Source organism: Endozoicomonas ascidiicola (assembly GCF_001646945.1).
GTDB lineage: Bacteria > Pseudomonadota > Gammaproteobacteria > Pseudomonadales > Endozoicomonadaceae > Endozoicomonas > Endozoicomonas ascidiicola.
Genome location: NZ_LUTV01000005.1, coordinates 156,833 through 272,175, shown reverse-complemented (window position 1 = coordinate 272,175; position 115,343 = coordinate 156,833). Strand labels below are relative to the sequence as shown.

The 115,343-nt window shown below is 46.4% G+C and carries 96 protein-coding genes, 1 pseudogene and 1 riboswitch (1 of these 98 cut by a window edge); of the genes and pseudogenes, 60 read left to right on the top strand and 37 right to left on the bottom strand.

All coding sequences use genetic code 11. The annotated features are described in order from the left end of the window. The 3 genes from AKL11_RS15070 to AKL11_RS15060 form a co-directional block, all read left to right on the top strand. Positions 1–887, top strand: the 3' portion of a protein-coding gene (locus tag AKL11_RS15070) for a M14 family metallopeptidase (RefSeq protein ID WP_067518899.1). Its footprint begins 34 nt before the window's first position; 887 of the gene's 921 nt are visible here — the last part of the coding sequence; its start codon lies beyond the left edge, outside the window; it ends in the stop codon at positions 885–887. Between the two features lie 101 nt (positions 888–988). Beyond that, a riboswitch (cobalamin riboswitch) is annotated at positions 989–1,170 on the top strand. 146 nt (positions 1,171–1,316) lie between these two features. Further along, positions 1,317–2,273, top strand: coding sequence for a cobalamin-binding protein (locus AKL11_RS15065; protein ID WP_095210416.1), 957 nt, complete (start codon positions 1,317–1,319; stop codon positions 2,271–2,273). Between the two features lie 36 nt (positions 2,274–2,309). Further along, positions 2,310–4,196 carry a TonB-dependent receptor domain-containing protein gene (locus AKL11_RS15060; protein WP_095210415.1) on the top strand — a complete coding sequence of 629 codons (1,887 nt, stop codon included), beginning with the start codon at positions 2,310–2,312 and terminating at the stop codon, positions 4,194–4,196. Between the two features lie 64 nt (positions 4,197–4,260). Here the strand turns inward: AKL11_RS15060 and AKL11_RS15055 are convergent, their stop codons facing one another. Next, a complete protein-coding gene (locus tag AKL11_RS15055; protein WP_157673588.1) occupies positions 4,261–4,512 on the bottom strand; it encodes a hypothetical protein in 252 nt (83 codons plus the stop codon). A 207-nt stretch (positions 4,513–4,719) separates the two neighbouring features. On the opposite strand from AKL11_RS15055, the gene AKL11_RS15050 reads away from it, so the two are divergent. Then, the gene (locus AKL11_RS15050) at positions 4,720–5,283 is read left to right on the top strand and encodes a cobalamin adenosyltransferase family protein (RefSeq protein ID WP_067518895.1); all 564 of its coding nucleotides are present in this window, start codon (positions 4,720–4,722) and stop codon (positions 5,281–5,283) included. A gap of 22 nt (positions 5,284–5,305) precedes the next feature. Here AKL11_RS15050 and AKL11_RS15045 read toward each other — a convergent pair whose 3' ends face one another. The 4 genes from AKL11_RS15045 to AKL11_RS15030 form a co-directional block, all read right to left on the bottom strand. Next, positions 5,306–6,286: an IS110 family RNA-guided transposase gene (locus AKL11_RS15045; protein ID WP_245673380.1), complete on the bottom strand. Its 981-nt coding sequence runs from the start codon at positions 6,284–6,286 to the stop codon at positions 5,306–5,308. Between the two features lie 264 nt (positions 6,287–6,550). Next, a complete protein-coding gene (locus tag AKL11_RS15040; protein ID WP_067518893.1) occupies positions 6,551–9,643 on the bottom strand; it encodes an efflux RND transporter permease subunit in 3,093 nt (1,030 codons plus the stop codon). A 3-nt stretch (positions 9,644–9,646) separates the two neighbouring features. Then, positions 9,647–10,756 (bottom strand): efflux RND transporter periplasmic adaptor subunit, encoded by a 1,110-nt coding sequence (locus AKL11_RS15035; protein WP_067518891.1) that lies wholly within the window; start codon positions 10,754–10,756, stop codon positions 9,647–9,649. A gap of 49 nt (positions 10,757–10,805) precedes the next feature. Further along, positions 10,806–11,519 (bottom strand): TetR/AcrR family transcriptional regulator, encoded by a 714-nt coding sequence (locus AKL11_RS15030; RefSeq protein ID WP_067518889.1) that lies wholly within the window; start codon positions 11,517–11,519, stop codon positions 10,806–10,808. Positions 11,520–11,726: 207 nt separating this feature from the next. Here AKL11_RS15030 and AKL11_RS15025 point away from each other — a divergent pair, with 207 nt between their 5' ends. The 4 genes from AKL11_RS15025 (at position 11,727) to AKL11_RS15010 (ending at position 15,691) form a co-directional block, all read left to right on the top strand. Then, the gene (locus tag AKL11_RS15025) at positions 11,727–12,674 is read left to right on the top strand and encodes a CNNM domain-containing protein (protein ID WP_067518886.1); all 948 of its coding nucleotides are present in this window, start codon (positions 11,727–11,729) and stop codon (positions 12,672–12,674) included. Between the two features lie 203 nt (positions 12,675–12,877). Further along, a complete protein-coding gene (locus AKL11_RS15020; RefSeq protein ID WP_067518883.1) occupies positions 12,878–13,438 on the top strand; it encodes a hypothetical protein in 561 nt (186 codons plus the stop codon). 220 nt (positions 13,439–13,658) lie between these two features. Further along, positions 13,659–14,882, top strand: a complete 1,224-nt coding sequence (locus AKL11_RS15015) for an FAD-dependent oxidoreductase (RefSeq protein ID WP_067518881.1) — start codon at positions 13,659–13,661, stop codon at positions 14,880–14,882. A gap of 2 nt (positions 14,883–14,884) precedes the next feature. Next, a complete protein-coding gene (locus tag AKL11_RS15010) occupies positions 14,885–15,691 on the top strand; it encodes an aldo/keto reductase (RefSeq protein ID WP_067518879.1) in 807 nt (268 codons plus the stop codon). Positions 15,692–15,804: 113 nt separating this feature from the next. On the opposite strand, the gene AKL11_RS15005 is transcribed toward AKL11_RS15010, so the two are convergent. The 3 genes from AKL11_RS15005 to msbA all read right to left on the bottom strand — a co-directional run bounded on the left by AKL11_RS15005 (position 15,805) and on the right by msbA (position 21,659). Then, a complete protein-coding gene (locus tag AKL11_RS15005; protein ID WP_067518876.1) occupies positions 15,805–18,066 on the bottom strand; it encodes a hypothetical protein in 2,262 nt (753 codons plus the stop codon). Between the two features lie 154 nt (positions 18,067–18,220). Further along, entirely contained in the window at positions 18,221–19,663 is a 1,443-nt protein-coding gene (gene hldE, locus AKL11_RS15000) for a bifunctional D-glycero-beta-D-manno-heptose-7-phosphate kinase/D-glycero-beta-D-manno-heptose 1-phosphate adenylyltransferase HldE (RefSeq protein WP_067518874.1), read from the bottom strand. 190 nt (positions 19,664–19,853) lie between these two features. Further along, positions 19,854–21,659 carry a lipid A export permease/ATP-binding protein MsbA gene (gene msbA / locus AKL11_RS14995; protein ID WP_067518872.1) on the bottom strand — a complete coding sequence of 602 codons (1,806 nt, stop codon included), beginning with the start codon at positions 21,657–21,659 and terminating at the stop codon, positions 19,854–19,856. A 483-nt stretch (positions 21,660–22,142) separates the two neighbouring features. On the opposite strand from msbA, the gene typA reads away from it, so the two are divergent. Further along, a complete protein-coding gene (typA, locus tag AKL11_RS14990; RefSeq protein WP_067518870.1) occupies positions 22,143–23,957 on the top strand; it encodes a translational GTPase TypA in 1,815 nt (604 codons plus the stop codon). Between the two features lie 45 nt (positions 23,958–24,002). On the opposite strand, the gene AKL11_RS14985 is transcribed toward typA, so the two are convergent. Then, positions 24,003–25,094 carry a hypothetical protein gene (locus AKL11_RS14985; RefSeq protein ID WP_067518868.1) on the bottom strand — a complete coding sequence of 364 codons (1,092 nt, stop codon included), beginning with the start codon at positions 25,092–25,094 and terminating at the stop codon, positions 24,003–24,005. A 149-nt stretch (positions 25,095–25,243) separates the two neighbouring features. On the opposite strand from AKL11_RS14985, the gene pip reads away from it, so the two are divergent. Both pip and dtd read left to right on the top strand, forming a co-directional pair. Continuing rightward, on the top strand, positions 25,244–26,197 hold the full coding sequence (gene pip, locus AKL11_RS14980) for a prolyl aminopeptidase (RefSeq protein ID WP_067518866.1): 954 nt from the start codon (positions 25,244–25,246) through the stop codon (positions 26,195–26,197). 54 nt (positions 26,198–26,251) lie between these two features. Further along, a complete protein-coding gene (gene dtd, locus AKL11_RS14975) occupies positions 26,252–26,692 on the top strand; it encodes a D-aminoacyl-tRNA deacylase (protein WP_067518864.1) in 441 nt (146 codons plus the stop codon). A gap of 239 nt (positions 26,693–26,931) precedes the next feature. On the opposite strand, the gene AKL11_RS14970 is transcribed toward dtd, so the two are convergent. The 4 genes and pseudogenes from AKL11_RS14970 to AKL11_RS14955 form a co-directional block, all read right to left on the bottom strand. Next, complete coding sequence (locus AKL11_RS14970; RefSeq protein WP_067518861.1) at positions 26,932–27,651, bottom strand: transposase; 720 nt, start codon at positions 27,649–27,651, stop codon at positions 26,932–26,934. Next, complete coding sequence (locus AKL11_RS26790) at positions 27,629–27,907, bottom strand: transposase (protein WP_436404694.1); 279 nt, start codon at positions 27,905–27,907, stop codon at positions 27,629–27,631. The genes AKL11_RS14970 and AKL11_RS26790 overlap by 23 nt, the downstream gene beginning before the upstream one ends. A 316-nt stretch (positions 27,908–28,223) precedes the next feature. After that, positions 28,224–29,579: pseudogene (locus AKL11_RS14960) on the bottom strand (IS1182 family transposase); the annotation flags it as partial. 66 nt (positions 29,580–29,645) lie between these two features. Beyond that, entirely contained in the window at positions 29,646–30,410 is a 765-nt protein-coding gene (locus AKL11_RS14955; protein WP_067518856.1) for a hypothetical protein, read from the bottom strand. Between the two features lie 198 nt (positions 30,411–30,608). Between AKL11_RS14955 and AKL11_RS14950 the strand changes: the two genes are divergently transcribed. Next, entirely contained in the window at positions 30,609–31,058 is a 450-nt protein-coding gene (locus AKL11_RS14950) for a hypothetical protein (RefSeq protein ID WP_067518855.1), read from the top strand. A 62-nt stretch (positions 31,059–31,120) separates the two neighbouring features. Here the strand turns inward: AKL11_RS14950 and argS are convergent, their stop codons facing one another. Beyond that, positions 31,121–32,863, bottom strand: coding sequence for an arginine--tRNA ligase (argS, locus tag AKL11_RS14945; RefSeq protein ID WP_067518853.1), 1,743 nt, complete (start codon positions 32,861–32,863; stop codon positions 31,121–31,123). 297 nt (positions 32,864–33,160) lie between these two features. Between argS and AKL11_RS14940 the strand changes: the two genes are divergently transcribed. The 4 genes from AKL11_RS14940 to AKL11_RS14925 all read left to right on the top strand — a co-directional run bounded on the left by AKL11_RS14940 (position 33,161) and on the right by AKL11_RS14925 (position 36,482). Next, positions 33,161–33,760 (top strand): SPOR domain-containing protein, encoded by a 600-nt coding sequence (locus tag AKL11_RS14940; protein WP_067518851.1) that lies wholly within the window; start codon positions 33,161–33,163, stop codon positions 33,758–33,760. A 119-nt stretch (positions 33,761–33,879) separates the two neighbouring features. Continuing rightward, positions 33,880–34,422 (top strand): ATP-dependent protease subunit HslV, encoded by a 543-nt coding sequence (gene hslV / locus AKL11_RS14935; RefSeq protein ID WP_067518849.1) that lies wholly within the window; start codon positions 33,880–33,882, stop codon positions 34,420–34,422. Positions 34,423–34,464: 42 nt separating this feature from the next. Next, positions 34,465–35,811 carry an ATP-dependent protease ATPase subunit HslU gene (gene hslU / locus AKL11_RS14930; protein ID WP_172807299.1) on the top strand — a complete coding sequence of 449 codons (1,347 nt, stop codon included), beginning with the start codon at positions 34,465–34,467 and terminating at the stop codon, positions 35,809–35,811. A gap of 293 nt (positions 35,812–36,104) precedes the next feature. After that, on the top strand, positions 36,105–36,482 hold the full coding sequence (locus AKL11_RS14925) for a gamma-butyrobetaine hydroxylase family protein (RefSeq protein ID WP_067518847.1): 378 nt from the start codon (positions 36,105–36,107) through the stop codon (positions 36,480–36,482). Positions 36,483–36,597: 115 nt separating this feature from the next. Here AKL11_RS14925 and AKL11_RS14920 read toward each other — a convergent pair whose 3' ends face one another. Next, positions 36,598–37,077, bottom strand: coding sequence for a helix-turn-helix domain-containing protein (locus AKL11_RS14920; RefSeq protein ID WP_067518845.1), 480 nt, complete (start codon positions 37,075–37,077; stop codon positions 36,598–36,600). Between the two features lie 62 nt (positions 37,078–37,139). Further along, positions 37,140–39,299 carry a hypothetical protein gene (locus AKL11_RS14915; protein ID WP_157673587.1) on the bottom strand — a complete coding sequence of 720 codons (2,160 nt, stop codon included), beginning with the start codon at positions 39,297–39,299 and terminating at the stop codon, positions 37,140–37,142. A gap of 298 nt (positions 39,300–39,597) precedes the next feature. Here AKL11_RS14915 and ubiE point away from each other — a divergent pair, with 298 nt between their 5' ends. From ubiE to AKL11_RS14860, 11 genes are all read left to right on the top strand, one after another. Then, positions 39,598–40,413: a bifunctional demethylmenaquinone methyltransferase/2-methoxy-6-polyprenyl-1,4-benzoquinol methylase UbiE gene (gene ubiE / locus AKL11_RS14910; protein WP_095210413.1), complete on the top strand. Its 816-nt coding sequence runs from the start codon at positions 39,598–39,600 to the stop codon at positions 40,411–40,413. Further along, entirely contained in the window at positions 40,413–41,054 is a 642-nt protein-coding gene (locus AKL11_RS14905; RefSeq protein WP_067518841.1) for a ubiquinone biosynthesis accessory factor UbiJ, read from the top strand. The genes ubiE and AKL11_RS14905 overlap by 1 nt, the downstream gene beginning before the upstream one ends. 9 nt (positions 41,055–41,063) lie before the next feature. Next, a complete protein-coding gene (gene ubiB, locus AKL11_RS14900) occupies positions 41,064–42,665 on the top strand; it encodes a ubiquinone biosynthesis regulatory protein kinase UbiB (RefSeq protein ID WP_216636814.1) in 1,602 nt (533 codons plus the stop codon). 25 nt (positions 42,666–42,690) lie between these two features. Beyond that, positions 42,691–43,101: a phosphoribosyl-AMP cyclohydrolase gene (gene hisI / locus AKL11_RS14895; RefSeq protein ID WP_067519708.1), complete on the top strand. Its 411-nt coding sequence runs from the start codon at positions 42,691–42,693 to the stop codon at positions 43,099–43,101. Between the two features lie 42 nt (positions 43,102–43,143). Then, positions 43,144–43,494 (top strand): phosphoribosyl-ATP diphosphatase, encoded by a 351-nt coding sequence (locus AKL11_RS14890; RefSeq protein ID WP_067518837.1) that lies wholly within the window; start codon positions 43,144–43,146, stop codon positions 43,492–43,494. A 108-nt stretch (positions 43,495–43,602) separates the two neighbouring features. After that, complete coding sequence (tatA, locus tag AKL11_RS14885; RefSeq protein WP_067519705.1) at positions 43,603–43,848, top strand: Sec-independent protein translocase subunit TatA; 246 nt, start codon at positions 43,603–43,605, stop codon at positions 43,846–43,848. A gap of 15 nt (positions 43,849–43,863) precedes the next feature. Then, a complete protein-coding gene (gene tatB / locus AKL11_RS14880) occupies positions 43,864–44,232 on the top strand; it encodes a Sec-independent protein translocase protein TatB (protein ID WP_067518835.1) in 369 nt (122 codons plus the stop codon). 3 nt (positions 44,233–44,235) lie between these two features. Then, positions 44,236–45,069 (top strand): twin-arginine translocase subunit TatC, encoded by an 834-nt coding sequence (gene tatC, locus AKL11_RS14875; RefSeq protein WP_253705212.1) that lies wholly within the window; start codon positions 44,236–44,238, stop codon positions 45,067–45,069. 4 nt (positions 45,070–45,073) lie between these two features. Beyond that, positions 45,074–45,799 carry a 16S rRNA (uracil(1498)-N(3))-methyltransferase gene (locus AKL11_RS14870; protein ID WP_067518833.1) on the top strand — a complete coding sequence of 242 codons (726 nt, stop codon included), beginning with the start codon at positions 45,074–45,076 and terminating at the stop codon, positions 45,797–45,799. Positions 45,800–45,939: 140 nt separating this feature from the next. Beyond that, positions 45,940–46,722 carry a DUF2059 domain-containing protein gene (locus AKL11_RS14865; RefSeq protein ID WP_157673586.1) on the top strand — a complete coding sequence of 261 codons (783 nt, stop codon included), beginning with the start codon at positions 45,940–45,942 and terminating at the stop codon, positions 46,720–46,722. A 30-nt stretch (positions 46,723–46,752) separates the two neighbouring features. Continuing rightward, the gene (locus AKL11_RS14860) at positions 46,753–47,649 is read left to right on the top strand and encodes a hypothetical protein (protein ID WP_067518829.1); all 897 of its coding nucleotides are present in this window, start codon (positions 46,753–46,755) and stop codon (positions 47,647–47,649) included. A gap of 44 nt (positions 47,650–47,693) precedes the next feature. Here the strand turns inward: AKL11_RS14860 and AKL11_RS14855 are convergent, their stop codons facing one another. After that, positions 47,694–49,955, bottom strand: a complete 2,262-nt coding sequence (locus AKL11_RS14855) for a primosomal protein N' (protein WP_067518828.1) — start codon at positions 49,953–49,955, stop codon at positions 47,694–47,696. Between the two features lie 255 nt (positions 49,956–50,210). Between AKL11_RS14855 and rpmE the strand changes: the two genes are divergently transcribed. Beyond that, positions 50,211–50,426 carry a 50S ribosomal protein L31 gene (rpmE, locus tag AKL11_RS14850; protein ID WP_067519701.1) on the top strand — a complete coding sequence of 72 codons (216 nt, stop codon included), beginning with the start codon at positions 50,211–50,213 and terminating at the stop codon, positions 50,424–50,426. Between the two features lie 355 nt (positions 50,427–50,781). After that, positions 50,782–52,038 carry a malic enzyme-like NAD(P)-binding protein gene (locus tag AKL11_RS14845; protein WP_067518826.1) on the top strand — a complete coding sequence of 419 codons (1,257 nt, stop codon included), beginning with the start codon at positions 50,782–50,784 and terminating at the stop codon, positions 52,036–52,038. A gap of 84 nt (positions 52,039–52,122) precedes the next feature. Here AKL11_RS14845 and AKL11_RS14840 read toward each other — a convergent pair whose 3' ends face one another. Continuing rightward, positions 52,123–54,615 carry a penicillin-binding protein 1A gene (locus AKL11_RS14840; protein WP_067518824.1) on the bottom strand — a complete coding sequence of 831 codons (2,493 nt, stop codon included), beginning with the start codon at positions 54,613–54,615 and terminating at the stop codon, positions 52,123–52,125. 320 nt (positions 54,616–54,935) lie between these two features. On the opposite strand from AKL11_RS14840, the gene AKL11_RS14835 reads away from it, so the two are divergent. From AKL11_RS14835 to hemE, 10 genes are all read left to right on the top strand, one after another. Further along, positions 54,936–56,000, top strand: a complete 1,065-nt coding sequence (locus AKL11_RS14835; protein ID WP_067518822.1) for a pilus assembly protein PilM — start codon at positions 54,936–54,938, stop codon at positions 55,998–56,000. Further along, positions 56,000–56,563, top strand: coding sequence for a PilN domain-containing protein (locus AKL11_RS14830; protein ID WP_067518820.1), 564 nt, complete (start codon positions 56,000–56,002; stop codon positions 56,561–56,563). Before AKL11_RS14835 ends, AKL11_RS14830 begins: the two co-directional genes overlap by 1 nt. Beyond that, positions 56,560–57,171 (top strand): type IV pilus inner membrane component PilO, encoded by a 612-nt coding sequence (locus tag AKL11_RS14825; RefSeq protein WP_067518818.1) that lies wholly within the window; start codon positions 56,560–56,562, stop codon positions 57,169–57,171. The genes AKL11_RS14830 and AKL11_RS14825 overlap by 4 nt, the downstream gene beginning before the upstream one ends. Next, positions 57,171–57,701: a pilus assembly protein PilP gene (locus tag AKL11_RS14820; protein ID WP_067518816.1), complete on the top strand. Its 531-nt coding sequence runs from the start codon at positions 57,171–57,173 to the stop codon at positions 57,699–57,701. The genes AKL11_RS14825 and AKL11_RS14820 overlap by 1 nt, the downstream gene beginning before the upstream one ends. 77 nt (positions 57,702–57,778) lie before the next feature. Beyond that, positions 57,779–59,860, top strand: a complete 2,082-nt coding sequence (locus AKL11_RS14815) for a type IV pilus secretin PilQ (RefSeq protein WP_067518814.1) — start codon at positions 57,779–57,781, stop codon at positions 59,858–59,860. 116 nt (positions 59,861–59,976) lie between these two features. Next, the gene (aroK, locus tag AKL11_RS14810; RefSeq protein ID WP_067518812.1) at positions 59,977–60,498 is read left to right on the top strand and encodes a shikimate kinase AroK; all 522 of its coding nucleotides are present in this window, start codon (positions 59,977–59,979) and stop codon (positions 60,496–60,498) included. Between the two features lie 26 nt (positions 60,499–60,524). After that, a complete protein-coding gene (aroB, locus tag AKL11_RS14805) occupies positions 60,525–61,604 on the top strand; it encodes a 3-dehydroquinate synthase (RefSeq protein ID WP_067518810.1) in 1,080 nt (359 codons plus the stop codon). A gap of 494 nt (positions 61,605–62,098) precedes the next feature. Next, positions 62,099–66,556, top strand: coding sequence for a glutamate synthase large subunit (gene gltB / locus AKL11_RS14800; RefSeq protein WP_067519698.1), 4,458 nt, complete (start codon positions 62,099–62,101; stop codon positions 66,554–66,556). A gap of 63 nt (positions 66,557–66,619) precedes the next feature. Next, complete coding sequence (locus AKL11_RS14795; protein WP_067518808.1) at positions 66,620–68,068, top strand: FAD-dependent oxidoreductase; 1,449 nt, start codon at positions 66,620–66,622, stop codon at positions 68,066–68,068. A 161-nt stretch (positions 68,069–68,229) separates the two neighbouring features. After that, positions 68,230–69,297, top strand: a complete 1,068-nt coding sequence (hemE, locus tag AKL11_RS14790; protein WP_067518806.1) for a uroporphyrinogen decarboxylase — start codon at positions 68,230–68,232, stop codon at positions 69,295–69,297. A 48-nt stretch (positions 69,298–69,345) separates the two neighbouring features. Here the strand turns inward: hemE and AKL11_RS14785 are convergent, their stop codons facing one another. The 7 genes from AKL11_RS14785 to AKL11_RS14755 all read right to left on the bottom strand — a co-directional run bounded on the left by AKL11_RS14785 (position 69,346) and on the right by AKL11_RS14755 (position 83,583). Next, positions 69,346–75,042, bottom strand: a complete 5,697-nt coding sequence (locus AKL11_RS14785) for a hypothetical protein (RefSeq protein WP_157673585.1) — start codon at positions 75,040–75,042, stop codon at positions 69,346–69,348. Positions 75,043–75,686: 644 nt separating this feature from the next. After that, on the bottom strand, positions 75,687–78,029 hold the full coding sequence (locus tag AKL11_RS14780; protein WP_067518802.1) for a response regulator: 2,343 nt from the start codon (positions 78,027–78,029) through the stop codon (positions 75,687–75,689). Positions 78,030–78,177: 148 nt separating this feature from the next. After that, positions 78,178–79,458 (bottom strand): phosphoribosylamine--glycine ligase, encoded by a 1,281-nt coding sequence (gene purD / locus AKL11_RS14775; RefSeq protein WP_067518800.1) that lies wholly within the window; start codon positions 79,456–79,458, stop codon positions 78,178–78,180. Positions 79,459–79,478: 20 nt separating this feature from the next. Then, entirely contained in the window at positions 79,479–81,071 is a 1,593-nt protein-coding gene (gene purH, locus AKL11_RS14770) for a bifunctional phosphoribosylaminoimidazolecarboxamide formyltransferase/IMP cyclohydrolase (protein WP_067518798.1), read from the bottom strand. A gap of 196 nt (positions 81,072–81,267) precedes the next feature. Further along, positions 81,268–81,600 (bottom strand): DNA-binding transcriptional regulator Fis, encoded by a 333-nt coding sequence (gene fis, locus AKL11_RS14765; protein WP_095210411.1) that lies wholly within the window; start codon positions 81,598–81,600, stop codon positions 81,268–81,270. After that, a complete protein-coding gene (gene dusB / locus AKL11_RS14760; RefSeq protein ID WP_301335659.1) occupies positions 81,597–82,700 on the bottom strand; it encodes a tRNA dihydrouridine synthase DusB in 1,104 nt (367 codons plus the stop codon). Before dusB ends, fis begins: the two co-directional genes overlap by 4 nt. Before the next feature lie 307 nt (positions 82,701–83,007). Next, the gene (locus AKL11_RS14755; RefSeq protein WP_067518796.1) at positions 83,008–83,583 is read right to left on the bottom strand and encodes an ATP-dependent zinc protease family protein; all 576 of its coding nucleotides are present in this window, start codon (positions 83,581–83,583) and stop codon (positions 83,008–83,010) included. A 179-nt stretch (positions 83,584–83,762) separates the two neighbouring features. Here AKL11_RS14755 and AKL11_RS25220 point away from each other — a divergent pair, with 179 nt between their 5' ends. Further along, a complete protein-coding gene (locus tag AKL11_RS25220; RefSeq protein WP_157673584.1) occupies positions 83,763–84,038 on the top strand; it encodes a hypothetical protein in 276 nt (91 codons plus the stop codon). Here the strand turns inward: AKL11_RS25220 and AKL11_RS14750 are convergent. The 8 genes from AKL11_RS14750 to AKL11_RS14715 form a co-directional block, all read right to left on the bottom strand. Continuing rightward, positions 84,004–84,921: a DUF3426 domain-containing protein gene (locus AKL11_RS14750; RefSeq protein ID WP_067518794.1), complete on the bottom strand. Its 918-nt coding sequence runs from the start codon at positions 84,919–84,921 to the stop codon at positions 84,004–84,006. The genes AKL11_RS25220 and AKL11_RS14750 overlap by 35 nt on opposite strands. A gap of 310 nt (positions 84,922–85,231) precedes the next feature. Further along, positions 85,232–86,119, bottom strand: a complete 888-nt coding sequence (gene prmA, locus AKL11_RS14745) for a 50S ribosomal protein L11 methyltransferase (RefSeq protein ID WP_067518792.1) — start codon at positions 86,117–86,119, stop codon at positions 85,232–85,234. Positions 86,120–86,438: 319 nt separating this feature from the next. Beyond that, on the bottom strand, positions 86,439–87,779 hold the full coding sequence (gene accC / locus AKL11_RS14740; RefSeq protein ID WP_067518791.1) for an acetyl-CoA carboxylase biotin carboxylase subunit: 1,341 nt from the start codon (positions 87,777–87,779) through the stop codon (positions 86,439–86,441). Positions 87,780–87,789: 10 nt separating this feature from the next. After that, positions 87,790–88,236, bottom strand: a complete 447-nt coding sequence (accB, locus tag AKL11_RS14735) for an acetyl-CoA carboxylase biotin carboxyl carrier protein (protein ID WP_067518783.1) — start codon at positions 88,234–88,236, stop codon at positions 87,790–87,792. A gap of 184 nt (positions 88,237–88,420) precedes the next feature. After that, entirely contained in the window at positions 88,421–88,867 is a 447-nt protein-coding gene (gene aroQ, locus AKL11_RS14730; protein WP_067518781.1) for a type II 3-dehydroquinate dehydratase, read from the bottom strand. A gap of 194 nt (positions 88,868–89,061) precedes the next feature. After that, positions 89,062–90,888: a protein-disulfide reductase DsbD gene (dsbD, locus tag AKL11_RS14725; protein ID WP_067518779.1), complete on the bottom strand. Its 1,827-nt coding sequence runs from the start codon at positions 90,886–90,888 to the stop codon at positions 89,062–89,064. 137 nt (positions 90,889–91,025) lie between these two features. Further along, entirely contained in the window at positions 91,026–91,553 is a 528-nt protein-coding gene (gene ppa, locus AKL11_RS14720) for an inorganic diphosphatase (protein ID WP_067518778.1), read from the bottom strand. A gap of 89 nt (positions 91,554–91,642) precedes the next feature. Next, positions 91,643–92,281 carry a trimeric intracellular cation channel family protein gene (locus AKL11_RS14715; RefSeq protein ID WP_095210410.1) on the bottom strand — a complete coding sequence of 213 codons (639 nt, stop codon included), beginning with the start codon at positions 92,279–92,281 and terminating at the stop codon, positions 91,643–91,645. A 169-nt stretch (positions 92,282–92,450) separates the two neighbouring features. Between AKL11_RS14715 and AKL11_RS14710 the strand changes: the two genes are divergently transcribed. The 15 genes from AKL11_RS14710 to frdD all read left to right on the top strand — a co-directional run bounded on the left by AKL11_RS14710 (position 92,451) and on the right by frdD (position 108,560). Continuing rightward, on the top strand, positions 92,451–94,877 hold the full coding sequence (locus tag AKL11_RS14710; protein ID WP_067518777.1) for a hypothetical protein: 2,427 nt from the start codon (positions 92,451–92,453) through the stop codon (positions 94,875–94,877). Positions 94,878–95,005: 128 nt separating this feature from the next. Next, positions 95,006–95,863, top strand: coding sequence for a hypothetical protein (locus tag AKL11_RS14705; protein WP_067518776.1), 858 nt, complete (start codon positions 95,006–95,008; stop codon positions 95,861–95,863). 73 nt (positions 95,864–95,936) lie between these two features. Continuing rightward, the gene (locus AKL11_RS14700) at positions 95,937–96,404 is read left to right on the top strand and encodes a SycD/LcrH family type III secretion system chaperone (RefSeq protein ID WP_245673223.1); all 468 of its coding nucleotides are present in this window, start codon (positions 95,937–95,939) and stop codon (positions 96,402–96,404) included. A 19-nt stretch (positions 96,405–96,423) separates the two neighbouring features. After that, positions 96,424–97,980, top strand: coding sequence for a type III secretion system translocon subunit SseC family protein (sctE, locus tag AKL11_RS14695; protein ID WP_067518774.1), 1,557 nt, complete (start codon positions 96,424–96,426; stop codon positions 97,978–97,980). 71 nt (positions 97,981–98,051) lie between these two features. Continuing rightward, entirely contained in the window at positions 98,052–99,554 is a 1,503-nt protein-coding gene (locus AKL11_RS14690) for a beta-ketoacyl-[acyl-carrier-protein] synthase family protein (RefSeq protein ID WP_067518772.1), read from the top strand. Between the two features lie 74 nt (positions 99,555–99,628). Then, complete coding sequence (locus AKL11_RS14685) at positions 99,629–101,884, top strand: TyeA family type III secretion system gatekeeper subunit (protein WP_067518770.1); 2,256 nt, start codon at positions 99,629–99,631, stop codon at positions 101,882–101,884. A 20-nt stretch (positions 101,885–101,904) separates the two neighbouring features. Continuing rightward, on the top strand, positions 101,905–102,270 hold the full coding sequence (locus AKL11_RS14680) for a type III secretion system chaperone family protein (protein WP_067518768.1): 366 nt from the start codon (positions 101,905–101,907) through the stop codon (positions 102,268–102,270). Between the two features lie 94 nt (positions 102,271–102,364). Further along, complete coding sequence (locus AKL11_RS14675; RefSeq protein ID WP_067518767.1) at positions 102,365–102,793, top strand: EscF/YscF/HrpA family type III secretion system needle major subunit; 429 nt, start codon at positions 102,365–102,367, stop codon at positions 102,791–102,793. Positions 102,794–102,893: 100 nt separating this feature from the next. Continuing rightward, positions 102,894–103,679 (top strand): type III secretion system inner membrane ring lipoprotein SctJ, encoded by a 786-nt coding sequence (gene sctJ, locus AKL11_RS14670; protein ID WP_067518765.1) that lies wholly within the window; start codon positions 102,894–102,896, stop codon positions 103,677–103,679. 8 nt (positions 103,680–103,687) lie between these two features. Continuing rightward, complete coding sequence (locus tag AKL11_RS14665; protein ID WP_067518763.1) at positions 103,688–104,380, top strand: SctK family type III secretion system sorting platform protein; 693 nt, start codon at positions 103,688–103,690, stop codon at positions 104,378–104,380. Next, the gene (locus tag AKL11_RS14660; protein ID WP_067518761.1) at positions 104,359–105,027 is read left to right on the top strand and encodes an HrpE/YscL family type III secretion apparatus protein; all 669 of its coding nucleotides are present in this window, start codon (positions 104,359–104,361) and stop codon (positions 105,025–105,027) included. Before AKL11_RS14665 ends, AKL11_RS14660 begins: the two co-directional genes overlap by 22 nt. Positions 105,028–105,267: 240 nt before the next feature. Continuing rightward, complete coding sequence (gene frdA, locus AKL11_RS14655) at positions 105,268–107,052, top strand: fumarate reductase (quinol) flavoprotein subunit (RefSeq protein WP_067518759.1); 1,785 nt, start codon at positions 105,268–105,270, stop codon at positions 107,050–107,052. A gap of 4 nt (positions 107,053–107,056) precedes the next feature. Next, positions 107,057–107,806: a succinate dehydrogenase/fumarate reductase iron-sulfur subunit gene (locus AKL11_RS14650; protein ID WP_067518757.1), complete on the top strand. Its 750-nt coding sequence runs from the start codon at positions 107,057–107,059 to the stop codon at positions 107,804–107,806. Next, positions 107,806–108,195 (top strand): fumarate reductase subunit C, encoded by a 390-nt coding sequence (locus tag AKL11_RS14645; RefSeq protein WP_095210409.1) that lies wholly within the window; start codon positions 107,806–107,808, stop codon positions 108,193–108,195. Before AKL11_RS14650 ends, AKL11_RS14645 begins: the two co-directional genes overlap by 1 nt. Positions 108,196–108,206: 11 nt before the next feature. Then, positions 108,207–108,560 carry a fumarate reductase subunit FrdD gene (gene frdD / locus AKL11_RS14640; protein WP_067518753.1) on the top strand — a complete coding sequence of 118 codons (354 nt, stop codon included), beginning with the start codon at positions 108,207–108,209 and terminating at the stop codon, positions 108,558–108,560. Positions 108,561–108,591: 31 nt separating this feature from the next. Here the strand turns inward: frdD and AKL11_RS14635 are convergent, their stop codons facing one another. Then, on the bottom strand, positions 108,592–109,323 hold the full coding sequence (locus AKL11_RS14635; protein WP_067518751.1) for a hypothetical protein: 732 nt from the start codon (positions 109,321–109,323) through the stop codon (positions 108,592–108,594). Between the two features lie 119 nt (positions 109,324–109,442). On the opposite strand from AKL11_RS14635, the gene AKL11_RS14630 reads away from it, so the two are divergent. Beyond that, positions 109,443–110,138, top strand: a complete 696-nt coding sequence (locus AKL11_RS14630; RefSeq protein ID WP_067518749.1) for an SDR family oxidoreductase — start codon at positions 109,443–109,445, stop codon at positions 110,136–110,138. An 86-nt stretch (positions 110,139–110,224) separates the two neighbouring features. Beyond that, positions 110,225–110,875: a DUF7847 domain-containing protein gene (locus AKL11_RS14625; protein WP_067518747.1), complete on the top strand. Its 651-nt coding sequence runs from the start codon at positions 110,225–110,227 to the stop codon at positions 110,873–110,875. On the opposite strand, the gene AKL11_RS14620 is transcribed toward AKL11_RS14625, so the two are convergent. The 3 genes from AKL11_RS14620 to AKL11_RS14610 all read right to left on the bottom strand — a co-directional run bounded on the left by AKL11_RS14620 (position 110,867) and on the right by AKL11_RS14610 (position 113,676). Further along, positions 110,867–111,196 (bottom strand): Hpt domain-containing protein, encoded by a 330-nt coding sequence (locus AKL11_RS14620; protein ID WP_067518745.1) that lies wholly within the window; start codon positions 111,194–111,196, stop codon positions 110,867–110,869. The genes AKL11_RS14625 and AKL11_RS14620 overlap by 9 nt on opposite strands. 57 nt (positions 111,197–111,253) lie before the next feature. Then, positions 111,254–113,233, bottom strand: coding sequence for a DUF1631 family protein (locus AKL11_RS14615; RefSeq protein ID WP_095210408.1), 1,980 nt, complete (start codon positions 113,231–113,233; stop codon positions 111,254–111,256). Between the two features lie 158 nt (positions 113,234–113,391). Then, positions 113,392–113,676: a hypothetical protein gene (locus tag AKL11_RS14610; protein ID WP_067518741.1), complete on the bottom strand. Its 285-nt coding sequence runs from the start codon at positions 113,674–113,676 to the stop codon at positions 113,392–113,394. A gap of 56 nt (positions 113,677–113,732) precedes the next feature. Here AKL11_RS14610 and AKL11_RS26475 point away from each other — a divergent pair, with 56 nt between their 5' ends. The 3 genes from AKL11_RS26475 to mnmL all read left to right on the top strand — a co-directional run bounded on the left by AKL11_RS26475 (position 113,733) and on the right by mnmL (position 115,184). Continuing rightward, complete coding sequence (locus AKL11_RS26475) at positions 113,733–113,855, top strand: hypothetical protein (protein WP_301335658.1); 123 nt, start codon at positions 113,733–113,735, stop codon at positions 113,853–113,855. 24 nt (positions 113,856–113,879) lie between these two features. Further along, complete coding sequence (locus tag AKL11_RS14605) at positions 113,880–114,185, top strand: hypothetical protein (protein ID WP_067518738.1); 306 nt, start codon at positions 113,880–113,882, stop codon at positions 114,183–114,185. Between the two features lie 93 nt (positions 114,186–114,278). Then, positions 114,279–115,184 (top strand): tRNA modification radical SAM protein MnmL/YtqA, encoded by a 906-nt coding sequence (gene mnmL, locus AKL11_RS14600; protein ID WP_067518736.1) that lies wholly within the window; start codon positions 114,279–114,281, stop codon positions 115,182–115,184. The last annotated feature ends 159 nt before the right edge of the window (positions 115,185–115,343 follow it).

Here is a 115,343-nt window from a genome sequence, read left to right as displayed (position 1 = left end):
GTACGCCCTGGAGTGATGCGGAAAAGGCTGAATGGCTGGCGTCAGTGACGGTTAAGCGTAGCTATCTTGAAGAAGTTATGGATAAAGTGTTGGCACTTAGTGATCAGTTTGAACTGATTCAATACGGCGCTTTGAGTATTAACCCTGAACGGTTTCCATTGTACGCATTAAAAAGCAAGAGATGGGACAGCAGCAAGCCAAGTGTGTTGATTACTGGCGGTGTACATGGCTATGAAACCAGTGGTGTACAAGGTGCAATTAAGTTTGCTAAAACCAGCGCAGCTAAGTATGAGAGCCATTTTAATTTACTGATTGCTCCCTGTGTCAGCCCCTGGGGATACGAAGTGATTAATCGTTGGAACCCGGAAGCGGTAGATCCCAACCGATCTTTTGTAGAAAACAGCCCTTCTGAAGAGTCCGCAGCTCTGATGACGCTGGTGGCTGAATACGACAATGACTTTTTGGTGCATTTCGACTTGCACGAAACCACCGATTCTGATGAAGACGAATTCCGCCCAGCACTGGCTGCCCGAGATGGGAAAGACTACGAACCGGACATTGTCCCCGATGGTTTTTATCTGGTAGACGACAGTGATAATCCTCAGCCTGCTTTTCAAAAGGCGATGATTGATGCTGTCAGGAATGTGACACACATTGCGCCACCGGATGGGAATGGCATGATTATCGGTTCACCGGTAATTCAGGAAGGGGTTATTCAGTATCCGGTGAAAAGCCTTGGTCTCTGTGCCGGTATGACTCATTGCACCTATTGCACGACTACAGAGGTTTATCCGGACAGCCCAAAAGCCACGGATGAACAATGCAATGATGCGCAGGTGGCTGCGGTAGCCGCAGGCCTTGATTATATTATTGGTCAGGGGGATTAACAAAACAGATACTCGTTATGAGTAATTTTCAAGTGATATAAAACGAACGTTTAGTTAGTATTGCGCAACTTTGTAAAGGTTATGCCGGTGTTTGATAAAGAAAACCGGCGCTTTCTACTGTCATATGACGATAGAAAGAGGGAACAGGGTGAAACTCCCTGACTGTACCCGCAACTGTAATGGAAGAGCTTTAAATCATACGCCACTGGTCTGAACAGGCTGGGAAGGCGATTATAAGCAATGAGGCCAGAGTCAGGAGACCTGCTTTTACAAAGCCCATAATGATAAACCGGGCGGGTAACCTGGCGGTTGGGGGAATGAATTTTAGCGTTCAACTTTGTGTGAACGCTCACTTCTCTTTGCACTGAGCTGATTGGTTCAGTGCCCGCGTATGCCGTCCTGAGTATTCGATATTCACTCAGGTACACCATGAACAAAAATGACTTGGCTATTTTAATGATCATCCGCTCCTGGTTAGTTGCGGTTTGTCTGATATTTTCCGGGCTTGTTCAAGCTAATGAGTTTTCTCGTTGTGTCACCGATATGAGTGGCCGTCAGGTTTGCCTCAAAACCAGCCATCCAAACATCATCAGCCTTTCTCCAGGATCGACAGAATTGTTGTTCGCTGCCGGTGCCGGAGGTCAGATGATTGCTGTGGATGAGCACAGTGATTACCCATCAGTCGTTGAACAACTGCCTTCTATTGGTGGATTCCCCGTGATCAATGTGGAAGCCATTGTTGGTATGAAGCCGGATTTGGTGGTGGTTTGGGTCGGTGGTGATTCTCCGAAAGTGGTGAAGCAGTTGGAGTCTTTGGGGGTAAATACTTTCCATTTAAATGCGGTGGATTTTTCAGGCATAGAACAGGCGATTCTAAGCCTGGGAAAAATTTTGGGCACTGAAAAGCAAGCAGAGCAATCGGTTAGTACTTTCAGAGCACGGTTATCAAGCCTTGAGAAAACGTTTAGTCAGCTGGAGCCTGTGACGGTTTTCTATGAGGTTTGGCGCTCACCATTAATGACCGTTGGTGACGGGATTTTAATAAACGACGTTATATCACTGTGTGGTGGTAACAATGTTTATGGTGATCAGGATCAGAAAATCCCCAAAATTGGCATCGAGTCTCTGATCATAAGAAACCCTCAAGCCATCATTGGCTCAGCGCCTCAGGGAGACACGCCGGAAACCCGCCGTGAAATGAAACGATTCTGGGGGCAGTGGGAAAACCTTCAGGCAGTGAGAACCGGTCAACTGTTTTCAGTACCCAGCGACCTCATCTCCAGAACCTCGCCACGAATACTGGATGGGGCAGAAATACTCTGTCGTCAATTACAGGAAGTTCGCAGTCGTCAGCCTGCAGCGGTAAACAATAAAAAAGCAAACTAGTCTCTATTCAGGTAGACCAGTTTTCATGATCTTAAAATGGATAAACAAATAATGTCTTTTAATCCATCTGCAAACTTTATTCGCACAGGTCTGTCATTGGCGGTTGCTGTAATGTCTTATTCTGCCACGGCGCAGGAAGTGCACAAACTGGAAAAGGTTATTGTGACTGCAACTAGAACAGCGCAGACCGTTGATGAAACTTTGGCACCGGTGACGGTGATTGACCGGGAAGAGATTGAGCGGATGCAAACGGTAACTGTTGTCGAGTTATTGAATCAGGCTGCTCCGGGGGTACAAGTTACATCTAATGGTGGACCCGGGAGTAACTCAGGAGTTTATATTCGGGGTACAAAAACGGCTCAGACCCTCGTTCTTTTAAATGGTCAGAAAACTAATACCGCCAATTCAGGCTCTGCTCCTTTGGAGTTTATTGATCCAGGTCAGGTAGAGCGTATTGAGATAGTTCGAGGGCCCAGGTCATCGCTTTATGGCGCTGATGCTGTTGGCGGTGTTATCAATATTATTTCAAGAAAAGGAAGTGGAGCTCCCAAAGTGTCAGTCAAGGCAGGTGGTGGTAGTCGAAAAACGGGTGAATACGCCATTAATATTGGTGGTGAACGTAATGACGTTAGATTTAATCTTGGCGGACGCTTGCTTGAAACTCAGGGCTATGACCGTACCACTGAAGGTCAAGGAACTAATCAGGATGATGACGCCTACAGGAACAAGTCTCTCTCTGGAACTCTGTCAAAAGACTTTGATAACGGTATAGAAGGTGGAGTGAACTTTACTTATTTTACAGGTAAGTCCGAATATGATGGGTATGGTATTTCAGATCACTTGGAGTCGCAGTTCACTGAAAGAATGGTCAGTACTTATCTTTCAAAAAACATAACTGATGTCTGGAGCGCCCGTATAGAGGGAGGATTTGTTAAAGATGAGCGTAAAGAGCTTGATCACGGTGTGAAAAAGAATTTTGCTGAAAATAAAAACTATTCCCTAAGTTGGTTGAATGATGTGGTTTGGGCAGATAATCAGTTGTTAACCGCTGGTATTGATTACAGTAAAGACAGGGTTGCGAGTGATGCTACCTATGTGGTTGATGATCGAGATAACAAGGCTGTATTCGCACAAAATCAAACATTTTTCGCTGGTAGTGATCTACAGTTGAGTGGTCGCTACGATGACAATGAAGCTTTTGGTGGACAATGGACTGGCGGCGCTTCTTGGGGGTTCGCTCTACCAGAGCAGATGAGACTTATTGCGTCTTATAGTACAGCCTTTCGTGCACCAACCTTTGGAGATATGTACAGAGAGTCACTTGGTTTTTACTCAAGTATTCCAAACTTAAATCTTAAGGCAGAACACTCAAAAAATGCAGAGCTCGCGCTAACTGGCCAAGTTGGCAATGTTGGTACTTGGTCGTTTAATGTTTACCAGAATAGTATGGACGATATGCTCTCTTCTGTAGAAGTTCGCCCCCGTACTTATCAGACGATTAATATCGATAAAGCTCGAATTCGTGGTGTCGAATTTGAATTTAGTACTCAAATAAAAAATATAAACGTTAGCACAAACTTTACCTATCTGGATCCTGAAAATCGCTCCGGTAAGAATAAGGGTAAAAAGCTCCACTATAGAGCTCAAAAGCTCGCTGCGCTTAATTTGGATAGAGATTTTGGGCGCTGGGCGATTGGTGGTACGTTAAAAGCTCAGGGTAAAATTTGGACTAACCCTGAAAATACTAAACAAATTCCTGGATATGGGACGTTTGACCTTAGGGCAATGGTGAAACTGTCAACCGACACCAAGATGCAATTCAAAGTTAATAATCTGTTTGATAAGAAGTATGAACCTGTTACAGGTTATCAAGGAGAACCCCGAGGCGTATTCGCAACCATAATCTGGTCCCCAGAAATATAATTCATCTGTACCAGCTAACTCGCCTCAGTCTCCTTCATAGGTTTGAGTGCAGTTAGCTTGTCTATTAATTATATTCCTTAGCGTCGGCTATAAACATTTCCGCTAATGGGGTGATCAGCGAAGTCTTTATTGTCGGAGCTTTAATACACGTAATATCAGCATATTCTTCAGTATCTTCTGACTCTTCAGAAATGGTATCCAGAGAGCGGTTAACCTGCGCTTTAACGTTTTCTGCGACGGTAATTTTTTTCTTGGTCAGGCTTATATAGTGCAGGCGATTTTCAATAGGAATGCCGCCAAGTGTAAGGATTTTCATCTTTTGGCACTGTTCCAATGTGTTAAAGCGTTGTGACAGCTGATCACGATCTCCTTTCGTTTCAAGTGATCGAGAGTGATTCTGTGCCCTTGTATGGCAGTGTTGAAGCGTTGCTCTATCCATTCAACTCAAACTTATATTTTAATCGGGAAAAGAAAACTAGACTGGCTGATAGAGAAAAAGTTTCTGGAAAAGAGGTTTTAATCAATGACATTGAAATATTCTGGCGATATTAGGGAGCTTTGTTACCCCTTTATCTACGAAGAATCTCCCCTGTGCGACTACGAAATCATCACCGATGAACTCTGTGCCACGTTAGGTGGTGTGATTTCTGAGCTGGAGAATGATGAGCGTTTTGCAGATATTTACGATTTTCTAGATAAACTGCAACCCAGAATCTTCCATATGAACGGCTCCATCCGTGGTAAACAGGCCATTTTTGAAGAGCAAATACAATGGTTAGCGGAGCATTTTGATCATTATCAGAAAGAGATTGCCGGTCAGCTGAATGGCTTTGTTCTGCCTAGAGGTGGGCGCCCTGTGCAGCTATTACATAGCTGTCGTTCATTATCCAAAAAGGCGGTACGTGAGTTGGTCAATGTCGACAAACACGGTATTAAAGTTCCTGATGAGCTTCATCGGTTTGGCAACATGTTGTGCAATTTGTTCTTCCGCTTGACCGTGGTGATTAATCGGCGATTGGGTGTTGTTGAGCCTGAATATGAAAGCCTAAGCTATATTCTCAAGCCACCTTCGAAGAAAACAATGTAGATACCATCTCTCACTATCAGCCTCAAGTACTTTGGGGCTGATATTCACTCTGATGTTTCACAACACCAAAGCAAATCTGTACAAGCTTCCGCATTGCCGCTCCGATCGCTTGCATTTTTGTCTTCCCATTAGACAGCAGTCGTTGATATTGAGCTTTTATATCAGGGTTATGTTGAATGGCGACCACTGCTGCCATATACAGCTTGGCTCTGATATTAGCGGGACCGACTTTACTTAAATGACTTCGCCCTTTCTGCAGTCCTGACTCCCTGAGCTTGGGAACCAAGCCAAGATAAGCAGCGACTCCGCTCGCGCTCTTAAAATCACGACTGTGGATAACAGAGAGCATGAGCCTGGAAACTACTGGACCTACACCCTGAATAGTTTGCATTAACCTGCGATCTTTTTTCAGATGTGGAAATTGATCAATATGGTCATTAATCTCTTGTTCTACTCGGTTTTTCTCGACTTTTAGCTCGCCGATCATTTTGTGCAGCGAGGCTATAACCACGTCTGACGAGTTGGATATTTCTGCTTTCTCGAGTCGATTTAGCTCTCTGAGTAAATCAGATTCCAATGCTTCCAGTCGAGACAGCATAGACTTCAACTTACGAATCTCATCAGGCTCTGGCTGCCATAATTGAAGACCGTTTTGATAACCAAATCTAGCGAGAACAGCACTGTCTTTCTTGTCAGTTTTCTGAAGCACTCCAAGCCCTTTGGCAAAATTTCTTACTCTTGCCGGGTTCGCAACATTCACCAGAAAACCAGCATTATGCAGGTAATAAGTGAGAGCTTCATGGTATACACTGGTTGCCTCCAGAACGACGTACACCTCTTCAGGCTTAGCCTTGATATTGTTCAATAACCACTGACCAAGCTGCTGATGACCTTTAGCAGTGTTATCAAATACTCTGGTCTTTACCTTGTTATTCTCTGGATCACGCAACCACAAGCAATCCAGTTTATTCTTGCTAACATCGACACCAACGTAATAAATCATCTCTCATTAGCCTTGTACATGCGACATCACTGCAGAGCAGGTGTCTGGATACCATCCAACATTTAGAGATAGAGCAGGTTCAGGGATTTATCTACACCACAACATCAAATAGCGTTAAGGTCGGTAACAATCTCACTGAACCTGTGGGAACCTGGATAGCTAATCAAGATTCCCTGAGAGATACAAGGTCGGTAACCCGAAAGGGTTGCCGACATTGGTATGGGGAAGTCGGTAAGTCTTTTAGGATTACCGACCTTCAAGATATCAGTGATTACCAATCTTCCGGTAGTTAAATCCTTTGAAGCTGATCTTGTAGAGTAGTGAATAAATCACAGGCAAGACAATCAGCGTCAGTACGGTAGCAAAACCAAGGCCAAAGATAATGGTCACCGCCATGGATTTGAAGAATGCATCAAACAACAGTGGAATCATACCCAGCATCGTGGTCAGCGCAGCCATACAAACCGGACGTAAACGACTGACAGACGCATGAAAAATTGCTTCGTGCTCTTCCCAGCCTTCTTCCAGCTCCAGCTTGATCTGTTCCACCAGAACAATGCCGTTTTTAATCAACATCCCAGATAGGCTAAGAAGCCCCAGTAATCCCATAAAGCTGAACGGTGTGTTCAGCACCAGCAAGCCGGCAACGACACCAATGAGCGCCAGAGGAACCGTACACCAGATAGCAAGCGGCTGTCGTACGGTATTGAACAGGAACACCGTGATCAGGAACATGGCCAGATAACCCATGGGGATGGATTTGAAGACTGCACTCTGGGCATCGCTGGACAACTCATAAGCTCCACCCCACTCAAGGCTGTAACCTTCTGGTAATGGAATTGCTTCGATTTTTGAGCGTACCTTCTTAAACACACTGTCGGTGGTTTCATCGCTCAGCATGATCGGGTCCGCCATCACAGATAGCATACGTTTACGATCACGACGGATAATCAGTGGGTTTTCCCACTCGGTATCAAAGCTGGAAATGGCTTGAGTGATTGGCACAAAGCTTTGATGGTCCGCACTCCAGACCTGCAAGTCAGTAATACTGTCGGCATTCAGTCGTTCAGTTTCCGGAGCCTGAACCACCAGTGGCATCAACTGACTGCCTTCGCGATAAATACCAACCTGACGACCACTGAAGTTGACCAACAGCGCATCATCCAGCGCCTGTTTGGAAATACCACTGCGACGTGCACTGGCTTCATCAATATGTGGGCGAACAAGGCTCACCTGATTACGCCACCCATGTCGTACATGTACGGCGGTGGGTTCATTGTTCAGTATTGTTGCCGCCTGCATAGCCAGAGATCTTAGTACTTTAGGATCTTCACCATAAAAGCGTGCTTCAATTTCTGCGGGTGCTGCCGGGCCGTTTTGCATCAGTTTAATGCGATATTCCACATCGCCGTACTGTTCTTTGAGAATGCTTTCCATGGGAGGGATCAGTGCATCAATCGTCTCCAAATCTTCCGCTGCGATGATCAGCTGACCATAACTGGTGTATTGCTTTTCTGGCTGATAAGGAAGAATAAAGCGCTGGGCACCCATACCCATGACGGACGTGACATTTTTCACTCCGGGCATGGTGAGGACTTGTTTCTCAAAGGTTGCCAACTCCGCTGCAGTTGCCCGGATATCACTGCCTTCGGGCATCCAGAAATCCACAAAGAAGATAGGCGTGTTGGATGGTGGGAAAAACACGTTTTTCACAGAACCAAAACCGACAATCGCAATCACCAGCGCCAACAACGTTAAGCTGATGGTGGCTGGACGATGTTTCAGCGCAAAATTCAGCAGCTGTTTGTACAGGGTAAACAAGGCGCCTTGATAAGGATCAACAGCCGGTGCATGTTCATCCTCTGTCGCATTTTCATAACCCTTGAATAATATGTTGCAGAAGAAGGGTGTCAGGGTAATCGCCGTAACCCAGCTCAGCATCAGAGAAATTAAGAGTACTTGAAACAGAGAGAGGCAGAACTCACCGGTGGAGTCATCAGACAACCCGATGGGAGCAAAGGCCATAATGGCAATGACGGTGGCGCCTAACAGCGGCCACTGGTTCAGTTGCACTACGCGCTTAGCTGCTTGCATCCGGGTCATACCCCGTTGCAGGCCAACCTGAATGCCTTCGGTAATAACAATGGCATTATCAACCAGCATACCAAGAGCGATAATCAGTGCACCCAGCGAGATTAACTGTAAATCAATACCCAGTGCCTTCATCACAATAAAGGTGCCGGAGATGGTCAGTAGCAACACCGCACCCATCAATAGGCCGGCGCGAACACCCATAGCTAATAGCAGCACCACGATGACAATAACGATGGCTTCTACCAGGTTGATCAGAAACCCGTTAACGGATTCGGAGACCGTGGCCGGTTGGTCGTACACTGTCGTTAGTTCAATGCCTAGAGGTTGCTCAGAGGTCAGTTCGTTGAGGCGTTGTCTAACACTTTCACCAACATCCACCACATTGACGCCGGAGCCAAAGGAAATACCCAGAGAAAGGGCTGGCTTGCCGTTGGAGGTGTACATGCTGTCCGGCGTGTCGTCATAGTCACGACGGACAGTGGAAATATCACCCAGGCGAACCAATTGTGAGCTGCCGGGCGGGCTAATGATTAGCTGCTCAAGTTCTTTAACATGGTTGAATTCGCCGGTAGGGTGAATGCGAATAGAGCGACCTTCAACCAGCATATTGCCAGCATTAGACACGACATTCTGATTTTGAATCAGGGAGAAAATCCAGGCAGGGTCGATGCCCAGACTGGCCAGTTTCGCCTGAGACATTTCAACGACAACTTCTTCCTGTCGTATACCCGCAACGGTGACTTTTTTAACGTCTTCTACCAGCACCAGCTCGCGCTTCAGATAGTCAGCGTAGTTTTCCAGGTCTCTCGGGGTATAACCATCACCGGTAATGTTGAACAGCATGCCGTAGACATCGCTGAAATCATCAACGACAACGGACGGATAAACACCCGGTGGCATACCGCCCTGGGCATCATTGATTTTTCGACGCACTTCGTCCCAGATCTGAGGTAGTTCATCAGAAGGGTACTGTTCTTTCATTTCTACCATGATCTGGGAGCGACCATTGCTACTGATGGAGTCAATGTTTTTCACATACTCCAACTGTTGTATGGCTTCTTCCAATGGCAGGGTGACTTCTTCTTCCACCTGTTCCGGTGATGCGCCGGGATAGTGAGTGATAACCATCGCCTGTTTGATGGTGAACTCAGGGAACTCCAGCTGACCAAGCCCAAAAAAGGAAATACCGCCTCCGACCAGCAGGATGGCAACAAACATCCAGCTAATCACACGATGGGATATGGAATACTCAGCAATATTCATGGATTACAGTCCCCGTTCTTTTTTCAGGGGCTTAACTTTCATACCACCGTGCAGCTGGCTGAGCCCGGCAGTGACAATGCGGTCTTGTGGGCTGAGGCCCGCGGTGATTTGTACACCGGCCTGAGTGATGCGGCCGACAGTGACGTCAACGGGTGTGATGGTTTGAGTTGATGGATCAAATTTCCAGACCACTGTCTTATTGTCGGCGTCGTTTTTACCCACCGCGGAAACGGGCACGACGACATAACCTGGTGCACTGCTTGTGTCCATGATTTGAGCAAGATCGATGATGATCGTGGCAGTCATGCCTGGCAGGATATTCAGGTTGGCCGGAGCGGTTCGGGTGAAGATGACTTCATAACTCTGAGAGCCAGGAGATACCCGTGTCGCATGTTCTTTATAGCTGACTGGATACTCCTGCCCGGGAGCGCCAGGGAACGTGGCTACCGGCTGGTAGTTTGGATCGACGGAATCTTTATTGACATGGGAGACAATGCTTTCCGGGATTTGAATGCTGATGTCGAGGCTGTCATTGCTCTGCATGACCAAGACCGGTTGCTGAGCCTGCACTTGCTGGTGGGCTTCAGCCACGGTTTGTGCGACACGACCACTGAATGGCGCACGCAGTGTCGTGTAATCCAATTTGTCACGGCTTAGCTTGAGAGCCGCTTCGGCGGATTTCAGCTTGGCGCTGGCTGTATCGTAACTGGACTGGGAGATGACTTTTTTCGTCAGCAGTGATTTTGCACGATCAAACTCCGCTTTCGCTAGCTCAAAATTGGCCTGACGATCTTGAAGTTCGTTGCGAATGTCGCGGTCATCCAGATAAGCAAGTATCTGACCTTTAGATACATCGTCACCTTGCTTGACTACCATTTTGGAAATTTGGCCAGGGATTCGGAAGGAGATTTCTGCTTCTTCCGTCGCAGTCACTTTACCGGGGAAATATCGAAGTTGTTGCTGGGTCGGATCAGTGACTTCAAACAGTTTAACGGGGCGTACGACGGCTTCTTGTGCAACGGGTTCATCGTTATTGCAGCCCTGGAGTAGCACAGTGGCCAGTACCAGAAAAAGCGTAATGGTTGCTTTACCAGCAGATGAGGGGAGGTTCATCTAATGTCAACTCCTTAAGTGTCTATTAATAAGTGTCTATTAATAATTGCTAGTGAATAAGTTCGGAAATCATCGTTTCCGCCTGAACTTTGCAGCTGGCGACTAACGCGGGGGAGAATTCCAGGGTCCAGCCCCAGCCTCGAAGGTACTTTTCAAGATTGATGGCGAGCAGATTCAAGCCACGATCCTTGTGAAAAGAGGGCTGTTTCAGGCCAAAGCCTGAAAGACTGATTCGGTACAATCCTTCACTCATGCTCCAGAGACCCATAAGGATGTCTGTAATCGTGCCATCGTGCTTTGATGTCATCAGACTTGGATTGTCGGGTAATAGTTCCACAAGGAGCGCTTCTACTTTTTGAGCAACGCAATGACAAATGTCGTCTAATGCTTGAGCTCTTTTCTCTGAAGCTCTTGTCCAGATATCCGGGTTCATGGCCAGTTGGCGCAGGAAGAAGTAGTGAGGGTCTCTGGCATCACTGAGCCAGTTGGCAATAATCACCGTTAATAAGCGCTCTGTCGGTGCCATGGTGGACGTCAGGATTTTCTGAAACGTTGCCTCTACTTGTCCAGCCACAGAGGTGGCGCAGCCCAGTAGCAAATCTTCCTTGCTGGAAAAGTGGGAGTACACCGTGCCCATGGAATATTGTGCATGTTTTGCTACTTCCGACATTTTCAGCTCCATAAACCCTTTTTGCTTCAGCAGTTCGAGGGTGGATTGAATGATGTCGGATTCACGCTGAGCCCGTTTGTCGGATGCAGCCATGATGAGGTACCGGTAATTGTCAGTGGGCAAGAATAAAACGTTTTCGAACGATAGTCGAACAGTAGTCGAATAATATTCGAATTTAGTTTTCCTTTCTGGATTGGAGTACGGGATTTCGTATAAATAAAGCAGAAAAACAGCCGAAAACAATAACTTGCCCCTTTTTTCTGGTCAGCCTGGTTGATTGTTGTTTTTCTGGAGGAATAGATGTTGCTTGTCGTGGTTTATGCCTGCTGTATCGTTTTGATTACCTCTTTTTTATCCTTGTTGGAATCTTCAATTGTCGCGATCAATGAGCTGAGATTGGTCACCATCCTGCATCGGCGGCCAGAACGAAAAGAGACGCTTCAGAAAGTCTTTCGGAAAAAAAGGGAGCACTTATCGTCCATTGTTTTGTTAAGCACCATGGTAAGCATTTCTGGCAGTACCTTCCTGGGAGCGCTGGCAGCAAAGGAGTTTGACGATTTATGGCTGGCTGCGTTCACGGCGATTCTGGCTTATGTGATGATGGTGTTTGCCAAGGTGCTGCCCAAACTGATTGCTGTGCAGGTGGCTGACCGGGTGCTTGTGCGTTGGTGTGGGCTGATTCACTGGATTTATCTTCTGACGAGGCCTGTTCTACAGCTGGCGCTGGTTTGGTTGCATGTGTTGCCAACACCCACCGCTGTGGTTCGAAGTGGTGATGAGTTGCAGAGTATCATCCGTCATTACAACAAAAAGGGGTTGATTGGTAAGCGGCAGCGAAAGCTGGCAGAAGCGGTGTTGACCTCTCATCGAAGGCATCTGGCTGAATTGATTGAACAGCCATTTGCTCCGAATATTTGTTTACCGTTTAATGCCACTGTTGAGTCGATAAGAGGTATTCTTCAGGCCTCCCCTTGCAAGCGGTATATTGTGCTTCGGGACAATAAACCGTCAGGCATTGTGCTTTATCGTCACTTGGCCCGGTGTCTGGTGAACAATGAAGGCGAAACGCTGGTTAATACGCTTGTTCGTGATGCGGTGAATCTTGATCCGGAAGCCTCTCTCCATGAAGCAATGAAAGCATTACAGAAGAGTGGAACCTCTATGATTCTAATTGCGGGTGATACGGTGGAGAGTACCCGGATTATTACCGCGAAAATGTTATATCAGGCGTTGTTGCGGTACGGTTGATCGTTCATTTGGAGAATGGGCGAGCCTGTTTTTTACAGTAAGTAGCCGGTAGCTTGAGCCGTTATTTTAATGGCGTAGGCAAAATTCAAGTGAATATTCTTGATAATTATTTCTTTAAGGTCTAAATATTCAGTGACTTTTTTTGACTTTTTTTGACTTTTTCAGGTCTAACTCATGCAATGTTAATAACATGAGGACTCATAATGACTTCGGGAATTAATCCTAACGTAGGTACACCGGCAGCATACACGACTGATTCGACGCAGAGCGCTGTAGCTGAGGGTGGTGATGGCAATCAAAGCGCGGATGGAAGTATAGAAAGTATTCCTGATTCGAGACCTTCTTCTCCTGTTCCGGGGTATGATGACAGTGTAAACCCTCAGACCTTGAAGGTGGGAGAGCTTAAAATTGCCAGTGTAGAAGATGCGGAGCCTCGGATGACTGCAGATGCTGACAATGAGGAAATTGACAAGTCAGATAGTGCCAGTACTGCAAGTCAAGATGGGTCTGTAGGAGGTACAAATGATAGTGATGGGGGAGAGCTCGACAGCGCTAGCGGAACAGATACATCTGTAAAACAAGGAGAAGCGGCAGTCAGTAATGAAGCAGCAAAAAATGGAGCAGCCAAAGAGGATTGTGAAAGCTCAGATACCGGCGAAGAGGCTAAGGAGGGCGTTGAGTCAGGTTCTACAGCTGCAGCAGCCCCCGCTGTCTCTGATGGAGTGTCATCTGACTCAGAGAGTGAGGAGCCACTGGCTGAATAAATTCCACTCTAGTGATTGATGGCCTTAGAAAAAAAGGCTTAATTCTGGCGTATAGATATCGAGTGGTAGCAACTGAATGCATCCACTCGGTTGATGTTTTTCGAAATCATTAGAGTTAAATGAACACTTGGTAATGAAAGTAAGTGGTTTCAACGGGACACCGTGCCCCTTCCTGCGTATACTTTCGTGCGTTTAGTATTTCACGTATCGAACCCTTCCTATGACAAAGATCCTCGAAACTGATGTAGTGGTAATTGGCGGCGGTATTGCTGGCCTTTGGTTATTTCGTACCCTTAATACTCTTGGCTACAAAGCGATATTGCTGGAGCAGGGGTCTCTGGGAGGCGGGCAGACGATCAAGTCCCAGGGCATTGTTCACGGTGGCACCAAATACACATTAACGGGCCAGTTGACCAATGCTTCTCAGGCCATTGCCAGTATGCCAGATCGTTGGCGCAATGCGTTGGCTGGTCATGGTGAAGGTGCGGATCCAGATTTAAGTTCCGCCAGTATTTTATCGAACTTCCACTATCTGTGGTCTCCCGGTGATTTGGGGTCCAGAATGACTTCCTTCTTTGCCAGCAAGGCATTAAGAGGGCGTGTGGATGTGCTGAAAAAAGATCAGTTCCCCGACATTTTTAAACACGACGGCTTTCGTGGAAAAGTGTATCAGCTGAATGAAATTGTGTTGGATATTGCCACGGTCACCAAGGTATTAACGGCCGGCCTGGAAGATAGGATCATTCAGGTTGACTGGAGTGAGCAGGGCAACGCCACGTTAAAAACCGGTGACACCGGTGACATTGATGCGGTTGAACTGACTGATAATACCGGAGAGCGCATTACTTTAATTGCAAAACGATTTGTGCTGTCTGCTGGCGAAGGTACTCAGGGGTTACTGAACCGCTGGGGAATAAATGAGCCCAAAATGCAGGTGCGTCCTCTGCAAATGGTGATGGTTCGTCATACTCACCCAGAACCGATTTATGCCCACTGTTTAGGCACCACACCGCTGCCGAGAATCACCATTACCAGTCATCCGGATAAAGATGGCAAATGGGTTTGGTATCTTGGAGGCGGAATCGCTGAGGATGGCGTAAAACAATCTGCAGAAGCGTTGATCGCCACGGCAAAAAAAGAAATGAAAGCGCTGTTGCCCTGGGTGGATTTAGATCAGGCCGAATGGGCGACACTGCACGTTAATCGAGCGGAACCAAAGCAGAACCGCCTGCTGCGTCCTGACGCCGCGTTCTGTCAGCCAGTTGGCAATGGTATTGTGACCTGGCCAACCAAGCTGGCACTGGCTCCGAACTTGTCCGATGAAGTGGTTAAGATGCTGAAGGATGCAGATATACAACCATCGACTGATGATTTCGCGGTGCCGGGAACGTTTACCCAACCAGAGATTTGCCCGAACTTCTGGCAAGACAGTTTCAAGGATTAAACATGATGCAGGTACTGCCAACACATAAAATTGCCGGCACAGATATTGAAGTCTCTCCCCTTGGTTTTGGTACGGTTAAGCTGGGGCGGGATCAGGGCGTAAAATATCCGGAGCATTTTACCATTCCTGATGACCGGGAAATGCTGGAATTATTAAAGTTGGCACAGGGTTTTGGTATTAATCTTCTGGATACGGCACCGGCCTATGGCAACAGTGAAGAGCGCCTTGGTCAGCTGTTTGCTAAAGATCATTCACTGCGTCAACAGTGGGTGATCTGCAGTAAGGTCGGTGAAGAGTTCGATGATGGTGAATCCTGGTTCGATTTTACGGAACAGTATATTCGCAAGAGTGTTGAGCGTAGTCTGAAGCGATTAAATAGCGATGTGATCGAACTGATGCTGGTGCACTCCAGCGGCGATGATGTGAATATTATCGAACAAACCGGATGTCTAGAGGTGTTGGCTGCGCTGAAGAAGGAAGGCAAAATTCGGGCTTCAGGCATGTCCACCAAAACCGTTGAGGGTGGCATTCTTGCTCTGAAACAGTCCGATATAGCTATGGTGACCTATAACCTCAATGAGCAGGGTGAGAAGCCTGTGTTGGATTATGCGCAGGAAAACGACAAAGGTATTTTAGTGAAGAAAGCTTTTGCCAGTGGTCATGTCTGTCTTTCTGGGCAGAATTCGGTACTGGAAAGTCTCAAGTTGGTTTTCTCGCACACTGCGGTTTCTTCTGCCATTGTTGGGACCATTAACCCAACGCACCTCCGGCAGAATGTGGAGATGTTTTTACAGTCATGTAAAATTTGACAGTTTGGAGCTTGGCCGCTGTATGTATTTGTTCAGCATGATCAATACTTTCTGATCATGCTGTTGAATTTACAAGTTCAGTTTACATGGGGTCAGATAGTGCAATAATAGGATCAAGCTATTGACGTTTTATAGGTAGTCATTATTAAGTCAGTTTGTGTGTTTTTTTCTGAAGTCCGTTGAAAACGACTAAGTTGACCTTGTAAATCAAGGTTGGACTTTTCGAGTTTGGCTTTTTCTTCTTCAAGCTCCTCAATGCGTGCTGTCAGCTTCTTTTTATTATTGCCATCAGCGGCTTTTTCGCTTGCTTTCTGATCGGGGGCGCTTGCTTTACTGAAGATTTCTTTCCAGTTGAATTTCTTCAGATTTGGTTTTAATGTGACAGGCTTTACTTCTTTAAATTTCTGCGCAACGGTATAGTGCTGCCATAAATTAACAAGCTGCAGAGCCTTGTTATTAGGCTTTAATTGTAGTTCAGTCTGGATTTGGTTAAGCCACTGTAAAAGTTTAGGGTAGGTTTTTCTAAGCTTATTTATGGCGATGTCCTTTTTCAAAGGAAAGAATAAGTCTGATCCATAACGATGGACACAACGTTCTGAAAAAGCGACAGTATTTAACCAGTCCGTCTCAGATATGCCTATTTCCTCTAGTTCTGGAGTCCAGCAGGTGGTCTGCAGAAGCTGATTAGGGATATTCAATAGTCCAGCTATTTTGAATATGAAATCGAGATCAGGAACGCCGCCTCTAGGTATAAAACCATTCCATGATTTTTCGGGAGAATATTGGTTAGCGCCTGAGTTAAAGGGGGGGGGGAGTATTGGATCAGGCGATGGAAGCTTTTCTGTCTTTTTTTTACTGGCAAGTGACTGCCAGTCAAATGTAGTGTTAACGACCTTGCCAGAATTAGTCTCACATAAATAGAATGCGGTTAGGTAGTCAAGGGTGCTGGCAATATTTGGATTACAATCACAACGATGTGTTTTCTCTGGAAGGTCTTGCAGCCATTGATATAGCTTGGGTTGCGTCAGGAGTAGATGGTCATCCCAAAGGTCAGGATTATCATTCCTGAACGAAATTACGTTTTCGCTAAGAAATTTTTGAAAACTCTCTATGAACAGGCGATCCGGATAAGCGAATTGTTGTCCGATCAGCTCGGCATTGGCCATCGTTATATCAAGTTTTTTGAGAACTACTTTTAAGGCAGTTTGATATGAAGGAAGGCGGGGGTGTTCGGAAAAGGTGGTTGTATCCTGAATAGTGCTGTCGGTAAGGGAATCCAGATTGTTGCCGGGAATCATATCAGCTATTCGCTTTTTTTGGAGGCAGGGCACACAATCTTTGGCCTGAGAGTGGTTATTGATTGTGGCTGGGCTTTCGGCTTTTTCAGGTAGTGTCGGACTATTTTGGTTTATAGCCACAATAGGTGCTGGTTGGACACTGTTTGCAGTAATAGTGGATGCCTCGGTTTTCGCCACTTTCTGAGGTGCAGATTCGGTTTCAGAGTTGCTGTTCAGTGGTCTTTTCAGCGATTTGAGTGTATTTCCACTATTTGTTGTTGCTGAAATAGCGTCTGCTGGTTGTGTAATAGCGAATTGTTGTCCGATCAGCTCGGCATTGACCATCGTTATATCAAGTTTTTTGAGAACTACTTTTAAGGCAGTTTGATATGAAGGAAGGCGGGGGTGTTCGGAAAAGGTGGTTGTATCCTGAATAGTGCTGTCGGTAAGGGAATCCAGATTGTTGCCGGGAATCATATCAGCTATTCGCTTTTTTTGGAGGCAGGGCACACAATCTTTGGCCTGAGAGTGGTTATTGATTGTGGCTGGGCTTTCGGCTTTTTCAGGTAGTGTCGGACTATTTTGGTTTATAGCCACAATAGGTRCTGGTTGGACACTGTTTGCAGTAATAGTGGATGCCTCGGTTTTYGCCACTTYCTGAGGTGCAGATTCGGTTTCAGAGTTGCTGTTCAGTGGYCTTTTCAGCGATTTGAGTGTATTTCCACTATTTGTTGTTGCTGAAATAGCGTCTGCTGGTTGTGTAATGAATGTCGGTTGGTTTGCATACAGAGTGAGTATCTTCGCTTTCGGTTTTTGTGGCGTTGCTGGTAGAGATAGAGTGCTTGGGTTTGCGTAAGTATTATCGGGTGATTGATATCTTGCAGCTGTCAAGCCGGAAATACTTTTATGATGTGTAGCTATGCGCCGATCAGTTAAGTTGTTTTGCGTAGGTGAGCTTAGATTGCTTGCAAACTGATGAAGCGAAGGGGAGGAGCAAGTTACAGCCTTGACTTTCCCATCATAGGATAAAGGTTTTAATTTATTAATGGTAACATTCAGAAGGTGATGTTTATTGCTATTGGATGAGCTTGGAATCATTTATTAGTACTCGAAAATTATTTTTTGATCGAACGATTTAGTATATAAAAATAGCTCCGAATTCATTAAATGTTATTCTAAAATACAGTTTTTATTGTTATTCATAATCTGAGCCTGCGGCTGTTATTCTTACGGGCAGGCTCAGAAAAGGTTGTCAGGCAGGCTGCTGTTCTTTGTCTGTCCGAATTTTATTAACAATGGCTGTCGTTGAGCAGTTTTCCAGAAATGCTAGCACTTTCACTTTACCGCCGTATTCTTTCACGATGGGCGCTCCGACCACTTCATCCAGAGAATAATCGCCACCTTTGACCAGAATGTCGGGCTGAATCGCACGAATCAGATTCTCTGGAGTGTCTTCATCGAAACTCACAACCCAGTCCACCGATTCCAATGCGGCCATAACCGTCATGCGTCGTTCAATAGGGTTGATGGGGCGACCTTCGCCCTTCAAGCGGGTGATGGAAGCGTCTCCGTTCAAGGCTAGAATCAACCGATCCCCTTGTTGACGAGCCTGTTCAAGATAGCCAACGTGACCGGCATGAAGAATGTCGAAGCAGCCATTGGTAAAGACAATTTTCTCACCGTGGGCGCGAGCATCTTCAACAGCAGTCTGCAATTGCTCAAGGGTTACAGCACCGCGCTCTGCACCCAGTTCACGATTCACTTCACGGCGGAGTTCCGGCATCGAAATACTGGCTGTACCCAATTTACCAACAACGATGCCTGCAGCCATATTCGCCAAACCTGCCGCTTGTGGCATTTCACAGCCAGAGGCGAGTGCTGCGGCCAGTACGGAAATAACCGTATCGCCAGCGCCGGTAACATCAAACACTTCTCGGGCTCTGGCGGGTAAATGTACTTCAGACTGGTTCTCACGAATCAGTGTCATGCCGTGTTCGCTGCGAGTAATCAGTAGGGCTTCCAGCTCCAGATCACGAAGCAATTGTTGACCTTTGGAGATAAGCTCCTGCTCTGTACGACAATGACCGACAACGGTTTCGAACTCTTTCAGATTAGGTGTAATCAGTGTTGCGCCGCGATATTGTTCAAAACTGGTGCCTTTAGGATCGACTAGTACTGGAATATTTCGTGCGCGCGCCAATTTGATCAGCTGCTGGCAACCCTGCAGCGTTCCCTTGCTGTAATCAGAAAGAACCACGGCGCCAATATCGTCCAACAATGCGGCGGCTTTGGCTTCAATGATGTCCGGATTAAGACCTACGAACTCTTCTTCGTGGTCCAGCCGAATCAGTTGTTGGTGCTGGGAAATAACGCGTAACTTGGTAATCGTCGGTACGCCAGTAACGCGAACAAAATCACAGAAGATGCCAGCGGCTTCAAGCCTGGACTGAAGTGCATCTGCAGCTTCGTCTTCACCGGTGGCTCCAATAACCCAAGCTGGTGCGCCGAGGGAAGCAATATTCAGCGCCACGTTGCCAGCGCCGCCAGGGCGATCTTCCACTTGCCCCACTTTAACCACAGGAACAGGTGCTTCTGGTGATATCCGCGATGTAGCACCATGCCAGTATCGATCCAGCATGATATCGCCAATAACAAGTACTCTGGCTTGGTCAAAGCGTGGGATTGTGAGTTTCATTCATGGGGTCCGGTAAGTTCAATGTGGGTTTTTTAACATGGATGCAGCAAGTGATAAACCCACGGGAATAAATTCTGGTACTTATATGGGGGCGAACTTGACACTTGAAAGTAGCTTGTAGGGATAAAGAGGGCTGAGTGGGAAAATAGAAAACCCTCAATTCTCAGAGAAAAGAGGGTTGTTCTGGTGATCAGGCGGTCACAGGGTCCAAAATGGGGGCTTCTTCATGGAACTGCATCTTATGCAGCTTCGCATAATGTTCGCCATTGGCCAGCAATTCGCTATGCGTACCACGCTCAATAATCCGGCCTTGTTCCATTACCAGAATACAGTCGGCATTCTCGATGGTTGAAAGACGGTGGGCGATCACCAGCGTGGTTCTGCCTTTCATGATCTCGTTCAGAGCCGCTTGGATATGGCGTTCTGATTCGGTATCGAGAGCAGAAGTGGCTTCGTCCAGAATCAGAATGGGTGCATCTTTCAATACAGCGCGGGCGATGGCAAGACGCTGGCGCTGACCACCAGACAATAGTACGCCATCTTCACCCACCATGGTGTGAATACCATTGGACATATCTTTGATAAATTCCATGGCATGAGCAGCTTCAGCAGCCAGACGGATGTCTTCTTCCTCGGCGGTTTCGCTGAGTGCGCCGTAGGCAATATTTCGGGCAACAGTGTCGTTAAAGAGCGTAATGTTCTGGGAAACCAGTGCTATATGGCTGCGCAGATTTTTCAATTCAAACGCATTCAGCGGAGTGCCATCAATAAGAATGTCGCCGCTGGTGTGGTTATAAAAACGTGGCACCAGGCTGGCCAGCGTGCTTTTGCCAGAGCCGGAGCGGCCAACCAATGCATAGGTTTTACCGGGCTCAACGGTGAAGTTGATGTCTTGCAGCGCTGGTGATGAAGCGCCAGGGTAAGTGAAGCAGACATCTTTGAACTCAAGGTTGCCTTTTACTCTGTCGCACGTGTATTCACCCGTATTGGCTTCTGGTACTTCATCCACCATGGCAAAGATACTTTCAGCGGCAGCAATGCCTTTCTGAATACTGGCATTCACTTCGCTAAGCTGGCGAATGGGTTTCGGCAGCAGGGCGGCAGCAGTGACGTAACCCACCAATGCGGCGGTGCTGGCATCGCCTTTCACCCAGAGCACCATAAATAGCAGCAAAGCCAGAGCAATGGACACAATAAACTGCAGTACTGGTGTATGAACCGCATCAGCTTTTGACAGCTTTAGGCTCTGACGGGTATTGGTGGCACTGGCCGCCATGAAACGATTACTCTCGTATTTCTCACCACCAAAGCCCCGTACCTCCCGATAGCCATTAATGCTCTCGGAAGTAACATGGGTCAGATCACCCATGGAGTTTTGAATATTGCGGCTGATGCGACGAAAGCGATCGCTGGCAAACGAAACCACCAGAGCGATCACAGGCAGCGCTGCAATAAAGATCAGGGTCATTTTCCAGTTGGTGTAAAACAGAAAACCCAACAGAAAGACAACAGTTAAGCCTTCACGCACTGCAATTTTAATAGCGCTGGTAGCTGCTGCGGTGACTTGGCTGACGTTATAGGTAACCCGGGCAATCAGATGGCCGGAGTTGTTGTTGTCAAAGAATTCGTTAGGCAGGGCGATCATACTGTTGAACATGGACGTTCTTAAATCATGGATCACACTGTTCGCCACTTTGGACAGATAAAAGCTACCGAGATAAGAGCCAATGCCTCGTATCAGAGCAATACCTACCATCATTCCGGGAATTAACCAAAGGGCGGGGATATCGTAACCCAGACCGCTCAGCAGATTAATTGACTCGCCTTCCAGCGCCTGAACAAAGTATTCCAGTAGTTTGGCAAAAGCCGGCTGGCTGAGGGCAAAGATGGCAAGGCCAACCAGGCTCAGTGCAAAGTAAGCAGTATAGGGTTTTACATAGGTCAGCAGTCTCAGATAAATCTGCAGACTGCCAGTATTCGGGGTTTGTTCTGACATGATATTAGGTGTATTCCGGCTTGGTGCCGACTCTATTAGTGCCGCTTCTTCGCTTCAGCTCCCTGTATAAAGGAGAAGTCAGGAGTGACAAGGAAGAACTGACTGGCGGCATTTTCATAGTCAATAAAAATGAACAGGCGAGGATAACAGTGAAGGCGGTCATTTAAAAAGCCTTTTTACGTAGTTTGCAAAGCGGAGTACGTGAAAAAGATTAAGAACTCTTGCCCTGTTTCGGAAAAAAGTTGTCCGTCAGTGCATTATGAAGTGGGGGTTTCTGTCTGGATAGGGTAAGATGGCCGGCTTTTTACAGAGCGATGCAGGTTTTTAAGTCACTTCTCCCATAGGGCGGCGGTTGTTAAGCCATTCCCTAAAGTGTCTTTGGTAAACCTGAACGCAAGTAACTGGATTTATCCCCCTGAGTAATAAAGTGACTGAAAACACTGCTGTTTTCACCACAGGTGGATGCACTGAGAGAACGAGATAGTGATCGAAAAACTGCGTAATATTGCCATCATTGCCCACGTAGACCATGGCAAAACCACCCTGGTGGACAAGCTGCTTCAGCAGTCCGGAACGCTTGGCCGTAAGGATCAGGGTGCTGAACGCATCATGGATTCCAACGATCAGGAAAAAGAACGTGGCATCACCATCCTGGCCAAGAACACGGCCATTGAATGGCGTGATTTCCACATCAATATCGTAGACACCCCAGGACACGCCGACTTCGGTGGTGAGGTTGAGCGTGTTCTTTCCATGGTGGATTCGGTTCTGCTGCTGGTGGACGCGGTTGATGGCCCAATGCCTCAGACCCGCTTTGTCACCCAGAAAGCCTTCGAGCAGGGTTTGAACCCAATCGTGGTTATCAACAAGGTTGACCGTCCGGGTGCTCGTCCTGATTGGGTAATGGACCAGGTGTTTGATCTGTTCGATCGTCTGGGTGCTACTGATGAGCAGTTGGACTTCCCGGTGATTTACGCGTCTGCACTGAACGGTGTTGCCGGTCACGATCCTGAGCATCTGGCGGAAGATATGACGCCATTGTTCGAAATGGTCACTGAGCGTGTGCCTGCGCCAGCGGTTGACGTTGACGGTCCTTTCCAGATGCAGGTGAGTGCTCTGGACTACAACAGCTACGTGGGCGTTATCGGTATTGGCCGTATCTCCCGTGGTGTTCTGAAGCCGGGCCAGCAGATTGTGCTGGTGGATATGGACAACAAACAGCGTAAAACCAAAATCCAGAAGGTCATGGGTCATCTGGGTCTTGAGCGCGTTGAAGTGGAAGAAGCCCGCGCCGGCGATATCGTTTGTATTACCGGTATTGATCAGCTGAACATCTCTGACACCCTGTGTGATCCAGAACGTCCTGAAATGCTGCCGCCGCTTACCGTTGATGAGCCAACTGTCAGCATGACTTTCCAGGTAAACGATTCTCCGTTTGCTGGTCAGGACGGTAAGTTTGTAACGTCTCGAAATATCCGTGAACGTCTGGAGCGTGAATTGATCCACAACGTGGCGCTGCGTGTTGAGCCAGGCGACGATGCGGACAAGTTCAAAGTATCCGGTCGTGGTGAACTTCACCTGTCCGTACTGATCGAAACCATGCGTCGTGAAGGTTTTGAGCTGGCGGTTTCCCGTCCACAGGTTGTGGTTAAGGAAATCGATGGCGTTATGCAAGAGCCTTACGAGCACGTTGTTGTTGATATTGAAGAACAGCATCAGGGTTCGGTCATGGAAGAGCTGGGCCTGCGTCGTGCAGAAATGAAAGACATGGTGCCAGACGGTAAAGGCCGTGTGCGTCTGGACTTCATTATGCCTGCCCGTGGCCTGATCGGTTTCCGTTCACAATTCCTGACACTGACTTCCGGTAGCGGTATTCTGACATCCATCTTCGATCACTACGGTGAAGTGAAGGGCGGTGAAGTAGGTCAGCGTAACAACGGCGTTATGGTCTCCATGGCAAACGGTAAGGTGTTGGCATACTCCCTGTTTACCCTACAGGAGCGTGGTCGTCTGTTCATTAATCCGAACGTTGATGTGTACGAAGGTCAGATTATCGGTCTGCACAGTCGTGATAACGATCTGACGGTTAACCCGACCAAGGCCAAGCAGCTGACTAACGTCCGTGCTGCTGGTACGGATGAAAACATCATTCTGACGCCGCCAGTTCGCCACTCTCTGGAGCAGGCACTGGAATTCATCGATGATGATGAGCTGGTGGAAGTAACGCCAAACTTCATCCGCATTCGTAAGAAGTTCTTGAAAGAGCACGAGCGTAAGCGTGCCAGCCGCAGTAAGTAATTAAGAAGCCCCGCATAAAGCGGGGTTTTTTTTAAAGCGGTTTTTTTACAGTAAACAGGGGTTGCCGGGGTAAGGTGCGTACATTACCAGTAATACCAGCCCTACTGAGAGCCCTGCCATTATTGCTGCTGAAGTGATGGGGGAGCCGATGAACCACGTTAACACTTTGTTTGGCGTGTAAGGCTTTCTATTGCGATGTTGATTTGTTTTTTGATATTGCTCCATAAGTGATAGAGACGTCTGTTTTTTTTCTTTGACTGTTGTAGGTCGTGCTTTTTGTTTTCTTTCGTAAATACCAAACGTTGATCTGTTGTTTTTGGCGAGGCTGCCGTTTTCCTTTGGCGTAGTTATGAGCAAAACAGGTTTTATTACAGAGTGATCAATTAAATTGTCAAGAGAGTCAAGGTGGGGGGTTAGGTTTTCCAGCATAACAGGTGCCGGTGAACTGAGTTGAAGGTTTGGTGCTTCTGGTGTTATTAGTTCGCTTTGAGCCACTCTGGCTTTATTGATATCCAAGTCTATAAAGCTGACTCCGGTGGCGGATGAAATGCATTTTAAAAAAAGCCGCCGCCGTGTTTTTAAATAATGAGCGTCATTAATCAACGCGTGCTCCGGACAGTACTGTGTTTTATCGACTAGTTCTGTCGTCATAGATTCAAGGAGTCGTAAATAAAAGGCATCATCTTTTCGGAAAAAGCTATCCAAATTTATGTAGTCTTGCAGCCAGTGTGTCAGCTGACCTGTGTCAGGCTCTGTAACCATTTGCTGGAAGACTTTCACTTGCACTGGATTGAAGTCGGCATTTGATTTAATTAGTGTTGATGTACTGCTTTCAGGCTCGCGAATAATACTTGTTGCTAATAGTTGAAAGAATTGCCTTGGTCTGGATTGATGCATTGCCTGTAATGCACGGAATGTTTGGCTAAAGTGCTCTGATGGTGATTCTTTGTATTGTCTTGCTTTTTTATACTCCAGCTTGTGTACGTTTAAAGGTTGTTGGATTAGCGGGTCATCTGCTGTGCTGAAATACTCTATGGCATTTGCTTGAGTGATAATAAAAAAGCATAAGATGGCATGGAGGAAGCGTTGAGCATTAGGCTTCCAGTGTTGCAACGGTAAAAAGTGTGTGTTGTTCATAGCATCGTGCCAATCGGGTTTTAGAGTAAGACGCGCTAGAGGCCAATAGGTTCAACATCTCTGGAAAAGCCTCGATAACTCTTTGCTGCCATGGCTATTTGCGGTTATGGTAATCCTTATGTCTTGGCGTCTTCCCGAAAGGATTTTCCATGCGCACCCTGTATCCTGCCATCAAACCTTATGCCACTCACCATCTTCAAGTGGACGACATTCACGAACTGTATATCGAAGAATGCGGCTCCCAAGATGGGATTCCAGTACTTTTTGTTCATGGTGGCCCTGGTGCTGGTTGTACTGACAAAAGTCGGTGTTTTTTTGATCCTGAAAAATACCGAATTATTTTGTTTGACCAGCGTGGTTGCGGTCAGTCCAAGCCCCATGCAGAGCTCAAGCAGAATGAAACATCGCTCTTAATTGAAGACATCGAGAAAATTCGGGAGATGTTGAGTATTGAGCAATGGTTGTTGTTTGGTGGCTCCTGGGGATCAACGTTGTCGCTGCTGTATGCCCAGGCTCACCCGAAAAGGGTGTCAGGGTTGATTCTTCGAGGTGTTTTCCTTTCCCGGCAGCAGGACTTTGACTGGCTGTATAAAGAAGGCGCCAGTCGGATGTTTCCTGATCACTGGGCGCATTTTCTGGAGTTAATACCGGAGGCAGAGCAGGGCGATCTGCTGGAGGCGTATTACCAGCGTCTGTTTGGCGATGATGAGCTGGCGAGAATGAATGCAGCTAAGCACTGGTCACTGTGGGAGGGGAATATCGCAACCCTGCGGCCAAATCATGAGTTGGTTGATCATTTCTCAGAGCCTCATCTTGCACTGTCCTTGTCCCGTATTGAGTGTCACTACTTCCGCAATCATTCATTTATCGATGCCGGTCAGATTCTGGAAAATATGGGACTGATTGCCAGTATTCCCGGCGTGATCATTCACGGTCGATATGACATGATCTGCCCACTGGATAACGCTCAAGCATTAGCCGATCACTGGCCTAAGGCGGATTTACAGATTGTTCGGGATGCTGGTCATGCTTCTTGCGAACCAGGTATTACTGATGCATTGGTGCGGGCTACTGATGATTTTGCCCGGCGTTTATCTTCGTAAATGACATGGCTTTTAATGACATGGTTTTCGATTTAAGGACATTGAGTAGTATTGATGAAAGGTTTAATTCAGCGGGTTAAACACGCCAGTGTTGTGGTAGATGGTGAAACCGTCGGCCAGATTGATGAAGGGATTTTATTACTACTGGGTGTGGAAAAGCAGGATACAGAAGCTAACGCGGATAAATTGCTGGATAAAGCCCTTAAATATCGAATTTTTAGTGACGAACAGGGGAAGATGAATCTGGGTTTAAAAGATACTGGTGGTGAGTTGCTGATTGTGTCGCAGTTTACCCTGGTGGCTGATACCCGTAAGGGATTAAGACCAGGCTTCAGCTCTGGTGCAACGCCGGAGCAGGGTGAGAAGCTTTATGATTATTTTGTTCAGCGTGCAAGGTCTCAGCACAATGGAGTGGCTACCGGCCAGTTTGGTGCAGATATGAAAATCACATTGCTGAATGATGGCCCTGTGACCTTTATGCTGGATGTTACTTGAGAGTTGAGAGCACCTAACCCGGATATTTCATAAATGCTGCTAAGCCAGAAGAAGTGATGTTTTTTTGAACAAACAAATCCTTGCAGAGCATAGCAACAAACTCTTCTGCCTTTCGGTCATGCTTAACTGCACCTTTTTACCGCTATAAAATAATCGATTTTCCGAGTATTTGGCATGACGAACCCTCAGCTTGTTTTGCTGATTCAATTTCGTGCCTTTTATTCAAAGTGTTGTGTCTGTTACCCCGGTTTGGGGAACGGCAGGGCAGTAAACGTTTCTGTAATTCGCTGCAGCACCTCTTTCATTGGGTTACTGCTGGGCAGGTGTAACTTCACACGATCTTTGTACTCCACCACCTTAACAGCAATTTTGAACAATTTGGCAATCACTGTTGAAGGCTGTGCCTTCTCTAACTCAGTACCCTTCAACGCAATGGCTCTCATTTCATAATGCAAAACATAGGCAGCGCATGCGTAATACATGCGTAACGCATTCGCCCGAAAACTCATATCCGATGTTCGATCACACGACAGGTCATTTTTCAGATGTTTGATGTAGTTTTCATCCTGCCCCCTCGGACAATAGAACTGTTCATAAATGCATTGTGCTGAAGCGTTTGTTATGGATGTCACCACAAAACGAGGATTGTCACCCATCTGATTGACTTCAGCTTTATAGATGACACGTGTATTCAGTCCTTTCCAACTCTTTGCCTGATAGTTTGCCTCACCATATATACGAACACGGTAAGGTATTGCCAAATCATTCGATCGTGCGTTAGCCGTGCGTTCCTGCAGGCAGCGACGAGCTTCAGCCATGCTCTCATCCGATTGAGGCAGTAAGGCTGTTGGATGGCCTGCGCCTTTGCCCAACACATAATCAGCAGCTTTATCCTGTTCTACAACCTGCATTAGCTCTGGCTGAGCAAAGTGGCTGTCACCCCGGATGATTGCTGTCATTGGCATCCTGATAGCCACAAGCCATTTGCAGCACTCTCTGCATCAAGAGATCTTGCATGGAGTGATCGATATAGGGTTGGTGTCTTTTATCCTGTATTGCGTTGACTAATCTGGGAATTAGCCCACTGTGGGTTGCCGTCTCTCTTAACAGCAAAGCTCCGAAATCAGAGGACAGTTCTCCACCGTTAAAATCAGCTCGCACTGTTTTACCGTTCACAGGGTGAAAACAAAGGGTTTCTTGTGTATGTTTGGCCATGGCAGGTTCCGGTTTGCTTCTTCCGAAGCTTTCTTTTTGTCGACCCAATCATATCAAGTGATTGGGCGGAACCTGCTTGGTTTTATGAAATATCCGGGCTAAAGGTGCTCTGTAATCAGTTGCTAGGAGGCTGTCGGACTTGAAAGTAAAAACCGGAGATGGGCCGCAATAAAGTCAAAAATCACAGAATCCAGTCTGGAAGTGCTGTTTATGTCGTCAGTCTCTTTTGCCCAAATATCCAAATGCATGCGACAAATAACCTGTAAGCTGAAATAAACTGCATAAAAATGATACTTTCCTGAAGATCTTTCAGCATCAGCGTAAACATCCGCTTCAGGTTAAAACCCATGCACAGAAGATCCCATTCAGCAGACACTGCTTCAAGACCACGGACCAGAAATTGACGGTATCCCATCACTTCCTTCTGTATCCCAAACGTTGGCTCAATGGTGCTTTTTCTCAATGCATACACCGCCCGTCCTTCCCGGGTTTGCAATCGCCAACGCATCAACTCCAGTGCGGTAACATCATCGCCTGCGGGCATCGGCTCATCGGGCTTAAAGCGCTCCAGTAAAGGTTTGTTATGGGCATCCTTCTTTTCTGCAATGTAAGGGATAGCTCCAAACTTATCCACAGCAGACACATTGCCCTGACTGAAGTAGCCCGTGTCGGCAAGAATCGCGCTGGGCTTGCCAATCTGCTCTGCACGAGAGGCCAGTTCTTCGAGGGCAGGCGCTACCTGTTGTTTGTCATTGGTCGCCTGAGTAATATGATTTTCAACAATAAGACCACTGTCGTTATCTACTGCGGCCTGCGCATTATAAGCCTGTACAAAACCGTTAGCAGACGTTGGCATTATGCGAGACTCCGGATCTGTCAGGTTGACTTGATCTTTGTCCCTGGGACCCGGCGTAGGGGCTTTCGGTTCTTTGCCCCGTGGCTTTTTTCCCGTATCTCTGATCGCATCACGACGGGCAACTTTGTCCTGGAATTCTGCCAGCTCTTGCTGATAACGTTCTTCAGCTCGTCGCTCAATTTCAGCTTTGGCATCGGCAATCACCTTGAGGCGATCTTCCCTGCGTTTCAGCTCATCAGGAATGGATAATTCGTCTGGCAATTTTTCAGTATCTGCTTTTTCAGCCATCCTGAGGAGCTCTTCAACTTCTGCCTTGAGCTGCTTTTCGAGCTTGCATGCGTGCTTGTAACTGAGCGCCTTGTGTTTGCTGGCATTGGCCTTCATCTTGGTTCCATCGAGGCTGATGGTTCCCAGCTTCAACCATTCTGCCTGTTGCGCAATCAACAATATCTGAACAAAAAGTTCACTGATTTCTTTACGGAAGCGCTGGCGAAAGGTGTTGATACTGTCGTGATCCGGATGCTCGTTGGCGCAGATATATCGAAAGGCGATGGAGTCATAAGTTGCTTTCTCCAGTTTGCGACTGGAGAAGACACCTGTTGCATATCCATAGAACAATAACGACAGCATGAGGGATGGATGCCAGGCTTTAGAACCCCTTCCTTTATAGGCGCTGATCAAAGGTGTGAGGTCTAGCTGCTCAACCACCTCTACAACAAAGCGAGCAAGATGCACCTCTGGCAGATAATCCTGAACAGTGGCAGGAAAAAAGTCAGGGATGTCTCGGTCAATGGGTCTGAAAGTCCATTTGTTCATTGGCTGGCTGTCTTTTACGATCTTGCGGGTATTATACTCAAAAGTTGTTCTAAGTCCGACAGGCTCCTAGGGTCTGTACATAACTGACTTCAGTGAGCCGGTGATAATGTCGGGCAGTTCGGCGCTAAAGCCGTAGAGAGCACTGATAATCGGAGTAAGGTAGCTCGATTCAACTGTTTGCTCTACCTGGGTCTCTGGCTCATTGGTGCTGCCAGGCTGTTGATCGATTGCTGCTGGTGCTTGCGATAGCTCATCAGTAGATGCTTGATCCAGCAAGATGTCAGCTGTTTCTGGCATCTCGACACCATTTTCAGGGTTGGATTGTTGAGCATCCAAAGCCACGGTGTTGTCTTCTTCAGTTGGAGAAACCGGCTCCGGATTATTTTCAGGATTGGCATTCTCTGTGGTTGCTTCCTGCTGATCGGTTGTCTGATCATCTGACGTCAACTTATTGTAAATAAAACTGCATGCGGATTTAATATAAGGCCCTGCTTGTGGGATAGCGGCTCCGATAGCAGAGCATACGGCCTGTCCTGCAGGTTGGTAATAGCCGCCAGCCGCAGAATTAATGCACAGTTTTACAAATGCTTGCTGGATGGTACCGGCAGCGATGTAACGAGCTAATACACCGGATCCCCAGACTCCTACTTGAATGCCTGCTCCCCCACCCAAAAAGTAACCTGCCCCAGCTAAAGCCACTGAAGTTGCTGTAATAGCGTGTCCGCCCCATGTGGCAACGGTGCCGTTATCTGCTTCAGGCTTGCTGCAGACGACGTTATTGGCGGGTATTTGTGTGCTTGATCCCGTTGAGTTTGCAACTGCTTCAGGCATGGTAATGTGCTCCTATAAAAGCATTCCTTACTTGACTAGACATTCGTATCAAGAAGAAGTTCCTTAAAATTGGTTAATTGGTCAGAATTTTGAGTTTTTCGATGGTTTTCTGCTTCGCAGGTAAGCAAAGGGGGGAACGAATTAATCCAGAGACAGTCGAAGAGCAAGTATACAGAGGTGTTTTGAGATTAGAGGTTTATGAATAAAAGAGATTTGCCCCCTATGGTTGCTGTAGGTGCCGTTCACCCTGATGCCTTGAAAGAACGGCATAATATGACACAGCCGAATTCTGGTGATCATGGGCTTAAAGATAAAAAAAGAACAGCAAAAGAGGGGGAGAGTTGTGTCGGTCGATTTGCCGATTTTTTTGTAACAAAGCTTCCCTCTCCTAACGACATAAATTTAAAAAAATTTGTAGTAGGCTACGGCGTTGCTGGGGTATTTACTGCATTTGTAATGTTGTACTTTATTAATGATCCGTGGGTTATTTCTATAGTGGCCGCGACTGTTGCTACTTGTGCAGGCTTGGGTTTTGGAACTGAAGATCATTCTGTGCAAGCAAAGCACAAGGTAGTCAAAAAAGCTAATTCAGCCCACTGGATCCCCAATTCAACGGATAAGATAAAAACCCAAATAATTAAGAGATAATGCAAATGAGTGCTATATCTGCCATGACATCACGACAGGTATAGCATTAGCCAAAAATTCCTTTACATCTGTTCTACCGTCTCAATCCCTAATAGATCCAAGCCTTGCTTCAGAATTCTGCCAGTCAATGCGCAGATCTGCAGTCGGCTGTTTTTCAGTTCAGGAGAAACGCCTTCCTTATTCACCGGGCAGGCTTCATAAAACTTCATAAACGCACCGGAAATCTCGTAGAGATAAGCGCAGAGCTGATGTGGCAAACCTTCTCTTGCGACAGATTCAAGGTTTTCGCTGAAGCGGTTCAGTTGCAGTGCTAACTCTCTTTCTGCATCATTTTCAATGAGAATCTCGCCGGTTACGTCGGATTCATTGACCCCCGCCTTGCGGAAGATACTGCAAATACGGGTGTAAGCATAGAGCAGGTATGGTGCGGTGTTGCCCTCAAAGGCGAGCATGTTGTCCCAGTCAAACACGTAATCGCTGGTGCGGTGTTTGGACAGATCGGCATACTTAACCGAGCCAATGGCTACTGCACGAATCACATTGACTTTCTGTTCTTCAGACAGGTCGCCAGATTTTCTGGCAATCAGTGCGGCGGCTCTTTCTTCCGCTTCGTCCAGCAGGTCAACCAGTTTGATAGTGGTGCCAGCACGGGTTTTAAATGGCTTGCCATCTTTGCCCAGCATCATACCGAATGCGTGATGTTCAAGTGACACGTGATCCGTAGCAAAACCCGCTTTACGGGCGATGCAGTAAACCTGGTCAAAGTGTTGGCCTTGACGTGCATCCACATAATACAGAACACGATCTGCGTTCAGGGTGTGGCAACGGTGCCGAATGGCCGCCAAATCGGTAGTCGTGTACAGGAAGCCACCGCCGGACTTCTCGACAATCACACCCATGGGCTCGCCATCTTTGTTCTTGAACTCGTTCAGAAAAACAACTTTGGCACCATTGTCTTCCGTGAGCAGGCCTTTTTCATCCAGAATTTTGATCACGGCGTGCAGGCTGTCGTTATAGGCGCTTTCACCCATAACATCATCCATGGTCAGAGACACGTTCAGTCGATCGTAGACTTCCTGATTGTGCTCCAGCGTCACATCCACCAACTTCTTCCAGAGCTTGAGGCAGAAGTCATCGCCAGCCTGCAGTTTCACTACATAGCTTCTGGCGCGGGTGGCAAAATCCTGATCTTCATCAAAGCGTTTTTTCGCTTCCCGGTAAAAGGTTTCCAGGTTGCCCAGCTCCATGCTAGTGGCTTCCTGGCTCTCTCTTTCCAGATCTTCCAGGTGGGCGATGAGCATGCCGAATTGAGTGCCCCAGTCACCCAGATGGTTCTGGCGAATCACGTTGTGGCCCAGAAACTCAAGGGTGCGAACAGCCGCATCACCAATAATGGTGGAACGAAGGTGCCCAACATGCATTTCTTTAGCAACGTTGGGTGCGGAGTAATCGACGACAACTGTCTGTCTATGAACGGTTTTGGCAACACCAGCGCGAGGGTCTTTCACCGCGCTCAGCAGGGTGTTGGCCAGCCATGGCGCATCCAGGTAGATGTTGATAAAGCCCGGACCGGCAATCTCTACTTTGTTGGCAATGCCTTCGAGATCGAGGTGATCAATCACGTTCTGCGCGAGTTCTCGCGGATTCATGCCCATTTTTTTGGCGGCCGCCATCACGGCGTTGCACTGGTAATCACCAAAATTGGCCTTGGCACTTGGGCGAACCATGGCTGGAGTATCTTCTGGAGCACCCGCAGCGATAAGCGCTTTGATGACCCTGTCTTCAAGCAGCTTGAGAATGTTCATGCATGAATCCCTGATTAAAACTGGGGGGAATGCTATCGAAAAAGGGGGTGTCTCTCAATAGACATGGCTCAAAGGTTGCGCTGGTATTGAGAAGCCGTGAATGAAGCAGCAAATAATGGTATCTTCTCACTTTAAATGGATGCCGCTGGCAATGTGTATACCCAAAGGATTTCAAGTTGCTACGCGGCGGCAACCGAGTGAATCCCCATGAGCCTACGAGTAGTAGGTGATTGGGGTGAACGAGAGCAGCCAACAAAGTAGCAACATGAAAGGCGACGGGTATAAAAGTAAAGCGTTATGACGACCAAATCAAACAGTAACAAACGAGGAGCAAGCCGGGCGAGAAGCGGCGGTAAAACATCAAAAACACCTTTGCCGGGTTGGTTGTGGTTACTGGCTGGCTTATTGATCGGTGTCTTTGTTGCTTTTCTGGCTGGCCTGACGCCATCCGCAAAGGATGTGCGCAGTGTGGCGGATCAGGTTGCATCGGCTCCGGAGGCCGGTGAAAAGAAAGAAAATCAGCCCGTGTTTGATTTTTATACATTGCTGCCCGAGTCTGAGGTTGCCGTTCCCGCCGTAACACCGGAGCCGGTACGAAAAAGCGTTGAACAAAAAACCAGTAAACCCAAAGCCGCCGCTGAAGCGCCTAAGCCGACTCAGTCCGCAAAATATCTGTTGCAGGCAGGTTCCTTCAGGAATATCAGTGATGCGGAACGTCTGAGAGCCCGGTTGCTGTTGGAAGGATTGTCGCCCAAAATTGAAAAGGTCAATGTAGGCGGCGGAGAAACTTGGCATCGTGTTCAAATTGGCCCGTTCTCCGATAGTGCTTCTCTGAAGAATGCTCAAACCGTACTCTCGAGCCATAATATTGATAGCCTGCTGCTGCAGCTCAAGTAAATCTCAATTCTGACCGCGAGGAGAGAATCTCTCCTCGCTCCCTTGATAATCTCTATTATCCTCCCCATATAGACAATCAGTTATCTATTGGTTATCTGTTTTTAGAAAAGGAGCGAACCTTGCAACAGTATCGTGGTACAACCATTCTGTCGGTCCGCCGTGGCGGCAGTGTCGTGATCGGTGGTGATGGCCAGGTTTCGCTGGGTGATGCCGTCATTAAAGGCAATGCTCACAAAGTACGCCGTCTTTATAAAGGTAAGGTCATTGCCGGTTTTGCCGGAGGCACCGCCGATGCCTTTACCCTGTTCGAACGTTTTGAAGCCCAGCTGGAAAAGCATCAGGGGCGTTTGGTGAAATCAGCCGTAGAGTTAGCAAAAGAGTGGCGAACCGAACGAGCGTTGCAGCGTCTCGAAGCGATGTTGATTGTGGCGGATGCGACGGCATCTCTGATCATTACCGGTAATGGCGATGTGATGGAAACGGAAGATGGCATTCTGGCCATTGGTTCCGGTGGTTTCTATGCCCAGGCTGCGGCTAAGGCATTGTATGAAAATACAGACATTGGCGCCCGGGAGATTGTGGAAAAGAGCCTCGGCATCGCCGCAGACATCTGCGTATACACCAATTCCAACCGTGTGATTGAAGAGCTGCCAACAGCCTGATTGCCGTATCGAGTAAGAATTGAGTAATTTGAGAACAACATTATGTCGGATATGACTCCCCGCGAAATTGTCCATGAGCTGGACAAGCATATTATTGGCCAGGACGAAGCCAAACGAGCTGTTGCCATTGCATTGCGTAATCGCTGGCGCCGGATGCAGCTCAATGAAGATCTGCGCAACGAAATCAGCCCGAAAAACATTTTGATGATTGGCCCAACCGGTGTCGGTAAAACCGAAATCGCCCGCCGTCTGGCAAAACTGGCGAATGCGCCGTTTATTAAAATCGAAGCCACCAAATTCACAGAAGTGGGTTATGTGGGTCGTGATGTAGAATCCATTGTGCGTGATTTGATGGATGCCGCTATCAAAATGCTCCGCGAAATGGAAATGGAGCGTGTTCGTCATCGTGCGCTGGACGCTGCAGAAGATCGAATTCTGGATGCACTGTTGCCACCACCACGTTCTTTTGGTGAAGAGTCTCAGGGTGGCTCAAAAGAGGACAGCTCTACACGACAGGTGTTTCGCAAGAAACTCCGTGAAGGCGAGCTGGACGATAAAGAGATCGAGATTGATGTGCGCGAAGCCGCCATGGGTGTAGAAATCATGGCACCCCCTGGCATGGAAGAAATGACCAGCCAGTTGCAGAACATGTTCTCCAACCTGAACACTGGCAAATCCAAAGCCCGCAAGCTGAAAGTAAAAGACGCTTTGCGTATTGCTCAGGACGAAGAAGCCGCCAAACTGGTCAATGAAGATGAGCTGAAAGCCAAAGCGGTGGACGCGGTTGAGCAGAACGGCATCGTTTTCCTCGACGAAATTGATAAGGTCGCCAAACGTTCCAGCGGTGCCAGTGCGGATGTATCCCGTGAAGGGGTTCAGCGTGACCTGTTACCATTGATTGAAGGCTGTACTGTGTCTACCAAGTACGGCATGGTGAAAACCGATCACATTCTGTTTATTGCGTCCGGTGCCTTCCATCTGGCAAAACCATCGGATCTGATTCCGGAGCTTCAGGGTCGATTACCCATTCGTGTGGAACTGAAAGCGCTGTCATCTGATGACTTTATGCGCATTCTTACGGAGCCAGATGCGTCGTTGACGGAACAGTATCAGGCGCTGATGTCCACTGAAAATCTGAAGATCGAATTCCAGAAAGACGCCATTCGTCGTCTGGCAGAAGTGTCGTGGCAGGTGAATGAGCGCACTGAAAACATTGGTGCTCGCCGGTTGCATACGGTCATGGAGCGTTTGCTGGAAGAGGTTTCCTTCAGTGCAGCGGATCTGGCGACGAGCCAGGAAGGTGCGCCGCTGAAAATCGATGCGGCCTATGTGGATCAGCATCTTGGTGAATTGGCGCAGGATGAAGACCTGAGCCGTTACATTCTCTGATTAATTTTGCAGGTCGGTCATTCTGCAAGCATTGCCGACGTAACAGCCCGGTTGTCGCAAAAGCCCTGGTTCCCATGCTGTGCGTGGGAACCCAAACATCTAAACCTTTAAAATTTGAGGGTATGCATTCCCACGCGCAGCATGGGAACGAGGTTTCTGGAGTTTCGCGACAACTTCGGAGCATGGGAGCGAGATGTTTGGAGTTTTGCAACAGATTTTTATGCCCTTAGCGCTTTCAGATTACGCAACCGATAATCTGGAGGTGGAAATGGTATCTACAGGATAGCCTGATAGTGACATCGAAAATTCCTTCTGCCATCAAGCTTCATAAACAATCCAATGTTCTTGAAATTCAGTTTGGCTATGAATCGTTTCATCTGGAGGCTGAGTTTCTTCGTGTGCTCAGTCCCTCTGCAGAAGTACGAGGTCACGGCAACCCGGTGTTGCAAACCGGCAAGTTGCATGTAGCACTGACCGGTGTGCAAATGGTTGGGCAATACGCCATTAAACTGATCTTTGATGATGGGCACGATAGCGGTATTTATGACTGGAATTATCTTTATGAGCTCTGCCATGAGAAGCAGCGATTCTGGGATAGCTACCTTAAGACGTTGAGAGAGGCGGGTGCTAATCGGGATCCGGATGTATCGGTGGTCAAGCTGTTTCAATAAGGTGGTTGGATAGCAGTCACCTGCTCCTGATAGCCAGGAACAGGTGATAGGAGTGATTGTTAAGAGCCTGAGCTGCTAGTGTAGTGCGCCGTTCTTTTTGCTGCTTAAGCGGCAATTAGCTCGAACTACCTTCCTCAAGCTTTTCCACAAACTTTGGATCACGAGAAACTTTGAATGTCTTTTCCAGGTGAGGCTTAAGGCCATGGGCTTTCCATATGCGACGCACGCTTGTCGCACTAATGCCAGCGGCTTCAGCCATAGAGCGAGTGCTCCAGTGAGTAGCATTATCCGGCTTTGTTTGAGTGGTCAAACGAACGATTTCCGTAGCATYAATCTGTTCGTTACGACCACCACGAGGAAGGTCTTTCTCTATTCCCCGAAAACCTTCAGCTACATAACGAACTCGCCAACGGCTTACTTGTCCCCGTTCGATATTTAATGCTTCCGCAATTTCAAGATTGGTTTTTCCATCTGCAGCCAAAAGAATAATTTTAGAACGACGGGCAATGCGTACAGAGCTTTTATTTGACGACGATAGACGTTTTAGTAGTTTTTGTTCCTGTTCACTCAGGCTTATCTTGGCTGCGACTCTCATAGATAGTATCCGTCCTTAGATGCTCTTACCTATAATGGCACAGCGAGATTATTTATGTTGTATTAAATGCAGCTCACTACACTAGATGTGCTTGATTGATTTTCTGGTTGATCTTTCCCTCCGCTGATTAGGTCAACATTTTCATGTGTAAGAGTTGAGAGGTTGTTATCGATTATGTCTTTAAGCTCCGCTAGCATATTATCGAACGAATCCGTTTTATTGAGATTTATTCCATGTTGTGCTAGAACAAATTCTTCCAGACGATCCCTGTCACTCTTGTCCCCTTCATTTTCTTTTAAATTGTTCAAAAAATCCCAGTTAATTTCCATGAGGCTTGGTACTTCTACCTCTTGCATGACAGTTTCTTCTGCAGAGTTGGATGATCTACCATCGATCAAATCATTTAATGTGCTCACAGCAGCATCCAGTCCTGGACCATAATGTTTTGATAACTCTATAAGGGAGCAGACTGCGACTTCCGAGGTTGTTCTAGATTTAATCTCGCCTGCCTGCACTCTGGCAGTCAAAACCTCTAGGGATGTGGTATCTTCGGTGAGTTCAAATTCTATATCTTTTGTGAACCTTTGTTGAACCTCAGAGGGAACTCCTGAGAATTTTCTGAATGTTGAAAACTGCTTTTGAAGTGTTACTAATGAGTCTCTAGAGTTAATGAGTTGGTCGAGTGTTACTTCTGATTCGTGAAGCTGTATGTTATGCGCTAGGTCTCTATTTTGATTGTTGATAGTCTCTGGTTCGGCTGTTAGTTCTGTTTTTTCCTGTTCGATTTCAGTAGATCGTAACTGCAATTTTCGAAGCTCTTGCTCGAGTTGGAATGATTTTTCTTTCGCTTCTTCCGCTTCTTTTGTTTTAGATTCTAATTCAATAGTTTTCGAGTTTAGTTCTGCTTCTATTGTTTCTGTATTGGTTGTTTTTGCTTCTAGAGCTTCCTTTTTATCATGGATTTGTGTTGTTAGTTCTGTGTTTATCTTTCCTTGGTTTTCTAAGTTGGATTGTAAATCAGTGATCCTGTTTGTTAGTGTTTCTATTTCTTGCTCACTTTTAGCTAGTTTGGTGTTGAGTATATTGATTTTTGTGTGTAATTGACTATTTGCATAGAGATCTTGTTGGTTTTTGTTTAAATTTTCATTATGAATTTTTTTTAATTTATCGAGTTGATTTTTTGTTGTTATGGAGGATTCGTTGGCTTTTTCTAGCTGTGCGGAAAGTTTATTCTTTTCTGCTTTAAGTTCTTTGATTATTTGTTTTTTTTCATCGTTTTCATTTGATAGCGTAGTCCTTTCTTTTCTGAGGCTGTCTACTTCTTTCCCAGGTTGGTTGTTGCTTTTATTAAGGTCAGCTATCTCGTTTGATAGGAGTGTGCCTTCTTTATGATTGGTGTTTTTTAGGGTGTCTATCTCCATCTTGTTAGTTCTGAGCTCGCTTTCAAGGTCTTTAATGGTTTTATTTTTTTTACTTAGTGAGTAAATCAGTTCCGATTCGTGTTCGAGTAGGTTTTTAATTTTATCTCCAGGTTCCTTCTCGTGATTTTCAGCGATATCCCGAGTTTCGTTGAGCTCGGTTTGAACAGTCTCTAATTGATTCGCCAGATGCTCTCTCTCTTCAGTTAGATGGTTAAGCCCTGCTTTTAGCGTGTGGTTCTCTTGAATAAGCTTTTGACCACTATCTCCCAGAGAGGGTGTTGCTGATGTTGTTTCAACGCTCAGTGGGCTGCCAGATGATTTGGTGAGCCTGTAGCCGGTAGGAGGAGTTGAAGATAGTTCAGCCTTTATTGCTGTATTAAACCTTATAGTGTTGTCTGCGAAAGTCTTGATGTTTGCTAAAAGATCGGACAGTTTAGCCTCAGGGTATGTAGTTGTTGTGTTGTGGCAAGCTGCATGACCAGAACCTGAATTCGCGGGAAGAGAAACGCTATGGGGATCTGATTTGGTAGCGCCTCTAGAACAAGAAGAACTTAAGAAATTGCCGGAGTTTGTAGGTTGAATATTTTTATCTTGTAGTGTTGTTCCTGACGGTTCTGCGCTCTTAGAAGAATCGTTTTTCAGGCATGCGTCTAGTCTGCGTAGTAAATTGTTTGACGGTGCTTGAGTTGTGCAGTCGCGGCCTGTCATTTGGCCGGAAGGAGAGTGGGGGGCTTGATCCCCTTTTAGAGTTCTGGGGGGGAATCCGCAGTGATTGGTGCTAACACCTTGTGGGCAACTCATAGTTTACTGTCTCTTTTGTTGGTTGAGGTAGAACGCATCAGGTGGTGTTTTGATAGATAAAGGTTGAAAAAGTTTCCCTGAAATTAAGTGTCTTTTGTCATTGATAGATAGATTTAAATTGCCATTTGTAAAATTCTTAGGATTGACTGTTTCTCAGAGCGTTAGCGGTATTTCAGGCTGGCACTATTTTGTTTGATTGGTTGGAAGCATCATGACTGGTATTTTCTACTGACTCACACCAGCATTTGCCAGTACAATAGCCCACCATAAGACTGATCAGACTTTGCCGGGAAGGGTTATGACAGGCACTGATAAACGCTCCAATAACAACAGCGACAGACAATCGCAGGATGCCGCTACCAATAGCGCGACTAATAGCACAACGCACTTTGGTTACCGCGATGTGCCCAGTAAAGAAAAAGAGAACCTGGTGGCGGGTGTCTTTCATTCGGTGGCCAGCAGTTACGATGTTATGAACGATCTGATGTCCATGGGTGTTCATCGCTTGTGGAAGCGGTTCACGATCGAGCTTTCTGCCGTTCGGCCGGGTCAGAGTGTGCTGGATATTGCCGGTGGCACCGGTGATCTGGCACGAAAGTTTTCCCGTTTGGTGGGCGACAAAGGCCGGGTGGTCTTGTCGGACATTAATGAATCCATGTTGCGGGTTGGTCGGGATCGTCTGATTGATCAGGGCATTGTTGGCAATATGGAGTTTGTGCAGGCCAACGCCGAATGCTTGCCGTTTCCGGATAATACGTTTGACTGCATTACCATTTCGTTTGGTCTTCGTAACGTCACCGATAAGGATGCGGCATTACGTTCCATGTGTCGTGTATTGAAACCCGGTGGCCGTTTACTGGTGCTGGAGTTTTCCAAAACCAATAATCCGTTGTTGACCAAAGCTTACGATACCTATTCCTTTACGCTGTTACCGGCCATGGGGAAACTGGTGGCGGGAGATTCAGAAAGCTATCAATATCTGGCTGAAAGTATTCGCATGCATCCGGATCAAGACACGCTGGAAGGCATGATGAAAGATGCGGGTTTTGTAAATACCACCTATCACAATATGACCGGCGGCATTGTTGCGCTCCATAAGGGAGTGAAGCCCTGATGATGGATCCGGTCATCACAACCGGTTTGCTGGCAGCGTTGGAGCGGCAGGTGAATGCCGTTCTTGCTCTGGACCCGGTGACGTTAAAGAAACTGCAACATGAGTTTGGTAAAGTTGTCACCTTTCGTTGCACTTCCCCCAGCTTTACCTCATCGGGATGGAATGTTTTTGTGCACTTTGAGCAGGACGGCATTCGTCTTGCCAGTGTGTGTGAGGCGTCGGTTGATGCGGTGTTTGAAGGTTCTGCCGTCGCGTTTTCGGTGTTGGCCGTTAATCGGTCTCTGCCGTTTGATCAAGTGCAGGGTTTAACGGTGACTGGCGATGAAAAACTCATCGCTCAGCTGCAACATTTGCATCAGCAGCTGGAAATTGATTGGGAGCGCCCGCTGTGTGAAACCTTTGGTGATATTCCCGGTCATATGATGGCGCATAGTATTCGCTTTATGGGTAAGCACCTGCAGCGTGGCCATCAGATGATGACCGATAATCTTGGGGAATACCTTCAGGAAGAGATCGGGCTGATTCCTTCCCGCATTGAAGTGGAAGGGTTTGCCATAGAAGTGGAACAACTGGCAGCGTCTTTGAGCCAGCTTGAAGAACAGATACTGCCGTTAATTCATAATAAACGCCGGTCGGAATAAATCGGGAGCCTGTCGTTGATTCGTCTGTTTAAAATTGTGGCTGCCGTTGCCCGTAACCGGCTGGATAATCTGATTGATCCTCAGCGATCACCTTTTCTATTGCGTTGCTTTCTGGCCTTGTTGCCCTGGCGTTATGTGATTCGTAATACTGCCCCGAGAGGTGAGCGGATGCGTCACGCACTCGAAGCGTTAGGGCCGATTTTTATCAAGTTTGGCCAGATTCTTTCTACCCGCCGTGACCTTCTCCCCGATGACATCAGTGATGAATTGGCGCAGCTGCAGGACAACGTGCCGCCGTTCCCCGGTGAAGAGGCGGTGGCGATTATTGAAAGTAGCCTGGGTAATGACGTCGATACGTTGTTCGCCCGCTTTGATCGGGAACCATTGGCTTCGGCTTCGGTGGCTCAGGTACATACCGCACAGTTGCACAGCGGTGAAGAAGTAGTGGTGAAAGTGATTCGCCCGGGCATTGATCGGGTGATTCACAAAGATATCCAGTTGATGTATCTGTTTGCCCGGTTGTTGCTGGTGCTTTCAAAAGACGCACGTCGTTTGCGCCCGGTGGAAGTGGTGGCGGATTACGAACGGACTATTTTTGATGAGTTGGATCTGTTGCGGGAAGCGGCGAATGGCTCGCAGCTGCGTAGAAACTTTCTGGCTTCTCCGATGTTGTTTGTACCACAGGTATACTGGGACTACTGTCGTACAAGAGTCATGGTAGTTGAGCGCATCTACGGTGTGCCAGTGGCGGATATTGCGACGCTCCATGCCAAAGGTGTGGATATGAAGAAACTGGCGGAACGTGGCGTGGAGATTTTCTTTACCCAGGTGTTCCGGGATCGTTTTTTTCATGCGGATATGCACCCGGGTAATATTTTTGTGGATGCCACCAATCCAGCGGAACCGCGCTACATTGGTATTGATTTTGGCATTGTGGGCACCTTGGAACCGGAAGATCAGCACTATCTGGCCAGTAATCTGTTGGCATTCTTTCGTCGGGACTATCGCAAAGTGGCTCAGCTTCATGTGGATTCTGGCTGGGTGCCAAGAGATACGGCGGTAGGTGAGTTGGAAGCCGCTATTCGCACGGTGTGTGAACCGATTTTTGAGAAGCCTCTGAAGGATATTTCTTTTGGTCAGTTGTTGGTAAGACTGTTCCAGGTGGCACGACGATTTAATATGCAGGTTCAGCCACAGCTGGTGTTGCTAGAGAAAACGTTGCTTTATGTGGAAGGGTTGGGTCGACAGTTGTATCCCGATCTGGATTTGTGGGCCACGGCTCAGCCATTTCTTGAAAAGTGGATGAAGCAACAGGTCAGCCCGTCTGCCATTGCCTGCAATATTAAAGAGCAGGGACCGGACTGGATTCTCTCTGCACCGGTGATGGCGCAGAAGGTGATGTCGACGGTGCGCAATCTGGTGGATCAACAGCACGCATTTCATGATCGGCAGGTAGAAATTGAACGTCGTCAGAAAAAGCAGCGACGCTTTGGTATTGTGCTTTTGATGATTGGTGTAGCTGCGATGGTGTCATCGGGTTCTCTTGTGCTGGATCAGTCAATGCTGGGTTTGATGGCTGCAGGTCTGGGCGGCTGGCTGCTGGTGAAATAGTGATAAGCGAATAATGGATAACAAGATGGCGTCAACACACTGGTTGGATGAAGTGAAGTGGAATGATGATGGCTTGGTAACAGCCATTGCTCAGGATCATCAATCTGGTGACGTGTTAATGCTGGCCTGGATGAATCGTGAATCCCTGAAGCTCACTCTGGAAGAGGGTATCGGCGTGTACTGGTCCCGTTCCCGTGGCAAACTGTGGCGCAAAGGAGAAAGTTCCGGCCACACTCAACGGTTAGTAGAGTGTCGGCTTGATTGTGATGGCGATGCGATTCTGCTGAAGGTGGAACAGGTGGGTGGTATTGCCTGTCATACCGGGCGGCAATCTTGCTTTTATAAGCGACTGGAAGGTGATGATGTCGAAATGGCATCGTGGAAAGCCGCAGACCCTGTGCTGCAGGATCCAAAATCCATTTACAAAAATCAGTAGAAGCTTATTTTCATTGCTGTAAATCATCCTACGGACTAAAAGATGAGCGATATAATCCAACGATTGACTGAAATACTGAACAGCCGCAGAGAGGCGGATCCTGATTCTTCTTATGTAGCCCAGCTTCATAAGAAAGGGCTGGATCATATTCTGAAGAAAGTCGGTGAAGAGTCCGCAGAAGTGCTGATTGCCGCGAAGGCTTCCGAGCGGGATGATGCTCTTCATCAAGTTCAAGGTAAGGGCCTGGATGCGGTAGTGTATGAGACGGCGGATCTCTGGTTTCATACCATGGTCATGTTATCTCATCTGGGGCTTGAGCCTGCAGATGTACTGAACGAGCTGGATCGCCGTTTTGGTTTATCCGGCATTGATGAAAAGGCTTCCCGCGGGTAACTCAATTCCTTTTCCTTTAAGAACTTACGTCTGTAAAGGTGAATGGGTTATGATCGCGCAAACTGTTTACTAATTGATCAAGCTCGTGGCGAGCTGAAGGAGCAGGAAATGGGTTTTGGTGGCATTAGTATCTGGCAATTGCTGATCATTCTGCTGATTGTGGTGATGTTGTTTGGTACAAAGAAACTGCGTGGAATGGGCGGTGATCTTGGTGGCGCAGTCAAAGGTTTCAAGAAGGCGTTGAACTCTGAAGACGATGAGGCATCCAAGAAGGATGGCAAAGATGGCAGCGACGAAGAGTTTTCTACCAGCCAGAGAAATCTGGAATCCGACAAGCAAGAGCAGAAGCACTAAGCAGGATAATTCACTGTGCTGGATATAGGCTTTACAGAGTTAGTGCTGGTGGCTGTCATCGCTCTTGTGGTGCTTGGCCCAGAGCGGCTGCCCGGCGCGATTCGGACAACCGCATATTGGGTCGGCAAGATTCGCCGCAGTTTTCAATCCGTTAAGGAAGAGCTGGAGAAAGAAATTGATGCCGATGGTATCAAACAGCAAATTCATAACGAAGCGGTGCTGAAAGAGCTGAAGAAAACCCGGGATCAGTTTCAAAGTCAGATCACTGAAATCAAACAGTCAGTGAATTTTGATGGCGCTGAGAATTCAGGCGTTGCTGGAAAAGAGAAAGCTGAGGTGAAAGAGCAAGTTGTCGCTCCGACTCAGGAAAAGGGCGGTCAGTAAATCATGTCGGACAATTCAGAAGCACACGCTTCAGAAACTGGCTCTGCAAAAGGTAGCTCTGAAAAAGGTAGCTCTGAAAAAGAGAGTACTCATCAGCAAGCTACTGATCAGGAACAACCATTAGTGCAGCATCTTCTGGAGCTGCGCAGTCGTCTCCTGAAGAGCATCATAGCCATACTGGTGGTATTTGCCGGTCTGTTTTATTTTTCCAACGATATCTATGTGTATATCTCGGAGCCGCTGCGCGCCAGTTTGCCAGAAGGCAGTACCATGATCGCCACCGAAGTGGCCTCGCCCTTTCTGGCGCCTTTCAAGCTGACGATGGTGCTCTCCCTGTTTCTCGCTATTCCAGTGATTCTGCATCAGGTGTGGGGATTTATTGCGCCGGGTTTGTATAAGCACGAAAAGGTAATTGCGGTACCGTTACTGGTCGCCAGTATTGTCCTGTTTTATCTTGGAATTGCCTTTGCTTATTACATCGTCTTCCCGCTGATCTTTTCTTTCTTCACATCAGTGGGGCCGGAGTCAGTAACGGTGATGACGGATATTAACAGTTACCTGAATTTCATCCTTAAGCTGTTTTTTGCCTTTGGTGTGGCTTTTGAAATCCCGGTTGCTACTGTGTTGCTGGTGTGGTCTGGTATTTCAACCGTAGAAAGTCTGAAAGAGAAGCGCCCCTATGTGGTGGTTGGCTGTTTTGTGGTTGGTATGTTGATGACGCCACCGGATGTCATCTCTCAGGCGTTGCTGGCCATTCCTATGTGGTTGTTGTTTGAAGGCGGTATTGTCTTTGCCCGGTTTGTGAAAAGTCGTAAAACTATTGAGAACCCTTCCTGATTTAATGAATCTTCTTCTTTTAGAACCGCAGAACTTTATTACTGATGAGAGTGTTGATGGGCAGCTTGTTGAGTTGACTCATCGACAGCTGAAACATGTGCTGGAAGTTCATCAGGCGCAAGAGGGTGATGAACTTCGTGTTGGTCTGTTGAATGGCAATGTTGGTAGTGGAGTTATTACTCACTTATCGCCTGATCGAATGCAATTGCGAGTGAATCTGGATGCGCCTCCTCCGCCACCGTTACCTCTGATGGTGTTATTGGCTTTGCCCCGGCCAAAAATGCTGAAGCGCTCGTTGCAGCATCTGACTGCACTTGGCGTAAAAAAAATCATCTTGATGAACAGCTACCGGGTGGAGAAAAGCTTCTGGCAATCGCCCTGGCTATCTCCAGAGAAAATTCATGAGCAACTGGTTCTTGGGCTTGAGCAAGCGCGTGACACGATGTTGCCGGAAGTGATTTTGGAAAAACGCTTTAAGCCCTTTGTAGAAGATCGTCTTCCCGCATTGATGGAAGGTAAGCGGGGGTTGGTGGCGCATCCTGTTGGTGGGCAAGCTTGTCCACATCAGGTTACGGAATCTGCGGTTCTAGCTATTGGGCCTGAAGGCGGTTTTATTGAGTATGAAGTGGATAAGCTTGAGCATGCCGGCTTTGAGCGCATTCATCTTGGCCCACGGATTCTTCGGGTAGAAACCGCCGTGACCGCGATCGTCAGTAAACTTTACGACTGATTTTTAACGGAGTATGGTAAAGAGAGTACGTAGTAAAGAAGCGTATGTATGTGTTTCTTTATTACTTATGCTTTTTTCAAAAGGTTCACTGCTTGCCAGTAAGCCTATCTCACATAAACTATCTTCAAGTGGCTCTGACTATGGATGGAAAGAGATTGATAGTTGTATTCCTGTTCGCTCCCCTGTTTTTTATGCAGCTATTTTTTGCGCCAATGGCTTTCTCATCGACAGAGAAAGAATTGCTGCTTGATAAGCTTTATGACCAGGTGGGTATTGAAAGACAGCTAAATTGGATACACGACAGCATGACGCTTCAGCAGCAACAGTTACCATTGCCTGATGACGTTGTGGATACCGTGAATCAAGTGGTGGAGATTCGCTACAGTCCGGATTTTTTTCGTTCTTCAATGAAAACGACCTTGGATGAAGCATTGTCTATGGGGGAGTTGTCTCGGCTGATCCGATGGTTTGAGTCTCCCTTGGGACAGAAAATCTTACGCCTTGAAGCAGCAGCGAATGATCCGGCTAATCAAGTGACGATGGAAAGTTATATAGACGCGAAATTATCTCAGGGTGTGCCGAGAAATTTCCGTGTCCGATTGGTTGAAGAATTAATGGAGGCTTTGAATGCTGTAGAACTGAGCACTGAGCTTGCGGCAAGTGCCAGTGTGGGCGCGCAGCGCATGCTGCAGGAAGTGATGCCTGCTGGTGATGCTCAACCCATGCGCCCGGCACAAATTATCAAAGCGCAGGAAAAACCTCATATTCGCAAGCAGATGCCGGAAAGAATGCGGAATATCTTTTTGTACACCTATCGTTCATTGCCAGATCGTGAGATTCAGCAATATATTCAGTTTGCCCGTGAAAATGCTATGCAGAATTTTCAGCGTGGGCAGATTCTGGCGATAGCAAGGATGCTTTGAAAAGAGTGGTATGATTAAAAGGAATTAGCTATGAAAGTTAATCAGCCAGGTTCGTTTAATTCGATACTTGATATCAATGAAAAGAAGCCGACTGCTTCTGCTGGAAAAGGGAATGTCAAACCAGTTGCCGGGGAAAAATATATCCCTGGCTTGCCTGTTGGTAGTGTTAAAGTCGATGTTCCGCTGAATGACAGGAAAGTAAAGGTCAACCCGATTAAGAAATTGTTTTTAAAAATCATAGATTTCGTCACCGGTCGTTCACGCTCGGGTAAAGCTGATTCTGCTCCCGCTCAAACTGCACGCAATCACCTGATGTTTAAAAAGGGATCTGATCGGCAGGAGTTGACAAGAGGCTTGCTGCTCGAATGGACAGGTAAGGATTTTAATAAGTTTGATCGAGGGCAAATAAAGTCTCTTGATACACTCAATAGTTCTGCAATGACCGCGTTGTCAAATTTGTTAAAGGATGAGAAGCAACTTTCTATGACACAATTACAAAACTGTTTGGTTTGCTCAGAGGGTGCCGCAGGTTTTCCAAACAAAGTTCAAGAGTTATTATCAAATATACTAAAAAAACACTCGGATCTGAATGTGCATTTTAAAAATAGTGACGGACTTTTTAAAACGCCTGTTCTTATTTCTTTGAAACCACAGGAACCTCTCATGGTTCCACAAGAGATAGTGGTAGTAGGTAAGCAGAAAGGAAGCAGTCATGTGAGTTATTATCCTAGGATTGAGACGTCAAAAGGCGCGGATAGTAGTGTGACAACGTTATACCTTTCGGAAAACTTCAACGCGAATTCTAAAGCTACGATTGATAATCTGGCGCAAGCGCTAAAGGATGCAAGAAAAAGAGCTGAGGATGGATTGCCTGCAAAATCAAAAGAAATTGTCAGTTTGCTTTTCAAGTCTCAAGGCGAATCCTGATGGCGGGTTAAAGTGATGCTCTGTCTTCATACGCCAATACAATATTAACTCATTTCCTGTGGATCAATATCTACAGTCCACTTCAGTTGTCTTGGAAGACGATGACTTTCCAGAAAACTGACCATGCCTTCAACGACACGGTGCAAGTCTTTTCGGTCTTTTCCATGGATTAACAAATGCCAGCGATAACGACCCTGGCGTTTTTCCATAGGCGCAGGAATAGGGCCCAGTAATCGCGTGTCTGTCAGTTGGCCTTTATTGTGTTCTGCGTATTGGCGTAATGCGGATAGCAGCGTTTCACTTTCACCCTGATTCATGGATTCGGATCTGACCAGTGTCAGGTAACCTTCCGGTGGCAGATTGAGGTGTCTTCTTTCCACAAAAAGGCTGTCGGCAAAACGGCCGTAGTCGTTCATTGACAAAAGTTGCAGGGAAGGGTGTTCAGGGTTATAGGTTTGAATGATGACCTGCCCGGGTTTTTGACCGCGCCCGGCACGGCCGGCAACTTGCATAATCAGTTGGCCGGTTTTCTCTGAGCCGCGAAAATCCGAGCTGAATAAACCGGCATCCGCATTAACAATGGCAACCAGAGTCACATCTGGAAAGTGGTGGCCTTTTGCCAGCATTTGAGTGCCAAGTAGAATGCATGGCTTGCCGGTGTTGATCTTTTCCAGCATTTCCCCAAGCGCTTGTTTTTTTCGGGTGGTGTCCCGGTCGATGCGAATAACCGGGTAACTGGGAAAATGCTGGTTCAGGGTTTGCTCCGCTTTTTCTGTGCCTTGTCCAACCGGTTGCAGTTTTCTACTCTGGCAGGAAGGACACTGCCATGGAATTGGCTGCTGCAAGTCACAGTGGTGACAATGCAGGTGGGGCGGAAAACGGTGGATGGTCATGTGTGCATCGCAATGATGGCAATCGATGATGCTGCCGCAATCCTGGCAGATCATGGACGGTGCATAACCCCGGCGGTTCAGGAATATCATGACCTGATTGCCCCTGGCAAGGTGAACGCCGATACGTTGCAACAGTTCTGTAGAAAGGCCGTCTTGAACCAGCTGGTGTCGCATATCCAGCAGCTCCATAGCGGGAGGTTTGGCGTTACCGGCTCGTTGCTTCAGGTGTAATTGGGTGTACTTTCCCTGTCGTGCATTGTGCAGTGTTTCCAGTGATGGAGTGGCTGAGCCAAGGACCACAGGGCAGTTGGCTTGAGAGCCCCGATAGATGGCCAGATCACGGGCGTTATAGCGTAAGCTTTCCTGTTGCTTGTAGGAGCTGTCGTGTTCTTCGTCCACAATGATGAGCCCAAGGTTTGGCATTGGGGTAAAAATGCCTGAGCGTGTGGATATTAGAATTCCGGCGCTGCATCGAGATGCTTCCAGCCAGCCCTGCAGGCGTTCTCCGTCGCTGAGGCCTGAGTGAAGACAGGCAACGGGGACATTAAAACGGTCTCTGAAGCGTTTGACGGTTTGTGGTGTCAGGCCGATTTCGGGAATCAATACCAGAGTTTGCAAGCCTTTAGCCAGCGCTGCAGAAATAGTTTGTAAGTAAACTTCGGTTTTTCCGCTGCCAGTGACGCCTTCCAATAGATAGGTGTTAAAAGAACCCAAACCATCAGTAATCGCTTCGCAGGCATAGTGCTGCTCATCATTCATTATCAGATGAGCGCTCTTGAGCGGACTGTTCTGTTCAGTAAAAGGCAGGCTTGATGGTTCAATATCCCGGCTTTCTATAAGGCCTTTTTTACTCAGCGATTGCAAAATGGCACGACTGAAGCCTGACTCAAGCAGTTCGGTGCCATTGAGGCCATTGGGAGCGTTTGATATTAGTTCAAATGCAGCAAGTTGTTTCTTTGAGCGCTGCAGCAGGTTGGCTGTTTCAGCATCCAGTTCGGAGGATGCGAACCAAAAAGGAATGGATCCCATGGAAGCGGGTTTGCCAATACGCAGATTTTTGGGCAGCGCCTGAGAGAGTGTTTCACCGACGCTGTGATGATAGTAACGTGCCGCCCATTGGCAGAGCTGAATGATATCTTTTGGCAATAGTGGCTGATTGTCCAGAATCGAAATAATGGGTTTGAGCTTATTTGAGGGAATATCGGAGTTGGCTTCAATGGACATGACAATACCCACCAGTTCCCGTGAACCAAAAGGAACGGTGACCCGGCAGCCGGGTTTAATCGCTTCAACAGGGTATGAGGCTGAAGGCAGATAGTCGAACAAACGGCGAAGCGGGGTTGGAATGGCGACTCTGATGAACGCTTCCGGCGCTGTATCATTCTGGGCTGTGGAGTGGGAAGGCGTGCTCATTCAGATTCCGTATCATGATCCTCAGCGGTCATAATACCGTAAGCGCAGACCGGCTAATACTATTTCCCTATTACGCAAACTTTGATAAGATCGCGCCTCTTTACTCTACCGGCATACTCTCTTTTTGAGCATCGCTGGTGGATTTCGTTTGCGGTGCCTTTCTCCAAAGGCCTGAGTATCAGGCTTTTCAATGAGCTGCTCATGGAGCTGTTCATCGAGACAGGTGGCGGCATTCAACTTTTTGAGGAAACTCTAATGAAGCAGGATCTCCATCCTAACTACGAAGAAATCGAAGTTACTTGCAGCTGCGGTAATCAGATCAAAACCCGTTCTACCCTGTGCAAGGATCTGAGCATTGAAGTTTGTTCACAGTGCCACCCATTCTACACCGGCACTCAGAAGGTGATGGATACTGGCGGCCGTATCGAGCGTTTCAACAAGCGTTTCGGACGTCTGAGCGCCAAGAAGTAATTCTGCTTCCAACGTCTTTATACCCATCGTCTTTCAAGATGCTACGTTGTTGTCAGCGTTCGCTCACCCCGATCACCTACTATTTGTAGGCTCACGGGGCTTCGCTCACTTGTCGCCTAGTAGCATCTAGAAATTCAATGGATATAGAAAGGCGACTGCAACCCAGTCGCCTTTTTTATTCCGGTCACATCTTTGGCTGGTTTAAGCTTTCTTTTATGACTATCAGGTCATCTCTCCGGCAATGGAACTTGTTACCCAAATTGCCATCCTATATTCTGGACTTATAATTTTTACCATTGGTACTTTCCATTGAAAGTAGACATGGTGCCCACCCTTCCGCATCAGTAAAAGGCTCATGGACAAAAAGCAAGCTGCTCTTGATTATCATGCTCTTCCAAAACCCGGAAAGATTGCGATTGAAATAACCACGCCGGCGGAATCGGCTCTGGATCTCTCCCTGGCTTATAGCCCAGGTGTTGCGGAGCCGGTCAGGGCGATCGCAGAAAATCCTGGTGATGCGTACCGTTATACCGCGAAAGGTAACTTGGTCGCTGTTATCAGCAATGGTTCAGCCATTCTAGGCCTGGGCAATCTTGGTGCGCTGGCCAGTAAACCGGTGATGGAAGGTAAGGCACTGCTGTTCAAGCGTTTCGCCGGTGTGGATTCCATCGATATTGAAGTGGAATCTGAAAGCCCACAGGCATTTATTGATACCGTAAAACGCATTGCCTGCACCTTTGGTGGTATTAACCTGGAAGATATCAAGGCGCCAGAATGCTTCGAGATTGAGAAGCGTTTGATTGAAGATTGTGATATTCCCGTGTTTCATGATGATCAGCACGGTACCGCCATTGTAACTGCGGCCGCCATGTTGAATGCCTTGGAGATTGCTGGCAAGGCGATTGAATCGGCCAAATTGGTTTGCCTGGGGGCGGGTTCTGCGGCGATTGCCTGCGTGAAGCTGCTGATCAGTTGTGGCTTCAAGGCTGAAAATATTCTTATGCTGGACAGCAAGGGTGTTATTCACTCAGAAAGAAACGACCTGAACCGGTATAAAGCGTCTTTCGCCGTGGAAACGCCCTGCCGCACTCTGGATGATGCCATTGATGGTGCGGATGCATTTCTCGGTGTGTCAGGAGCCAATCTTCTCTCGCCGGAGCAGTTGGCGAAAATGGCTGAACAGCCCATTGTTTTTGCCTGCGCGAATCCGGATCCAGAAATTCGTCCTGAGCTGGCGAAAGAAGTCCGCCCAGATGTGATTATGGCCACCGGGCGTTCGGATTATCCGAACCAGGTGAACAATGTTTTGGGCTTTCCCTTTATTTTCCGTGGCGCACTGGATGTTCGTGCATCCCGAATTAATGAAGAGATGAAGCTTGCCGCAGTTCATGCCATTCGTGAGCTGGCAAAAGAGCCAGTACCAGAAGAGGTGATGAAGGCATATGGTGGTGCGCACCTGAGCTTTGGTCCTGAGTACATTATTCCGAAACCCATGGATATTCGTTTATTGGGTCAGGTGTCTGCAGCGGTTGCCCGTGCAGCGGTGGATTCAGGTGTTGCCAGGCTGGGGTATCCAGCACACTATCCGCTGGAATCATTGTCTGATATTTGATGTTGTAGCGAATGGTTAATAAATAGCCCGGTGATCTGATTTGGATCATCGGGCTTTTTTATTGGGTCATGATTTATTTGACGTTTAGAAAAGATCTTCAGGTGAAAACTCTTCATTGATGTCGTTCAATGAAGGAATGCTTTCGTCGCTGAATTGCTGTGGTGCCAGTTCTTTTCTGAAAATCTCAAAAATGGCATTAGGGTCACCTGGTGCGGCGAGCTTGCCGGTTTCTCTTGAGATTTTCAGCGTGACTAACCCTTCTGGTTGAGGTCGTTTGGTTTCGGGTTTTCCGTCCAGCGCTACCTTCATATAAGAAAGCCAGGTTGGCAGCGCTGCATTGGCGCCGTATTCCCAGCGCCCCAGGGTTGAGTAATCATCCATGCCGACCCAGACAGCCGTTAGGATTTTCGGGTTGAATCCAACAAACCAGGCGTCTTTGCTGTCGTTTGTTGTTCCGGTTTTGCCACCAATATCATGACGATTCAGTGCTTGGGCGCGGCGACCGGTGCCTTTCCAGATAACATCACGGAGGATGTCGTTCATGATAAAGTTCACTTGTGGCGACATGACCGACTTGGCGATTTTTGGTTTGATGGTTCGATTTTCTTCCTGGGGAGAAAGAACGTCGTTTAACGTGTTTTCTGTCAGAGGGAGTTCGACGAACTCAGGTTCTGAGTTTTCTGTCTGAATGCCTTCAATAACCCCCATTTCTGTTGCCAGTTTTGTGGCGCAATCTGAATCACAGGCGAGTACTGGCTGGGCTTCATAAAGCACCTCGTCATCTGTCTCAATACGAGTGATGAAATAAGGCTCTACCTGATAACCGCCATTGGCCAGAACGGCGTAACCGGTAGCAAGTTCCATTGGGGTCATGGAAACGTTACCGAGAGAGAGTGAAAGGTCTCTGCTGAGAGAGCTTTCTTTAAAGCCTATCTGCTTTAGAAAGCGAATGGTGTTGTTGATGCCGGTTTGTCTCAGAACCCGGATGGATACCAGGTTGCGAGAACGGTAGAGGCCTTCTCGTAAACGCATAGGGCCATTGAACTTCATATTGTCGTTATTTGGGCGCCAGCTGTCTTCCAGTTGGGCATCATCAAATACAATGGGAGCATCGTTGATGATGGTGGCAGGCGTCATGCCATTGGCCAGGGCGGAGGCGTACACAAATGGTTTAAACGAGGAGCCTGCCTGACGCACCGCCTGAGTGGCCCGGTTATACATGCTGTCATAAAAGTTGTAGCCGCCTACCAGTGCGAGCACTGCACCGTTGTCTGGGTGCATGGAAATCAGCGCGGATTGTGCCTGAGGTTCCTGGGCTAACCGATATTCACCTTTACTGGTAATTCGTACCCAGATTTGATCACCCGGCTTGAGAATGTCTGCTGGCTTTTTTGGCGTTGGCCCCATGCTGTTTACGGACAGAAAAGGGCGGGCCCAGCTCATATTGTCCCAGGATAGGGTGCCCGTGTTGTCATTCTTCAGGCCTACGAAGGCTTGTTCATCGTCAACGGTGATCACCATGGCGGGTTGAAGAATGCCTTGGTCAGGGGTTTTATTCAGTTGGGTCTGCCAGCCTTCCTCTGGAGCGTCCTGCACCAGATTAGTCACTGGACCTAGATAGCCGTGTCGTTCGTTGTAAGCCATGAGTCCATTGGCGACTGACAGGTTGGCCGCTTCCTGGAGATGGCTGTCCACTGTGGTGAATACTCTGAAACCTTCTGTGTAGGTTTCAGAGCCATATTGTTCGAACATCTGCTGGCGAACCATTTCTGCAACGTAAGGGGCTTGCAGTTCAATTTTTGCACCGTGATAGCTGGCTGTAACAGGCTCGGTGATCGCGCTTCTAAAATCAGTCTCGGAGATGTAGCCGAGGTCTTTCATACGACCCAGAATCCAATCGCGGCGAATAAGTGAGCGTTGTGGGTCGTTGATCGGATTGTAACGAGAAGGGGCTTTTGGAAGGCCGGCGATCATGGCAATTTGAGCCAGATTCAGTTCGTTAATGGATTGTCCGTAATAAACCTGAGCAGCGGCTTCGACGCCGTAGGAACGATGGCCGAGGTAAATTTTATTGAGATAGAGTTCAAAGATTTCATCCTTTGACAGTTGTCGTTCTATCTGGAGTGCAAGTAGGATCTCGTTAAATTTCCGTGAAAATACCCGTTCGTGGCTCAGGAAAAAGTTTTTGGCCACCTGCATAGTGATGGTACTGCCGCCAGATTGAATGTTGCCTGTGCTGACCAATTGAACGGCTGCCCGCAGCAATCCAACGATGTCAACGCCGGGGTGTGAATAGAAACGGTCATCTTCTGCGGCCATAAAAGCTTTGGTCAGGCTGGGGGGGGTGTCTTCAATGTCGATAGGAGAGCGGCGCTTTTCGCCAAACTCGGCAATAAGAAGATTGTCTTGAGAATAGACTCTCAGAGGCGTCTGTAATTTGGCATCTCGTAAAGAGTCTACCGAGGGCAGAGACGGGCTGAGGTATAAATAGGCGCTTGCGCTGACAAGCAGAATTCCACTGGCTACGGTTAATATTGACCAGCACAGGAATTTTAAGAATTTTACTGACCGTTTCATGCTGTAGGGACATCCTGGTAAAGCGAAGGTCGACGGCTGAAGTTTGACGTTATTGGAGTTTGTTCTTCAAACTCAGAAGATGTCGTTCTGGCAGCCGATCATATAATAACTGGGTATTATACGGTGAAACTGTCCTGATCTGGAAATGCGGTTTTCCGGAGTAATTGGGATCGAAGAGTGACGGTGTTGGCAAAAAAGAATTTTCCATACAAATCCGTCATTTATAGGGTGGGACTGACTCTATGCCATTGCTTAAATGGTACGACTGTTATTTAATGTCAAGAATTAGTCATATATAACTATTATCAAGGATTTCGCCAGTGTTTGGGCTGCTGAAAAACAAATCGAATACTGTTTTAGGGGTGGATATCAGTTCGACGTCTGTCAAAGTCCTTGAGTTGGGGATGAGTGGCAGCAAGTACAAAGTCGAAGCATTTGGTACCGCGAAATTACCCCCAGGGGCAGTAGTAGAAAATAATATTCAAGAACTTGAAGTGATTGGGGAAGCCGTCGCGAAAGCTCTGTCAAATTCACGAACCGGTGTGAAGTTGGGTGCTGCTGCAGTATCCGGCTCGGCGGTTATCACTAAAAGCATTGAAATGGATGCGTCGCTTAGTGATGAAGAGATGGAAACTCAAATTTCTGTCGAAGCCGACCAATACATTCCTTACGCCATGGATGAAGTCGCCATCGATTTTGAAGTTCAGGGGTTGAATGAAAAAAACCCTGAACGAGTCGAGGTATTGCTGGCGGCCTGTCGTCGGGATAATGTGGAAATGCGGGAAGAAGCACTTCGGCTTGGTGGATTGAAAACCAAGATTGTCGACGTGGAAGCATTTGCCATGGAACGGGCCTGTGAGTTGATTGAAGGTCAGATGGATTTGCAAGATGAAGATCCAGTTCTGGCGGTGATTGATATCGGTGCCACCAAAACCACGCTTAATGTGATTAATAAAGGCAGAACGGTTTATACCCGTGAGCAGTTATTTGGTGGGCGTCAGCTGACGGACGAAGTGCAGCGCCGTTATGGTTTGTCGCCAGAGGATGCTGAAAAGGCCAAGTGCAGCGGCAATCTTCCTGATGACTACGAACCAGAAGTGCTGGAACCTTTCCGGGAAACTGTGGTGCAACAGGTTTCACGTCTTCTTCAGTTTTTCTACTCATCCAGCAAATTTAATGACGTTGATGGCATCGCCTTGGTTGGCGGTTCAGCATCTATCCGCGGCCTGTCCGATATGATTCAGGAAAAATTGGGCACACCGTGTCGGGTAGCTAACCCCTTTGCAGCGATGTCCATGGCGGGCAAGGTGGACGCAAAAAAGCTGGCTAAAGAGGCGCCTTCACTGATGATTGCCTGTGGCCTTGCCATGAGGAGTTTTGACTGATGGCAAGAATTAACCTTTTACCTTGGCGTGATGAGCTGCGCAAAGAGCGCAAGCAACAGTTTATTGTTCTCTGGTTTATTACGCTGATTATTGGTGCAGCCCTGATTTTTATGGCTGACTTGTATGTCAGTAATATGATTAGCAATCAGGAAGGCCGTAATCAGTACCTGCAGAACGAAATCAATGTTCTGAATAAAAAGATTGCGGAAATCAAGGAGCTGAAAGCGAAAAAAGAACAGCTTCTGGAACGTATGGAAGTTATTCAGAATCTTCAGGGTAACCGCCCAGTTATCGTTCGGATTTTTGACCAGATTGCCAGAGTGGTGCCCGAAGGCGTTTACTTCAAACAGGTTTCAGTGAATGGAAATCGATTGTCACTGGTGGGTGTTGCTGAATCCAATAACCGTATCTCTGCTTTGATGAGAAACTTTGATAACTCTGAGTGGTTTGAAAGTCCAAACCTGACAGCGGTTAGAAAAATAGCTGGAGGCAGTCAGCGCATGAATGAATTCGACCTGACAGTGAAGCAGGTTAATCCAGCACAGTCTGGGGAGGATTTATGAGCCTGACAGATTCATTTAAAAACTTGAACGAACTGGATCTCAGTGAGATTGATTTTGAGAATATCGGTTCATGGCCATTGGCTGTCAGAGTCATTGCTTGTGGTTTAACACTGGCTGTAGTGTTAGGTGCGGGGGTTTACTTTCATCTGACTGACTTGCAATCTCGCTATGACATGGCAGCCAATAAAGAGCAAGAGTTGAGAGAGCAGTATCGGCTTAAGGACTTTCAGGCGGCAAACCTGGATGCGTACCGGGAGCAAATGAAGGAGATGGAGAAATCCTTTGGTGCTTTGGTTAAACAGCTTCCAAGTGATACAGAAGTCCCGGGCTTGTTGGAAGATATTACTTTTACTGGCCGTGGTGCAGGGTTGCAGATCGAGGAAATCAAGCTTCAAGCTGAAAATGTGCAGCAGTTTTACATTGAGTTGCCCATCAGTATTGCGGTTAGGGGGAATTACCACGACCTTGGCAACTTCGTTAGTGGTGTTGCCAGTCTTTCTCGAATTGTAACGCTTCATGATTTTGATATTCGCCCAGGTCAAAGTGGTGAGCTGACAATGAATATTTTGGCCAAGACTTATCGTTACAACGATGAAGGAGGGCTGTGATGAAGCTTCTTCGATATGCGTCGTTGATGTTCTTTGGTTTTGCCTTATCCGGTTGTTTTGAAATGCGTCAGGGGTATCAGGATATTGATGCTTATATGGCTGATGTGAAAGCCAGACCTGTGGGTAATATCGAGCCGTTGCCGCAGTTTCGGCCTTATGAGGCATTCACTTATCAGGCATCGGCGATGCGCAGCCCGTTCAAGCAGCCCGTAAAGGTTGCTCTGAGCTCTGATCAGCTGAACAGTAATATCAAACCAGATGCGAGTCGGGTTAAGCAGTATTTGGAAAAATTTGAAATGGACTCTTTCCGTTTGGTAGGTTCTATCAGTAACGATGAGGGGTTTTGGGGGCTTGTTCGCGGAAGTGATGGTGTGCACCGTGTTAAGGTGGGGGATTATATAGGCCGAAACCACGGACGTATTACCTACATTGATGAACAAGAGTTGCGAGTAACGGAGATTGTTCCAGCAGGTCCAAAATACTGGATAGAAAGGCCACGTATTTTACCGCTGGACATCGGTAGTCAGTAATCGGGTATCGTGATGATGGATAATTTGCAAATGATGCCGATGAAAAAAACAATCAAATTCAGGAATAGGTACAATAGATGAATATGAGTCCCCTGCAGCCGGCAAGCGCTTTCCGAGGGCTTTTTTATGCGCTACTGGTTTCATTGCCTATTTCAGGATGGAGTGTAACCCTTAAAAATATGGACGTTAATGCTCTTCCTGATGAGATGGTAGAGCTGAAACTGACGTTTGATGGCGTTGCTCCTGTTGCTCATGGTTATAGTATAGAGAAGCCGCCAAGAATTTCCCTGGACCTTCCTTTTACCCGCAGTGCGCTGCCAAAATACAACGAAGTGGGTTTTAGCAGTGCCAAAAGCGTTACTGTGCTGGAAACTGGCGACAGAACTCGTTTGGTTATCAACCTTGAGGAGCCAACTGGTTACACGACAAAGGCTGAAGGTAATACATTAAGTGTGTATTTGGGTACGGAAAACGCAGCCGGTTCTGTGCAGTCCGATGCTGGTCAAATGACGACAGCGACGACGAATGTTTCTGCGGCTAACGATTCAGAGCCTCAAGCTGAAATGCCAGTTCAGGATCAAGGCATTACCAGTATAGATTTTCAGCGTGGTGAAGATGGTGAAGGTAAGGTGGTGATTGCCTTGTCTGATGCCAAAATCCAGATGGATATGAATGAGCAGGCCGGTCGTATTCGTTTAGAGTTTCCCGGTGATGTCATTCCGGAAAGGTTGAGAAACCGGTTAGATGTTGTCGATTTTGCAACCCCTGTCATGTTTATTGATGCCAAGGTTGAAGACGGTAACTCATCCATTGTTATCGAGCCTAAAGGTCAATTTGAATACCTCGCATATCAGACGGATAACCTGCTAACGGTCAGTGTTAAAGCACCGGAGCGTCAAGAGCGGGGTAGAAGAGCTGGTGGGCTTTCCTATAAGGGTGACAAACTGTCACTGAATTTCCAGGACATTGAAGTTCGTGCGGTCTTGCAGCTGATTGCTGATTTTACTGATCTGAACTTAGTGGCGTCGGATACCGTTGGTGGTAATGTGACGTTGAGATTGCAGAACGTTCCTTGGGATCAGGCGCTTGATATTGTATTGAAAGCGAAAGGTCTTGATAAACGCCTCGAAGGTAACGTGCTGACGGTTGCTCCTGCTGCAGAAATTGCGGCAAGAGAACGTGAACAGTTGGAAAATGAAAAGCAGATCAGCGAACTGGCGCCTGTTTATACCGATCTCGTTCAAATTAACTACGCGGATGCTGCCGAAATTTCTGAAGTTATTCAGGGAAGCGGTGATGCTGGGCTATTGACTGAACGTGGCTCTGTTCAGGTGGTTGATCGTACAAATAGTCTGTTGATAAAAGATACTCAAGCCAAACTGGACGAGCTGCGCGCTTTGATCGAACAGTTGGATATTCCAATTCGCCAGGTAATGATTGAAGCAAGGATTGTTACTCTGAGCTCTAGTGTACGTGATGAGCTGGGTGTGAAGTGGAGTAGCAGTACAGGTAAAAAAGATATTGATACAGGCAGTGGTAGTGCCAATATTGGTGGTCGAGGAGATGATGGTCTCTTTACTGATCTTGGCGTGACTGGTAGTGCTTCCAGTGCTATTGCGATCGGCTTTTCCAGTGCAAATGGCAATATACTGAACCTTGAATTGTCCGCTTTGTTAAGTGATGGTGGAGGTGAAGTTATTTCTCAGCCAAAGGTCATTACTGCGGATAAGAAAACAGCTGTTATTAAATCTGGTAAGGAGATTCCTTACGAAGAAAAAACATCCAGTGGCGCTACTTCCGTTGCCTTTAAAGACGCAGTTCTTGGGCTTGAGGTTACACCTCAGATTACACCGGATGGTCGTGTGATTATGGATATAAAGATCAATAATGACGATACCACCAATGAAACATCAAACAGTGTACCGATTATTTCTACCAACGAAATCACGACTCAGGTATTGGTTGAAGATGGAGAGACAGTGGTACTGGGTGGTGTATTCAAGCAAAGTAAAAGGAACAGTGTGAGCAAGGTTCCAGTACTTGGTGATATTCCATATGTTGGCGCGTTATTCCGCAACAAAACAGAAAGTGATGAGAAAGAGGAACTGTTGGTGTTTATTACTCCAAGAGTCGTGACTGAAGGCGTAACTTTACGCTAATGCTTTGACCTCATTACATGAAAGCCAATGAACGGGAGCAATGCTCCCGTTTTTATTGTCATATGGGTAGAGTATGCGCTACGCTCCAGCACACGGGCGGGAAGTCAGGCTAAGGTATGCTATCAACAAATATATTTCTGATAGGGCCCATGGGGGCCGGAAAAACAACAATAGGTAAAATGCTGGCCAATGAACTGGGCTCCCCTTTTCTGGATTCTGACCATGAGATTGAAGAACGAAGTGGAGCAGATATACCCTGGATCTTTGATGTTGAGGGGGAGAGGGGGTTTCGTGATCGCGAAGCTCAGGTGATCGAAGAAATATGTGATCAGCAGGGCATTATTCTTGCTACCGGCGGTGGTGTGGTTGGGCGACCGGAAAATCGCAGCCATCTTCGTAAGAGTGGCTTTGTCGTGTATTTGAAAACCCCCGTTTCCGTCCAGTTGCAAAGAACCAGGAACGATAAAAAAAGACCGCTTTTGCAAAGACCCGATCGAGAAGCGTTTCTGGCGACATTGCTGGAAGAAAGAGATCCTCTTTATCGCTCGATCGCAGACTTGGTTCTGAATACAGATAAGTTGTCTTTGCGTCAGATTATTCGTGAAATTATTCAGGCAGCAGGCCTTTCTATACGTTGATGATGTTAATGATGGAGTGTTGAGTCATGCAGGAGCTGTATGTTGATCTTGGAGAGCGAAGCTACCCTATTTATATCGGTTCAAATCTTTTATCGCAGCCTGGCTATTTAACGAGCCATATTCATGGTCATCAGGTAGCGGTAGTAACTAATGAAACCATTGCCCCTCTGTATCTGGAAAAACTCTGCACTCACCTTCATGAACTCAATCCTATTGTTGTCACTCTTCCTGATGGTGAAAAGTATAAGAATCTGGATATCCTAAATCGTATTTTTGATCAGCTTTTGCAGTCCAGACACAACCGAAAAACGACCTTGATCGCATTGGGTGGTGGTGTGATTGGTGATATGACCGGTTTTGCCGCAGCTTGTTATCAGCGAGGAGTGGATTTTATCCAAATCCCCACCACGCTTCTTTCTCAGGTTGACTCCTCTGTTGGAGGGAAAACCGGTGTGAATCACGCGCTTGGGAAAAATATGATAGGCGCCTTCTATCAGCCAAATGCGGTGATCATTGACACGGAAACGCTAAGTACTCTGCCGAATAAAGAGCTTTCCGCCGGCATAGCAGAAGTTATTAAATACGGGCTGATCTGTGATAAGCCTTTCTATAACTGGCTGCACGATAATATGGATAAGCTCCTTGAGCGAGATAATGATGCATTGTCGTACGCTATTCTTCGTTCCTGTCAAAATAAAGCAGATGTTGTAGCGGAAGATGAGAAAGAGTCGGGTATTCGCGCTATTTTGAATCTTGGTCATACCTTTGGGCACGCTATCGAAACCTATACTGGCTATGGTTCATGGCTGCATGGTGAAGCGGTTGCTGTTGGCATGGTGATGGCTGCGGATCTTTCTCTTCGTGAGGGCGATATTTCCAAAGAAGAATATCGAGGTCTTGTTGAGTTAATTGAGAAGGCAAATTTGCCGGTTGAACCGCCAGCTGGAATGACGCCAGAGCATTTTATTGAATTAATGTCCGTGGATAAAAAAGTATTAGATGGGCAGTTAAGGTTGGTGCTTTTGAAAGAGGTTGGTGTTGCAGTAGTCACCCAGGATTTTAATTTGGATAACCTCAGGGCTACGTTAAATGCATTCTGTTCTTAAGTGACTTGTATTGCGGTCTGCATAAATTTCTAAACCACTTATTCTCAGTTAATGGCCTCTATTGGTGTGAATGCACTATAGAGGCTTTTTTATGGCATAACCATGGTCTTCAATGATTTTATATAGAGGTTTGTACCTTTTTTGATGCGGGTCATTTGTGAAAATGGGGGTAGATGTGTAAAATGACCAACCGTTTTGCATCTCATTCGGGTGTTTTTCGTCTAGATTGTTATGCATTAATAATGAATAATAATTTATGCTTAGTCGGATGCTGGGGATGAATTCCGCCTTATGGCAAAAAAAGTAAAGCACTGGCTCCTGATAGCATGGGTATGCACAGAGAATAAGTTGTCTCATGGCGTGGATACGTCAGATAAGCAGTAAGACACAGCGCTTCGGGAGTAAATTCATTCAATGAAAACTCCCACAAAGTCAGGAAGACTGATAGGCGAGCCAGAACAATAATGGTTGATGAGGTTGGTGAGAAAGTGCCTATGAAAGCAGGTCTGTATAATCCTGGGGAGTTTCGGGATAACTGTGGATTCGGGCTGATTGCCCAGATGGAAGGTGAAAAAAGTCATGACCTTCTGAAGACGGCAATTGAAGCACTCACCTGTATGACGCACCGGGGCGGTATTGCTGCTGACGGTAAGACAGGCGACGGTTGTGGTCTTCTGATTCAAACGCCGGATTCCTTTTTTCGCACAGTAGCAAAAGAACAGTTTGGTTCTGATCTTTCTGATGTTTATGCCGTAGGCATGGTGTTTCTCAATACCGATCCGGTACAAGCTCAACGTGGCAAAGTTAGCCTGGAAAATGCACTTTTAAAGCAAGGGCTAGACGTTGTTGGCTGGAGAAAAGTGCCTGTCAATGATGAGTGCCTGGGGCCGATTGCTAAAGACCAGTTACCATTGATTGAGCAAATCTTTGTGACTGTGGATAGTCAGCTGTCCGATACTGAATTCTCTGCCAAGCTGTACATGGCTCGTCGTTATACCAATATGGAAATGGCGGATGACAAAGATTATTACATCTGCTCTTTGTCGTCTAAGGTCATTACCTATAAAGGGCTGATGATGCCGGTTGACCTGCCAACGTTCTATACGGACCTTGGCGATCCGCGTTTTGAAACCGCGATCTGTGTATTCCATCAGCGCTTCTCAACCAACACTCTGCCTCGTTGGCAGCTTGCGCAACCTTTCCGTATGCTGGCTCATAACGGTGAAATTAACACAATCACAGGCAACCGAAACTGGGCAGAAGCTCGTCGACAAAAATTCCAAACACCACTGTTGCCCACATTAGACGACATCTCCCCGCTGGTTAATAGAACGGGCTCCGATTCTTCCAGTTTGGATAATATGCTCGAAGTCCTGGTCAGAGGTGGTGTCGATCTCTATCGTGCTATCCGTATGCTCGTTCCCCCGGCTTGGCAGAATGTGGATACCATGGATCCTGACCTTCGAGCGTTTTATGAATACAGCTCTATGCACATGGAACCATGGGATGGCCCTGCTGGTCTGGTTATTACCGATGGTCGGAATGCCGTTTGTGCGCTGGATCGTAATGGTTTGCGTCCGTCACGTTGGGTGATTACCAAAAATGGTTTCCTGACGGTTGCTTCTGAAGTGGGTGTTCACGGTTATAAGCCAGAAGACGTGATTGCTAAAGGCAGGGTTGGCCCCGGTGAAGTACTTGCCATTGATACTGAAACGGGCGAGTTGCATCAGGCGCACGACATTGATGATAAGTTAAAAGAAAGGCAGCCATACAAACAGTGGCTGAAAGAGAATTCCTACCGCATACGCTCCAGTTTTAATGAGGATGATCATAAGGTTGATCACTTCTCCACAGAGCTGTTGAACGTCTATCAGAAAATGTTCATGGTGACGTTTGAAGAGCGTGATCAAGTGATTCGTCCGTTGGTTGAGTCTGGTCAGGAAGCAGTTGGGTCAATGGGTGATGACACGCCAATGGCCGTGCTTTCCGGTCGTACAAGAACGGTGACGGATTACTTCCGTCAGCAGTTTGCCCAGGTGACGAATCCGCCGATTGATCCATTGCGTGAATCTATTGTCATGTCTTTGGAGACATGCATAGGTCGCGAGCTCAATCTGTTTCAGGAAACACCGGAGCACGCTGCCCGGGTTATTCTGAAGTCACCAGTGTTGTCCACGTCCAAATTTATGGACTTGATGAATGTGAATCATCAGCATAAGTCCTTTGAATCGGAAACCATCAGGCTGACTTACGATCCTGCCATTGGTTTGAGACAGGCGGTTGTTAGTATCTGTGAGCAGGCTGAAAAAGCGGCTCAAGCCGGCAAGGTGGTGATCTGTCTCTCTGATCGTCATATTGATCAGGGGTTGCTGCCAGTTCCCGCCGCTATGGCGACAGGTGCCGTGCATCACCACCTGATTGGAAAAGGCTTACGTTCCGAATCGAACATTGTTGTTGAAACGGCCGCTGCCCGGGATTCTCATCAGTTTGCGGTGTTGATTGGATTTGGTGCCACCGCCGTGTATCCCTACCTTTCCTATGAAATCATCAATGATCAGATTCGTTCTGGTGAAGTGATGGCAGACCCGAGGGAAGCTTATAAAGCTTACCGTAAGGGGATTGGTAAAGGCCTGTTGAAAATCATGTCGAAGATGGGTATTTCAACCATCGCCTCTTACCGTGGCGCCCAGTTGTTTGAAGCGGTCGGTTTATCGAAAGATGTCGTCGATCTCTGCTTCTGTGGTGTGCCGAGTCGTATCGAAGGTGCGCGCTTTGAAGACTTCCACTACGAGCAGGGCCTGCTTGCTGAAACAGCCTGGAAAGCACGAAAGCCTATTCAGCAAGGCGGATTACTGAAATATGTGCACGACAGTGAATACCATGCGTTCAATCCGGATGTGGTTCAGCAGCTGCAGGTAGCTGTCAAAACGGGCGATTATCAGGAGTATCGCAAATATGCGACTCTGGTCAATCAACGCCCTGTTGCCACACTTCGAGATTTACTGGGTTTGAAACTCGATGAGAATTCGTTGCCGGTGGATGAAGTCGAATCTATTTCTGCCATTGTACGACGCTTTGATTCTGCCGCCATGAGTCTTGGAGCTCTGTCTCCAGAAGCCCATGAAGCTTTGGCTGAAGCCATGAACCGATTGGGCGGACGCTCAAACTCCGGTGAAGGCGGTGAGGACGAAGCGCGTTTCGGAACCAATCGTGTTTCCAAAATTAAGCAGATTGCTTCTGGCCGATTTGGTGTGACACCTCACTATCTTGTGAATGCCGAAGTTTTGCAGATTAAAGTGGCTCAAGGTGCGAAGCCTGGTGAAGGTGGTCAGCTGCCCGGTGGTAAAGTGAACGAGCTGATTGCTCGCCTCCGTTATTCTGTGCCCGGTGTTACTTTGATTTCACCGCCACCGCATCACGATATTTATTCCATCGAAGATCTGGCTCAGCTGATCTACGACTTGAAGCAGGTAAATCCAGAAGCGCTGGTTTCTGTCAAACTGGTTTCTGAACCGGGTGTTGGAACCATTGCTGCGGGTGTTGCGAAGGCATATGCCGATCTGATCACTATCTCTGGTTATGATGGCGGAACAGCTGCAAGCCCATTGACGTCTATTCGCTACGCCGGCTCACCATGGGAGCTTGGTCTGAGTGAAGCGCATCAAACACTTCGAGGCAATGATCTACGAGGCAAGGTTCGCTTACAGACGGATGGTGGTTTGAAGACCGGGCTTGATGTCATCAAAGCGGCTATTCTTGGAGCCGAAAGTTACGGCTTTGGTACAACGCCTATGATCGCTATGGGTTGTAAGTACTTGCGTATCTGTCACCTCAATAACTGTGCGACCGGTGTTGCCACTCAGGATCAGTCACTCCGTGATGAACACTTCAAAGGTGATGTGGAAATGGTCATGAACTTCTTCTCCTTTGTGGCAGAAGAAGTGCGTGAATGGCTTGCTCTTTTAGGTGCTAAAACCTTAGAAGAAGTGATTGGCCGTACTGAGCTACTTGATCTGTTACCGGGTATTACCGAGAAACAGCAGAGTCTTGATCTCTCACCCATGTTGGGAAGCGCTCATGTGCCAGCGGACAAGCCTAAAACCTGTCAGGTAGATCGCAACCCGCCTTATGATAAAGGTGAGTTGGCAGAAGAAATGGTGCGCCAAACACTCAGTGCTATTGAAAATAATTCCGGTGGTGAGTTTATTTTCACGGTGGGGAACTGTGATCGTTCCATTGGTGCCAGACTCTCCGGTGAAATTGCCAAGCGACATGGCAATCAGGGGATGGCAGAAAACCCCATCAAGTTAACACTTACCGGTTCTGCGGGTCAGAGCTTTGGTGTATGGAACGCCGGTGGTCTCGAAATGAGGCTGGAAGGTGACGCTAACGATTATGTTGGTAAAGGGATGACCGGCGGTAAACTGGTGATTCGTCCGCCAGCAGTCAGCAGTTTTGTTACCCATGAAACGTCCATTATCGGTAACACCTGTCTCTATGGTGCTACCGGTGGCACATTGTACGCCGCTGGTCGTGCAGGTGAACGACTGGGTGTTCGTAACTCTGGTGCCCATGTGGTTGTCGAAGGTACGGGCGATCACTGCTGTGAATACATGACTGGCGGTCAGGTAACTGTCCTTGGCCGGGCAGGTCATAACTTCGGTGCGGGTATGACCGGAGGTTTTGCTTACGTTCTTGACCTGGAACGTAGCTTTGTGGATCGCTACAACCACGAGTTGGTAGACATCCATCGTATAGATAATGAGTCAATGGAGCAGTATCAGTCCCATCTACTGAGTGTTCTTGAAGATTATGTTGCTGAAACAGGCAGTTCCTGGGGACAGGAATTGATTGATGATTTTTATGATTACAGTGGTCGTTTCTGGCTGGTGAAGCCAAAGGCTGCCAGTCTCGATACCTTGCTGGCCAGCACCCATGGCAGTCCTGAGTAACAGGCTGCCGGTGCAGAAGACGAAAGGTATTGAACATAAAAACAGCTTTGTGAGGTCAGCGAAATGTCACAGTTACACTTAAAGAATGGTCACCAGGGAAAGCGACTGAATAACAACTTCCAGTTTGTTGATGTCGGCAGGGTTGATCCGGATAAAAAAAGCCTGCGTCAGCGTAAGACTGAATTTGTTGAAATATATCAACCATTCGACGAGGAGCAGGCAGCCGATCAGTCACACCGCTGTTTGGCGTGTGGTAACCCGTACTGCGAATGGAAATGCCCGGTTCATAATTACATTCCGGACTGGCTGAAACTGGTGTCGGAAGGTCGCTTGTTTGAAGCGGCAGACCTTTGCCATCAAACCAACAGTCTTCCAGAAGTCTGTGGTCGTGTATGTCCTCAGGATCGCCTTTGCGAAGGTGCCTGTACATTGAATGATGGCTTTGGTGCGGTGACCATTGGATCGACTGAAAAGTACATTACGGATACTGCGTTGGCGCTGGGCTGGCGCCCGGACATGTCGCAAGTTCAATGGACAGACAAAAAAGTAGCAATTATCGGTGCAGGGCCAGCGGGGCTGGGTTGTGCTGACGTATTGGTTCGCAATGGCGTAACTCCGGTTGTCTTCGATAAGAATCCGGAAATTGGGGGTCTGCTGACGTTTGGTATTCCGGAGTTTAAACTGGAAAAACACGTCATGAGTCGTCGTCGTGAAGTGTTCTCTGAAATGGGTGTCGAGTTTCAACTGAACACTGAAATTGGTAAAGACATCACCATGGAACAGCTGATGGCAGATTACGATGCTGTCTTCATGGGTATGGGTACGTACACCTATATGAAAGGTGGCTTCCCCGGCGAAGAGCTGGACGGTGTCCACGATGCGCTGCCTTTCCTTATCTCTAGTGTGAATCGTAACCTTGGATTTGAAAAAAACGCGGATGATTTCATTGATATGAAAGGCAAACGCGTTGTAGTTCTCGGTGGTGGTGATACGGCGATGGATTGTAACCGTACCTCCATTCGGCAAGGTGCAAAGTCGGTTGCGTGTGCCTACCGCCGTGATGAGGAAAACATGCCAGGGTCCCGTCGTGAGGTGGCCAATGCAAAGCAGGAAGGTGTGCAGTTCCTGTTTAATCGTCAGCCAGTAGAAATTGTTGGTGATGGCAAAGTCGAAGGTATTCGACTGGTGACAACGGAGTTGGGAGAGCCTGATGAACAAGGTCGTCGTCGCCCTGAGGTTATCGAAGGCAGTGATGAAATTATCGATGCGGACGTCGTTCTGGTAGCCTTTGGCTTCCGTCCAAGTCCGGCTCAATGGTTTGAAGAACATCAGATTAATACCGATGAGGGCGGGCGAGTTGTCGCTCCGGAGAAGAACAAATACAAGTTCCAGACCAGCAACCCTAAGGTGTTCGCTGGTGGTGACATGGTCCGAGGCTCCGATCTTGTGGTAACCGCAATCTGGGAAGGTCGTGAAGCTGCTGATGGTATTCTTGATTATCTGGATGTTTGAATAAATCACGAGAGCAAAAGGGCGTATTTCTAACCGGAAATACGCCTTTTTTTATGGTGGATTTCCGTGATAACCGATATAAATGCCGAATCTGATTCATGGTTGTTTACCGGTAAACGCTGTAGAATCGCTGTTCCGGAATATCGGGTATCAAGGTATTTATGACTCCTCTAAAAAATGACCGCTTTTTACGAGCACTGCTCAGGGAACCTGTTGATGTGACACCAGTGTGGATGATGCGCCAGGCTGGACGTTATTTGCCGGAGTACCGCGAGTTACGGGCAAAAGCCGGTGACTTTATGTCCCTTTGCCAGAATCCACAACTGGCTTGCGAAGTGACACTGCAACCTCTGGAACGTTTTCCATTGGATGCGGCAATACTGTTTTCCGATATTTTGACGATTCCTGACGCCATGGGTCTGGGTCTCTATTTTGAAGCGGGTGAAGGGCCAAAGTTTAAAAAGCCGATTCGCACAGCAGCAGATGTTGAAGCCCTGTTTGTTCCTGATCCGGAAAAAGACCTGGGTTATGTGATGGATGCAGTGAGAACCATTCGCCATGAATTGAATGGTCGTGTTCCGCTGATTGGTTTCTCTGGCAGCCCATGGACGCTGGCAACCTATATGATAGAAGGTGGCAGCAGTAAAGACTTCCGCCGCATCAAAGCCATGATGTTCGATCAGCCAGAACTGTTAAAGCAGGTGCTTTCTGTGCTGGCAGATTCTGTGGTCAGTTATTTAAATGCACAGATAGAAGCCGGTGCTCAGGCAGTACAGATCTTTGATACCTGGGGTGGTGTATTGAGTCCGGAGAATTACCGTGAATTCTCATTGTATTACATGGACAAAATTGTCAAAGGTCTGAAACGTGAGAATGAAGGCCGAAAAGTGCCTGTGATTTTGTTCACCAAAAATGGTGGGCAATGGCTTGAATCCATGGCGGACACCGGTGCAGATGCTCTGGGCCTGGATTGGACAACGGATATTGGCGAAGCCCGCCAACGTGTTGGCGACAGAGTTGCCCTACAGGGTAATATGGATCCATCGACACTTTATGCGTCACCAGAAAGAATTCGTCAGGAAGTAGGAACCATTCTTGAAAAGTTTGGTACTGGTAATGGCCATGTGTTCAATCTTGGTCATGGTATTCATCAGTTTGTTGAACCCGATAAAGCTGCTGCGTTTATATCTGCTGTTCATCATATTTCAGCTGAATACCATCGAAATTAACTGAGTACCCCAAGAATCTGGCATTAGAGACTTGGGGCGATTCTATGTTTAAACTGTAGTAATCTGTAGCCCGTTTTCTGAAAGTAGTTGTTGGCTTTCTTGAACATGTGAACTAGGTTCGTAGTGTGTATCAGCTTGGGGATTCATCTCAATCGTAGTTGACCTAGAGAGCTTTTTCTCTGTTTTACTACTTTCATTCAACTTGGTAAACCTGCGGCTTTCGGCTGCTTTAAGAATGCTCTTTCTGTACTCATTTTTTTTATGTGGTTCAAGTGATCTCAATTTTTTTCTGACGATGCTGTTCAGATACTTATCCATAGTTTCAGGAGGCACTATTTTGTGAAGCTCAGAAAGAGCCATAAATAGCTCATTTTTTCCCCAGCTATTAATCTTTGGTGCTATTTTATTTATGAAAATTTTAAGTTGTTGTTTGGCATTTGAGTTTTTATCAGTAGCTATATCGTCTGTATCTGATTGAAAGCAGGGAACACTTTTTTCCAGTTCATCACGTAACATATTGGCAATGTGATAGTAATGGTTCTCTGTAGGTTTAATGTTTCTGCCATTATCATTCTGAATGTCGGATTCAAATAATTTTTGGAGAACAAACTGAGCTTCTGACTCTTGATCTTTTGCTATTCGATTTAAAGTTGGCACCCCTATATCTAAAATTGCTTTAAATTTCTTCCCAGCGTCAGCATGGATTTTTATGGGATCCCCTTCTTGGGCGATTATTATTTCTTCAAGCATTGAGTTCATCATTTCTATACTGGCTTGAGGCGGTACCAAAGCTCTTCCACTTAAATGACCAATAATTATTTCTGCAACAGGAGAATCAATTTTGTCTAAAAAACTGAACATGGTTCGCCAAAATTCAGAGCCCATTAAGGTGCCGAGTCTTGCCATAATACCTGTTGTATCTTTGATTAGATAAGCTGAAGTTGCGGCTAAAATCTCCCAGTTTCTAGTGGTAACACCGAGATTTAGTTCATTCGCTGTGGCGTTAAGGAACAAGCTGGTATTAATGGTTTCTTTGAGAAACCAGAGAACAGCAGTTTGCTCCCATTTTGTTGCGGCTCGTTGACCAAATATGTAATGCCAAAATTTTTGATCATCTGAAAGTCCTCCTGGATCATACTCTCGTGATATAGTCGATTGAGCTGCTTTTAGGATATCCTGCATCATACTTTCACGAGCGGCATTCGTTGTTCCATTATGAAGCCACTCGATTGTTGAGCTTGCCAGTTGCCATGGCGTTATAGCATAACGATAAAGATTGAAGGCTTGTCCAGCGTAGGCAATCATCACACCGGTAATGCCCGCTACTCTATAGTTGTTACCACTTTGTTTAATGGCTTTCTCATTTTCAATGGTAGATATTGCTGGATTTGTACCTAATAAATCTGCCATTAGTTGATTGCCATAAATATTTTCTAAGGCTGTAAGCTGAAATGTATCTTGTGGCGAGCCTTTTTTGGAAAGACTCAACAGGGCATGAGTAACACGTTGATGTAGGGTTTTAATCGATAGGTAATTAGCGATACCTGCTTTTTCGTTAAAGGTGTTAAACCAATCCAGCTCTTTCAGATAAAAAAGAAATTGCAGTGTTCCCGATTTGGTGCTGAATACATCCATCATTTCTTTAAGGGTGTTATACCCGAGCATTCTATAAATTGTCTTAAGCTGGCGTTGAGTACCAAGCTTCTCTACTCTTGCCTCTAGTTGTTCCATAGAGTGTGGCCGATCCGGCATTGCCATACCCATGGGGCCAAGAGTGAAGTATGCAATGACCTGATGGAGTACTTCTGCACCGAAGGCCAATGAAAGCTTACGTTCGTATGGGATTTGTTTGTTCAATGCTGTATCAAGCCAGTCAGAAATAGTTTCGTAGATGCTTCTGCTGTTATAGCCATAGAGCTTATCTGGAATAGCTTGCGTGGGATTTTGCTTGTGCGCAGCGTGTGTAAGAACCCTCTCATTGAGGTCTGCAGTCAATTCCTGAAACAGGATTGGCAGAGAAGAGTGAGTTCGCACACTTTCTGTAAACATGGATACATCTAGGCCCCACTTTGTCATTGAGGCGGCGCTGGTGATTATACTCACAACGGCAGAAAAGGCGTTGCCAGGATTGATGAAACCGGGAGGGAAAGATTTATTACCGCCAGAAGGGCAGCTAGCAGCATCGCTGTAAAACAGAGGCCTCATTGCCTTAAGATTAGAGGTTTGCGAAGCACCTAGCGAACTCTGAATTGATACTTGAGGTGCACTGGAATTTACGCTGCTGTGGTAAATCTGCTGAAGACAAGTAAAGTCGCCATTAGTCAGATTTGATGCACTCGAAGCGGTGAAATTGGCAGGTACAGGAGTATCGACGATTGTAGTGAAAGCATCATGAAGAGCGGGATTGTTTTGTGTTAAATGGCCAAAAAGATGGCGTAGATTGTTGAGGCTCCTGGTCACATCTGAAATAGGTTCCTGCAAAGACCTCATTAAATCAGTACCCTGCTTTATGGATATCATGCTCATTACAGCAACACAGAAGAAGCCGCTAAGAAAAATAAACTCACCTTTGTTTAACAGTTTTATCAGACCTTGTATTGGCTTTGACCCGAGTGGTGAATTACTAAAATGCTTTTCGAAAAACCCTTTTTTAGATAGTTTAATTAATTCTTCACTGATTTTTGATAATACAGTTGGGTCTTTCATTTGTTCTACGCTAAAGCCATTTACAAGCGTTTGAATCGCTTTGTTTCTAACAGTGCGTTGTATTTCAGAAACAGTTTTTTCGATATGATCAATGGTTGTTCGTGTGGAATCCTGATTGCTGTTATAGCTTACATAAGCCATCTGTTCTTCAAGGGATTTGAAATGGTCGTTGTATTTCATAATGGCGATTTTAAAGTCACTGTAATCATCAGTAGTATTATCTTTACCAGGTGCTGATGTCGTCAGTTTAATAGCCATTAAGCTTTGAAAAAAGTTTACGGCTTCTAGAGAAGGGGGAAGAGCATTTGCAACTTGATGGCTGAATGCTTCAGAGAAGCTATTCACTATGATCGAGGTTAAGGTTTTTGCCATTTTCAGTGTATCTGGGTTGCATTCATTTGGTTGATATCTGGGCAATAATGATAGAGCATTCCATATTTCCGATATATCAGATTTCCAGTCTGTATCATCACTTCGATTGTAATTTAATCCACAAAAATTATTGAAACCTTTTAAGGATTTGTCATTCTGTATGGAAATATCCTCTATTAATTGTACTTTGGTATCGGAAGGTGGAAGTATGCGATTAAGTGCATTTTTTAGGATTGAGAAAGGTTTGCATTGACTTAAATCATTTTTTCCCATCAAGCTTTGAATGGTTTCATTAAAAAAAATAACTGCCTTCTCAGTAAGCTCTCTATCATCAATGGCGCTACAAAATAAAAGCTTGCTCTTTTGTAGAGCAAGAGAGGAAAGCTTAAGTATGTTGTGTGTAGCACTGGGTATTTGTTGAAAATGGTAAGCTGTTCGAAAATTTTCGGCGGGCGAAAGATTGTTAGTGTGTCGGGAAATATTAAAAGGTTTTTTCTTACGACGAATTTGAGCCGATATCTCCTCACTGGTAAGTGTATGAATTGATATCTTTGGTTGATGATATTCCTGTTTGCTGGCCTTAGAGCCTGCAGTTAATGTGGCAATTAGGTCATCGTTATGTTGGTTTTGCTTGTCGGAATTTGCGATAGCAACTAATTTGCTGAGGTAGTTCTTATATGTTTCAAGGTCTGCCATCGTCATACTTGGCTGGTCAGATGTTGGCTCTGATTTACCAGCATTTATGCTATTAGCTCTGATAAAGCTTGAAATGCTGGCGATGCAATTTTCTTGATATGCTTTTTCTTCAGAAGAGATAATGTTTGATATTTCTGATTTTGTTTTTTTGAAAGCATTATCGATATTTCTGATAATGAGTTCTTTATCTTTCCCATAAAATTCATCTGTTGGTGGGGTTTCGGAGGATAAATAGGTTGAAAGTGTGCTCATGGCTTTAGCAACACAGTTGTTATAGAGGTATTTTTCGTTTTCTGGGAGGTGCTTTTTGATTTCAAAAATAATGTTTGAAAAACCATTAATTATCGCACGTCGCACATTTACACGTGACCTTATAGAGGTCTCTTTATCAAACTTATCAATATTTTCATCACTGATCAATTCATCAGCTCTTTCTATAAAATCGTGTGTAACTTTATTCCAGTTAGCTATGGATTCTTCACTTTCACTTGTGTTTGCAAATAATCTACCTCCTGTGATTAAATTTTTTGATAACCCATGAATGTTGTCGTCCAGACAACTGATATAGATGTCTGTAATTTTTCTGCGTAAATTCGATATCACCGCATTGAAGTATTGCTTGTTGTTTTCCGTGTTGATTTTTTTTTGTTCTTCTGTGAAATTGGGCTTAGCTTTGCCGTAGGTTTTTGACTTTTTTTTATCAAGGTGGCTGATGTCGATACTGCTATCAGTCAGCGTTTTTTTTGTTTCTTTAATAGAAGTGTCTGTGTTTAGAAATACTTCAAGCATACGGTTAGGAAATGTTTCCCTGACCGCTTGTAGATGTCTCTGCAGGTCACTTCTTTCGCCGCTCCATATAGACGGTGAAGAGAAAACACCATTAGGCAGATCACCTTTTAGTTCTTTCATAAGATTCTTGAAAAAAATTCTCAAGTGTAAAATGTTGTAACTGTGCTCTGTTTTATCCAGAAGCAGGTCGTTGTTTGAAAGTGCCTTGGTGAACTCTGCCGCTGTTAGTAGGGTATGACTATATAAATCAGGATTTTCTATAGGGTTAATCGTATTCCCGAAAATTCCTTCTTCAATATAAAGTAAACTGGAAAGAATTAAGGAGTAGCCTGCATCAAATCGTCTAATGTGCTTTTCTGCGCTATTTTTATCTGTTGATATATTGATGCCCATAGACTCAAAGAAAGAGGCTAATGGGCGATCTTTATTTTGCTGGTGGTGATTTTTCTCCAGTAAAGGAGTGTTGAATGACTTCGCTGAGCTTAATATTGTATTTTTGAGATGATGGAATATTGCGGTTGTAGTGAAATTAGTTGGTATTCCCTCAGTATTTAAAAAGGCATGTAATAGCTCATGGTCTACTAAATCTGGATGTGCATATGTTAATATTGCAAGCTGCATGAGCAGTTGGTTGTTTTTTCTATTTAGTGCACTATCTGCAGCTGTATCGGGAGTAATGCATTTTAGAGTATTTAGTGCATTTTCGAGAATGTCTCTTGTGTGAATGTTGTGATTGTCACTGGGTTGATGGAATGCCAGCTTTAAATTGATGGTTTTGTAAAGGTTGTTTAATATCTGTTTTGTTTCTTCAGTGATTGGTTTTTTGTTTAACTCCTCAATCTCAGTGGTAAGGCTCGAAATTAGATTTTCTGATTCATTGGTTCTATCTATGGTTGATGATATTTTTTGCTTATCACCATAGGGGATTACAAATTTAATAATGTCTTTAGGATCTGGTACGCTTCCAGTGATAGTTCTATGGATGATTTTCTTTGAAATGCTAGATGATGTTTGTTCTACAAATTTGGCCGCGCCAGATATTGGATTAAAACCTGAATTTAATGGTTGCACCCTTCTCGCAGTGTTGGCCTCATATACCGACGTTGTAGGCTGTAGGTTAGAACGTGGTGAGTAAGTTGCTGGGTATGATTGCAATTCTTGGAGGAGGTTTTCTGGACTCACTTAGGACTACCTTTGAAGGAATGAGAGATAGGTGGATTTAATAATTTGGTATGTTGATTTATTTTACTTTGATACTATGTACCGGACGCGATAACAACGGAAACTTGTTGTCAAACTGGTGATAACAGTTTTATAGTGGTTTCTTAAATTATTTATTTTTATATTGGATGGGTTTAGCATTATTTTGTCCTCCTTTTTTATTGATGATTTATGGTTTAAATTAATTGTGCCAATGGCATGAGTTTATGCAGTTTAATCACCGATAGTGAATGGGTATATTGTCAAGATTATTTATTAAGATTGATCTATTGAACAGAAATTCAATTTTAAGGTTAATGATAGTTTACGTAAAAGCTTCTTTTTTTTAATTTGGTGGGTTTTTCTTCATTCTCAAATTGTTTTTATTATAAATTGCTTTAAGGTCTATCGTCTGTTAGTAACTGCTCAAAAGTTGGTGGTAGGTTTCGCAGTGATGTCTCTGCAGCCCAATAACAAAAATGAAGAATTTTTAGGAAGTGTGTTTTTATCACCAAAAAATGAGCAGTTACGTCCGTTTTTTGATTGCTTTATTGGTGAGTACATGATTTGGTTTCAATGCTTTGTTTCATACTAATATCTTGGTTGTGGATCTAGGTGTTAGAAAGTTAATTGGTTTTTTTAAGTATCTTAAATAATGCTTTTTTCACGGTAAACCGAGTGACAGGCTTTGTTAGTAGAGAGCTAATTCCAAGTTTATCGATATCTTCTGTATTGGGTAGTGTTGTAACGCCCGTGAGCATAATGAAAGAGGGAGGTGTTAGGGTGTTTCTATCCTGGCTGATTCTCTCTGCTATTTGAATTCCCTTGAGGCCTGGCATTTGATGATCGGCAATAACCACATCATATGGTCGTTCAAGATATGATGCCGTCCGGATCATGGCAAGTGCTGTAAGACCATCTTCAGCTTCATCTACCATCAGGTCCAAGAGCTTGCACTGTTGTTGCAGTACTTTCCTGCATGTTGAGCTGTCATCAGCGATAAGCACTCTCATTTGGCTATATTCGTTATCGTTCTTTTTCTCCTGCTCTGGCTCTTCTTTGCTTGTTTCTGTATAGGGGGTGAAGAGGTTGATAGAGTTGGTATGTCTGACAATGTCCCCATCCATTTCTTTGAGCAGTTTTTTGGCAAGGAATAGGTTTAGCGCTGAACTGGCTTCTACCTCCTCTTCATTTGTATCTTGATTGATGTCGTTGTTAGATCCCCAATGTTCACTATAGCGACTTGCAGGCAGGCGTAATTCAATCCGCATTTTGCCCACAGTTTCTTTTTTAACACTAAGAATGAGTTCACCATTTTCAGCTTGGTTTAATGCGTAGAAGCAGGTGGCCTCTAATATCAGAAAAAAACGGCTGTCATTGAAGTAGCATTCTGAGGAGATGTCTTCTGCGATGGAGCAAATCAGCTCTACGTTCTTCTGTTCTGCCCGGTAGAGTAGTCTACTGGTTACTTCATCAATAGTGTCCTGCAGGTTTAATAACTGGCTATCACTGGGGCTTCTCACTTTGTTTGTCTTGATATTGGAGGCCAGCAGGTTGATCAAGTTGCCCAGCTCATGTCCGGAATATCTAAGTGTTTGTACATAGTCTTCTTGTTTTGGAGTGAGCGAGGTGCTTTGTAAGAGCTCTGTCATACCCATGACGCCGTTTAATGGGGTACGAAGTTCATGTCCGATTTGTTTCACTACTTCGCGACTGAACAGCTCGGGATGATGCTGTTTATAACGATCTTGACTTTGCCTTAGAATGGTTTTTTTGAATCGGGTTGGGATCGTAACGTAGCCCATGGTGATGGTCATCGTGTACAACAGTATCCAAGTGGCATCATCTAATGGAACAGCAATGCTACCAGAGTCGGAAAGTGTGTAGAAAAACTGACTCAGGGCAAGGGGAATAAATGTCCAGGGAGGCGCAGGCCGAAATTCTCGTTTGACCAGCCAGAAAGAAAAGCAGAAAGTCACCGTACTGATAAGCATTAATAATGACAGCGACGTATTCATAACGCTATTCGAAGCCCATGGTATGAACAGAAGGCATATAAGATGCAGTATGGATAGACCGTTGATGAAACGCACCAGCTGTGGCCATTCTCTATCTAATAGGTTGACCGATATGCGGTGAAAGCTAAGGCCTAGAAAAAGGATCGATGCTTTGAAAAGTAAGCTTTGTAATTCGATGCTGGCGTTTAGCCATGAGCTAAGGTAACCCTGCCATGAGCAGATAAAAAACAAAGCAAAGGCCATGTTGATCGCTGTATAACCGTGGAGAGCACTGAGTCGTTTTGCTTCGATATTTTTAGCGGTAAGAGTCATGTTCTGCTTCGATAAATAGGATAGGCATATGTTGGCAATAATGATGGCGATTAATAGACCACTTAAGAGTGCGGTTTTACCCAGTCGTGTGTTTTGTTCTGCCAGATACTGGTCCAAGCTACTTAAACGAATGCCTTTAAACAGTTCGGGTTGGTGGCGGGTTTTCAGGAATATCGTGGCTTTTTCGTTAGGGTTTAAAGTAAAACTGGTGGTTCCATATTGATCAAATTGCAGGACAGATATGTTCTTTTGCTCGGTAAGTGAGTGCTCTTTTTCAATGTACAGTTCTTTGCTGGGCTGTAATTGATAATCCACGGACAATACGGGGGTGACTTGATTAGCAGTGTTATTACGAACGGGGATACGGAGCCAAAAGTGCCCGGATGTACTTTGTGAGCTTATGCTGCCGTACTGGTATGGGGTGAAGTGGTATTTATAGTCATCCCCGGTGAGCTGTTCAATACTGAGTGGTGTGGAGTCTTCAATCAGGTAGCAAACACTGCCATCGGAAGAAAAGGTAAACGATGGGTTGAAAATTTCAATAGCCGTGGTGGCCATGGCCGTGAAAGGTAATAGCAGAAAAAGTATAAGTGTCCATAAGTACCCATGGGCTTTGGTAAACACTCTGAAAAAGTCCATTTCTCTTTATTATTGGCCTGATTATACGTTAAGCATTTTTCTCAGACAGTGATTCAGTCGACGCTTTGGGGTGAGTTCGTATTTCTCTCAATTTACCAAGAACCCTGTAAGCACACTCATTGATGATACTTACAGGGCATAATGGCCTTTACGTCTCTTCTCTGGCAATGGCCTTATGGCCAATATCCGTGCGGAAATAGGCATCCTGCCATTGAATGGTTGCCACGGCTTGATAGGCTTGCTCTTGTGCGTCTTTTACAGAGTTGCCCAGAGCGGTTACACAAAGCACGCGACCACCATTAGTTAAGGTTTTACCGTCTTCGATCTGTGTGCCTGCCTGAAATACTTTGGCATTAGTGATGTTTTGCAAACCCGAGATCTCATCGCCTTTACGGTAGGATGCAGGGTAGCCACCGGCAGCCATCACAACACCTAAAGCGGTTCTGTTATCCCATTCGATGTTGGCTGTATCCAGTTCTCCTTTAGCACCTGCGAGACAAAGCTCAACGAGGCTGGACTTCAGACGCATAAGAATGGGTTGAGTTTCCGGGTCACCAAAACGACAGTTGTACTCTAATACTTTTGGCGTCCCTTTAGCGTCTATCATCAAACCGGCATAGAGGAAACCGCTGTATGGCATGCCTTCGCTGGCCATGCCTTCTACCGTGGGGATGATGACTTCTTTCATCGCCCGGTCATGAATTTCCTGAGTGACGACCGGAGCTGGAGAATAGGCACCCATTCCTCCGGTGTTAGGACCTTTATCACCATTATCCCGGGCTTTGTGATCCTGACTGGTAGCCAAAGGCAGAATGTTTTTGCCATCCACCATCACAATAAAGCTGGCTTCTTCACCAGTCAGAAACTCTTCGACCACCACGCGGTGACCGGCTTCACCGAACGCATTGCCTGCCAACATGTCGTCAATGGCATCAAAGGCTTCCTGCTCTGTTTGAGCAAGGATGACGCCTTTACCTGCAGCAAGGCCGTCCGCTTTCACCACGATAGGCGCACCCTGTTGTTTAACGTAGGCTTTGGCGGGCTCGATTTCAGTGAAGTTCTGATACGCAGCCGTGGGAATGTGATGGCGTGCCAGAAAATCTTTGGTGAATGCTTTTGAACCTTCCAGTTGAGCTGCAGCTTGATGCGGTCCGAAGATTGGCAGACCTGCTGCTTCAAATTGATCTACGACACCCGCTACCAAAGGCGCTTCAGGACCAACAATGGTGAGCCCAATGTTTTCTTGCTTGGCAAAGTTCACTAGTCCTGAGATATCCAGCACATCAATATCGACATTGATGACTTTATTTTCCGATGCGGTACCGGCATTGCCCGGTGCCACAAACACCTGGGCAATGTTTTCATCCTGAGCGACTTTCCAGGCCAGAGCATGTTCCCGACCGCCGTTTCCTATGATAAGCACTTTCATTGTTATTCTGTCCTTTCAAATCAGTGGCGGAAATGGCGGATGCCAGTGAAGACCATGGCAATCCCAGCCTGATTGGCGGCATCAATCACTTCCTGGTCGCGCATGGAACCGCCAGGTTGTATCACTGCAGTAATACCGGCATTGGCGGCGGCATCGATGCCATCACGGAATGGGAAGAACGCGTCGGAAGCCATCACTGAGCCCGGTACTTCCAGTCCTTCGTCTGCGGCTTTGATGCCAGCAATACGGGCGCTGTATACACGGCTCATCTGGCCGGCGCCAATACCAATGGTTTGCGCATTTTTGGCGTAAACGATGGCGTTGGATTTTACGAATTGAGCGACTTTCCAGGCGAACTGCAGGTCGATCAGTTCCTGCTCTGTGGGTGCGCGTTCAGTCACTACTTGCAATTCTTCCGGGCTGATCACGTGTATGTCTGCATCCTGTACCAGCAGGCCACCGTTAACACGTTTGAAATCCAGAAATGGTGTTTGGACTTCAGGCCATTGTCCGGCACTGAGAACCCGGATGTTCTGTTTGTTCTGCAAAACAGCCGCCGCTTCCTCATCAATCTCTGGAGCGATAATGACTTCAACAAACTGTCGTTCAATAATGGAGCGTGCAGTGTCAGAGTCCAGCTTGCGGTTAAAGGCAATGATGCCGCCAAAGGCTGAGGTTGGGTCTGTTTCGTAAGCCAGGTTATAGGCTTCCAGAATATTGGTGCCGGTGGCAACGCCGCAGGGGTTGGCATGTTTTACAATCACACAGGCAGGCAAATCAAAGGCTTTTACGCACTCAAGAGCTGCATCGGTATCTGCAATATTATTGTAGGAAAGTGCTTTGCCCTGTAATTGTGTAGCACTTGAAACCGTGCCTTGAGGTGGGTTTTTCTCGGTATAAAATGCTGCTTTCTGGTGAGGGTTCTCACCGTAACGCATGTCTTCAACTTTCATAAATTGCGTGTTGAATGTGCGCGGGAAAGATTCAAGTTCTTCGATGCTCATTTTTTGAGAACCTGTGAGCTTGCCAAGATAATTGGCAATGGCGCCATCGTAACCAGCGGTGTGTTCAAAAGCTTTCACAGAGAGATCGAAGCGAGTAGCAAGATCAACCTGGCCATCATTCTCAGCCATGTTGTCCAGCACACGTTGATAGTCGTGAGAGTTAACGACGATGGTCGTGTCTTGGTAATTCTTGGCGGCAGCGCGAACCATGGTTGGGCCGCCGATGTCGATATTCTCAATTGCTGTTGCCAGATCACAGTCAGGCTTGGCAATGGCTTGCTCAAATGGGTAGAGATTCACAACCACCAGATCAATCGGCTGGATGTTGTGTTCTGCCATAATGGCTTCATCCTGCCCGCTTCGCCCCAAGATGCCACCGTGGACTTTTGGGTGTAGCGTTTTTACCCGGCCATCCATCATTTCCGGAAAACCGGTGTAGTCAGAAATCTCAATGGCAGGAATATCGTTTTCCACAAGAAGGGCGAAGGTACCACCGGTAGAAAGGATTTCAACAGCGTGTTGATGAAGAGCTCGGGCGAATTCGACAATTCCTGTTTTGTCGGAAACGCTAATCAGAGCCCGGCGTACCGGACGAGTCGTGACTGCCATCGTTTCTCACTTACAGTTTGTTGGTATGCGTTATAAATTGGAATGTATTATAAAAAGTCGGGCTGATTTTAGCGGGAAATAGCGGCTAATGGCAGGGGGAAGCGTAATAAAGTAGTAAATCCGCGGCCTTATGCTCGATAAAAGCTCGATAAAGGCGCGGATTATTCGTAAAACGATGTGTTTTTCAGGCGTAAACTCAAAGCAGACCGAACTGTTTCAGCTTTTTGCGCAGTGTTCCACGATTCAGACCAAGCAGTACAGCGGCGCGTGTCTGGTTGCCTTTGACGTAAGCCATGACCGTTTCCAGCAATGGAGCCTCTACTTCAGATAGAACCATCTGATAGACGTCGGTTACATCCTGCCCATCAAGATGAGCAAAGTAGTTGTTCATTGACCGTTCAACACTGTCGCGCAGAGTTTGAGACTCTGGTAGCTGCGTTGTTGTATGAGTCGTTGAGTGAGTGGCGGTGTTGTTTTCCCCGATTCCATTCACCGGATGACCTTCTGTTATTACCTGTGTTGCTGTCATGCCGCTATGACCTCTCCGTTGCCTTTTCGCTGTGCTTTTCTTTGTGAAGTAGAAAAACGTTCAAAATACGTTTGTATGCAGGTGTGCTGATCTTGTGAAGACTCCAGCTTATTAAAATCCCGGCGAAACTCCAGACCGGAAGGCTGATTCTGCATGTACCAGCCTACGTGTTTCCGGGCGATTCTCACGCCCTGTACTTCTCCATAAAATGCATGCAGTGCACTCAGGTGATCCAGAAGGATGGCCTGAATCTCACTTTGTTCCGGTGCAGGCAGTCTTTCTCCATGTTTCAGGAAATAATTGATCTCCCGGAAAATCCAGGGTTGCCCTTGAGCAGCACGACCAATCATCAAAGCGCTGGCACCGGTGTAATCCAAAACGTATTTTGCTTTTTCCGGAGAAGTAATGTCTCCATTTGCAATCACCGGTATGTTGACCGCCTCCACAATTCGGGCGATGGTCTCGTATTCGGCATCCCCTTTGTACATGCAGGCGCGGGTTCGACCATGTACGGCCAGAGCGGCAATGCCATACTGTTCTGCCAGTTTGGCAACGTCGACACCGTTACGGTGGTCCGGATCCCAGCCGGTTCGAATCTTAAGTGTCACTGGTATGTCTACGGCCGCGGTGACCGCTTTCAGGATGGACTCCACCAGGTCAATATCTTTCAGCAATGCCGAGCCAGCGGCTTTATTACTCACTTTTTTCGCTGGGCAGCCCATGTTCAGATCGACAATCTGGGCGCCGAATTCCTGATTCAATCGCGCGGCTTCTGCCATTTGTTGGGGATCTCCCCCCACAATCTGAACCGATCTGGGTTCAGACTCGCAGCTGTGATCCATCCGCAACCTAGACTTGCGTGTGTTCCAGAGCTTTGGATTACTGGTCACCATTTCCGAGACCGCCATACCTGCACCCATTTTCAGGCAGAGCTTGCGAAACGGACTGTCGGTAACCCCCGCCATGGGCGCCAGTATCACCGGGTTTTCAATCGAGTAAGAACCAATAACTAATTGCTTGGACAAAACAGTACCTGACAACGGGCTGATTTGAGTCAGAGCAGCCTCTGCCTGATGAATAGGAAATGAATCCTCCATCATACCCGCTCGACTTCATGCGATAAAGTCGGGCTGATCAATAAGTGATCAGTTTTTGCCGCAGCATTTTGTGCGCAATAGCTCACCAGAACTGATGGGCAATGGCTATCACTCCTTGCTATCCCAGTTATTCTCTAAGATGCGGATTCATAATAGAGCGATTGCCCTGCTCATTTTTTGATATAAGTCAGCAAGACCATCGTTCTATTAAAGAATCGTGAAGATGTCTGTTTATTGTGCGGTTAGCAGAGGATATTTTTGGTTGAAGTGGCTTTTCAGTTGTTTATTGTATGTCGGTCATCAATTTTCATTAAGGATAACTGCTGGCCAGTTCTTCCTGAAGTGTTGAGCAGCGACGGCTGAGAAGAAACTCCTCCGCCAGATCAATCACGGCAATATCTTTAAGTGTATTAATGCCCAATAGAATGGGGTTTTTGAATCGGGAGCGGGAGGTTAAGCTGAAATCCGTAGTGGTTTCTATAGGGCCAATGCGTATTTGCGTTTCAATCACCGGACGCTTTTGAGGGCTGCCATGGTGCGTCTGAATATAGGCAAAGCGCTTTAGTGGACGAACAATGGATATCATTTTGTTGCTGTCAGCGGCTTCCGGGATTTGGAAATGTACCCAGATAGAACCGTTTTTTCGGGTTTTTAATTCAATGTTTCTGGCATCCATAGAGGAAAGGGTTGAGCCGGAATCAATCAGCGCATTCAGTTGCGTTTGACGGTTTCCTACCTGATTAACGCGTTCCTGAAGGCCCACGATATAGCGATCTCCCGCCATACAGTGTTTAGTATCGACTTGGGCATGAACGGTGGCTGCCAGCGAGGGCAGGGTTAAAAATAGAGCCAGCAGGTATTTGGGTAGCTGGATGGAATACGACATAACTTCCTCCACGAAGGTACTGCAATACGGATGCCTTCTTCTCTATTAGGTTTAGCTGCTGGGAGGTGGTGTGGAGAGTTTCTTGAGAATGCCTGCCGGATTTCTGTCAGATGGAATATGGCGCTTTGGATCTCTGGAGATTGCAGCCATAATCTTGCTGCTGATGGGTAGAGGTTTTTATGAGTAGATTCAGGTTTTCATGGCTGTTAATACCAGCGTTTTTTCTATTGGAAGTGGTTCTGATGAATCACCTTTCTCGCCCGGATAACTTTCCACTCAGTTTGAACCCGATAGAGGCGTTGAGTGGCATCGCCTTTACCCTAAGCTATTTCCATGTTCCTGTAGTGATTGCCTTTGCTCTTGCTGTGTTGATATTGGTAATTCCAGCCTGGTTGATAACCAGACTGGTGATGTGGGGAGTCAGGAGCTTTTGGCAAAAGTTAGCTGATAGCTAACTGCGCTGGGGCCAGGGTCCATTATTTCAAGCCCGAGCCGAATAGGTTGATCAGCTGGCATGGCGTTGGATCCAGCCAGCTCTCCACCCAGATATTCAGAAGGTGAAAAGGCTCGGCTGGCAATTAACCGCCCATTAATATCCGTAAAGGTTAACTGGATGCTGGGGTATGGTTGTGTGTGACCAGCGTCATTGATAATCACCGCATCAATCTGCAATGCCTGACTGTTTTCGGGATGGGTTCGTACCACCAGATCCAGACTGCGGATGGCTTTAATGTTCACAAGTGGCGGTAGTTCGCACTGTAAGGCACTGCAAATCAGAGTATAGGCCGGTCGCAGCGTTGTATTTAAAGCCAGCTGGTTGCGATTGAACCAGCCGTATTGAGCAATCAAAGCCGTTGCCAGCACAAAGACCGTCAGTTTAAGAAGTGGGCTGTTTTGTCGAGACCGCTTGCGCAGCCCCGGAATCTCATCGTCATCCTCTTCATCATGATCATCAGAATGGTCATCAGATTTGTAAATGAGTGTTGAAACGGTTTCATGATGATAGCCATCGTACTCAAGTGGCGGCGTAGAAGTTGCCACTTTAGCTTTGCTGGAAGCTATGTCGGCTGTTGGTGACGCTGTTGTTTTAAGAGCTTCTGTATTTTCGCTGCTTACTAGTACATCGTGTTCTGTTTCAAGCGCAGGTAATGGTTCTTCAGAAGCAGTAGTGACCATTGAAACCGGCTGTTTTGCAGGTAGACGCTCCAGTTGTTCAAGTGCATTAAAAACCTGCAGACAGGAGCCGCAGCGTACAGAGCCTTTGGCGGCTTTTAACTGTACGTTCGTTATGCGGAACGATGTCTTGCAGTGTGGACAAGTGACACTTGAGGGCGTCATGTTAACTTCATACCGATGTTCAAATTAATCATTAATTAGATCAAAGCCCTTGATCTTTATCCAGTCCATTGATGCATATCCCCATCGCCTTTCAAGTTGCTACGTTGTTGTCAGCGTTCGCTCACCCCGATCACCTACTACTTGTAGGCTACTACTGACAACGTTCCTGACGTTGTTCAGCATACACTCCATCCTTGGAGTTAACGGTGCCCGAGGGCCTAAAGGCTTCGCTCACTTGTCGCCTAGTAGCAACTTGAAATCCAATGGGTATAGTCGTTACTGACTATGCATGGTGTTTCAGGTTGTCTGCTTATGCTCGCTTGGTGCCTGAGAGCATTGCCCAGCCATCAAACGTGGTGGGTGGCTCCATATCAAACCACTGCTTGTAAGTCTGAATGATCTCCTCAGCTTGCTCCGACAGAATGCCTGACAGTGTAATAGAGCCGCCGGCCTTTGTCAGTCCAGCCAGTTTTGGGGCCAGTTGAGTTAACGGACCAGCAAGAATGTTGGCGAGGACAACATCTGCGGCTTCAGCAGGTTCATCATCAGGCAGAAATACATCCAGTTTGCTGGCGGAAATCGTGTTCCTTTTCGCATTTTCAATGGTGGCTTCCAGAGCCTGAGGGTCGAGATCAACACCAATAGCTGACTTCGCGCCCAATAACAAAGCGGCAATGGCCAGAATCCCTGAGCCGCAACCGTAATCAATGACTTCTTTGCCTTTCAGGTTGGCCTGTTGATCCAGCCATCTGAGGCAAAGTGCAGTTGTCGGGTGTGTACCTGTGCCGAAGGCCAGACCGGGGTCCAGCATCAGGTTGACGGCGTCTGGGTCAGGTACCGGTTTCCAGCTGGGGCAAACCCACAGGCGATCACCAAACTGCATGGGATGAAAGTGAGTCATCCACTCCCGTTCCCAGTCTTTGTCTTCAACAATTTCGACTTTATGTTTTGGAAATGGATCAAGCCCGGCGTTTTCCTTGAGGAAGGGCACAACATGGTCAACAGAGGTCAGGGCGTCAAATAATCCGATGACGACGGTGTTATTCCAGAGTGGAGTTGTGCCCAATTCCGGTTCGTAAACTGGCTGATCTTCGGCGTCCTGAAGTGTGACCGCAGAGGCGCCAACTTCTAGAAGCAGGTCTTCCAGACGGTCAGCGTGGTCAGAGGTGGTGTTGAGTCTGACTTGAATCCAGGACATCGTATTTTCCAGAATAATAGACAATAAGCACTTCACTGACCTTTTGGCGAGGTTGTCGCAAAACTCCAGAAACCTCGTTCCCATGCTTCGCGTGGGAATGCATACCTCTTAATTTTCAAAGAGATAGATGTATGGGTTCCCACGCAATACCCAAAGGGCATAAAAGCATGGGAACCAGGGCTTTTGCGACAACCTCTTGGCGCGTGAATTCATAACGCATAACGAGGGTATTGTAGCTGAGCCCATATCTTTCATAAATAGACAAAGGGTGCAGAAAAAAACAAAGGCCTCGTTTGAGGCCTTTGGTGGGAGTGCAGAATCAATCTGCAAGTTTCTTCTCAAGATAATGAATGCTGACACCGCCTTCTTTGAAGTAAGGGTCAGTCACCAGTTCCTGGTGGAGAGGGATATTGGTTTTGATGCCTTCAATCACTGTCTCATCCAAAGCATTCTTCATGCGAAGCAGAGCCGTTTCACGATCTGGTCCGTAGCTAATGATTTTGGCTATCAGGGAGTCGTAATAAGGCGGTACGCTGTAGCCATTATAAATGTGACTATCCACTCGAATACCATTGCCACCCGGAGCATGGAATTGCTTCACGTTGCCAGGGGATGGCATGAAGGTTTTCGGGTCTTCAGCATTGATACGACACTCAAAGGCATGACCTTTCAGCTCAATATCTTCTTGCTTGACGCTCAAAGGCATGCCACTGGCAATTCGCAGCTGCTCTTTGACGATATCAATACCGCTGATCATTTCTGTTACTGGATGCTCTACTTGAACCCGGGTATTCATTTCAATGAAATAAAACTCGCCGTCTTCATAGAGGAATTCAAAGGTGCCGGCGCCTCGGTAACCCAGTTCGATACAAGCGCGGGTGCAGGCGCTGGCTACTTCCTGACGTTTGTCTTCAGGAATATAAGGCGCTGGTGCTTCTTCAATGACCTTCTGGTGACGGCGCTGCAGGGAGCAGTCACGGTCGCCAAGGTGAATGGCATTACCTTGACCGTCAGCCAGTACCTGAAATTCAACGTGACGTGGGTTTTGCAGAAACTTTTCGAGGTAAACCGTATCGTTGTTAAAGGCCGCGCCGGCTTCCGATTTGGTCAGTGCAACAGAGCTGATTAGCTCGGCTTCTTCATGCACGACCCGCATACCGCGGCCACCGCCACCACCGGCAGCTTTGATAATAACTGGATAACCAATTTTCCGGGCAATAGACAGTGTTTTCTGGTTGTCGTTGGTGAGAGAACCATCGGAGCCCGGCACGGTTGGTACGCCTGCTTTTTGCATAGCAGCAATGGCGGACACTTTGTCACCCATTAAGCGGATCACGTCAGCGGATGGCCCGATAAAGGTAAAGCCGCTTTTTTCTACCTGCTCGGCAAAGTCAGCATTTTCAGACAGGAAACCATAGCCCGGATGGATGCCGGTGGCATGGGTGACCTCGGCTGCGCTGATAATGGCCGGAATATTCAGGTAGCTTTCTGTCGGACTGTTTGGGCCAATACAGACAGACTCATCGGCCAGATGCAGGTGCATCAGGTCGGCATCGGCCTTGGAGTGAACAGCAACGGTTTTAATGCCGAGTTCTTTGCAGGCTCTTAAAATTCTAAGAGCAATTTCACCCCGGTTCGCAATAACAACTTTATCGAGCATGGTGCGACCCTCAGGCAATGGTGAACAGAGGCTGGTCGTACTCAACAGGCTGACCGCTTTCAACCAGAACCGCTTCAATGGTGCCGGATTTGTCTGCCTTGATTTGATTCATCATCTTCATGGCTTCTACGATACACAGGACATCGCCGTGCTTAACCTGCTGGCCTTCTTTCACAAAAGCGGAGGCGTCGGGAGAGGGTGAATCATAGAAAGTACCAACCATGGGTGACTTAACCTGATGACCAGACATCACCGGTGCGGCGGCAGTAGCTTCGGCAGCAGGTGCAGCTGCAGGAGCCGCAACAGGCTGAGCCATCTGAAAAGGTGCCGCAGCTACCGGAGCGCTTTTTGAGTAACGACTGATTCTAACAGACTCTTCACCTTCATGGATTTCCAGCTCATCAATGCCAGACTCTTCCAGTAGCTCGATGAGCTTTTTTACTTTTCTAATATCCATAGTTAGTCTCGAATGTTGAAACAGGCCGGGCGTGTAACCTTGCCGGTTGGGTTTAATACGGTTTGAAAGCGGGAGGTAGGTTGCTCAACCTGCTTTCAATGTTTAAATCTGGTTCGCAGGTGCGTATGGATAGAGGTTAATACCATTACGCACAATTAAAAATGCGGGTTTTCCCTGTTTTGCTTCAGGGGTTGTCAGTCAGTTTTTTAATGGCTGACGACAGTGCAAGGCTATAGCCTTGTGGGCCAAGGCCTGCGATAACTCCTTCTGCAATATCACTGAAATAAGAGTGATGGCGAAAAGGTTCTCTTTTGTGCACATTGGAGAGATGAACTTCAATGAACGGAATGCTCACGGCAAGAATGGCATCTCTCAAGGCTACGCTGGTGTGAGTAAACGCAGCTGGGTTAATAATGATAAAACGGACATTATCGAAGCCAGCCTGATGAACGCGCTCGATCAGCTTATGCTCAGCATTACTTTGATAGCTTTCCAGTTGCAGGTTTGCAGCGGAAGCTTGCCTGGTCAGTTCCTGATTAATCTCATCCAGCGTCGTTGAACCATAGACACCGGGTTCCCGGGTACCGAGAAGATTCAGGTTTGGGCCGTTGAGCACAAGAATGTCTGTCATTTTAATCCTCTTTTTGCGGCGTATTTCTTTAAAAGAAAGACACAGCGTAGTACCCGTCAAGCCAGTGAGGTTGTTTTAGATCAGGCATTTTGCCCCATTGTCAATGATGCGTCCAGCTTGTGCGTGTTACAGGAGGTTAACGACAGTTACGAAGGATTTCGAGACCGTTTCCAACATGTTTCTGTGAACTGTGTTCAAGTCTGACGGTTTAGTAGTGTCGTCAGTTTTTGATGAAGTTGCTCTGCCGTGATTTCGCCCTGACTTTTTAAAGCAGGCACTTCTTTACCGTTATCATCGAAAAACAGCATGGCTGGTGGACCGAATAGACTGTTTTGATTGAGGTATTGTTGGTGTTCACTGGTGTTGTCGGTGATATCCAGTTTGATCAGGGTGAGCTGATTGAGTTGATCAGTCACTAGTGGATCCGGGAAAACCGTCCGCTCAATCACTTTACAGGAAATGCACCAATCAGCATAAACGTCCACAAGGGCAGGTTTTTGCTGTATTGCCGCATCGGCCAGTAATGCATCAAGCTCTTTGAGGGTGGTGACCTTGGTAAAGTTTGATGTCGGCGCTGAATTACTAACGTTGCCAGAGCCAGAAGGGTGTGCAGTCATGCTGGTGGCTAAAGGTCGAAGTGGGTCTTGATTTCCCATAGCGCCACCGACGATGAGGCAGGTTCCATAAATCAGGCAGAGAATACCAACAGTCTGTTTCAATTTTTGGCTTGCAGCCTCTGTGTTCAGCTTAAGCGCGCCAGCGAAGATACCGCTGCCAATCAATAAAGCGCCCCAGAGAAGCAATGTTAATGGGGCAGGAATGATTCTTTCCAACATCCAAATGGCCACGCCAAGCAGCAAGACTCCGAAGAAAGACCGAATAGCGTTCATCCATGCGCCTGATTTAGGGAGCCAGTGACGGCCGCCAAGGGCGAGTGCAAAGAGCGGGATTCCCATTCCCAGCCCAAGTGCAAATAAAGTCAGGCCACCAAACAGAGCATCACCGGTGGAGCTGATATAAATAAGTGCACCGGCCAATGGTGCAGAAACACAGGGAGAAACCACAAGAGCGGATAACATTCCCATGACTGCTGCGCCTGAGAGACTTCCGGACTGTTGCTGGTTACCGCTGAGCTTTTCTCGAAGTTTTGTCGGAAGTTGAACTTCATAAAGACCGAACATACTTAACGCTAAGAGAACAAACAGTATGGCCATTGGAATCAATAACCATGGAGACTGGAGTTTTGCCTGTAAATTCAGGCTGGCACCAAACAACCCCATCAGAGTGCCAGCAACGGCAAAAGTGGCTGACATGGTTAAGACATAGGTGGAAGTGAGTGCAATGGTTCTACCCTTGCTTTGCTCTTTGGCCCCAAGAATCAGGCTGGAGAGAATAGGGAACATGGGCAGCACACAAGGAGTGAGGCTTAAACCAATCCCGGCAAGAATAAAGAGTATTAAGGCAACGGGGAGGCTGTTACCTTCCAGTTGCTGCTGGTAAATGCTGTCTGGAGCAGAGTTCTGAGACAGGCTAGCCTGTTCTGTAGAAGTGTTCATCGTGCCAGTATTCTGGGCAACCAGCGGGATCGTAATAGAGTGCGGCGGGTAGCAAAGCCCTGCTTTGGCGCATCCCTGAAAACCAACCTGTACTTCCGGCAATGTGCCAGCATTGGTAATTGGTAATTGAATGGTGAAATTCTGGCTGAACGTTTCCAGATCTTTGTTGTAGTAAGGGTCGAAAATTAATTCGCTGGTGGGGTAGGTCGCGTTGCCAAGGGCGGAAATATCCGATTGGGGGGTAAACTGAAACTGGTGCTTATATAAATAGTGTTCCGGCGTCACTTGGACATTAATGGTCGCCGTATTATTTTCCACCGTTCCTGAAAAATTGAAGGCTTCTTCCACTGGAAGAAAGTCCTGATTTTGTCCGCCAAAGAGTTGATCAAGGTTTGCCTGAGCGGACCATGGAAGAAAAAAGGCGAATAATAAAGTCCATATAAGGCGGATCGGGTGTTTTGGCATACAGGCTGCTGTTTATTGTGTGGAATGCTAATAATTGTGCAGTGATATAACGGATATGCAAGTGATAAGGCGTAAGCAGGGGGTAAAGAGCAAATGGGAACCTGAAGCCCATGAAGGCTTCAGGCAGTCAGAAGAGATCAGCCCTTGTAGTTTGCGGCAGACTTCTTGATAACTTCTTTAGCGGCTTCGGCGCCTTCCCAGCCATCGATCTTCACCCATTTGCCAGGTTCCAGATCCTTGTAGTTCTCAAAGAAATGCTCGATCTGCTGAAGCAGCAGTGGCGGCAGGTCGGTGTATTCTTTTACGTCTTTGTAGATAGCAGACAGCTTGTCGTGAGGAACGGCAATCAGCTTCTCATCGCGGCCACTTTCATCAGACATGTTCAGCATGCCCACAGTGCGGCAGCGGATCACAGAACCAGGAATCACCGGGTAAGGCGTAACCACCAGAACGTCCAGCGGGTCGCCGTCGTCCGCCAGGGTGTTGTTGATGTAGCCATAGTTGGCTGGGTAGAACATAGGCGTGGCCATGAAACGGTCCACCAGAATGGCGTCCATCTCTTTATCCACTTCGTACTTAATGGGGGCTGCGTTGGCCGGGATTTCGATAACAACGTAGATATCTTCAGGAATATCTTTACCGGCAGGAATGGATGCGTAACTCATCGACAGTCGATCTCTGTTTTGGGGGTCATGTTGAAATTGCTGCGTATTATATAAAGTTTGCTTCCGTATTTTCCACTTTGGTCTTAGTTTTATCGAGGAGTGTTGTTGTCAGAGTCCGAATCTGAATCATCAAAAATAAATTTTGGCAGTTCCAGAGCTTTATAGATAGCAAGAATCCTGAGCAGAAATCCGCAAATGAGTGTGATCAAAATGGCTGTGCTTGTGGTGAGTGGTGTCAGTATTAGACCAAAGTAGAGCCAGGCGGAAAAAAAAGCGATGCTGCCATAAAGTTCCTTTCTGAACACCAGCGGTAATTGATTGCACAGAATATCCCGAACAACCCCACCAAAGGCGCCGGTAAATACGGCCATAATGGAAGCAATCAGATAGCCGTGACCCAATTCCAGGGTTTTCTGAGCCCCAATAATGCTGAACGTGATCAAACCGATGGCATCCAGTACCAGGAATGTCTCGGTTAAATGGCGCACCCAAGGCCGTATAAAAAGCACAAACAGCGCCGCTGAGCAGGTGGTCAGCAGGTATTCAGGCTTGCCAATCCACACCATCGGGTGATTATCTAGCACTACATCTCTTAGGGTGCCACCGGCAAATGCAGTGGCACAGGCAATAATCAAAATACCGAACGGATCCATTTTTTTTCGACCAGCAACAATAGCACCCGCCATTGCTTCGACAGTGATAGCAAGAATGTAAAGAGTTTCAAGCACTTTGATGACCCTGCAGCTTTCTCGGAGTAATGGCTTTTATAATAGTTCCGTTTAAAGCGTTGTATTTCATAGCACTCATTATTCTTTAGTTTTAATTCGCTTTTATATAGCTACCCATCAACTAGACTTATTTTTTATATAGCGTAGGTGTTTTAAAAGGGATTTTCTTATGACATCGGTAACTTCAGGAGCCCCCACTCCTCAGCCAAGTCCTCTGACAGGAGGTCAGCAACCAGCAGGGAAGCTTGGTGACAAAAAGGTTGAAGTTTTGTCTCCTGGTGCTGTGGTCAATCATATGCCTAGAGGTTCTGGGTCGGGTGGAGATCCATCTGCTGTTACTGGTAGACGTGTAAAATTAGCACCTATAACGGATCCCAAGCCTGATGATGGGCTTTATGGTCAGAAAATTCCAGATGCAGTGCATGGTGCAGAAGGTGTGTCAAAAGCAGTTCTTGAGAGGCAGCAGCCGCAGAAACCTTCTCACTTAGATGATGACTCCGGTTTCTATTCTGAGGGAGAAGGTGACATTGTCGGATCTGATGACGGTGACATACCAGGAACTTTTAAGGTTGAGCCACCGACCCAAAACTTTCCTTCTACCAAGCTTGACCCTAAAACAGGTGTTTTGGATATTAGTGCTGATCCAGCTTTAGCGGCAGATGAATCCGAAGCGCCAACAGAAGCTGAGAAGGGTTTTTTTAAGTCCGCGCTTTCAAATATCGGAAAATGCTTATCGAAAATAGTGGATTTTGCGAAAAAACACAAACTACCGATCATGATTACGATGGGTATTGTTATAGGCCTTGCCTTGATGTTTGCATCTGGCGGCATGGCGGGCATACCAATGATCGGTGCTTTTGCTGTTGGTTATATTGTGACCACAATGAATATGTCGATTCTTTTATTTTATGCAATGGATGGCATGCTGAACCCGAAGGATCATCAAGGCGCTAATGGGAAAGGTGGAAAAGATGGTAAAAGTGGCAAGGATGCTGATAAGGTTGATGCGAGCTCAGATTTTGCTAAATCCAATGCTGCTGAAGATGAATTAAAGAATGGTGATGTTTTCAAGCTGCACCGTAAAGGTGAAGTTGATCCAGCCACCCGTCTTAAGCGCTCAGAGGCAGAAAAAATATCTCAAACTAAGGAAGACTTTGTACATCCATTCGCCTTAGATGAGTTTTATGAGTGGGTTGATAAGGCTCTTGGTTCTCTGAAAGACGAGGACAAATTTAAGGATTTCAAACAAGAGTTTCTTGCTTCGGGTGAAGTGCCCTCTATCGAAGACCTTGCTGCTTTAAGAACAGAGCTTGATAAACTTGGTCTGTCTTTGAATAACATTAAAGCGTTGGCTGGAGAGCCTCTTGAGGCTACATCTCATTCGTTAGCAGACCAAGCGATACGAATGGAGGCGATGGATAAAGAAATGGAGAAAGTCTTAGCCATATTACGTCCGAAAGCAAAGCAGCTGGAACCATGGTTAACCGGCCTGTTTAAAGCACTACCCAAAGGTAAATGGTTGCCTGATCAAAACAGTCTTACAGACAAATTTTTATCTCTTGATCCGGAACGTGATCGGTGGTCTATCCCAGAAGATGAGATAGCAAAGCTTGAAGCCACTGATATGACACGTAATGTCTGGAAAGCACTGAAAGAATATGAAACAAATTTATTAACCAATAGTCCGGCGACTTCAGCTAAACCGTCTGTGGTTTCAAATATGGATGAAGTTGCAGATCTTATTATTGAAGAAGGGAAATCCGTTTTAGAGAGAAAAAATTCTCATGTTCACCCTGCTCAGCCTGAAGGGGTGGGAAATGGAGAAGGGCTGGGTAGTGTGGATCTTAGTGGGGATGGTTTTGATTTTGGAAATGTAAAGAAAGCTGCGAAACAAGTTATTGATGCAATGGGTGATTTAGTCAATGCAGCGGAGCCGATTAAAGGGTCTGGACAAGATGGAGTTTCATCTTTTGGTGATGACAGCCCTGAAGAGTTAGTTCTACAAGTCTCACATAAAACCGGTTCTGTAAAAAGGAAAAAAAGCTCACGTAGAAGTGGTCAGATCGGAGATAAAAATGCTGATGTGGACGCAGAAAAGCCACAAGGCGTCAAAGGCGGCCTTGAGGTACTTGAGGCTATAGCAAAAAATAAAAAAGTGTTAAAGGTTGAGAGTTTCTGGGGCCTGTTTAAAAATGAAACTGGGTTTGATATTGATAATCCAGACAATACGAAGATTAAAGGGACTCTTATCCTGCTTGGACATGAACTTATCACAAAATTAATTTCTTTTGATGCAAACCCAAAGCCTTCGCTGACTCATCTTCATAGTGCAGACTCACAAAATGCTAAAGACTTGATGAAGGTATTGGTTGTTACCATGTTGAGTCACGCTAAAGATATTCTAAAGGCGGAAGCTGATAAGCCGGAAGGGCTTACTAGCAATAACAAGAAATTAGCAAGAGAGAATATAGTTAACTCATTTGGCGATAACGTTAATTTCAAAGAAAAAATGTCGAGTGTTGAATTCAGGGATAAGAATTTGAAAACAAAGATACCTGAGCTGCTTAAGGATTGGGTTAAAAAGTGGAATCCTTAGTTTGCTATTTTCGATAAGTAGTCGGAAATTAAATTGCGTTTATTGATTGTTAGAAGCTGCTGATCTGTAGCATAAACGAAACTTTTACCTTAATTAAATTATTTCACTCAACCAGCAGGGAGTTAATTATGAGTGCTCCAGTAGATGGATATACTCCCAGTGCGGAGCCAAGCACAGGGAGCGGGGACGGTTCAGGATCATATATTGTTAAACTGAACACTGACCGCTTAGATACTTTGCGAGCAGCAGGGTATTCCGATCATCAGATAGAAGCTTTGCTGTCATTGGCTGATCCTGATGATGAAGGTAACTCACTAGAGCCACGGCATTTTCATACTGTTAATAAAGAGACCCTGAATGCTCTGAGATACAGGGGAAAGTTAAATGAAGCCACCAAGGATCTGATCTATCTTCAGGCTCCGGTTGCTCTTGTTCAGGAAGTCAGTGACCCTGGTAATTGGAGTGGTGATACCTATCTGGGGCCAGGGGCCTCTGAGGTTCGAACCTTTATGTTGGGCGAATCAGTTGACCTGACCAAGCCAAGCCTGGATGCATTGATGCTGTCAGTACTGAGTGCAAGAGCTGATATTTTGCAGGGGCAGCTGGAAGATCAGATTAAGGCGATTCAAGAGAGGAATGATTTATTAGAAGAAGCGAATCAGATGTTGGCCAGAGCCAGGGACTTGAAAAACCAGGCGGGAACATCAGGTTTGTCAACTATGCCTGCTGATATGGTTGAATTCTGGATTAAGCTTGATGCAAAGAGATCCAGAACTGGTGATGATGAAAATCACAATTCATCAGAATGGGATGTTAATATTGAAGGTGTGAAAGGACGGATTGAGGCTTTAACCAGTGAGTCTCAGTTAGATACAACCAGACTCCAGCAAACAATTAACAAATATAATCAAACTTTTGAGCTGCTGAGTAACTTTATTAACCGATATTTCCAGTCTGTCAGTTCTATTATTCAGAATTTGAGATAGATAACTGCATGAAAACAAAAATTATAAGCTAGAGTGATTTTTATAACATGTTTGATTTCAAGGAGGGGCGAACGTGAATGATAATGAACTGAATGGCGAAACCTTTGAGGATGAATTAATGGGGTTCTTTTCAAAGGGAGGCACGTTTAAAGATTTAAAAGACGTGAGTGACGATGCCATGGAGGCAATCTATTCTGTGGCCTATAACCTCTATCAAAGTGGGAAGTATGATGAGGCTCAACAGATTTTTCAGTTTCTCTGCTTTTATGACCACTTCAACCGTAAATACTTTATGGGCCTTGGTGCCTGTCAGCAAATGAAAAAAGAGTTTGATAAGGCTATAGAAGTGTTTTCATTTGCTACCTTGCTGGACTCTGACGATCCCCGCCCAATGATTTATATCGGAGATTGTCATATGGGTAAGGGTGACAAAGAAAAAGCCAAAATTGCCTATGAAACCTCCATGGATTGGGCAGGTGAAAGTACTGATTATGCTCAAGATATTGAGCGTGCCAAAAACATGCTGGAAAATCTTGAATAACGTTTAAAGGAGTATTCGTATGTCGTCTTCCATTCCACAGGGCTCTGTACCTCCGGAACACAATACCAACCCTTCTGTATTATTGGGGACAGATCAAGCCGAAGCGGAAAGGCTTGGTAAGCTGAACCAAAAAGATAAGGTAGACCGGGGGTTTTCAAATCAGAACAGTGCATCACTGGCTCCACCGAAGGAAGATGCTGACTTTACAGCCGGCACTGTAAGGATTGAACCACCTGCTGAAGGTGCTGACTCGCCTTCAGGTAAGGTTCTGAAAGAAGTTGAAGTATTGAAAGAGCTCACGAACTTCTTCAAGCCGGGCAGCAAAGGGCAGGAAGTTTTAACCGGTGGTCAGCTGGAGCAGGTGGGGCAGGAGATTTTTGATAAAGCATTGAAAAAGCTGAACCCTCTGGCAAAGCATATCAGCACTATTCAGGGTAACAGGGAGCATTTGCACTCACTAGGTTACAGTGATGCGCTTATTGATGGTCTTCTGTCTCTTGCGAATCCGGAGGATACTGATAATTCATTGTCCTCCATGCACTCATTCTCAGCCAGGTTGTCTGGCAAACTTCAAGGCGATCCATCATTGCAGAATCTGCATGATCTCTTCGGTGATGTGTTGACTCAGTTTGCGGGTCTTGAAGGTGGGCCACCAGAAGTTCTTGATGACATAAAAGCCAGCCTTCAAGCATTTACCAGTAAGCATTTAAGTGCAGGTAAAATACTGGATGTTGATGCAGCTTCCCTCATGCTGATGGAGTTACAAACTAAGCTGCAAAATAATCGTCTGGTATTTAGCCAAGAAACGATAAAAACACTGCAGGTTGAAAGAGAGCAACAGTCGAAAAAACGCCTCGATAAAATAATGGAGTCCATCGAAAAGGCTAAAGAAGCCGAAAAATCTGGCATGGTTGGTAAGATATTTGGCTACATCGCCTTGGCTATTATGGCGATCGTAACAGCTGTAGTTACTGTTGTTACCGGTGGCGCTGCTGCAGGTCTTATGGTTGCAGCATTGGTTATTATGGTGTTGATGGTGGCTTCGTCAGAGAGCGGCACTAACTTTATGACCAACTGGGCTGGTGAAGATGGCGAGCTGGGTATGAGTATTTTCTGGAATGTTCTGGCTGCAGTCTTGACGGTTGGCGCTGGTTTTGCCGCTTCAGCAGGGTCTGGTGCATCTACTGCCGCAAACGCTGCGGGAGCTGGAGCTAAGGGCGCACAGGTTGGTGCCAGTGCGGCAACGGGCGCTTCAGTTGCAGGGAAAACCGCAAAACTGGCTGCAGTTGCAGAAAAATTAACGCGGTGGGGGCAATATGCTGCAGGCGCTACAATGGCCGCAGATGGTGCTGCCAGCGCTGCCAGTACTAAATATCAGTTTGATGCTGATCTGCTGAGGGCAGACGCAAAAGAAATTTATGCATTCATTCTTCGAAATCAGCAATTAATTGATGAGAATGTTGAGGATATTCAAAAAGTCATCGAAGAGCTTCAGCAGGGCTACTCAACTATCGCCAGCATTCTCAAAGATAACCATGATACAAAGATAAAACTTCTATCTTATGTTAAAGGCTAAGTTCAGTAGATTGATCTGGGATATTGAATCATAAAATTGAAAAGACATATATGTCGACAGGAGGTTAACGTATGACTGAAGTAAATAATTCAGGTGCTGTACACCATACTCAACAACAGGCACCTATTCTTGATGCTGGAAAGCTTCCAGGTAAGGAAAGGATCTCCGGTGGTCAGTTGGACGGTAAAGATTTGACAGTTTCTAGCAGGGATGCGGCTCAAAATGAGTTTATTAATAGCAAAGGTGAAGTGGCGCCTCAATTAGAAACTCCTGGGGACACATCGTTGCTTGATCTTGAGTCGGCGTCGGTCAAAATTGCAGAAATCAGCAAGCATGCTGAGGAGTCTCTTAAATCTACACGTGCATTATTGAGTAATATTGTCAGTGGAAAGGTAACTCCGGAGCAGACTGCGCAGCTACAGCAGCATGCAGCAGCACTTCTTGAAACCAGTGAGTATGTGGATAATCTCCAAGGAAAAGGACTGGATAACACCAAAGGAAAAGAGAGTGTTTTAGCGGCGCTTGGCTTTAGCGATGCTCAGTTGGAAGCACTTTTGTCTTTGGCTAATCCGGATGATGCAGGAAGCTCTCTTGCGTCACTGCATGGAGGCGCTCGAAGCCTTGACGCTAAAGCTTCGGTGCTGAGGAGCCTTGGTTTCAGTGATAGCCAGATAGATGTACTGTTATCTATGGCTAATCCTGATGATGATGGCAATAGTCTTGCTTCTTTGCATCAGTCGGGGGCGGGGGCTAAAGAACTATTGAAGGCCATGGGTTTTCAGCAGCAACAGATAGACAAGTTGATCGGTCTGTTGAATGGAGCTCTGGATAGTTCAGGATTTTCTGAGCAGGCTGCATTGTTAAAGAAAATGGGATTCACGGATGCTCAGGCTGAAACGATCTTGAGCAATAGCGATAATCTAAAGCTGAAAGAACAGAAAAAATTACTGGAAAGCGCGTCCAGTGAGCAAAGTAATTTACTGAAATCTGCAGGTATTGGCTTTAATACTTTGTCGGCTAATCAAGTGTTTGGCCCAGAAATTCTTGAACAGCTAGTTGATATGTTTGCTGTGATGGAGTTGCTCCATAAAATGAGTGTAGAGCAGCGAAAAAATGCGAGAATAAGCCGCTCGATCAACTATGAAGCAGCCAAACAGCAGGTTCTTGTTCAAGCCGAAAAAATGAAAGAGGCCGCCGTTAAAACAGCCATAGCTGGATTTATCAGTGCCGGTACAAAGATGGCTGCCGGTATAGCGCAGGGGGGCTTTGCACTTAAGTCAAGTAAGGCTCCGACTGATGGCGTTAGACAATCTCAGGTAGCTATTGGTAACGCCCTAAGCAGTGTTATCACCAGTATGGGTGATATTGGTAAAACCGGACTGGATTATGCAGCTACGCAGGATCAGGCAGAAATTAAAGTGCGAGAAGCAATACAGAGAACCTATGATAATGCGGCTCAATCTGACAGTGAATTCCTGAATATGCATCAGGATATGATCCGAAATGTTCAAAGTAAAATGGATGAGATTATTCGTTCATGGTTTGAAACTCTAAAATCAACTACACGTGTTTAATTTTTACGATTAAGCCTATTTTTTATCAGGATTAGCCAACCAGGAGGGTTGGCTATGCAACAGCAGAGGACGCTATGGCAATTGCGGATGGCCCAAGCTCGATCGCCACTCAGGCACCTACGAATAAAGCATTCTTTGACGTTCCAGGTGATATAAAGCAGCGTAGCTTTGGAACAGGTACTGCATCCAATGGTGATAATGTAACTGCGCTTAAACAAACAAGTGCTTTAGAGGCAAGTACTGATATTGCTGAAGAAATCTCACAGGCTCTGACAAAGTTCAAAAAATGGGATAAAAGAGAAGTTGGTCAGAGCGATTCACATCAAGAAAATATGCTTGAGTTAATACGTAAGATTCAGGCAGTTGAGAAAATTGATGGTATTGACGAGTTCAAAAATGATTTAGCCAATAAGCCTAATTTGACCAGTAAAGACTATCAAAGAGAGGCTGAAAAGAAATTCCCAGATGCTTTTCATCAGTATATTGCTTTATATGAAGCGGCAATGGCTTTTGAACAAGCTAATGGGAAAGGCTCAGCGGATGAAATTTTTTCGGCGGTAGATAACCTCAAGCGAGATAATAGACAGGCCATTCAAATTGGCCTGAACCTTACTGAAGAGGCGGCCAGACTCTCTGATGAAACGGGGCTGATGTCTATTCCTGAAACCCGCCGTGAATATCAGGATCATGTTAAAGATCACAAAAGCCTCAATCAGGCTTATGTTGAAATTAATAAGCGTCATGGTTCCAAAAACTTTGAAACAGCAGTGGATATTCAGCTTAAACTTCTTGCTACGGACTTGGCCTGCGTTGATAAGTCTACATCCGGGACACGCTTAAAAGCGATTCTTGATGATATGCAGAAACTGAAAGTTCTGGTGGGTGTTCATGATAATTGTGTCGAAACTCAGGAGCAGATTGCCAGGGCACCTTTCAATTTAGAGGTTGCTGCTCATGAATATCTCGGAAGTATTCTTGGTCTTATAGATAGGCAGTGGATTACAGAAGCTGATTTTTCCGGTTTAGCTAAAGAGATGAATGTTAATGAGCTTCAGGCAAAAATTTTCTTTATGAATAAAACGGCTGAAACAGTGCGAATGTTACCTGAAGAAATATTTGTCAACGTAGAAGCCAAACAGCAAATGGTTTCTGCGGTTCAGGAGGTTCAGGATTCACTGGTGATTCAGGAAGAAGGTTCAGATAAACCCATTGATGATAAAGATGGCATCATTGGCGAAATTGATGTGCAGAGTAATGGGATTCTCAACGATATTGCACATCAGATGGGCTACGACCTTTCCGGTTCATCTTCTGAAAATAAAATGCCAGGTGTGCTGCAGAAGAGTTCGGCTCAAGCTGCGGATACAAAAAAATCTGCGGTGGAAGCCAATAGTGGAAATGAGGGTGCCACAAATGTCAGTGCTTCTGAACCTGAATCTTACAGAGGGCTTTCTGATGAAAAGCTTGTTGAGATTCAGGACGTAAAGCTTAAGCGAGCCGATGAAATTCAACAGCTGAATGGTGAAAAATATGTGTTCGATAGCGCTGTTGATGCCCTTAAACGTGCTCAGGAAAATGGGCCAGGTGAAGTCCTGAAGACCCTGAAGGCCTTAACCCAGAAAAGGGGGGAAAGTGTTGCTCGTAGTTTGAAAGTACACATTATTCCGGATGGTCAAAAGGAAGCTATTAACCTTATTCCTCCTGATAAAATATTGAAGGATAAAACGCCGGAAGAGATAAATGATTTGGTTCAGACTGCCATTGACCTATTAGAAGCGCAAAGTGCTAAACAATTCAAAAGTGTGGACTTTATACAGTTACAGAAAGAGTTGGAAGATCTTCGAAGATCTATCATGGAACTTGATAGAAACATGAAGACTAAGGTTAATAACCGCTCTAAAGGTATGAAGCAGTTCTACCAGCTCGAGTTGAGAAAAGTGGCTGTTCATGCTTCTGGGGCTGGGGTTGCAGTAGGAGCAGCCGAGGATTATGACGCTCGTGATGAGAACACATTGAAAATTCAACGTGCTAAAGCAACTGGCAGGCCCCAAGCACTCAGACCCACTGTTAAAGCGGCTAAAACAACCAAATTTGATATGGACGATGATGGTTATAATTCTGAATCAGATTTTGAGGGTGAGCCTGATGATAATGGCCCCGTATATAATCCAGGCGACGTTGATTTCAGTCCTGATGCCGGGAGCTTTAATGATGATGGCGCTGGTGGCGAAAACCCTCAGCCCGATGATGGTCAGCCAGAGGGGCAGGGTGATCAGACTGGAGATGGTGATTTCGATGAAGGCTTTGGGGATGGCACTGAAGTAAACTGAGATTTTAAAAGGAGAAGGTAATGGACTGGAAGGATGAAGTCCTTGCAGATGTTGGCAATGGAATGGGAGTCAGCGGGCTGAATTTTGGTCCAGAGGGCGTGATTTGCTTTGAGTATGAGCGAAGTGGCTCTTTGTACATGGAGCAAAAAGAAGACGGTGTTTTAATGTATCTACACCGAGATATTGACGCTTTTAACCCCTTGCCAGCCATGGAAAAGGCCTTGAAAGGGTGTCACTTTACAAACAGTTATGCATGGCCATTGCAGGTTGGACTTAAAGATAATCAATTATTTATCGGTTTGTTTTTGGTTGATAATGAATTTGACCGCCCTAGTGTGGAAAAAGCCATTCAGTATCTGATGTCCAAGCTTGATCAGCTAACCTGATAAGTAAATCAGTATATTTTAATTCCAAAACGATCCAGTTCCCCGGGAGAGAGGCAGTACCTCAGAACTGAATAAAGCTCAGAGGTCTCTTGCTATGGTTGATAAAATTACCAAACCCGGTGATTTGGGTGATAAGGCTTTTGATAAAGCCAAAGAAGGCTTGTCAACATCGGATCAGCCGGATGATGATTCTGCAGGGCGTTTTGCCGAGTTGGTTTCCGGTGATCTTAAAAGTCCACCTCAAGCAGCTTATGAAACGGCTGCCGCGGAAGGTGTCATTGCTGATGATCCAGGTTTAACCCTTGGTGACAAAGTACTAAGGGGTATGCAAGGGCTGAGGAATCATGTTGAAGACAGGGCTGATCTGGTTAAGGGGCACCTTGCTCCCGGAGAGGCGATGAGTATGAAAGATATGTTTAATACTCAGCTAGCTATGACGAACTTGATGGTTACTGAGGATTATATTGGCAAAATTGTCAGTAAGAGCACTCAAACCTTCGATACACTTCTACGTAACCAGTGATATTTATTCTTAATCTATCCCGATCTTCTGATAAGTTTTCTACCTCCTGGCCGTTAACAGAGAGGTAGAATTCAATTAAACATCGATAGGGTCACCTCATATGAAACAGGGGGTTCTCAAGAGCTTTAGGCTGATACTGGTGGTTTTTTCCAGTCTTATCTTGTTGGGATGTAAAGTAGAGCTATATTCAGGTCTTGATGAGAAAGAAGGCAATCAAATGCTGGCTATTCTCATGGAGAACGGTATTTCCAGTGACAAGCTGATAGATAAAGACAAAGTGGTGACGCTATTGGTGGACGGAGAAGATGTTTCCAGATCCATCAGGGTGTTAAACAACTATGGCTACCCCAAGGAAAAATACTCTTCTATTGGTGACATATTCCCTAAAGATGGTTTGATCTCTTCTCCAACCGAAGAGCGAGCCAGATATACCTATTCCATGTCTCAGGAGTTGTCGTCTACCTTGTCAATGATCGACGGTGTCGTGGTTGCCCGGGTACATGTTGTTCTGCCTCAAGAGCAAGACAGCTTAACAGACGTGACTTATCCTTCTTCAGCCTCAGTATTTATTAAGTACACCACAGAGCTGGAATTGGCAGGCTTTATACCTAAAGTAAAAACACTGGTTGCTAACAGTATTGAAGGTTTATCCCTTGAGAAGATTTCGGTTTCAATATTTCCTGCGACTCGTCTGAATGCATCTTTTTCCAATACATCGTCGACTGAAACGGTGTTATTTGTTGACGTGCCCGAAAGTTCTGCCGGGATATTTCGTTTAGGTTTATACGCATTATTGATTCTGCTCCTTCTCGCAGCTGTAGCAACAGGCTATGTTTATTGGATCGATGCTCAGAAGCGACGAAAAAAAACAGCTCAGTCAGAGTGAGTTAGGCCATGAATAGCCAAAGTAATAGGCAGGACGACAGTGGGCAAAGTCTGTTTAATTTGGCCATAAAGTTTAACTTTTATCCTGTTCGGTATGCGCATCCCAGTTGGCTTCAGAAAGATGAAAATTTTCGAGTGATTGAGTCACTGAAGTCAGACCCGGCAGCGCATTTCAGTCTTTCCGCCTACTTGCTCAAAAAGTTCAATCTTCAAGGCGCATTTGATTTTGATTTTGGACGGTTTGATAAGCGGGTAGTCTTTGCCAGTGCAGCAGAGATTGAACAACTGGCTTTTTATATTGGTCTGGTCACTAATGAAGAGGTGATTCGCTCCGTCGTGCGCAGAGAAGAAAGGTCGGCATTAAAGCAGTGCCTTGGTGAAGAGGCTTACCGATTTGCCGTAAAGAAGGCTCAGTTTATCAGTAGGACTGCTGTGAAATCGGGTCCGAGTATCTTGATCGATTGGGGTAACCTGGATCGTTTTAAGGCGTACTTGATCTCAACCGGACAGAGTGTCATGGCCTCTGCATTTTCAGACGTGCCAGAAGCCTTCAGGCAGCGGCTGATCATGAAAATGCCGAGAAGCTGGCAGACCCCATTGAGTAAGCCGTCCGATACCGGTCTTACCAGTCCTCAATGCATTTCTCTACTTTTAAAAACACATAAAGAGGTGAATCGACAGTGGCGGCACCTGTTATCCTGAACAACGTTCGTTTGGAGTTGGATCCAAGCTGCAAAGTGCTCAAGGCCAATGATTACGTTGAATACCTTGAAGCGGATGAAATCATGCAGGCTGCCCATCAGCAGGCTGAGAAAATAAAAGAAGAGGCCAGGCAGGCCTACGAAGACGAAAAAAAACGGGGCTATAAAGAGGGAATGACCAAGGCCCGTGAAGATCAGACTGACCATATGTTAAAAGTGGTGAGTCGGACGATTAATTACCTTTCCGATATAGAAGACACGCTGGCGAATATTTTACTCTCCGGGGTCAAAAAGATTATCGGCGAGTTTAACCAGGAAGAGTTAGCTGTGAATCTGGTTAAAAACGCGTTACAGCATGTTAGAAGTGAAAAGCACGTCACTGTTCGTATACCTCCTGCCCATTACAGTGCAGTACAGGCGCGATTGAATGAAATTCTGGCAGATTATAAAGGTGTTGGTTTTATTGATCTGGTGGCAGATCCTCGATTGTCTGCCGGAGACTGCATCATGGAAAGTGAGATTGGTGTGGTTGATACCAGCATTGAGGTGCAACTGAAAGCGCTGCAGAAGCGTTTTGACAGCTTGAAATCCATTGCGGCCAGAACAAGAGAGGCTGAAATGGTCGCGAAAACTGATTCAGATCAATAGGTTGTGTCTATAATCTTGTGCGTTCATTCAATGGTGAATAGGATGTAGTTATATACGCATATAAGGAGCCCGATTTTATCGTGGCTTTCCGAAAAGTTGGTGTATTTTTGTTCTGTATCAATAGCATTACTGTCCAGCTCCTATAAAATCCTTTCTTGAATTTTTAACCCTTCTCATAAAACTCCAAATAAGCCGAAGACTGCGCTCAATGTTGCAGTATAAGGCGTTAGAGGTTTGCGTATGCAGGTCATAAAGGCTGATGTAGCCATTGTCGGTGCCGGTGGCGCCGGGCTGCGGGCTGCGATTGCCGTTGCTGAAAAAAATCCTGAACTGAAAGTGGCTTTGATCTCCAAAGTCTACCCGATGCGCAGTCACACCGTCGCTGCCGAAGGCGGTTCTGCCGGTGTTATTCAGGATCACGATTCCCTGGAAAACCACTTTGTCGATACCGTTGCCGGTGGCGACTGGCTGTGCGATCAGGATGTGGTTGATTACTTCGTATCCCACTCTACCGAAGAAATGATTCGTCTGGAGCACTGGGGCTGCCCATGGAACCGTAAAGACGACGGTGACGTTAACGTTCGTGCCTTTGGTGGTATGAAGATTGAACGCACCTGGTTTGCGGCGGATAAATCCGGCTTCCACATGCTGCATACTCTGTATCAGACGTCTACCAAGTATCCATCCATCGAACGTTACGATGAGTTCTTTGCTACTGATCTGATCATGGAAGATGGTCGTGCTCAGGGTGTTGTGGCCATCGAAGTGAAGACCGGTGAACCTAAAGTGTTCCTGGCCAAGTCTGTTGTGTTTGCAACCGGCGGCTCTGGTCGTATTTTCCGTTTTAACACCAACGGCGCTATTGTCACCGGCGACGGTCATGCCATGGCGCTGCGCGCTGGTGCACCTTTGCGTGATATGGAATTTGTTCAATACCACCCAACCGGTCTGCCAGGCTCTGGCGTACTGATGACCGAAGGTTGTCGTGGCGAAGGTGGTATTCTTTTGAACAAAGATGGCTATCGTTATCTGCAGGATTACGGTCTCGGACCAGAAACGCCGGTTGGGCAGCCAAAGAACAAATATATGGAGCTGGGCCCGCGGGACAAACTGTCTCAGGCGTTCTGGCAGGAGCAGCGTAAAGGTCGCACCATCGATACGCCTCTAGGCGACGCTGTCCACCTTGATTTGCGTCATCTGGGCGAGCAGAAACTGATGGAGCGTCTGCCACTGATCTGTTCTTTGGCGAAAAACTATCTGGGCGTTGACCCGGTTCACCAGCCCATTCCGGTTCGTCCTGCGGTGCATTACACCATGGGTGGTATTCGTTCCGACATTAACTGTGCGACAGATATCGCAGGTTTGTTTGCTGCTGGTGAATGTGCCAGCGTGGGTATGCACGGCGCTAACCGTCTGGGGTCTAACTCTCTGGCGGAAACCGTAGTATTCGGTAAAGTAGCCGGTGAAAGTGCCGCTGATTTTGCTTCCCAGAACGTAATGTCTGACGAAGGTAAATTGGTTGATCAGGCGCGTGCTCACTTGGCTCGTATCGAAAGCCTGCGCAATGCCAACGGCACCGAGAAAGCTTCTCACCTGCGTCACGAAATGGTGAAAACCATGGAAGACAACTTCGGTATCTACCGTATCGGTGAAGAGATGCAGGCGGGTCTGGATAAGATCTCCGAACTCCGTGACCGCTTCAAGAATGTGAAAGTAGAAGACAAGAGTAAGGTATTCAACACCGAACTGCTCCAGGCCTTCGAACTGCAAAGCTCCCTGATGGTGGCTGAGTGTATGGCCATTGGTGGTGTCGAGCGTAAAGAATCCCGTGGTGCTCATCAGCGTATCGACGGTTTTGAAGCCCGAGACGACGTGAACTTCCTGAAGCATTCTGTCGCCTATTTCAATGGTGATGCGAAGCCACGTCTGGAATACCAGGACGTTAACGTGACCCGCTTCCAGCCAGAAGAGCGTGTATACGGCGCTGCTGCTGAAAAGCAGGCAGCTGAGAAGGAAGGGAAGTAAGGCCATGAGTAACCAAACCATTACCATCGAGATTCTCCGCTACAACCCGGAGACCGATGACAAGCCAACGTTTGGCAAGTTCGATATTCCTTACAACGAAGACTGGTCCATGCTGGACGCCCTTGAGCACATCAAGGACGAGCTGGATGCTACGTTGTCTTACCGCTGGTCTTGCCGTATGGCGGTGTGCGGTAGCTGCGGCATGGTCATTAACGGCACACCAAAACTGGGCTGTGAGACTTTCCTGCGGGATTACTATCCAAACACCATCAAGGTTGAGCCGCTGGCGAACTTCCCGATTGAGAAAGATCTGGTGGTGGATACTGCCGACTTCATCAAGAAGCTGGAGTCTGTTAAGCCGTACATCATCAATGCCATGGAAAAGCCGGTTGAAGAGGGCGTCAACAAGCAAACGCCTAAGCAGCTCGGTCTGTACAAGCAGTTCTCCATGTGTATCAACTGCATGCTGTGCTACTCCGCCTGTCCGCAGATGGGTCTGAACCCACTGTTTACAGGTCCAGCAGTTATCGCATTGGGTCACCGTTATAATCTTGACAGCCGTGATGACGGTTACGATCAGCGTACCGAAGTGATTCAGGGTAAAGACGGCGTATGGTCTTGTACTTTTGTGGGTTACTGTTCAGAAGTTTGCCCGAAGAACGTTGACCCGGCTGCCGCCATCAACCAGAACAAACTGCAGGGTTCCCAGGATTGGGCGCTCTCTTTCCTGATGCCACGTAAAGGAGATAAGTGATGAGTCGCCGCCCTTATGTGCGCCCCATGAAGCGCACCTGGTACATGGATCATCCTTTTTACCGCAATTACATGATTCGGGAGTCGTCTGCGTTCTTCGATGGCCTGTACTGTCTGAACCTGTTTTTCGGTCTGGTTCAGTTGGTGCGTGGTGAAGAAAGCTGGAACAGCTGGCTTGATCTTCAGGCTAATCCGCTGATGATTCTGTTCACGGTAGTGACGCTGGGTCTGACCATTTATCATGCTGTGACCTACTTTGAGATGACCCCACGGGTTTTGCCTCAGCAGGTGCGTAAAATGGTTAAAGATCATGTAGTTAACAAGCTGATGTACGTTGGTCTTGCCGTGGTGTCTGCGGTGATTCTGGCTTCAGCGACATTTGGACTTTAAGGAGAGGGAACATGAGTCAGAAGCGTCATATTGAACCTCTGTTGTGGAGTCTGTTCGGTGCTGGTGGTACGACCATCGCTTTTTTCTTTCCGGCCATTATCTTTGTGGTTGGTCTGGGTGTGCCGCTGGAAATCATTCCTGCGGAAGCGCTGTCTTATGATCGTATATCTGGTTTCTTTCTGGAGAGCTGGATTGGCAAGATTGCTCTGATGGTGGCCTTGGTGCCGTCTTACTGGGCGTGTATTCACCGTGTTTATCACGGTTCTCACGATCTGGGTTTCCACCCTGCTGGCTGGGTTAAAGCGGTTTGCTATGGTGGAACATTGATTTTGAGTCTGGCAACGGTTGTATTGTTGCTGGTGTGAGAAAAAAGGGGCTTCGGCCCCTTTTTTGTAGCTACGCTTTTAGTTTTATTGATTGCAGGTGGTTGAACTCTATACGCATTTCGTGATGCGATGTTTGCAACTGATGTTTGTGATTTGTATCGTTACTCTGCCTTTTCACCATATCTAGCAGTGCCATAATTCTTAGAAGAATAACTTCATAAATGGTGGCAGACATGTGCTCCACCACCAGCTGTCGATCAGCGGCGTGTAGGTTGTGTGTGTCTATAAAATCATCCATCGCAAATCTTGCCAGAGTGCCAACCACACTGTCCGGTTTTTGATATCCGCCCAGGTAATAATGCAAAGCCCCTATTTCTTGTTGTGGCTCTTCAGGTAAACCACTCTTCAAAGTGACTGCTTTGATCATTGCGGAAAGCTTGCCAAATTGCTGGCAGATTTGATTTTGCAGGCTGGCGGGTAAGTCTATCTTTTGGTTTTGTAGTGTTTCAATAATCTGTTCAATGCTGCTTATTGTTTGACCATGAACCTCTATCGCGGAGGATAAAGCTTTCCACTTCTTTTCATTAGCAAGGCTCAGAACCATATCCAAATGCTGTTGAGTTACTTTACGTGTGGTCAACTCCTGTCCATTTGGTGATAGCGAATCTTTATCCAGATATTCATTGGGTTCTGTTTGAGCTACGTGTTTTTTCCCATACCGACCAGTTTCAACAGGTTTACTCTGATCGTTGTGAGTATGATTAACGGGGTGGCTATGGCTACCTGGTATTTTATTGGGCATTGTACACTTGCCTGATGATTATCTTTCTTAATTGAACGGCAATAGCGAATACAGACTATTGCAGGTATAACTATTTGCATCGGCCAAGAATGATTTTTCTATCATGATCGGGAGGTACTATGGAAAAGGTAGTGGTGATTACAGGTGTCAGCCGTGGGCTTGGGCTGGAAATGTGCAAGCAGTACCTTGCTTCAGGAGCCAAAGTGTATGGCTGCTCTCGTTCGCCGGAACGGTCTCAGGGCTTGCTGGAATTGAAAAGAGCCTTTGGCAGCCAGTTTGAGCTGGTTCCCCTTGATATCACCCAACCCGGGATGATTCAGAACCTGAAGTATGTGATTGAGGCGCCGGTGGATATCCTGATCAATAATGCAGGTATTTATGGGCCAGCCGGATTATCCTGGGATCAGGTAACCTCTGACCCGTGGATGGAGGTTATGCAGGTTGATGTAGTTGCGCAGTTGATGGTGGTTCAGGCGCTGGTGGAAAAGGTTGCCGCCAGTGGGGATAAAAAGATTCTGTTTATGTCCAGTAAAATGGGCAGTATGGGCGACAATCAAAAAGGCGGCAGTTATATCTACCGATCCGCGAAAGCAGCGTTGAATGCGGTAGGTAAAAGCCTGGCCATTGATTTGAAGGCGCAAGGTATCAGTGTTGGCCTTCTGCATCCGGGTTGGGTGTTAACCGATATGGGTGGGCCAAATGCGCTGATTACGGCAGATACCTCAGTGAGTGGTATGCGCAAAGTGATCGATAATTTGTCGTTGAAAAATAGCGGTCAGTTTTTTAGCTATGACGGCTCCGTAATCCCTTGGTAAGATCGTCTTTTGTATAACTAAGTACCTAACCCTATGAAATATATGATTTCATAGGGTTAGGTACTTATCGCTTCGGTTGGAAAAGCATGTCACCAGTTCGCCAGTCCCTTTATTTCTTCTCTCGCTATGGCGTTAGCATCACGGCTGTGTTTTGTCTGACAGCACTGTTTTCAACAGTGCTGAGCTATCTGTTGACTGGTCAAATTCACAGTGATGAAGCCTTAAGCAGCGGCTCTATTGAACTGTTGATTTCATCACTGATCGAACCGTTGGCTACTGGGACTGTGATTTGCTTTGTTGCGAGTCGGGATCGCGGTAATACGCTGAGCCTTATGGACAGTTTTGCTCAGGCCAGGAGCCTATATTTACCACTTGTATCGAGTTACATGCTGGTGCTTCTGGCTACATTGGTGGGCATGGGGCTGTATATTCTGCCAGGGTTGTTTTTACTTTATAAACTGATGTTTGTGGAGTATCGGGTGGTTTTGAATGGTGAGCAGCCATTGGATGCCATCAAAGGCAGTTTTGCACAAACGAAAGGGGAAATAAGGCTTTTACTTCCCGTGTTCGTTTTGTTGCTCGTTTTGTTGTTTGGATTTCAGGCAGTGACCAGCTTTCTGATTCAGGGTAGTGATCTGGCGTCACAGATACTAAAGGCGGTCTTAAATACACCGGTTCAAGCTTTTTCTGTAATTGTGGGCTTTCGGCTGTTCAGTTTGATGGATAAATCAGTCTGATAGATTTTTACAGTGTTCTTTCAAGTTATTTAAACAGGTTTCGATCTGTTCAAATAAGGTTGAATAGCGTTGTTGCTCTGGTGCCATACCGCACTGTTCCAATTCTGCTGCCAATGTCGTTAACTGGCTTGCGCCAACAATAAGCGCCCCACCTTTAATGCGGTGGGCAATACTGGCAACTAACGAATCTTGCTGATTATTGATGGCCGTTTTCAGGTTGACTAAGTCTTCTTGAGTCACCAGGAAAAAAGTGGTCAGCAGCTCTTTAACCTGCTCTACATCGCCATCAGCAATCTGTTTTAAATAATCCAGATTCAACATAATTAAATACCCGTTCCGATACGATTCTTAGTCGCCTCAGAACACTATCACTTTAACTTATCGTTTCTTGAATCGATGCATTACGGCCTGAATCGCACGGTCAAATACAGGGTTATCCTGCTCTATAACGATAGAACCGCTCTCAATTTCTTTTTTAAGGTCACTGCCTGAAATTTCAGCTACTCGCATACCTGAGCTATTTTCAAAGATATACCGATGTCGGTCTTTACTGAGTTTGGCCAGTTTGCAGCAGAATCGGTGAGAATTGCCTTTGCCCACAAACTCAATCCACTGGCCAGGCTGTAAACCTTTAATAATGATGGGCTCATTTGTTTTTTCAGAAACAGCCTCTGGATGCGAAGAGTTCAGTAAGTCTAATAATATGTCCTCCTTATCATTTTCTTTGGTATTTCTTGAAAGGATAATTTCTTCCTCGCTGTCCTCATCGAAGTCATATTCTGTTTGCTGCAAGTGGTTTAGCGCATTAGTTTCTCTGTCATCTATAACTCGTGGTTCCCGAGCTTTCGCTTGTATATCCGTTTCGTCAACAAAGATTTCATTCCAGGATATGTCAAATTCAACCGTATTATCATTAAGAGCCTTTTCTTCAATTAGTACGTTTTCTTCTTCAAACAATACGATTTCTTCTTCCAAATTTTGCTCGATTTCTTCAACAGGGTTAATAATCAGATCTAGATTATGATGAAACTCCTTGAGCGCTTCCTGAAATATGTTTGGGTTTTCACAATGGTTACTAATGATTGAGTGAACTGTATGTTCAATTAACATAAATACGTGGTGGTTATGATTTAGCTCTGTGCAGTGCTCCAGGCCTGATGCGGTGATTGTATTGAGTAATGCTCGGGCAGGGTGGTCATGGTTGGTTAAAAAACTGTCATCTTGAATGGCCTCTTTTAAAACAGGAATCTGTAGAAAGCCGAGAATTTTTTTGATTTCATCTGGCAGCTGGTGGTCTTCAATAATGAACTCGAACAGCCAGCCAATCATGTTGATCAGATCTTCATGGTGACGGGTTAGTTTTGAATTAATCCCCTGATTTTCCAGCGCCTGAGTCACCGAGTAGTGCAAATTATCAATGGATTGATTTTGAAATGTAATTTCAGACTGAATACACGTCAGTACGCGGGTAAGATCAACCGTACGAACACGGGCACCTTTGCCTTCAGAAATGATTTCACCTTCAGCTAACATGCCTTCTAACCGAGACATCAGACGATCTGCAAATGAGTCCAAAAGTACCGTGTCGTTTAGATCTGAAAGCGAACTTCCCGAGATGATTCCAGACGGTTGAGCTCCTCCCCCAGTTGAGCCGGAGCCGTTGGCTGGAGTGTCCGCGGTTTGAGTTTGAATGGGGGCAGCTGCGAATTTTGGGGGCGCTTTTATTTCCAAACCCCGTTCAATGATGATCGAATCAATTTTGGCCAGTAACTCTTCCATAGGGGACTGCAGGTGAGATGAGAACCATGTGAAAAACATCTCTTCAATATCTCTTTCCGGTGAAAGACTTTTGAGGGCAATTGAGAAACTTTCGCAAATCCGCTCTGGCATAGCGGGGTAGGTGCCTTTGTAGTCAGGGTAAAGTGCATTGAGGGTCAGGTTAATATGGCTGATGAGCTCTGCGTTTTTGTACTTTTCAAAGAGCTTTGTGGCCTTCTGCCAGAGCAGTTTGTGTTCCAGTTCTTCATTGTCCAACAGTTCCAGAGTCGGCGTCTCCAAACTTGTTTCTGCTTCTTCATAGTCATCATTGCGAAGCTCTTTCAGAAAACAGGATCTTAGTTGTTCACCGTTTTGCTTAAGGCGGTTTTTTACTTCGACCCAGCGCATGATGTCCTGATTATTATCAAGATCCTCCATGTGCAGATCCAGATGACGAAGAAGCGCTTCTTTGAGTTTATCGATGCTGGGGGAAAGGTGGTCAGTGGCCAGTTCGTTCAGTTCGGAAAACGGAAGGGTGCCTGACGGCTTTTCAAGACCGGTCGAATCAAACGGAACCACGTTCGACGATCCTATCGACATGCTGGCTACACCCCGTAACGGCTAAATACAAAGGCTGGATGAGCGTCGTTTCATACCTGAACGATGTTTACATCGAAAGAAAAGACGCTCTAACAGGCCAGCTCTGTTTATTAAGGTTCTTAAATGCGCTGTAAACGTTGGGAAGGGGAGGTTTAGCGTCAACCATCCTTCATTTCTTTTGCCATCTCCCGGGCTCTTTCGATGGCTCTATTGAAACCATTCCTGAACAGATTATCCCTGATCTGTCGTTGGAGCTCTTCCGGTGTGATTTCATCTGTGGCTTCCGCTGCATCCGCCAGCTCAGCTTCTTCTTTATCTTTCACCAGATCCGAAAAAGTCTGAGCTTGCATTGGATCCACCTTATCTACCGACCCAACATCCTGAACTTTCTGTTGATCATCATTTGGCAAGTTTTCAACATTCTTATTGGTAATGTAAGACATGCTCGTGCACTCCATCGCTGATTGCGGGCAAAAGTTACCTTCCTCACAGTCTAGCCATGGGAGAGCGCCCGATACAGGTGATTTCGGCAGAACGGGTCGGAATTGCTGCTATTTGGACGAATGGGCTGACAGCTGGTCTGGATGTTCATAAAGCCACCGGAGGCATCGCCGACAACTGAATTTAGTAAAGCCGGGAGATAGCCATGAGTGGTGAGCATTTTACGTTAACGATCAGCCAAAGTACCTCAGATGCCGGCGATTTTGCCATCCATATGAAAGAACCTGATAAGCCAGAGCAGCTTTTAGTACATTTGAGATTTATGCATCTGGCCATGTTTGATGAAACCTACCTTGATGACCTAGTGGGTGTTATGGCACGGAAGTTGGCGAAAAGGATTATTGAATGGCGAGTAGCCCCGGATGACCCCGATGCCATGCAGGCCTGTCAAGATGAAGCCAAAGCCGTGGTTCAGGAAGCCCTCGAGCGAATGAAGAAAGGCACTGGTTAGGCAATACCCATAACCCATGCGTTGAACTCCGTATAGTCGAATTTTCTGTTAGCCGTTATGTTGTCTTGTTTTTCTAGCTGACAATGATCGCCTATGGACATGACTCGTTACGTAAACACTTTTGGTCGCTATCTCCAGCAAAAATATGGGGAGAAAGTCCATAAGGTCTCGGTCAACGCATCATTTACCTGTCCAAACCGTGACGGCACCAAAGGTATTGGTGGCTGTACGTTCTGCAATAATGCGTCATTCAGCCCGGGTAGTACCAAAGCGGGTGCGATATCCGACCAAATTGCCCAGGCAAAAGAAAAAGTCAGTGCCAGAACCGGTGCGCAAAAATTTATTGCCTACTTCCAATCCTACAGTAACACCTACGGTTCAGTAGAAGACCTCAAACGCTATTATGATGAAGCGCTGGCCCAGCCAGGAATCATTGGCCTTGCAGTAGGCACTCGGCCAGATTGTGTTCCTGAGCCTGTTCTTGAACTTCTGGCAACCTATCAGCATCAAGGTTATGAAGTCTGGCTTGAGCTTGGTCTACAATCCAGCTTTGATCACACGCTAGAACGAATCAACCGTGGTCATACTTATGATGATTACGTCGACGCGGTCAATAGAGCAAAAGCACACGGCTTAAAACTATGTACGCATCTCATCGTTGGTTTACCCGGTGAAGAGCCTGAAGAAAGCCTGATCAGTTTCGATCGAGTTGTTGCGTTGGGTGTGGATGCAATCAAGATTCACCCGTTGCATATTGTTAAAGGAACGCAGCTTGCACGACAATGGCGACATGGTGAAGTCACTGAATTGACAATGGAATCTTATACAGATGTTCTGGCAGAAATGATTAACAGGGCACCAGAAGATTTGTTGTTTCACCGGCTAACCGGCTCTGGTGAGCGACAGTATTTACTGTCACCATCATGGTCCATGCACAAATGGGATGTACTTGGATTGCTATATAGAAAACTTGAAAATAGTTGTCAGACATCCAATTGAGTAGGGAATTTTTATAATTATATTGAGTATTTTTATAAATACTTGGTAATTATGATAAATGTATAGTATTTTCCAATCCCAAAATGAGCCTGAAAAGAGTATAAACCCATGATTTCAGGCCTTTCGCTTAAAGATGCCTTGAAACAGTGATTCTCTGGC

Coding starts and splice junctions, on each gene's coding strand:
- sctE (WP_067518774.1), top strand. CDS start 96,424: ATGTCGTCTTCCATTCCACAGGGCTCTGTACCTCCGGAACACAATACC.
- AKL11_RS14620 (WP_067518745.1), bottom strand. CDS start 111,196: ATGTTGAATCTGGATTATTTAAAACAGATTGCTGATGGCGATGTAGAG.
- hslU (WP_172807299.1), top strand. CDS start 34,465: ATGTCGGATATGACTCCCCGCGAAATTGTCCATGAGCTGGACAAGCAT.
- AKL11_RS14985 (WP_067518868.1), bottom strand. CDS start 25,094: ATGAACAACACACACTTTTTACCGTTGCAACACTGGAAGCCTAATGCT.
- AKL11_RS15025 (WP_067518886.1), top strand. CDS start 11,727: ATGTTGCTTGTCGTGGTTTATGCCTGCTGTATCGTTTTGATTACCTCT.
- AKL11_RS14890 (WP_067518837.1), top strand. CDS start 43,144: ATGAGCGATATAATCCAACGATTGACTGAAATACTGAACAGCCGCAGA.
- AKL11_RS25220 (WP_157673584.1), top strand. CDS start 83,763: ATGAGTAGATTCAGGTTTTCATGGCTGTTAATACCAGCGTTTTTTCTA.
- AKL11_RS15050 (WP_067518895.1), top strand. CDS start 4,720: ATGACATTGAAATATTCTGGCGATATTAGGGAGCTTTGTTACCCCTTT.
- AKL11_RS14675 (WP_067518767.1), top strand. CDS start 102,365: ATGGTTGATAAAATTACCAAACCCGGTGATTTGGGTGATAAGGCTTTT.
- AKL11_RS14610 (WP_067518741.1), bottom strand. CDS start 113,676: ATGTCTTACATTACCAATAAGAATGTTGAAAACTTGCCAAATGATGAT.
- frdD (WP_067518753.1), top strand. CDS start 108,207: ATGAGTCAGAAGCGTCATATTGAACCTCTGTTGTGGAGTCTGTTCGGT.
- AKL11_RS14865 (WP_157673586.1), top strand. CDS start 45,940: ATGGATGGAAAGAGATTGATAGTTGTATTCCTGTTCGCTCCCCTGTTT.
- aroB (WP_067518810.1), top strand. CDS start 60,525: ATGCAGGAGCTGTATGTTGATCTTGGAGAGCGAAGCTACCCTATTTAT.
- sctJ (WP_067518765.1), top strand. CDS start 102,894: ATGAAACAGGGGGTTCTCAAGAGCTTTAGGCTGATACTGGTGGTTTTT.
- AKL11_RS14705 (WP_067518776.1), top strand. CDS start 95,006: ATGAGTGCTCCAGTAGATGGATATACTCCCAGTGCGGAGCCAAGCACA.
- AKL11_RS14645 (WP_095210409.1), top strand. CDS start 107,806: ATGAGTCGCCGCCCTTATGTGCGCCCCATGAAGCGCACCTGGTACATG.
- AKL11_RS14750 (WP_067518794.1), bottom strand. CDS start 84,921: ATGACGCCCTCAAGTGTCACTTGTCCACACTGCAAGACATCGTTCCGC.
- AKL11_RS14855 (WP_067518828.1), bottom strand. CDS start 49,955: ATGAGCACGCCTTCCCACTCCACAGCCCAGAATGATACAGCGCCGGAA.
- msbA (WP_067518872.1), bottom strand. CDS start 21,659: ATGTCAGAACAAACCCCGAATACTGGCAGTCTGCAGATTTATCTGAGA.
- AKL11_RS14710 (WP_067518777.1), top strand. CDS start 92,451: ATGACATCGGTAACTTCAGGAGCCCCCACTCCTCAGCCAAGTCCTCTG.
- AKL11_RS14825 (WP_067518818.1), top strand. CDS start 56,560: ATGAGCCTGACAGATTCATTTAAAAACTTGAACGAACTGGATCTCAGT.
- aroQ (WP_067518781.1), bottom strand. CDS start 88,867: ATGACAGACATTCTTGTGCTCAACGGCCCAAACCTGAATCTTCTCGGT.
- AKL11_RS14795 (WP_067518808.1), top strand. CDS start 66,620: ATGTCACAGTTACACTTAAAGAATGGTCACCAGGGAAAGCGACTGAAT.
- ppa (WP_067518778.1), bottom strand. CDS start 91,553: ATGAGTTACGCATCCATTCCTGCCGGTAAAGATATTCCTGAAGATATC.
- hisI (WP_067519708.1), top strand. CDS start 42,691: ATGGCGTCAACACACTGGTTGGATGAAGTGAAGTGGAATGATGATGGC.
- dtd (WP_067518864.1), top strand. CDS start 26,252: ATGAAAGGTTTAATTCAGCGGGTTAAACACGCCAGTGTTGTGGTAGAT.
- AKL11_RS14815 (WP_067518814.1), top strand. CDS start 57,779: ATGAATATGAGTCCCCTGCAGCCGGCAAGCGCTTTCCGAGGGCTTTTT.
- AKL11_RS14820 (WP_067518816.1), top strand. CDS start 57,171: ATGAAGCTTCTTCGATATGCGTCGTTGATGTTCTTTGGTTTTGCCTTA.
- AKL11_RS14905 (WP_067518841.1), top strand. CDS start 40,413: ATGATGGATCCGGTCATCACAACCGGTTTGCTGGCAGCGTTGGAGCGG.
- AKL11_RS14955 (WP_067518856.1), bottom strand. CDS start 30,410: ATGCCTGAAGCAGTTGCAAACTCAACGGGATCAAGCACACAAATACCC.
- AKL11_RS14915 (WP_157673587.1), bottom strand. CDS start 39,299: ATGAGTTGCCCACAAGGTGTTAGCACCAATCACTGCGGATTCCCCCCC.
- AKL11_RS15015 (WP_067518881.1), top strand. CDS start 13,659: ATGACAAAGATCCTCGAAACTGATGTAGTGGTAATTGGCGGCGGTATT.
- AKL11_RS14870 (WP_067518833.1), top strand. CDS start 45,074: ATGAATCTTCTTCTTTTAGAACCGCAGAACTTTATTACTGATGAGAGT.
- aroK (WP_067518812.1), top strand. CDS start 59,977: ATGCTATCAACAAATATATTTCTGATAGGGCCCATGGGGGCCGGAAAA.
- AKL11_RS14950 (WP_067518855.1), top strand. CDS start 30,609: ATGAATAAAAGAGATTTGCCCCCTATGGTTGCTGTAGGTGCCGTTCAC.
- fis (WP_095210411.1), bottom strand. CDS start 81,600: ATGACAGCAACACAGGTAATAACAGAAGGTCATCCGGTGAATGGAATC.
- ubiE (WP_095210413.1), top strand. CDS start 39,598: ATGACAGGCACTGATAAACGCTCCAATAACAACAGCGACAGACAATCG.
- gltB (WP_067519698.1), top strand. CDS start 62,099: ATGAAAGCAGGTCTGTATAATCCTGGGGAGTTTCGGGATAACTGTGGA.
- pip (WP_067518866.1), top strand. CDS start 25,244: ATGCGCACCCTGTATCCTGCCATCAAACCTTATGCCACTCACCATCTT.
- AKL11_RS14970 (WP_067518861.1), bottom strand. CDS start 27,651: ATGACAGCAATCATCCGGGGTGACAGCCACTTTGCTCAGCCAGAGCTA.
- accC (WP_067518791.1), bottom strand. CDS start 87,779: ATGCTCGATAAAGTTGTTATTGCGAACCGGGGTGAAATTGCTCTTAGA.
- argS (WP_067518853.1), bottom strand. CDS start 32,863: ATGAACATTCTCAAGCTGCTTGAAGACAGGGTCATCAAAGCGCTTATC.
- AKL11_RS26790 (WP_436404694.1), bottom strand. CDS start 27,907: ATGGCCAAACATACACAAGAAACCCTTTGTTTTCACCCTGTGAACGGT.
- AKL11_RS14630 (WP_067518749.1), top strand. CDS start 109,443: ATGGAAAAGGTAGTGGTGATTACAGGTGTCAGCCGTGGGCTTGGGCTG.
- rpmE (WP_067519701.1), top strand. CDS start 50,211: ATGAAGCAGGATCTCCATCCTAACTACGAAGAAATCGAAGTTACTTGC.
- AKL11_RS14830 (WP_067518820.1), top strand. CDS start 56,000: ATGGCAAGAATTAACCTTTTACCTTGGCGTGATGAGCTGCGCAAAGAG.
- prmA (WP_067518792.1), bottom strand. CDS start 86,119: ATGTCCTGGATTCAAGTCAGACTCAACACCACCTCTGACCACGCTGAC.
- frdA (WP_067518759.1), top strand. CDS start 105,268: ATGCAGGTCATAAAGGCTGATGTAGCCATTGTCGGTGCCGGTGGCGCC.
- AKL11_RS14635 (WP_067518751.1), bottom strand. CDS start 109,323: ATGCCCAATAAAATACCAGGTAGCCATAGCCACCCCGTTAATCATACT.
- AKL11_RS15010 (WP_067518879.1), top strand. CDS start 14,885: ATGATGCAGGTACTGCCAACACATAAAATTGCCGGCACAGATATTGAA.
- AKL11_RS26475 (WP_301335658.1), top strand. CDS start 113,733: ATGGGAGAGCGCCCGATACAGGTGATTTCGGCAGAACGGGTCGGAATT.
- AKL11_RS14845 (WP_067518826.1), top strand. CDS start 50,782: ATGGACAAAAAGCAAGCTGCTCTTGATTATCATGCTCTTCCAAAACCC.
- tatC (WP_253705212.1), top strand. CDS start 44,236: ATGTCGGACAATTCAGAAGCACACGCTTCAGAAACTGGCTCTGCAAAA.
- AKL11_RS14625 (WP_067518747.1), top strand. CDS start 110,225: ATGTCACCAGTTCGCCAGTCCCTTTATTTCTTCTCTCGCTATGGCGTT.
- AKL11_RS14650 (WP_067518757.1), top strand. CDS start 107,057: ATGAGTAACCAAACCATTACCATCGAGATTCTCCGCTACAACCCGGAG.
- AKL11_RS15060 (WP_095210415.1), top strand. CDS start 2,310: ATGGATAAACAAATAATGTCTTTTAATCCATCTGCAAACTTTATTCGC.
- purH (WP_067518798.1), bottom strand. CDS start 81,071: ATGGCAGTCACGACTCGTCCGGTACGCCGGGCTCTGATTAGCGTTTCC.
- AKL11_RS14615 (WP_095210408.1), bottom strand. CDS start 113,233: ATGTCGATAGGATCGTCGAACGTGGTTCCGTTTGATTCGACCGGTCTT.
- AKL11_RS14605 (WP_067518738.1), top strand. CDS start 113,880: ATGAGTGGTGAGCATTTTACGTTAACGATCAGCCAAAGTACCTCAGAT.
- AKL11_RS14685 (WP_067518770.1), top strand. CDS start 99,629: ATGGCAATTGCGGATGGCCCAAGCTCGATCGCCACTCAGGCACCTACG.
- AKL11_RS14690 (WP_067518772.1), top strand. CDS start 98,052: ATGACTGAAGTAAATAATTCAGGTGCTGTACACCATACTCAACAACAG.
- AKL11_RS14940 (WP_067518851.1), top strand. CDS start 33,161: ATGACGACCAAATCAAACAGTAACAAACGAGGAGCAAGCCGGGCGAGA.
- AKL11_RS15030 (WP_067518889.1), bottom strand. CDS start 11,519: ATGGCTGCATCCGACAAACGGGCTCAGCGTGAATCCGACATCATTCAA.
- AKL11_RS14680 (WP_067518768.1), top strand. CDS start 101,905: ATGGACTGGAAGGATGAAGTCCTTGCAGATGTTGGCAATGGAATGGGA.
- hemE (WP_067518806.1), top strand. CDS start 68,230: ATGACTCCTCTAAAAAATGACCGCTTTTTACGAGCACTGCTCAGGGAA.
- hldE (WP_067518874.1), bottom strand. CDS start 19,663: ATGAAACTCACAATCCCACGCTTTGACCAAGCCAGAGTACTTGTTATT.
- AKL11_RS15065 (WP_095210416.1), top strand. CDS start 1,317: ATGAACAAAAATGACTTGGCTATTTTAATGATCATCCGCTCCTGGTTA.
- AKL11_RS15020 (WP_067518883.1), top strand. CDS start 12,878: ATGACTTCGGGAATTAATCCTAACGTAGGTACACCGGCAGCATACACG.
- dusB (WP_301335659.1), bottom strand. CDS start 82,700: ATGATGGAGGATTCATTTCCTATTCATCAGGCAGAGGCTGCTCTGACT.
- AKL11_RS14665 (WP_067518763.1), top strand. CDS start 103,688: ATGAATAGCCAAAGTAATAGGCAGGACGACAGTGGGCAAAGTCTGTTT.
- AKL11_RS14840 (WP_067518824.1), bottom strand. CDS start 54,615: ATGAAACGGTCAGTAAAATTCTTAAAATTCCTGTGCTGGTCAATATTA.
- AKL11_RS15040 (WP_067518893.1), bottom strand. CDS start 9,643: ATGAATATTGCTGAGTATTCCATATCCCATCGTGTGATTAGCTGGATG.
- AKL11_RS15055 (WP_157673588.1), bottom strand. CDS start 4,512: ATGAAAATCCTTACACTTGGCGGCATTCCTATTGAAAATCGCCTGCAC.
- AKL11_RS14860 (WP_067518829.1), top strand. CDS start 46,753: ATGAAAGTTAATCAGCCAGGTTCGTTTAATTCGATACTTGATATCAAT.
- AKL11_RS14755 (WP_067518796.1), bottom strand. CDS start 83,583: ATGTCGTATTCCATCCAGCTACCCAAATACCTGCTGGCTCTATTTTTA.
- purD (WP_067518800.1), bottom strand. CDS start 79,458: ATGAAAGTGCTTATCATAGGAAACGGCGGTCGGGAACATGCTCTGGCC.
- AKL11_RS15035 (WP_067518891.1), bottom strand. CDS start 10,756: ATGAACCTCCCCTCATCTGCTGGTAAAGCAACCATTACGCTTTTTCTG.
- mnmL (WP_067518736.1), top strand. CDS start 114,279: ATGGACATGACTCGTTACGTAAACACTTTTGGTCGCTATCTCCAGCAA.
- AKL11_RS15045 (WP_245673380.1), bottom strand. CDS start 6,286: ATGATTTATTACGTTGGTGTCGATGTTAGCAAGAATAAACTGGATTGC.
- tatA (WP_067519705.1), top strand. CDS start 43,603: ATGGGTTTTGGTGGCATTAGTATCTGGCAATTGCTGATCATTCTGCTG.
- dsbD (WP_067518779.1), bottom strand. CDS start 90,888: ATGCCAAAACACCCGATCCGCCTTATATGGACTTTATTATTCGCCTTT.
- accB (WP_067518783.1), bottom strand. CDS start 88,236: ATGGATATTAGAAAAGTAAAAAAGCTCATCGAGCTACTGGAAGAGTCT.
- AKL11_RS14780 (WP_067518802.1), bottom strand. CDS start 78,029: ATGGACTTTTTCAGAGTGTTTACCAAAGCCCATGGGTACTTATGGACA.